Annotated in this window: 101 protein-coding genes, 1 tRNA gene and 1 riboswitch (2 of these 103 only partly in view); of the genes, 48 read left to right on the top strand and 54 right to left on the bottom strand. The window is 59.0% G+C overall.

Annotation, left to right across the window (positions count from 1 at the left end):
- Positions 1-831 carry the 3' portion of an STT3 domain-containing protein gene (locus tag ACZ495_RS07545; protein WP_464262000.1) on the top strand. The gene continues 1617 nt to the left of window position 1, outside the view, so only the last 831 of its 2448 coding nucleotides appear in the window; the start codon falls outside the window, past its left edge; it ends in the stop codon at positions 829-831.
- A gap of 27 nt (positions 832-858) precedes the next feature.
- Here ACZ495_RS07545 and ACZ495_RS07540 read toward each other — a convergent pair whose 3' ends face one another.
- Positions 859-1332, bottom strand: a complete 474-nt coding sequence (locus ACZ495_RS07540) for a 23S rRNA (pseudouridine(1915)-N(3))-methyltransferase RlmH (RefSeq protein ID WP_012624380.1) — start codon at positions 1330-1332, stop codon at positions 859-861.
- On the opposite strand from ACZ495_RS07540, the gene ACZ495_RS07535 reads away from it, so the two are divergent.
- On the top strand, positions 1331-2002 hold the full coding sequence (locus ACZ495_RS07535; RefSeq protein ID WP_464261999.1) for an L-threonylcarbamoyladenylate synthase: 672 nt from the start codon (positions 1331-1333) through the stop codon (positions 2000-2002). The genes ACZ495_RS07540 and ACZ495_RS07535 overlap by 2 nt on opposite strands.
- Before the next feature lie 26 nt (positions 2003-2028).
- On the opposite strand, the gene ACZ495_RS07530 is transcribed toward ACZ495_RS07535, so the two are convergent.
- A complete protein-coding gene (locus ACZ495_RS07530; protein WP_157735190.1) occupies positions 2029-2568 on the bottom strand; it encodes a MarR family winged helix-turn-helix transcriptional regulator in 540 nt (179 codons plus the stop codon).
- Positions 2569-2706: 138 nt separating this feature from the next.
- Here ACZ495_RS07530 and ACZ495_RS07525 point away from each other — a divergent pair, with 138 nt between their 5' ends.
- The 7 genes from ACZ495_RS07525 (at position 2707) to ACZ495_RS07495 (ending at position 11477) form a co-directional block, all read left to right on the top strand.
- Positions 2707-3345 carry an NUDIX domain-containing protein gene (locus ACZ495_RS07525; protein ID WP_012624383.1) on the top strand — a complete coding sequence of 213 codons (639 nt, stop codon included), beginning with the start codon at positions 2707-2709 and terminating at the stop codon, positions 3343-3345.
- Positions 3345-5210 carry a UbiD family decarboxylase gene (locus ACZ495_RS07520; RefSeq protein WP_464261998.1) on the top strand — a complete coding sequence of 622 codons (1866 nt, stop codon included), beginning with the start codon at positions 3345-3347 and terminating at the stop codon, positions 5208-5210. Before ACZ495_RS07525 ends, ACZ495_RS07520 begins: the two co-directional genes overlap by 1 nt.
- A 17-nt stretch (positions 5211-5227) precedes the next feature.
- Positions 5228-6910, top strand: coding sequence for an NAD+ synthase (locus ACZ495_RS07515; RefSeq protein ID WP_072311872.1), 1683 nt, complete (start codon positions 5228-5230; stop codon positions 6908-6910).
- 336 nt (positions 6911-7246) lie between these two features.
- Positions 7247-8230 carry a class II fructose-bisphosphatase gene (gene glpX / locus ACZ495_RS07510; protein WP_012624386.1) on the top strand — a complete coding sequence of 328 codons (984 nt, stop codon included), beginning with the start codon at positions 7247-7249 and terminating at the stop codon, positions 8228-8230.
- 27 nt (positions 8231-8257) lie between these two features.
- A complete protein-coding gene (locus tag ACZ495_RS07505; protein ID WP_464261997.1) occupies positions 8258-8821 on the top strand; it encodes a serine/threonine protein phosphatase in 564 nt (187 codons plus the stop codon).
- A 204-nt stretch (positions 8822-9025) separates the two neighbouring features.
- Positions 9026-9574: a V4R domain-containing protein gene (locus tag ACZ495_RS07500; RefSeq protein WP_296985474.1), complete on the top strand. Its 549-nt coding sequence runs from the start codon at positions 9026-9028 to the stop codon at positions 9572-9574.
- Between the two features lie 880 nt (positions 9575-10454).
- Complete coding sequence (locus ACZ495_RS07495) at positions 10455-11477, top strand: GGDEF domain-containing protein (protein WP_072311874.1); 1023 nt, start codon at positions 10455-10457, stop codon at positions 11475-11477.
- A gap of 410 nt (positions 11478-11887) precedes the next feature.
- Here ACZ495_RS07495 and ACZ495_RS07490 read toward each other — a convergent pair whose 3' ends face one another.
- From ACZ495_RS07490 to ACZ495_RS07475, 4 genes are all read right to left on the bottom strand, one after another.
- Positions 11888-12451: a tetratricopeptide repeat protein gene (locus ACZ495_RS07490; protein ID WP_072311875.1), complete on the bottom strand. Its 564-nt coding sequence runs from the start codon at positions 12449-12451 to the stop codon at positions 11888-11890.
- A 624-nt stretch (positions 12452-13075) separates the two neighbouring features.
- Positions 13076-13768 (bottom strand): (d)CMP kinase, encoded by a 693-nt coding sequence (gene cmk, locus ACZ495_RS07485; protein WP_464261996.1) that lies wholly within the window; start codon positions 13766-13768, stop codon positions 13076-13078.
- Positions 13765-14925, bottom strand: a complete 1161-nt coding sequence (gene hisC / locus ACZ495_RS07480; protein ID WP_464261995.1) for a histidinol-phosphate transaminase — start codon at positions 14923-14925, stop codon at positions 13765-13767. Before hisC ends, cmk begins: the two co-directional genes overlap by 4 nt.
- A 525-nt stretch (positions 14926-15450) precedes the next feature.
- On the bottom strand, positions 15451-15891 hold the full coding sequence (locus ACZ495_RS07475) for a universal stress protein (RefSeq protein ID WP_012624395.1): 441 nt from the start codon (positions 15889-15891) through the stop codon (positions 15451-15453).
- Between the two features lie 295 nt (positions 15892-16186).
- Here ACZ495_RS07475 and ACZ495_RS07470 point away from each other — a divergent pair, with 295 nt between their 5' ends.
- Positions 16187-16723 (top strand): hypothetical protein, encoded by a 537-nt coding sequence (locus tag ACZ495_RS07470; protein ID WP_012624396.1) that lies wholly within the window; start codon positions 16187-16189, stop codon positions 16721-16723.
- Positions 16724-17180: 457 nt separating this feature from the next.
- Here the strand turns inward: ACZ495_RS07470 and ACZ495_RS07465 are convergent, their stop codons facing one another.
- From ACZ495_RS07465 to ACZ495_RS07455, 3 genes are all read right to left on the bottom strand, one after another.
- Entirely contained in the window at positions 17181-17711 is a 531-nt protein-coding gene (locus ACZ495_RS07465) for a hypothetical protein (protein ID WP_012624398.1), read from the bottom strand.
- A gap of 242 nt (positions 17712-17953) precedes the next feature.
- A complete protein-coding gene (locus ACZ495_RS07460) occupies positions 17954-18151 on the bottom strand; it encodes a hypothetical protein (RefSeq protein WP_012624399.1) in 198 nt (65 codons plus the stop codon).
- A 59-nt stretch (positions 18152-18210) separates the two neighbouring features.
- Positions 18211-18435: an SHOCT domain-containing protein gene (locus tag ACZ495_RS07455; protein ID WP_012624400.1), complete on the bottom strand. Its 225-nt coding sequence runs from the start codon at positions 18433-18435 to the stop codon at positions 18211-18213.
- A 303-nt stretch (positions 18436-18738) separates the two neighbouring features.
- Here ACZ495_RS07455 and ACZ495_RS07450 point away from each other — a divergent pair, with 303 nt between their 5' ends.
- Genes ACZ495_RS07450 through ACZ495_RS07440 form a run of 3 tightly spaced genes read left to right on the top strand, consistent with a single transcriptional unit; the run spans position 18739 to position 22571 of the window.
- Positions 18739-20754, top strand: a complete 2016-nt coding sequence (locus tag ACZ495_RS07450; RefSeq protein ID WP_464261994.1) for an ATP-binding protein — start codon at positions 18739-18741, stop codon at positions 20752-20754.
- 48 nt (positions 20755-20802) lie between these two features.
- Positions 20803-22164 (top strand): sigma-54-dependent transcriptional regulator, encoded by a 1362-nt coding sequence (locus ACZ495_RS07445; RefSeq protein WP_464261993.1) that lies wholly within the window; start codon positions 20803-20805, stop codon positions 22162-22164.
- Between the two features lie 41 nt (positions 22165-22205).
- On the top strand, positions 22206-22571 hold the full coding sequence (locus tag ACZ495_RS07440) for a diacylglycerol kinase (protein ID WP_072311878.1): 366 nt from the start codon (positions 22206-22208) through the stop codon (positions 22569-22571).
- Here ACZ495_RS07440 and ACZ495_RS07435 read toward each other — a convergent pair.
- From ACZ495_RS07435 to ACZ495_RS07400, 8 genes are all read right to left on the bottom strand, one after another.
- A complete protein-coding gene (locus tag ACZ495_RS07435; protein WP_394026125.1) occupies positions 22549-23643 on the bottom strand; it encodes a sulfatase-like hydrolase/transferase in 1095 nt (364 codons plus the stop codon). The genes ACZ495_RS07440 and ACZ495_RS07435 overlap by 23 nt on opposite strands.
- Before the next feature lie 459 nt (positions 23644-24102).
- A complete protein-coding gene (locus ACZ495_RS07430) occupies positions 24103-24867 on the bottom strand; it encodes an NADH-quinone oxidoreductase subunit B family protein (protein ID WP_012624406.1) in 765 nt (254 codons plus the stop codon).
- 9 nt (positions 24868-24876) lie between these two features.
- Complete coding sequence (locus ACZ495_RS07425) at positions 24877-26574, bottom strand: hydrogenase large subunit (protein ID WP_464261992.1); 1698 nt, start codon at positions 26572-26574, stop codon at positions 24877-24879.
- A 157-nt stretch (positions 26575-26731) separates the two neighbouring features.
- Positions 26732-28225 carry a proton-conducting transporter transmembrane domain-containing protein gene (locus ACZ495_RS07420; protein ID WP_464261991.1) on the bottom strand — a complete coding sequence of 498 codons (1494 nt, stop codon included), beginning with the start codon at positions 28223-28225 and terminating at the stop codon, positions 26732-26734.
- A gap of 5 nt (positions 28226-28230) precedes the next feature.
- Positions 28231-28854, bottom strand: a complete 624-nt coding sequence (locus tag ACZ495_RS07415) for a hydrogenase-4 component E (protein WP_012624409.1) — start codon at positions 28852-28854, stop codon at positions 28231-28233.
- 4 nt (positions 28855-28858) lie between these two features.
- On the bottom strand, positions 28859-29800 hold the full coding sequence (locus ACZ495_RS07410; RefSeq protein ID WP_012624410.1) for a respiratory chain complex I subunit 1 family protein: 942 nt from the start codon (positions 29798-29800) through the stop codon (positions 28859-28861).
- Entirely contained in the window at positions 29797-31845 is a 2049-nt protein-coding gene (locus ACZ495_RS07405; protein WP_464261990.1) for a proton-conducting transporter transmembrane domain-containing protein, read from the bottom strand. Before ACZ495_RS07405 ends, ACZ495_RS07410 begins: the two co-directional genes overlap by 4 nt.
- Before the next feature lie 26 nt (positions 31846-31871).
- Positions 31872-32828 carry a UDP-glucuronic acid decarboxylase family protein gene (locus ACZ495_RS07400; RefSeq protein WP_072311134.1) on the bottom strand — a complete coding sequence of 319 codons (957 nt, stop codon included), beginning with the start codon at positions 32826-32828 and terminating at the stop codon, positions 31872-31874.
- A gap of 147 nt (positions 32829-32975) precedes the next feature.
- Between ACZ495_RS07400 and ACZ495_RS07395 the strand changes: the two genes are divergently transcribed.
- The 10 genes from ACZ495_RS07395 (at position 32976) to gcvPB (ending at position 43897) form a co-directional block, all read left to right on the top strand.
- The gene (locus ACZ495_RS07395) at positions 32976-33797 is read left to right on the top strand and encodes a TatD family hydrolase (protein ID WP_012624413.1); all 822 of its coding nucleotides are present in this window, start codon (positions 32976-32978) and stop codon (positions 33795-33797) included.
- 538 nt (positions 33798-34335) lie between these two features.
- Entirely contained in the window at positions 34336-35172 is an 837-nt protein-coding gene (locus ACZ495_RS07390) for a phosphate ABC transporter substrate-binding protein (protein ID WP_407844679.1), read from the top strand.
- 58 nt (positions 35173-35230) lie between these two features.
- Positions 35231-36118 carry a PstC family ABC transporter permease gene (locus ACZ495_RS07385; RefSeq protein WP_232088738.1) on the top strand — a complete coding sequence of 296 codons (888 nt, stop codon included), beginning with the start codon at positions 35231-35233 and terminating at the stop codon, positions 36116-36118.
- Entirely contained in the window at positions 36115-37002 is an 888-nt protein-coding gene (locus ACZ495_RS07380; RefSeq protein ID WP_464261989.1) for a PstA family ABC transporter permease, read from the top strand. The genes ACZ495_RS07385 and ACZ495_RS07380 overlap by 4 nt, the downstream gene beginning before the upstream one ends.
- The gene (locus tag ACZ495_RS07375; RefSeq protein WP_407844677.1) at positions 36999-37802 is read left to right on the top strand and encodes a phosphate ABC transporter ATP-binding protein; all 804 of its coding nucleotides are present in this window, start codon (positions 36999-37001) and stop codon (positions 37800-37802) included. Before ACZ495_RS07380 ends, ACZ495_RS07375 begins: the two co-directional genes overlap by 4 nt.
- 181 nt (positions 37803-37983) lie before the next feature.
- Complete coding sequence (locus ACZ495_RS07370; RefSeq protein WP_012624418.1) at positions 37984-38967, top strand: lipoate--protein ligase; 984 nt, start codon at positions 37984-37986, stop codon at positions 38965-38967.
- A gap of 242 nt (positions 38968-39209) precedes the next feature.
- Positions 39210-40292, top strand: coding sequence for a glycine cleavage system aminomethyltransferase GcvT (gene gcvT, locus ACZ495_RS07365; RefSeq protein WP_012624419.1), 1083 nt, complete (start codon positions 39210-39212; stop codon positions 40290-40292).
- Positions 40293-40412: 120 nt separating this feature from the next.
- Positions 40413-40799: a glycine cleavage system protein GcvH gene (gcvH, locus tag ACZ495_RS07360; RefSeq protein ID WP_012624420.1), complete on the top strand. Its 387-nt coding sequence runs from the start codon at positions 40413-40415 to the stop codon at positions 40797-40799.
- A 321-nt stretch (positions 40800-41120) separates the two neighbouring features.
- Positions 41121-42452 (top strand): aminomethyl-transferring glycine dehydrogenase subunit GcvPA, encoded by a 1332-nt coding sequence (gene gcvPA, locus ACZ495_RS07355; protein WP_464261988.1) that lies wholly within the window; start codon positions 41121-41123, stop codon positions 42450-42452.
- Positions 42449-43897: an aminomethyl-transferring glycine dehydrogenase subunit GcvPB gene (gene gcvPB, locus ACZ495_RS07350; protein ID WP_012624422.1), complete on the top strand. Its 1449-nt coding sequence runs from the start codon at positions 42449-42451 to the stop codon at positions 43895-43897. The genes gcvPA and gcvPB overlap by 4 nt, the downstream gene beginning before the upstream one ends.
- Positions 43898-44288: 391 nt before the next feature.
- Here the strand turns inward: gcvPB and ACZ495_RS07345 are convergent.
- The 3 genes from ACZ495_RS07345 to ACZ495_RS07335 all read right to left on the bottom strand — a co-directional run bounded on the left by ACZ495_RS07345 (position 44289) and on the right by ACZ495_RS07335 (position 47932).
- Positions 44289-44364 (bottom strand) — tRNA-Asn (locus tag ACZ495_RS07345).
- A 62-nt stretch (positions 44365-44426) separates the two neighbouring features.
- Positions 44427-45158, bottom strand: coding sequence for an epoxyqueuosine reductase QueH (locus ACZ495_RS07340; protein ID WP_464261987.1), 732 nt, complete (start codon positions 45156-45158; stop codon positions 44427-44429).
- Positions 45131-47932 carry an Rne/Rng family ribonuclease gene (locus ACZ495_RS07335; protein ID WP_464261986.1) on the bottom strand — a complete coding sequence of 934 codons (2802 nt, stop codon included), beginning with the start codon at positions 47930-47932 and terminating at the stop codon, positions 45131-45133. Before ACZ495_RS07335 ends, ACZ495_RS07340 begins: the two co-directional genes overlap by 28 nt.
- 28 nt (positions 47933-47960) lie before the next feature.
- On the opposite strand from ACZ495_RS07335, the gene ACZ495_RS07330 reads away from it, so the two are divergent.
- Entirely contained in the window at positions 47961-48428 is a 468-nt protein-coding gene (locus tag ACZ495_RS07330; protein ID WP_150083008.1) for a hypothetical protein, read from the top strand.
- A gap of 275 nt (positions 48429-48703) precedes the next feature.
- Here the strand turns inward: ACZ495_RS07330 and ACZ495_RS07325 are convergent, their stop codons facing one another.
- Positions 48704-49393: a metallophosphoesterase gene (locus ACZ495_RS07325; RefSeq protein WP_012624425.1), complete on the bottom strand. Its 690-nt coding sequence runs from the start codon at positions 49391-49393 to the stop codon at positions 48704-48706.
- Positions 49394-49465: 72 nt separating this feature from the next.
- Here ACZ495_RS07325 and ACZ495_RS07320 point away from each other — a divergent pair, with 72 nt between their 5' ends.
- The 6 genes from ACZ495_RS07320 to cobI all read left to right on the top strand — a co-directional run bounded on the left by ACZ495_RS07320 (position 49466) and on the right by cobI (position 55312).
- Entirely contained in the window at positions 49466-50260 is a 795-nt protein-coding gene (locus ACZ495_RS07320; protein WP_296983534.1) for a 5-formyltetrahydrofolate cyclo-ligase, read from the top strand.
- Complete coding sequence (locus tag ACZ495_RS07315) at positions 50251-51009, top strand: purine nucleoside phosphorylase YfiH/LACC1 family protein (protein WP_296983533.1); 759 nt, start codon at positions 50251-50253, stop codon at positions 51007-51009. Before ACZ495_RS07320 ends, ACZ495_RS07315 begins: the two co-directional genes overlap by 10 nt.
- Before the next feature lie 245 nt (positions 51010-51254).
- Positions 51255-51433: riboswitch (cobalamin riboswitch) on the top strand.
- Positions 51434-51600: 167 nt separating this feature from the next.
- Entirely contained in the window at positions 51601-52695 is a 1095-nt protein-coding gene (locus ACZ495_RS07310) for a FecCD family ABC transporter permease (RefSeq protein WP_049757397.1), read from the top strand.
- Between the two features lie 83 nt (positions 52696-52778).
- Positions 52779-53648 (top strand): ABC transporter ATP-binding protein, encoded by an 870-nt coding sequence (locus tag ACZ495_RS07305; protein ID WP_464262895.1) that lies wholly within the window; start codon positions 52779-52781, stop codon positions 53646-53648.
- Entirely contained in the window at positions 53596-54558 is a 963-nt protein-coding gene (locus ACZ495_RS07300; RefSeq protein ID WP_464261985.1) for an ABC transporter substrate-binding protein, read from the top strand. Before ACZ495_RS07305 ends, ACZ495_RS07300 begins: the two co-directional genes overlap by 53 nt.
- A 43-nt stretch (positions 54559-54601) precedes the next feature.
- Entirely contained in the window at positions 54602-55312 is a 711-nt protein-coding gene (cobI, locus tag ACZ495_RS07295; RefSeq protein WP_464261984.1) for a precorrin-2 C(20)-methyltransferase, read from the top strand.
- A 124-nt stretch (positions 55313-55436) separates the two neighbouring features.
- On the opposite strand, the gene hypE is transcribed toward cobI, so the two are convergent.
- The 9 genes from hypE to nadC all read right to left on the bottom strand — a co-directional run bounded on the left by hypE (position 55437) and on the right by nadC (position 66448).
- On the bottom strand, positions 55437-56441 hold the full coding sequence (gene hypE / locus ACZ495_RS07290) for a hydrogenase expression/formation protein HypE (RefSeq protein WP_072311143.1): 1005 nt from the start codon (positions 56439-56441) through the stop codon (positions 55437-55439).
- Positions 56441-57532, bottom strand: coding sequence for a hydrogenase formation protein HypD (hypD, locus tag ACZ495_RS07285; RefSeq protein WP_012624434.1), 1092 nt, complete (start codon positions 57530-57532; stop codon positions 56441-56443). The genes hypE and hypD overlap by 1 nt, the downstream gene beginning before the upstream one ends.
- Before the next feature lie 316 nt (positions 57533-57848).
- Positions 57849-58904, bottom strand: coding sequence for an N-acetyl-gamma-glutamyl-phosphate reductase (gene argC, locus ACZ495_RS07280; RefSeq protein WP_012624435.1), 1056 nt, complete (start codon positions 58902-58904; stop codon positions 57849-57851).
- Positions 58905-59037: 133 nt separating this feature from the next.
- Positions 59038-59376 carry a DUF1844 domain-containing protein gene (locus ACZ495_RS07275; protein WP_012624436.1) on the bottom strand — a complete coding sequence of 113 codons (339 nt, stop codon included), beginning with the start codon at positions 59374-59376 and terminating at the stop codon, positions 59038-59040.
- Between the two features lie 245 nt (positions 59377-59621).
- Entirely contained in the window at positions 59622-60806 is a 1185-nt protein-coding gene (locus tag ACZ495_RS07270; protein WP_012624437.1) for a pyridoxal-phosphate-dependent aminotransferase family protein, read from the bottom strand.
- A 419-nt stretch (positions 60807-61225) separates the two neighbouring features.
- Positions 61226-62761: a hypothetical protein gene (locus ACZ495_RS07265; protein WP_464261983.1), complete on the bottom strand. Its 1536-nt coding sequence runs from the start codon at positions 62759-62761 to the stop codon at positions 61226-61228.
- 91 nt (positions 62762-62852) lie between these two features.
- The gene (gene nadB, locus ACZ495_RS07260; RefSeq protein WP_012624439.1) at positions 62853-64478 is read right to left on the bottom strand and encodes an L-aspartate oxidase; all 1626 of its coding nucleotides are present in this window, start codon (positions 64476-64478) and stop codon (positions 62853-62855) included.
- A 10-nt stretch (positions 64479-64488) separates the two neighbouring features.
- Complete coding sequence (gene nadA / locus ACZ495_RS07255; RefSeq protein WP_012624440.1) at positions 64489-65535, bottom strand: quinolinate synthase NadA; 1047 nt, start codon at positions 65533-65535, stop codon at positions 64489-64491.
- Between the two features lie 40 nt (positions 65536-65575).
- Positions 65576-66448 (bottom strand): carboxylating nicotinate-nucleotide diphosphorylase, encoded by an 873-nt coding sequence (nadC, locus tag ACZ495_RS07250; protein WP_464261982.1) that lies wholly within the window; start codon positions 66446-66448, stop codon positions 65576-65578.
- Positions 66449-66702: 254 nt separating this feature from the next.
- Here nadC and mgtE point away from each other — a divergent pair, with 254 nt between their 5' ends.
- From mgtE to ACZ495_RS07205, 9 genes are all read left to right on the top strand, one after another.
- Positions 66703-68331 carry a magnesium transporter gene (mgtE, locus tag ACZ495_RS07245; protein ID WP_012624442.1) on the top strand — a complete coding sequence of 543 codons (1629 nt, stop codon included), beginning with the start codon at positions 66703-66705 and terminating at the stop codon, positions 68329-68331.
- A gap of 86 nt (positions 68332-68417) precedes the next feature.
- A complete protein-coding gene (locus ACZ495_RS07240) occupies positions 68418-69089 on the top strand; it encodes a response regulator (RefSeq protein WP_012624443.1) in 672 nt (223 codons plus the stop codon).
- A gap of 461 nt (positions 69090-69550) precedes the next feature.
- Complete coding sequence (locus ACZ495_RS07235; RefSeq protein WP_232088737.1) at positions 69551-70642, top strand: sulfite exporter TauE/SafE family protein; 1092 nt, start codon at positions 69551-69553, stop codon at positions 70640-70642.
- Between the two features lie 36 nt (positions 70643-70678).
- Entirely contained in the window at positions 70679-71110 is a 432-nt protein-coding gene (locus ACZ495_RS07230) for a hypothetical protein (RefSeq protein WP_012624445.1), read from the top strand.
- Between the two features lie 182 nt (positions 71111-71292).
- A complete protein-coding gene (locus ACZ495_RS07225) occupies positions 71293-73056 on the top strand; it encodes a sensor histidine kinase (RefSeq protein ID WP_296983522.1) in 1764 nt (587 codons plus the stop codon).
- 2 nt (positions 73057-73058) lie between these two features.
- Positions 73059-73457, top strand: coding sequence for a response regulator transcription factor (locus ACZ495_RS07220; protein WP_012624447.1), 399 nt, complete (start codon positions 73059-73061; stop codon positions 73455-73457).
- Positions 73454-74131, top strand: coding sequence for a HAMP domain-containing histidine kinase (locus ACZ495_RS07215; protein ID WP_012624448.1), 678 nt, complete (start codon positions 73454-73456; stop codon positions 74129-74131). Before ACZ495_RS07220 ends, ACZ495_RS07215 begins: the two co-directional genes overlap by 4 nt.
- Before the next feature lie 39 nt (positions 74132-74170).
- The gene (locus tag ACZ495_RS07210; RefSeq protein WP_012624449.1) at positions 74171-74644 is read left to right on the top strand and encodes a response regulator; all 474 of its coding nucleotides are present in this window, start codon (positions 74171-74173) and stop codon (positions 74642-74644) included.
- Positions 74645-74683: 39 nt separating this feature from the next.
- Positions 74684-76024 (top strand): sensor histidine kinase, encoded by a 1341-nt coding sequence (locus ACZ495_RS07205; protein WP_464261981.1) that lies wholly within the window; start codon positions 74684-74686, stop codon positions 76022-76024.
- A 294-nt stretch (positions 76025-76318) separates the two neighbouring features.
- On the opposite strand, the gene ACZ495_RS07200 is transcribed toward ACZ495_RS07205, so the two are convergent.
- The 3 genes from ACZ495_RS07200 to ACZ495_RS07190 form a co-directional block, all read right to left on the bottom strand.
- Positions 76319-76864 carry a lysozyme inhibitor LprI family protein gene (locus ACZ495_RS07200; protein ID WP_464261980.1) on the bottom strand — a complete coding sequence of 182 codons (546 nt, stop codon included), beginning with the start codon at positions 76862-76864 and terminating at the stop codon, positions 76319-76321.
- A 358-nt stretch (positions 76865-77222) separates the two neighbouring features.
- Entirely contained in the window at positions 77223-77912 is a 690-nt protein-coding gene (locus ACZ495_RS07195; RefSeq protein ID WP_464261979.1) for a LexA family transcriptional regulator, read from the bottom strand.
- Positions 77913-78173: 261 nt separating this feature from the next.
- Positions 78174-79190 (bottom strand): FUSC family protein, encoded by a 1017-nt coding sequence (locus ACZ495_RS07190; protein WP_012624453.1) that lies wholly within the window; start codon positions 79188-79190, stop codon positions 78174-78176.
- A 938-nt stretch (positions 79191-80128) separates the two neighbouring features.
- Between ACZ495_RS07190 and ACZ495_RS07185 the strand changes: the two genes are divergently transcribed.
- Entirely contained in the window at positions 80129-81757 is a 1629-nt protein-coding gene (locus ACZ495_RS07185) for a methyl-accepting chemotaxis protein (RefSeq protein WP_464261978.1), read from the top strand.
- A 182-nt stretch (positions 81758-81939) separates the two neighbouring features.
- On the opposite strand, the gene ACZ495_RS07180 is transcribed toward ACZ495_RS07185, so the two are convergent.
- The 9 genes from ACZ495_RS07180 to fdhD form a co-directional block, all read right to left on the bottom strand.
- Positions 81940-82803: a glycine betaine ABC transporter substrate-binding protein gene (locus ACZ495_RS07180; RefSeq protein ID WP_012624455.1), complete on the bottom strand. Its 864-nt coding sequence runs from the start codon at positions 82801-82803 to the stop codon at positions 81940-81942.
- Positions 82804-83125: 322 nt separating this feature from the next.
- On the bottom strand, positions 83126-83968 hold the full coding sequence (locus ACZ495_RS07175) for an ABC transporter permease (protein ID WP_012624456.1): 843 nt from the start codon (positions 83966-83968) through the stop codon (positions 83126-83128).
- Positions 83958-85166 carry a quaternary amine ABC transporter ATP-binding protein gene (locus ACZ495_RS07170; RefSeq protein WP_012624457.1) on the bottom strand — a complete coding sequence of 403 codons (1209 nt, stop codon included), beginning with the start codon at positions 85164-85166 and terminating at the stop codon, positions 83958-83960. Before ACZ495_RS07170 ends, ACZ495_RS07175 begins: the two co-directional genes overlap by 11 nt.
- A gap of 1078 nt (positions 85167-86244) precedes the next feature.
- Positions 86245-87207: a hypothetical protein gene (locus ACZ495_RS07165; RefSeq protein WP_464261977.1), complete on the bottom strand. Its 963-nt coding sequence runs from the start codon at positions 87205-87207 to the stop codon at positions 86245-86247.
- On the bottom strand, positions 87207-88079 hold the full coding sequence (locus ACZ495_RS07160) for a 4Fe-4S dicluster domain-containing protein (protein WP_464261976.1): 873 nt from the start codon (positions 88077-88079) through the stop codon (positions 87207-87209). Before ACZ495_RS07160 ends, ACZ495_RS07165 begins: the two co-directional genes overlap by 1 nt.
- Complete coding sequence (locus ACZ495_RS07155) at positions 88069-90702, bottom strand: molybdopterin-dependent oxidoreductase (protein ID WP_296983500.1); 2634 nt, start codon at positions 90700-90702, stop codon at positions 88069-88071. Before ACZ495_RS07155 ends, ACZ495_RS07160 begins: the two co-directional genes overlap by 11 nt.
- A gap of 12 nt (positions 90703-90714) precedes the next feature.
- The gene (locus tag ACZ495_RS07150; RefSeq protein WP_041723929.1) at positions 90715-91221 is read right to left on the bottom strand and encodes a dehydrogenase; all 507 of its coding nucleotides are present in this window, start codon (positions 91219-91221) and stop codon (positions 90715-90717) included.
- A gap of 285 nt (positions 91222-91506) precedes the next feature.
- Positions 91507-92763, bottom strand: a complete 1257-nt coding sequence (locus ACZ495_RS07145; RefSeq protein WP_464261975.1) for a molybdopterin molybdotransferase MoeA — start codon at positions 92761-92763, stop codon at positions 91507-91509.
- 1 nt (position 92764) lies between these two features.
- Positions 92765-93562, bottom strand: coding sequence for a formate dehydrogenase accessory sulfurtransferase FdhD (gene fdhD / locus ACZ495_RS07140; protein WP_394026083.1), 798 nt, complete (start codon positions 93560-93562; stop codon positions 92765-92767).
- Positions 93563-93862: 300 nt separating this feature from the next.
- Here fdhD and ACZ495_RS07135 point away from each other — a divergent pair, with 300 nt between their 5' ends.
- The 4 genes from ACZ495_RS07135 to ACZ495_RS07120 all read left to right on the top strand — a co-directional run bounded on the left by ACZ495_RS07135 (position 93863) and on the right by ACZ495_RS07120 (position 98715).
- The gene (locus ACZ495_RS07135; protein WP_296983489.1) at positions 93863-94324 is read left to right on the top strand and encodes a hypothetical protein; all 462 of its coding nucleotides are present in this window, start codon (positions 93863-93865) and stop codon (positions 94322-94324) included.
- A 14-nt stretch (positions 94325-94338) separates the two neighbouring features.
- Positions 94339-95385: a GNAT family N-acetyltransferase gene (locus ACZ495_RS07130; RefSeq protein WP_012624464.1), complete on the top strand. Its 1047-nt coding sequence runs from the start codon at positions 94339-94341 to the stop codon at positions 95383-95385.
- A gap of 331 nt (positions 95386-95716) precedes the next feature.
- Entirely contained in the window at positions 95717-96394 is a 678-nt protein-coding gene (locus tag ACZ495_RS07125) for an outer membrane protein (RefSeq protein ID WP_012624465.1), read from the top strand.
- Between the two features lie 872 nt (positions 96395-97266).
- Entirely contained in the window at positions 97267-98715 is a 1449-nt protein-coding gene (locus tag ACZ495_RS07120; protein ID WP_012624466.1) for a DnaA ATPase domain-containing protein, read from the top strand.
- Between the two features lie 264 nt (positions 98716-98979).
- Here ACZ495_RS07120 and ACZ495_RS07115 read toward each other — a convergent pair whose 3' ends face one another.
- The 8 genes from ACZ495_RS07115 to ACZ495_RS07080 form a co-directional block, all read right to left on the bottom strand.
- Complete coding sequence (locus ACZ495_RS07115; protein WP_012624467.1) at positions 98980-99513, bottom strand: hydrogenase maturation protease; 534 nt, start codon at positions 99511-99513, stop codon at positions 98980-98982.
- 241 nt (positions 99514-99754) lie between these two features.
- Positions 99755-100459 carry a Ni/Fe-hydrogenase, b-type cytochrome subunit gene (gene cybH, locus ACZ495_RS07110; protein ID WP_012624468.1) on the bottom strand — a complete coding sequence of 235 codons (705 nt, stop codon included), beginning with the start codon at positions 100457-100459 and terminating at the stop codon, positions 99755-99757.
- 53 nt (positions 100460-100512) lie between these two features.
- Positions 100513-102327: a nickel-dependent hydrogenase large subunit gene (locus tag ACZ495_RS07105; protein ID WP_012624469.1), complete on the bottom strand. Its 1815-nt coding sequence runs from the start codon at positions 102325-102327 to the stop codon at positions 100513-100515.
- 11 nt (positions 102328-102338) lie between these two features.
- The gene (locus ACZ495_RS07100) at positions 102339-103442 is read right to left on the bottom strand and encodes a hydrogenase small subunit (protein ID WP_012624470.1); all 1104 of its coding nucleotides are present in this window, start codon (positions 103440-103442) and stop codon (positions 102339-102341) included.
- 225 nt (positions 103443-103667) lie between these two features.
- Positions 103668-103862, bottom strand: a complete 195-nt coding sequence (locus tag ACZ495_RS07095) for a hypothetical protein (RefSeq protein WP_464261974.1) — start codon at positions 103860-103862, stop codon at positions 103668-103670.
- Between the two features lie 130 nt (positions 103863-103992).
- Positions 103993-105594: a (Fe-S)-binding protein gene (locus tag ACZ495_RS07090; protein ID WP_012624472.1), complete on the bottom strand. Its 1602-nt coding sequence runs from the start codon at positions 105592-105594 to the stop codon at positions 103993-103995.
- A gap of 11 nt (positions 105595-105605) precedes the next feature.
- Positions 105606-106544, bottom strand: a complete 939-nt coding sequence (locus tag ACZ495_RS07085) for a respiratory nitrate reductase subunit gamma (RefSeq protein WP_012624473.1) — start codon at positions 106542-106544, stop codon at positions 105606-105608.
- A gap of 946 nt (positions 106545-107490) precedes the next feature.
- Positions 107491-107907, bottom strand: a complete 417-nt coding sequence (locus ACZ495_RS07080) for an RrF2 family transcriptional regulator (RefSeq protein WP_012624474.1) — start codon at positions 107905-107907, stop codon at positions 107491-107493.
- A 346-nt stretch (positions 107908-108253) separates the two neighbouring features.
- On the opposite strand from ACZ495_RS07080, the gene ACZ495_RS07075 reads away from it, so the two are divergent.
- Together ACZ495_RS07075 and ACZ495_RS07070 are read left to right on the top strand one after the other, a co-directional pair.
- Positions 108254-108799, top strand: coding sequence for an RrF2 family transcriptional regulator (locus ACZ495_RS07075; RefSeq protein ID WP_012624475.1), 546 nt, complete (start codon positions 108254-108256; stop codon positions 108797-108799).
- Positions 108774-109076, top strand: a complete 303-nt coding sequence (locus ACZ495_RS07070) for a response regulator (RefSeq protein WP_256233643.1) — start codon at positions 108774-108776, stop codon at positions 109074-109076. Before ACZ495_RS07075 ends, ACZ495_RS07070 begins: the two co-directional genes overlap by 26 nt.
- 201 nt (positions 109077-109277) lie before the next feature.
- Here ACZ495_RS07070 and hmcF read toward each other — a convergent pair whose 3' ends face one another.
- The 4 genes from hmcF to ACZ495_RS07050 all read right to left on the bottom strand — a co-directional run bounded on the left by hmcF (position 109278) and on the right by ACZ495_RS07050 (position 112254).
- The gene (gene hmcF / locus ACZ495_RS07065) at positions 109278-110666 is read right to left on the bottom strand and encodes a sulfate respiration complex iron-sulfur protein HmcF (protein WP_012624477.1); all 1389 of its coding nucleotides are present in this window, start codon (positions 110664-110666) and stop codon (positions 109278-109280) included.
- Between the two features lie 44 nt (positions 110667-110710).
- Positions 110711-111391 carry a sulfate respiration complex protein HmcE gene (gene hmcE, locus ACZ495_RS07060; protein ID WP_012624478.1) on the bottom strand — a complete coding sequence of 227 codons (681 nt, stop codon included), beginning with the start codon at positions 111389-111391 and terminating at the stop codon, positions 110711-110713.
- 50 nt (positions 111392-111441) lie between these two features.
- Complete coding sequence (locus tag ACZ495_RS07055) at positions 111442-111846, bottom strand: cytochrome c3 family protein (protein ID WP_012624479.1); 405 nt, start codon at positions 111844-111846, stop codon at positions 111442-111444.
- A 123-nt stretch (positions 111847-111969) separates the two neighbouring features.
- Positions 111970-112254: a hypothetical protein gene (locus ACZ495_RS07050; protein ID WP_012624480.1), complete on the bottom strand. Its 285-nt coding sequence runs from the start codon at positions 112252-112254 to the stop codon at positions 111970-111972.
- 330 nt (positions 112255-112584) lie between these two features.
- Between ACZ495_RS07050 and ACZ495_RS07045 the strand changes: the two genes are divergently transcribed.
- Positions 112585-112962, top strand: coding sequence for a hypothetical protein (locus ACZ495_RS07045; RefSeq protein ID WP_394026073.1), 378 nt, complete (start codon positions 112585-112587; stop codon positions 112960-112962).
- Between the two features lie 287 nt (positions 112963-113249).
- A protein-coding gene (locus tag ACZ495_RS07040) for a YchJ family protein (protein ID WP_012624481.1) crosses the window boundary here: on the top strand, positions 113250-113757 show its 5' portion. 5 nt of this gene lie beyond the right edge of the window; the window shows 508 of its 513 coding nt (coding positions 1-508); its start codon is at positions 113250-113252; the stop codon falls past the right edge of the window.

Genomic DNA, 113757 nt, shown 5'->3' with positions numbered 1-113757 from the left:
TCGCAAGGGCCGATGATCAACCGGCGCCATGCAGAAGCCCTTACCCGCGCACGCACGATGACGCCCGAGGACTCCATGCTCTGGCTGTGGTGGGACTGGGGCTACGCCGCGCACTATTTCGCGCACCGTGCCACCATAGCTGATGGCGCACAGCACGCCGGGCCATCGCTTTATCTGCCCGCTGCCGTGTTCGCCACCGACAACGCCCGTTTTGCGCGCCAGCTTATCCGGTACACGGCGCAGCGCGGCAATGAGCCTGGCAATGTTTTTGAAGGGCTGGACGGAACGTCGGCCCAGGTGCTTATGGACCGGTTGCGGTCTGATGAAACGCCACTTATTGAGGCCAGAGGACGGCTTTTTGTGGTGGTGAGTTTTGAGATGCTGCGCCTGGGCTTCTGGATAAGCAATTTCGGCAACTGGAATTTTATTACCCATTCGGGCGAGGGCGGAGCACTTTCCATTGTGCCGCAGGAGCTTGCCTACCGGCTTGACTCAGGCGAAGTGCGCCTTGAGGGCAGCACCAGCGCCATTTATGCGTCGTCCATCAATGTATTTGAAGAAACGGGTGTTACCCGGCGCAATTATGTGCAGGAATGGTTTGACGCCCACCCCGATGCGTCGCCGCAGGAGCAGCAGGATTTTCTGTCCCGACGGCGCAACGTCAATTTTCTTTTCAACAGGATAACGGACGAAAAGCTGGCCATGGACGAGGGGCTGTACAATTCCCTTATGGTGCAGCTGCTGGTGGGCGACCCGCAAAGCCCGCGTTTTTCACCATACTTCAAGCTGGTGTACGATAATGTTTTCGCCAGGATTTACGAGGTATTGTAAAAAAGCAGCTTGCGGTATCCGGAAACGTCAATGGTGGTAGGGCACTTTGCGCAGGATGCATTCGGCGCGGTATATCTGCTCAAGCAGGACCACGCGGGCCAGTTCGTGGGGCAGGGTCATGTCCGAGAGGCTCAGGACCTTGAAGGCCCGCTGCCGCACGCTGTCGTCCAGGCCCCAGGCTCCGCCCACGACAAAGCAGGCCCTTCCGCGTGCCTCCTGATCCAGGCGGCGCAGCAGGGCGGCCAGTTGGGGCGACGAGAGCTTCTGGCCGTGTTCGTCCAGCACAAGGGCCACGTCCTGCGGCGCAAGAGCTTCAACGATGCGGCGTCCTTCAAGGGCGTTACGCTGGTCAGGAGGCAGGGCGGCATCGCCGTCGCGCACTTCAGTATATTCCAGATGCCGCCAGCGTTTGATGCGCGTAAGGTAGTGGGCTGCGGCGTCCTTCCAGAAAGGTGTTTTCAACTTGCCCACACTGATGCACCGTAAAGGTTTGCCTGCCATGTCTCTCCAAATAGTCTGCCGCGATCTGCAAGAGGCCGTTGCCTGCCTGCGCGGCGGTCATGCACTGATTTTTCCGACCGAAACATTTTATGGTCTCGGCTGCCTGGCTTCCGATGCCGCTGCCGTGAGCCGAATCTATCAGTTCAAGCGGCGTCCCGTCCATAAGCCCTTGCCCCTGCTGGCCGCCAGTGAGGAGCAGGTGCGCTCGGTAGCGCAGCTTGAGGCCATGCCGGAACCCTTGCGGGCCTTCTGGCCCGGGCCTCTTACCGTGCTGCTGCCCGCAAGGCAAGGTCTGCCTTCGCAACTGGTGAATGAGGCGGGGCAGGTGGCGGTGCGTGTAACCCCCCATCCCGTAGCTGCGGCTCTGGCGCAAGGGGCTGGCGGCCCGCTTACGGCAAGCAGCGCCAATCTTAACGGGCGGTCGCCCGTATGCGCTGTGGCGGACCTGGATCCGCAACTGCTGGCCGCGCTGCAGGATCTGGGGCAGTGCCCCTGTGTGGTCGCTGAAGGCCCACAGCCGCAAGGCGGTGTGCCTTCGTCCCTTGTGGAGCTTTTGCCGGAACAGGGCGAACGCCGTGCGGGCGCCTCATGCCGGCGGCTGCGCATTATCCGGTCCGGGGCGGTAAGCCGGGCTGCGCTGGAGGCGGCGGGCTTTACGGTGGAGCCGTAAGCAATGGGCCTGAGGGCAGGGGGCGGTCAGTTTTTGCTGAAGGCCGTGAGGCGGGCCAGAATATCGTCCAGAAAATGCGCAAAATTTTCCACAGTGGCGGCGTCGTGTCCGGCGGTGGCCTCTGCCACAACGCCGTCAAGGCGGCTGTGATAATACATGTGGTTTTCGTGCGCTGTCTTGCCTTTGTCTGTAAGGTAGACGTTGAGCCTGGTCATCTTGAGCGGGTCTTTTTCCTTGCGCACAAGTCCCTTGCGTTCAAGTTTGCGTAACATTTCAGACACGCTGCCCTTGGTGATGCCCAGTTTTTGCGCCAGTCCGCCCACATGTATTCCTTCGGTATTGTGGATGGTCATGATCATCTGGATTTCGCTCAGATGGATAGTGACATCAGTGCCGAAGGTACGGCATTGCCGCTCGAGCGCATAAAAGCGGTTCACCAGAGAAAGCAGGGTAAAGCAGATATGATTGTTATGCAGCCGCTGGATGGCCGGATCAGTCAGGTCGTTAAGGACGGCCTGGTGAATACGCAGCTCCACGTCTGTTTTTCTGGGGATTTTGTCGTGCATGCGCATTATGTATGGCAGCCATACATTGCTGTCAAGACAAGGCCCGCGCCATTGTCCGCTCTTGCGGCCCGGCGCGTGCTGGCTTAGTATGCCTGTGCCTGCGGCCTGCGCCGTGCGGCATGCAAGCCTGAGGTCAGCATGAAGAAAGACGTTGTCTGCCCGCATTGCGGCAAGCCGTATTCCTGTTTTCGCAATCCTGCGCCCACTGCCGACGTGGTCATTTACGAACCGGGCAGAGGGGTGGCTATTATCCGCCGCCGTCATGCCCCGGTGGGTTTTGCCCTGCCGGGAGGCTTTATTGACGAGGGTGAACAGGCCGAAGCCGCCGCTGTTCGCGAAATGCGCGAAGAAACCGGGCTGGATGTGGAATTGACAGGCCTGCTTGGCGTCTATTCGCGGCCCAAACGCGATCCGCGCCAGCATACGCTTACGGTGGTGTACACGGGCAGGGCGCGTAATCCCGAAGCCATCACGGCAGGGGATGACGCGGCCCATGCGGCTTTTTATCCGCTGGACGGCCTGCCCGAGCCGCTGGTTTTTGACCATGCGGAAATACTGGAACATTTCAGGCAGGTGCTGTCCGGGAAGCGGACCGTGGCGGCAGTGCAGCCTCTGGCCTGTCACCATCTGCCGTCTCTGGATGCCCAGAGCGGCTCTGACGCTGCCGGCTCCGGCGCTGCCTGCGGCTGCCGCGCGGCTGACGACCCTGCGGGGGCTGCCATAGCCGTTGCGCCCGGAGAGGCCGCATCCGGTAAAAGTGGAAAGGAGTTTTGTTGATGTCTTACCGCAACATGCAGGAATGCCTTGCCGATCTGGAAGCTCACGGCCACCTGAAGCGCATTGACGCAGAGGTGGATCCCTGTCTCGAGCTGGCGGCTATCCAGCGCCGTGCCTTCCGCGCCAATGCTCCGGCCCTGCTGTTCACGCGGGTAAAAGGCACATCCTTTCCCATGCTGTGCAATCTTTTCGGCACCCGCGAGCGCCTGCACTATATTTTCAGGGACAGCCTGCCCGCAGTGCATGCCGTGCTGGCGGCCAAGGCCGACCCGGCGGCCGCGCTTAAAACCCCCTGGCGCTCACTGGCTGCCGTTCCGGGATTGTGGCGTATGCTGCCGCGCACGCGCCACGCCGGAACAGGAGAGGGCGTGCCTGTGCTCGCACGGCGATGCGCCCCGGCCGATCTGCCCCGGCTCACCTGCTGGCCGATGGACGGCGGAGCTTTTATTACCCTGCCCCTGGTTTACACCGAAGACCCGGAAAAGCCGGGAACAGATGCCTCGAATCTGGGCATGTACCGGGTGCAGCAGAGCGGCAATGCCTATGCCCCGGACGAAATGGGCCTGCACTACCAGATCCACAGAGGCATCGGTGTGCATCATGCCCACGCCCTGGCCGCTGGCCGCCCGCTGCCTGTTCATGTGTATGTGGGCGGCCCGCCAAGTCTTACCGTGGCTGCGGTCATGCCGCTGCCCGAGGGGCTGAGCGAACTGCGCTTCGCCGGTCTGCTGGGCGGCCGCCGCATGGACCTTGCCCGGGTGGACGGCTTGCCCCTGCCGGTGCTGGCCGAAGCTGATTTTTGCATCAGCGGGCATGTTTTGCCCGGCCTGAAGCCCGAAGGCCCTTTTGGCGATCATGTGGGTTACTATAGCCTTACGCATGATTTTCCCGTGTTCAGGGTGGATGCCGTATACCACCGCGAAGGGGCAGTCTGGCCGTTTACGGCGGTGGGGCGCCCGCCTCAGGAAGATACTGTTTTCGGGGACTTTATTCATGAACTGACCGGCCCGCTTGTTCCCCAGGTTTTTCAGGGCGTACGCGAGGTGCATGCCGTGGACGCGGCCGGGGTTCACCCCCTGCTGCTGGCACTGGGCAGCGAACGCTATACGCCGTATGAGGCCGGGCGCAGGCCGCGCGAACTGCTCACAGCCGCCCTGCACCTGCTCGGAACCACACAGACGGCCCTTGCCAAATATGTTCTTGTGGCTGCGCACGAAGATGCTCCGGGTCTGAGCGCCCGCCATGCGCCGGAATTTTTGCGGCACATGCTGGAACGCGCGGATTTTTCCCGTGATCTGCACTTCATCACACACAGCACCAATGACACCCTGGATTATACGGGCCTTGGACTTAATGAGGGTTCCAAGCTCATATGGGCTTCGGCCGGTGAAAAACGGCGGACTCTGGGGTTGGAGCTTACCGGTCCGGCGGCGGATATGCCCTCGCTGCCCGAAGGTTTCGGGGATGTGCGGCTGGTCGGCCCCGGCATGCTTGTTGTGCGCGGTCCGGCGCATGCCCTTGGACGCAACCAGCAGGATCCCGGTGTCGAGGCGCTGGCGCAGGCCTTGGCCCGCTGGCCCGGCCGTGAGGCATTTCCGCTGGTTCTTGTTGTTGATGATGCGGATTTTTGCGCGGAAAATATGGACAATTTCCTTTGGGTGGCTTTTACCCGGTCTGACCCGGCCACGGATGTGTACGGCGCCCGCGCGCAGACGCGGGCCAAGCACTGGTCGTGTGAAGCCCCGCTGGTTATGGACGCCCGCCTGAAACCCTTCCACGCTCCCCCCCTGGAAGAGGACCCGGCCATCACCCGCAGGGTGGATGCGCTGGCTGCTCCGGGCGGGCCTTTGCACGGATATATCTAACTCGGGGGAGGCTGCGGATGAAGATAGCCCTTTTACAGTGCAACAGCGTTACCGGTGATGTCGCCGGAAACATGCAGCGCATTCTTGAAGCAAGCCGTCAGGCTGCGGCTGCCGGGGCCGAACTGTGCGTTACGCCGGAACTGGCCCTGTGCGGTGTGGCCCCCGGCCATTATCTCTGCGCTGAAGACTTCGCGGCAGGATGCCGCACGGCCCTGGACCTTCTCGCCCTGGAACTCAGGGATGGTCCGGCCCTGCTGGTGGGCGCGCCCGTACCCAGTGTTTACGCTTCGGGGCTGCTTTCCAATGCTGCCGTTCTTGTTGACAAGGGAAGCTGGCAGGTGGCCTCACGCAAGGTCTATCAGGGCGGCGCGCAGGGGATGGGGCCAGACACGGACGACAGCCGTTATTTTGACAGGGGCATCTCCTGCGGTATACTCACCATCGGTGGCTGGCGCATGGGGGTGGTGCTGTGCGAAGACGCACGCAGCGAAGAAGAGGCTTTCTGGAAAATACGTTACGCCAGCGGGCATAATCCGCTTATGGAACTGGTGCAGCGGGGCGTTGACGCTCTCGTTCACATGACTGCCGCGCCGTACAGCGAGGGGGCGCAGGCCGCGGGCGAGCACATGCTTTCACATGTGGCGGCCCGGCATCATGTGCATCTTTTTTCCGTCAATCTTGTGGGAGGCAACGACAGCCGCGTGTACAGCGGCCAGAGCCTCGCCTTTGACCCCACGGGTCAGTTGCTGGCGCGCGGCAAGGCTTTTGCCGAAGACGTCCTGGTGGTGGAAACCGCCGGAAGCGCCCCGGGCGGTGCATCGGGCGGCAAGGCTCCCGAGCCGTTGTCCAGTTGCGTTGAAGAAAATCTCTGGCACGCCCTTACCCTCGGCACGCGCGACTTTGTGCGCAAATGTGGCGCAGAAAAGGTAATCGTGGGCCTTTCGGGCGGTATGGATTCTTCGCTGGTGTGCTGCGTGGCCGTGGAGGCGCTGGGGGCAGAAAACGTCACCGGCGTACTCATGCCATCGCCTTACAGCAGTGAAGGTTCTGTCAGCGATGCCCATAGCCTGGCGCAAAATCTGGGCATACGTACCGTCACCCTGCCCATAGAATCTGTCATGAAGGTTTTTGAACAGGCCCTTGCTCCCGGGCTGGAGCTTTTCACATCCCGCCCGGGCGACACCACGTTTGAAAATCTTCAGGCACGCATTCGCGGTGTGGTTCTGTCATCTCTGGCAAACAGGGCGGGCGCTCTTGTACTCAACACGGGCAATAAAAGTGAAGCCGCCATGGGTTACAGCACCCTGTACGGCGACACTGTGGGCGCGCTTGCCGTCATTGGCGACCTGACAAAAACGCAGACCTATGCCGTGGCCCGGTGGTACAATGAGTACCGTCAGGCAGAGGTGATTCCGCAACAGGTTTTTGACAAGGCTCCTTCCGCAGAACTGCGGCCCGGCCAGAAGGATGAAGACAGCCTGCCGCCTTACGGGCAGCTTGATCCTGTACTCGAAGAGCTGCTGTTGCCCGGTGCTTCTTCTGCTGCGGCCAATATTTCACCCTTGCGGCTTGAGGTGCGGAACAGGCTTTTTGCGGCGGAATTCAAGCGCAGGCAGGAACCGTTGGCGCTTTTTGTAAGCCGCGTGCCTTTTGGTGCGGGCTGGCAGGCCCCGGTGGCGGGGCGCTATCGCCTGCCCTGAAGCTGAGCAGCTTTGAAATACTTTATGTTTCAAAGCTGTCATTCTGCCGGAAAATGCAATTTCGGCAGAATTCACGCCGCGTTACGCCACGCTGTACTCTCGTGCAGAGTGAGCGCATGTAAACTTTTTCAAAGGTAAAATGCTTCAGGCCCCGGGGCTGGGCCAGACGGGTTTTTGACAAGATATTCCGGCATCCGCAGGCAGGGCAATGATCATGCGGACTGCTGGGCGGCAGCGGAGCTTCGGGCGGCAGACCCGGGGGTTTTTTCTTGAAGCCGGCAGCGCGCTGGGGTAAGAGCAGTGTGTTGCATAACGCAGATACGAGTGGAGGAAGACATGGTGGAAGCACCGGAGAAAAATCTGGCCCTGGACATTGTGCGTATTACCGAGGCGGCGGCCCTGGCATCGGCCCGCTGGCTCGGGCGCGGAGACAAGGAGGCCGGAGACGGCGCTGCCGTGGACGCCATGCGCATCAGTTTTGCCACTCTGCACATTGACGGTCTTGTTATTATCGGCGAGGGCGAAAAAGATAATGCCCCCATGCTGTACAACGGCGAAAAGGTCGGCATGGGCGTGGGACCCAGCCTTGATGTGGCCGTTGACCCGGTGGAAGGCACGAGCCTGCTGGCTTACGGGCGTCCCAACGCCATTTCCGTCGTGGGCGTGGCCCCCAAGGGCAGCATGTTCAATCCTGGCCCCAGCTACTACATGCAAAAGCTCGTTGTGGCGCGCGAGGCGCGCAACGTCATTGATCTTGACGCTCCCGTCAAGGTCAACCTGGCCAACGTGGCAAAAGCTATGGGCAAGAGCGTGCAGGATCTTGTGGTTTTTGTGCTGGACAAGCCCCGGCATGAAAAGCTCATTGCCGAAATCCGCGAAGCCGGAGCGCGCATACAGCTGCAGACGGACGGCGACGTGGCCGGAGCGCTCATGGCTGTGGACCCCCGGTCCGAAGTGGACATCATGATGGGTACGGGCGGCACTCCTGAAGGTGTGCTGGCGGCCTGCGCCATCAAGGGCATGGGCGGGCAGATGCTGGCCCGGCTCGACCCCCAGTCCTATGTGGAAAAAGAGGCCATCAACGAGACGGGCATTGACGCACGCGAAGTGCTCACCGTTAACGATCTGGTGCGCAGCGACGACTGTTTTTTTGCCGCCACGGGCATTTCCGGCGGCGATTTTCTGCGCGGCGTCGGCTACAGCGCCAAATACGCCGTAACACATTCCCTTGTTTTGCGCGGCAAGACAGGAACGTTGCGGTATGTCGAGTCTTACCATAATATGGACAGACTCTCGAAATTCAGCGCGGTACGGTATTGAATGAATATTTTGTTGCGGATTTTCAGGATGTTCACAGGCCCTTCGGCCTTGCCATACATAAAAAATCCCGCATATACAGGCAACTTGGCCTCGCGCGCGGGAAGCTTCCTGGCGGCGGGGACTGCCCTTGTGTGCCTGCTGCTTGCCCCGGCCATGCCCGGCGAGGCGCATGCGGCAACTGCCGGGCAGGAGAAAAAGGCGGCGCGGCAGGCGGCCACGGTCTACGACAGACAACCGCCGGTGACAGATAAGGAACTGCTGGGTTTTCTTGATATTTTGCCGCACTTTCGTGCCTGGGCCAAGGCTGGCAATGAAGAGGCCCATCCCGTTCTTCGCAACGGCAAGGCAGATTTCATGTATTCGCCCAAGGCCGCTGCCTGGGTGCAGGAGCAAGGCTGGAACCCTGTGCGCTTTTTCTGCGTTATGGGACGGATGGCCGCCGCTCTTGCCATTGTTGAAGAGGGGAATGACATGACCGGGGTACGCTCCAGTGACATGCCTGAAGTTACAGAAGGCGAACTGGCGTTGGTCAGGCGGCATCTCGGCACCATGCTCAAGGTCAGCGGTGATGTGCCGCCGATAATTCGCTGATCCGGCTCATTGGCACGGCGCTGCTCCTGCTGCTTTGCAAGGGCGGGCCTGCTTTTTTTGGCAGCGGGCGGTTTGCGGGCTTTGGGCCTGCGGCTGCCCGCTGCTGGCATAATGCCGGGGGGCCGAAGACTTTTTTGTTTGCAGGGGTAAGGTCAATGCTGCTATCATGTACTCTGGCACTGACTCTGTAAAAGGCGGTTTTTCATGGCGACCCGGCGTTACGCTTTCAGTTGGGATTTTGTCGGCAATGTCCGTGAGGGCCGGCCCAATCTCGGTAACAGCGCCCGTATTGAAGTATACCGGCTGTTCCAGTATACCATGCGCGATGTTGTCGAGCTTCGGTATGGCACCGAGGCGTCAGAAGAAATCATGCGTGAATGCGGCGAACTGGCAGGCCGCAAATTCTGTGAGAGATTCATTGGCCCCTGCGAAAATTTTGATGATTTTGTGGCTACGGTACAACAGGTACTGCTGGACTTCGGCATCGGCATCCTGCGTGTAGAAACGGCAAATTATGAAACCTCCCACTTTACGCTGACTGTGGCAGAAGACTTGGATTGCTCCGGCTTACCTGATATGGAGCATACGGTCTGCCACTACGACGAGGGATTTCTTGCGGGAGTGCTGTTTTCGCATGCCGGAGTGGAATTTAACGTGCGCGAGATTGATTGCTGGTGCACCGGCGACCGCACCTGCCGGTTTGAAGCCCGGCCCAGGCAAAAACCGCAGCACACTGAAAAGACACCAGACTGAGCCGGCCCTGCTTTACCTGCCGGCAGGCAGTGCAGCTGAAGCCGCTCCTGATGTTCTGCACAAGTTTTTTTGCCCTGCGGCCGCAAAGTGTTTGTTGTGCCACTATCACGACTGTTTATAAAACAACTGGAACCGTACTTTCTTTACAGCCACTACATACGCCGCCGCTGCGCTGCCCCGCATTGTCCGTTTTTGGAAAGGATGCCGGGCGAGTTCCGTGTCGCGGAAAAAAATTATCAGACAATGCCGTTGTATGACAGAGCAGTGTTTTTTTACATTGCTCTGGCGGCTGTGTGGGCTGACGTCCGCCGCAGAGGCGGGCTTCATCTCTATCTGTTGCCGAAGGGCCTGCGGATGAAGGCATTGTTATATACTTGCACTCCAGAAGTTTTTGAGTTTCGTCATGCCTGTGTAAGGAGCAGGCATCTCTGCTGTTTTTGCCCGTAACGCCCTTTGCCGTGCAGCCGAAGCATGTTCGCCACGCGAGTACACATTGTTTCTGTGTTTCCATGTCACAGTCGCAGAGGTGTGTCCGGCACACCGGGTATTGCCCACGCAGCTTCGGGCGCGGATTTTTGCAGAAATTCGCGTGGAGCAGATAACTATTTTCAATGTTACCCATCTGCTAACCGCCATGACGAGCGTCTGACAGATGTGAGGCCATGTCCTCAAAGGTAATAATTCAAAATGATTGTGGCCCCCATACGTTGCGCGGCGTGGTTGCTGTGCCTTCGTGCCGAAGAGGTCCGGCAGCGCGCCGGAATGTTCGGGAGCCGCACGCCCGCCACTGGTTTGGCACTGCGCCTGTCCGCTGTGTCCGTGTTTCCGGTCCTGAGGGATATTCCCTCCGGCGGGTTCAAGATAACCGGTAGTAAATACTATGGATGATCCTGCGAATACCGGGGCCGCGCTCTCAGAGGACGTGGCCCTTGCGACCGAAGTTATAGGCCATGTGCATTCCATCCTGACCGGTGTTTCCGTCAGTGAAGGCCCCCTGCCTGACAGGCTGCGGCAACTGGAAGGGATGGAGAACCTGCACAATCTGATATGGGGTATACGCTCCCTCGCCCACAATCTGGGCAAGGGCGACCTGCATTACATGTCCAAGCAGCGGGGCTTTGTTATTGGTTCTCTCAAGGCCCTTCAGTCCGATCTGCGCCATCTTACGTGGCAGGCCCAGTGCATCGCCAAAGGCGAATACCAGCACAGGATCAACTTTTTGGGCGACTTTTCTACCGCATTCAACAAAATGGTGGAAGAACTGGACAAAAACGTTTCAGAACTGACCCGTCTTTCTCATAAATACAAGCAGCTTTCTTTTATAGACCCTCTTACCGGGCTGCTTAACCGTCGTGCATTCATGGTCAAGGCCGAAAAAACGCTGGAACTCCTTCGTGAGGAAGGGTTACCCGCCAGTGTTCTTCTTGCAGATATTGACCACTTCAAAGCCGTCAATGATACCTACGGGCATGCCTGCGGCGATGAGGTGCTCGTGCGCTTCAGCCGTTGCATCAGCTCTTTTTTGCGTGAACAGGATTTGTGCTGCCGCTACGGCGGTGAAGAGTTTGTCATACTTCTGGCGGGTGAAGAACTGGCAGAAGCATGCGAGCTGGGCGAAAAAATACGTTCGGCTGTGGAGCAGACCGTTATGGATGAAGCCGCCATGCTTCACTGCATCCAGGCCCGCTCCAGAGAGGGGCAGGCGTCCATCCCGCATCCCGTGCCCCTGCGGATAACTGTGAGCCTTGGCGTCAGCAGGCTGTGCCGGGACAATGTATCCTGCTCTCTCTTGCAACAGCTTGAAGCCGGCATCGCCGAGGCCGACAGATGCCTGTACCGGGCCAAGTACAATGGACGCAACTCTGTGGTGTGCCAGGATGCGCCCTCTTTTCTTCAGGAATAGCCTGCATGTTGCCCGCCGTGTTACGGCGCGCTGCACCCTCGTGCAGCGTTAGGGGTATTTAAATTTTCTTAACGCTAGCAATTAACGCTTCAAATGCTTGCTTGACGGTCGGCAAAGTCGTCCTGCAGTCATTTGCGACAAGGATTTTGAGACAAATCCTTGTAGAGCATTTCAAGTGTGAAATGCTCTACAATGCCTGCCGTGAAACTGCTAAAAATCCCTGAAGAAATCTTCAGGGATTTTTAGCTTTGTCTGCGTTGCCATATACGCCAACGGCATGATGCGCAGAGGGCAAGTAGTGCCGTGTTCCCCTGCGAAAAGATTTTCCGGCCCCCGGCACCTGCCAGGGGCCGGAAAATCATGTGGGGAGGGGAGTATGTTCTGGCAGCGGCCTGGCCCGGGGGCCATGGCTAGGCAGCCATGGTGTCGAAAAGTTCTTTAGCGCTGTTGTTCGCCGGGTTGGCGCCGAGCACAGCTTCAAGGTGGATGCGGGCCTCTTCTCCACGGCCGAGATAGATAAGGCAACCGGCCAGGGTTACGCGCACGGCCTCGGCTTCCACACCGGTATTCAGGGTGTCTTCCAGGTAGGGCAGCACGCTCTCGACGCAACCCAGCTGATAGGCTTCGCGCACAAGGCAGTTCAGCGCCACGATATTTTCAGCGTTCTTGTTGAGGGCGCGGGCAAAATTGTCAAAAGCTTCCTGATGCTGACCCTGTTCCATATGGATCAGGCCGATGCCGCACAGGGCTTTGTCGGTTTCTTCTACCGAGGCGGCTTTCTGGTAAAGCACCAGGGCCTTGTCCAGTTCAGCCCGCTGCACGGCCACAGTAGCCAGGCCCAGATAGGGGGCATCGCTCTGCGTGCTGCTGTTGGCAGCCTTGCGGTAGTATTCCTCGGCCTTGTCAAAGTCACCCATGAACAGGTAGCACTCGCCCAATTCTTTATTGATTTCGTAATCCAGCTGATTGCTCATATTTTCCTCCCCAACTGAGGCTGGTTTGTGCAAGGCGCTGTATGCGCCATTGGCTTGCCCAGTGTTATGCACTGCTCATGCCAAAATATAATTATGCAATAAAATCATGATGATATTTTTCAATGGGTAGGGTTTTTAAGTCGCATAGGCAAAGGCGTCCTGCCCCGAGCGCCAAAAGTCCGGCAACATCTGATGAAGAAGGGCAGGTTTTGCCGCTGCCTGGAATGGTTTACTAAATAAAACGAAAACCGCCTTTCGCTTTTGAGCAAAAGGCGGTTTCAGAATGTGGGATGAAGGTGTTTCAGGGTTGTCAGGCATTTCAACTCTGAGAATATATTTCTCAAAATTGAAGACAAGCTTGTTACGACGTGTAACAGCGTAAATAAATTATGCCTGCAACATTCACGGGCGACTGCTCACGCAGTTGCCAGAGCAGTTTAAGCATTATATTGCTTTAGCGGCGAGGGATATGCCTGCGTTGCGGCTCCACACAACACCATTCTGTCAACGGGCGGATTTTGACCGCTTGGCGGGTTGGCGATGGACAGCAAAAAACCGTTGCCGGTGCATTCTCTTGCAAGGCCCCGGGTATGCGCCAAAGGGGCCTTTTGAAGGAGAATGACTCTAGCCGCGCAGGCTCTGCGGTCCGCCATGCACACTGATATGATGCAGCATAACGCCGAGCACTCCCGAAATATCCAGATGGGAGGTGTCTACAATGAGGGCATCGGGAGCGGGGCGCAACGGAGCCACGGCGCGATTGCGGTCCAGAGCATCGCGCTGGCGTATCTGTTCCGTAAGGCTTGTCAGTTCGGCAGCTTCGCCTCTTTCTTCAAGATCGCGCAGGCGGCGCATGGCCCGTACTTCCGGGGCGGCATCAAGGAAAAACTTGAAGCGCGCATCGGGAAAAACCACGGTCCCCATATCCCGGCCTTCTGCTACAAGGGCAGAACTTTCGCCAATGGCGCGCTGCGTCTGGCGTAAGATATCGCGCACCACAGGCACTGTGGCTATGCGTGCGGCCAGCATCCCCACTTCTTCAGTGCGCACTTCGCCGCGCACAGCCACGCCGTTGCAGAACAGGGTAGACTGCTGCCCCATGCCTCCCAGGCTGAAGGTCCAGTGGGCGCAGCGGGTGCGCAATTCTTCTTCCGGCAGCTTTTCTGCTCCCGGTCCCAGCTTGAGAGCCATGCAGCGAAACATGGCCCCGGTATCCAGATAGGCAAGCCCCAGGCTTTCAGCCATGCGGCGGGCCAGGGTGGTTTTGCCTACTCCGGCAGGGCCGTCCAGCGTCACCACAGGCAGGCGCGCACTCATTTCAGCTCCTTGTTTTCAAGGCCGTTGGCGGCTCTGTGCTTTTCCAGCAAAATTGCGTCCATAGCGGCCAGAAAGGCCCTGTTTTCATCCTTGTTGCCCACGCTGACCCGCAAATGTTCCGGCAGGTTATAGCTTTTGAGCGGGCGTATGATAATGCCGCGCCGCAGCAGGGTCTCGAAACAGTCCTGAGCGCCAAGGGTGTTTTCCGGCAGTCTGAAGAGTACAAAGTTGGCCGCGCTGGGCCAGACCATGCAACCCAGTGCGGTCAGCCCTACAGTAAGGACATTGCGGCCCCGGCGTACGGTGTGCATGGTCGCGTCAAGAAAGGCCGTATCGGCAAGCGCCGCCAAAGCGGCTTCTTCTGCCAGAATGTTGACGGAAAAAGGCAGTCGCGCCCGCCACCAGAAGTCGGCCAGCCCCGGGGGCAGAATGCCGTAGCCCACGCGCAGTCCCGCCAGACCGAAGCTTTTGGAGAATGTGCGGAGAAATGCCGTGTTTTCCGGTAGGATACCACTGGCCAGCAGGGATGATTCCTGCTCATTTTCGGCAAAATCCATATAGGCTTCGTCCACAACCAGCAGGCAGCGGGGCGCGGTTTCCGCCAGACGGCGGGCCAGTTGCGCCACGGCTTCACGCGGGGGACAATAGCCGGAGGGATTATCGGGTGTGGTCACAAACACAAGGCGGGTGTTGTCGTCCACATGCGAAAGAAGGGCGTCAAAGTCAAAGGAAAAGTCGTCATTGAGAGGCTGCCGCCGCACCTCGACGCCGCCGATGCGTCCCTGAATGGGATAAATGCTGAAACAGGGGTCAAAGCATACGAGGTTGTGTATACCCGGTTCGGCCATGATGCGGATAAGCAGGTCTATGATCTCATCCGAACCGTTGCCAACGACCACGCGGGCAGGCTCAAGGCAGTGCCTGCGGGCCAGCGCCTCCACCAGACGGGGATTGCCGCCCTGGGGGTAGCGAAAGCCCATGTCGGCATGGCGTTGCACGGCCTGTATGGCCAGGGGCGGCATGCCCAGCGGGTTTTCGTTGCTGGCCATTTTGATGACCTGGGCAAGGCCGTATTTTTGCTGGATTTCAGCAATGGACAGGCCGGGAACATAGGCCTTGAGGGCAAGAATTTCCTGCCGCACGCTGATCTGAAACATGCTTTCTCCATTACCGGCATGGTGTACCCGGCAACAAGCGTTTAGTCTGACAGATTATTCGGGATGGAACAATGTCATCTCGAAGTTCCAGACAATGTCATCTTGAAACGGTTCCGGCGTCTGCGCAGGCAGACACCCGCCATGAAGGCGTAACGCGGCTTCATGCGTTGCCCGAAAGGCTGGCGCGGGTGAAGGCAGCAGCGCTATTATGTGTGCGCCCTAAAACTTTGGGAATATTTATCGCAAAATTCAAAAAATCCGTTGGCGAGGCCGGGCGATGGTGCCACTGTAGCCGCGCATGCCGCCTGTGAGGCTTGCCGTGGGGCGGGATGGCTTTCGGTAAAAATCCGCCTTTTCATCCGGCGGATCTCAGTGGGCCAAAAGCCGAAGCGGCCCGTATTTCTGTTTCGGGCCGCGCCCCTTTATGGAGACGCGGCCCGGGTGTGACATTCTGCGGCAACGATGCGCAGCACTGCCTTTTACTCACATCTTCTGCGTAAAGTCGGGGCAAAAGGCGTCGGCTGCCTAGCTGGGGCGCACTGTCAGCACGGGCATGTCGGCGTTTTTTACCACCTTTTCGGCTACCGAGCCGAAAAGAATGCGGTCAATGCCCTTGCGGCCGTGGGTTCCCATAACGATGACGTCTACTTTTTCCTCATTGGCGTGCGCCAGAATTTCTTCAGCCGCGTAGCCGATAAGAACCTTGCCCGTGGATTCGACCCCTGCGAAATTTTCGGCTACGAAAGATTCCATGGATTTTTCGGCGCCGGATACTATTTCGCCCACAAAGTTTTCGATGGTGTTGGGGGGCACATGAAAGCCCACATACTGACTCAGCGAAGGCGCAGTGTAAACAACCACAACGCTTGCGTTAAAGCCCTTCGCAAGCAGAACTGCATATTCGGCCACATCCTTGCTGTGTTCGGAGAGGTCTACCGCGCAAAGAATCTTTTTGATTTCCTTCATGGCAAGCTCCTGTTCCCCGTGGGATGCTAGGGTTAGTAAAGATACAGTCTCCGCAACCATGTTTTGCCGCCGTGCGGCGGTTTAAGGACTGCTGAGGGTAATCTTTGTGAAATTTTAGGTTTTTTTACAGCAATAGACAAGACATTTCGCAGGGCATATGTTTGGCGTGCGGAAAAATTTTCCTCTCCCGGTGCAAGGGGGATGCCGTAAAAACAGGCAATTAAGGCTGAAAGAGCCTTGGCAGCATTTTTGCATTAAATGCGGCAAAATGCGGAACGCCAACCCTGGAGGCGACATGAAGATCAATAATGAACAACTGGCAGCCCTGCTGCGCCAGCAGGAGCAGTCTGCCGGCACGGCTCATAAGCCCGCCGGGCAGGGTGCCGGTTTTGAGGCAGCCCTTGCCGAGCAGCTTGGGCTGGGCGGCGCAGGGGCCTTCCCTTCCGCCGGAGCCGTTTCCGGCGGGCAGGGCATGCAGGCGGCCCAGGCATCGCAGGCTTCCATGATAAGCCAGATGCTGCTGGGCGTTACCGGCGAAAACAACGACGTGGACCCGCATGAGGATGTATTGCGCGAGGCTTTTACCCAGGCTTCGGGTACTCTTGACATGTGGGACTCGTACGTCAACACCTTGGGCGATGCCGGCAGGGGAGGTTCCTTGCGCGAGGCATATGCCCTGTTGCAGGGAATTGACGGACAGGTAAGCGCCCTGAAAGAAAATACCGCGGGCCTGCGCGGGCAAAACCCCGGCCTGGATACCCTGGTGAACAATCTGGAGGTGCTTGCCGCCACAGAAAAGTTCAAATTCAACCGTGGTGATTATAACGTTTAGAAACGTCTGGAGTAGGTTGTCCTTGAAATACAGGATATTTCAAGGATGTTGCCCTGTCTGAAAGAAATCGTGTTTCCAGGCAGGCAGCCTGCCACGTTGCGGCGCGCCGTACCGCATGCGGCGCTACAGGACTGTTCTGGCTTTCTGCCTTGCAAATGAAAAGGCCGTGAATTTCAGGGATTCACGGCCTTTTCGTGCCTTGGAGTGTGGGTATGTTCTGCGTGTTCTGTTTCGGCCGGGGCGTCTTTTGCGGGTCGTTCAGCCCCGGCCGCATGGGGGAAGTCTGCTTCGGGAACATCAGCCTGGGAGGAGATGTCTTTCAGGAGAAGGGTTCATGGTCTCCACCGGAGGACGCGCAGGCAACTTGCGCTGTTCCGGCGGCGGGCGGCTGCTTGTAACAGCCGCCCGCGACTGGAGGGTTGGGTGTTGCAAGGTGGCTCTGATAAAAGGGGCTGCTTTAGTTCTGCTTGGTGTCAGGGGTAGCGGCATTCTGATCCATGGTGCCGTACATGCCGTGGCCCATCCCGTGACCCTGGCCGTGCATGCCGCGTCCCATGCCGCGTCCGCTCATGCCGGGGCAATCGCCCATCATGCCGCGTCCCATGCCGTGGGCGCCCATGTAGGGCAGGCCCTTGTCCTGCATCTGCTTGCGCATGGCGGCATCAAGCTGGTACAGCTTGCCGTCCACATCCTTCACTTCTTTCTGCAGGGCCTGAATCCTGGGGTCATCGGCCTTTACTCCCTGATAGAGCAGGGCATTGATCTCGGCCTGCTTGCCGTACTTCTGCTGCAGCAGGGGCTGCATCTTGGGGCCGAATTCCTTATGGATGCTGTCCATAGCGTTCATCTGTTCGGTGGTCATGCTCATGTGCGGACCCATGTGGGGACCGGAGGGGTTGCCGTGCTGGGCGCTGGCGATGCCGGCTGTGCCAAGCAGGGCCACAAGAGCGAGAGCCGCGGTGGTGGAAGCTATTTTGGATGTCTTCATGGTGGTATCCTTTATGATTTCGGTCTGAGCCGAGGGTTTTTATTTGCTTTGGGGCTGTGTTGAGCGCCTGTAAAGTCCGGGTAAATTCCGGGGGCCGTATGTGCCTTTTCTGTCGTGCAGGCCCGGCCCCCGATGGCCGCCGCAGCCGGACAGTGACGCCGCTGTTGCAGAATTTTTCTGCCAAGAACATATGTTTTTAGGGTGTCTCATGTGTTGTCCTTGGTTGGCGTCAGTTCCTGGGCTTACCGGCCCATGTGACCTCCGCCATGGGGACCGTGGGGACCGTACCCGCCGTGACCGTTGCCGTTGCCGCACCAGGGAGAGGCAATGCTGGAGCTTGCACCGGTCTGAGCCTGAGAGGGCAGGACGGTGAGGGCCATGACGAAAACAAAGGCCAGGGATGCTACCAGAATGGAAGGTTTGAAGGTTGTGGTTTTCATGATTTTCTCCTTGTCTTGTATATATTCGTGATCTTGATCCGTTTTTCTGAAAGAAGCGGTCAGATCACGTTTTTAAGCTTCTCGTATTCTTCCTGCGTTATTTCGCCGGATGCCAGGCGGTGTTTCAGTATGTTCAGCGAATCACGCCGGTCAAAGTTGCACCGTTTTCTGGTCAGCAGGCGGCTTATAAGGCAGACCGCCAGCACGAGCACTATGACTGTAAGAAACATTCCCAACCAGCCGCCGCCCCAGCCGAAAAAACTCTGAAAATAACAAGTATGCATTTTGTGTCCTCCCGGTGAGGCCGGGCGCGCCTGCACCCAGGCGGGGTGGCGCTGTCACCGGTTTGCGCTTCGCGCTGTCTTGGCTCTTATAAGGCAAAGGTCGTGCCAATATGACAAGTTTTATATAACATCAGTAATTATTATATGTTAACACAACGATATCTGTATTTGTCCTGACAGCCTTTTTTCATTGCTGTCCAATTTTTACTCACATCTGGCGGCGACTGTCCAATTTTTACCCCCGGACTTGACCGGGTGGGTAAAAAATACATAATACAGTCATCCTGCAACCAAGGAAGACCCATGAAAAGCAGAGTCTCAAGACTGTTTTCCGCCAGGGGCCTGCGCGCCCTGCATCTAGGCCTTTCACCCTGGATGGTGGTCGGCATGGCCATCATTCTCGGCCTTGCCATCACCGCGCTTGCGGTGCGCAGCAATCAGCGCGGCAAGACATATATGATACAGAATCTCATAGACAGGGCCGAAGCCCTCATCTGGGCCTTGGAAGCCGGCGCGCGCACAGGGCTGTGCACGCCTCTGGGCACGTTGGGTACAACTGACGGCCTTCAATCCTTGCTGACGGAAACCGCCAAGCAGCCCGGCATTGTTTTTATGGCTGTAGCCAGTGATGAAGGTAAAATGCTTGCCTACAGCGTGCCTGTGCGCAACAGGGACAGAAGCCGGCCAGAGCGCGAAAACGCATCTCCGCGAGAAATGACGGGCGTGCAGCCCGGTGAGCGGGCACTGGCCCTCATCATGCCCACCGGGGTGCAGGTAACAGAAAAGCCCACCTGGCGCATACGGCAGTGGAACGGAAAAAAAGTTTTTGAGGTTTACCGGGCTTTTGTGCCACTGGCTGATGTTCGGCCCATGCCCATGCCCATGCGCGGGCATGGGCAACATATGGGCCGCGGGCGCAGTATGGGCGGCGCAGGCATGCCGCATGGCCCCATGACCCTGAAAGATATGAGCCCGCCCGGTTCCATGCGGCCCATGCCGGAAGGCAGACACGGGGGCATGTCTTCCTCCGGACCAGGCGTCATGCCTGGCGGCGCCGAAGGGCAATGGCAGCAGGAGCAGGTCCGGCAGCCCATGGGCGTGGTGGTGATCGGGCTTGACCTCAAGCCTTTTGAAGCCGCGCTGGCAGCAGATTTACGCCACAATCTCACCTCGGCGGCCCTTCTTGCGGCCCTGGGGCTTGCCGGTTTTGTTTCCCTGTTCTGGGCGCACAACTACCGCCGTTCACGACGTATGTTGCGCGATTCCCGGGCCATGGCTTCGGAGGTCGTTGCCAATCTGCCTCTGGGGCTTCTCACCAGCGACCCTTACGGCAGGGTCGCCATGGTCAACGACACGGCCCTGAGCATGTTTGAACTGGACAGAAGTACAGCTGTGTACGCGCCCCTGACCGGCCTGCCCGGTCTGGACTGGAGCGCCCTTGTGGCGGAGCTGGCCAGCGGGCGAAAGGTGCTTGAGCGTGAGTGCGCGCTCACCACAGGCCGGGCGGGAGCCGTCATCAGCCTAAGTGCGGCATCCATGCACAATCAGGATGGCGTGTTTCTCGGCAACGTGTTCATCCTCAGGGACATAACCGAGGTCAAACGCCTGCAGGCCGACGCACAGCGCAACGACCGCCTGTCCGCCTTGGGGCATCTGGCGGCGGGTGTGGCGCACGAGGTGCGCAATCCCCTGAGCACCATCAAGGGGGTGGCCCTGTATATAGCCAAACGCATGTTGCCCGGCGGCCGGGAAGAAGAGGCCGCGCAACGCATGATTGACGAAGTGGACAGGCTCGACCGCGTGGTGTCTGAATTGCTGGAATTTGCCCGGCCCGGAGCCATCAATACGGCTGAAGCCGACCTTGCAGAAGTGATCGGCCGTGCGTTGAGGCTGGCAGAGGCTGATATGCGCTCACGGCATATTCATGTGGTTCTTGATGTGCCGCCGGGCCTGCCGCCAGTGCGCGTCAACACCGAGCGGCTTACCCAGGCCCTGCTGAATCTTTTTCTCAACGCTGCGCAGGCTATGGGGGAGGGCGGCGAACTGCGCGTGGACGCGCGACTCTGTTCCGGCGGGCAGACCTTCTGCATCACGGTGGCCGATAACGGACCAGGCATTGCCAGAGACATTCAGGCGGCCATTTTTACGCCCTATTTTACGACCAAGCCTTCAGGCACGGGCCTTGGCCTTGCCATTGTACACCAGATTGTGGAAGGCCACGGCGGCAATGTCAGCGTGACCTCTGCGCCTGGCCGGGGTACGGAATTTACCCTTGAACTGCCGGTGCGGGGCAGGGATGCTGCTCCGGCGGGCGGATAAATGTTCAGACAAAAACAACGGAATACTCAAGCTGCCGAGGAAGATGAAATGACTGCAAAAACGGCCGTAAAGCTGCTGGTGGTAGATGACGACCGCAATCACCGCGAAATGCTGCGCGCCCTGCTGGAAGAGTGGGGCTATGCCCCCGTCACCGTGGACAATGGCGAAGAAGCCGTGGCCCTGTGCCAGGAAAGCCCCTTTGACCTTATCCTCATGGACGTGCGCATGGGCGGCATGAGCGGCATTGAGGCCACCCGCGCCATCAAGGGGTATAATCCGGCCATTCCCGTGCTGATCATGACGGCCTACTCCGATGTGGCCAACGCTGTGGAGGCCCTCAAGGCCGGGGCTTACGACTATCTCACCAAGCCGCTGGCCTTTGACGCCCTCAAACTGGCTCTGGAACGCGCCCTTGACCATGCGAGCCTGCGGGACGAAGTGCGCGCCTTGCGGCATGAACTGGCGGCCAACGTGGATTCGCGCGATGTCATCGGTCAAAGCCCGGCCATGCGCCAGATGCTGGGTCTGGTTTCGGCCATTGCGCCCTCAGAAGCCACTGTGCTTATCACGGGTGAATCCGGCACGGGCAAGGAGGTTATCGCCAGGTTGATCCACGCCAACAGCGGCAGGAGCAAGGGGCCTTATGTGGCCGTCAACTGTGCCGCGCTGACAGAAACCCTGCTGGAATCCGAATTGTTCGGCCATGAAAAAGGCGCGTTCACCGGCGCGGAAAAACGTCGTGAAGGACGTTTTCTGGCGGCCAACAAAGGCACGATTTTTCTGGACGAAATCGGCGAAATCCCGCTGTCCATGCAGGTCAAGCTGTTGCGGGTGATCCAGGAGCGCGAACTGCAGCGTGTGGGGGGCGACCAGAACCTCAAGGTGGACGTGCGCATTCTGGCAGCTACCAATAAGGATCTGGCGCAGGAGGTGGACGAGGGGCGTTTTCGCCAAGACCTGTATTACCGCCTCAATGTGGTGGCCCTGCAATTGCCGCCCCTGCGCGACCGGCAGGAGGACATCCCCCTGCTGGCCATGCACTTTATGAAGCTTTTTGCCGAGCGCAACGGCAAAACGGTCAAGGGTTTTACCCCTGCCGCCATGGACAGGTTGCTCAAGCACAACTGGCCCGGCAATGTGCGTGAACTGGAAAATGCCGTGGAGCGGGCTGTGGTGCTGCTGGTGGGAGAATATATCAGCGAACGTGAACTGCCGCCCACCATTCTGGACGTGGAAGAGGAAAATACGCGTCCGGCGCGGCTGGATTTTGCCAACATGACGCTGGAAGAAATCGAGCGCCTGGCCGTGCAGGATACGCTTGAGCAGGTGGGCGGCAACAAGAGCGAGGCCGCGCGGCGTCTTGGCATCAACCGCAAGACGCTTTTATCGAAACTCGGGGATGGGAAGTAGCGGAGCGCTGCCGTGGGCCGCGCCCCTCATAAAGGACTGCCATGCTGAAAAAAATATGCGATGTACTTTACAGGCGCTGTGTCGGGGCAACGCGTTATTCAGTGGCGGGATTCCGCGCGGCCCTTACCAAGGAAGAGGCTTTTCGTCTGGAACTGGCGGGCTTGGCCGTGCTTGTTCTTGTCCTGCTTGTAGTGCCGTGGCCCCTCTGGAAAAAATTTTTGCTGACAGGCTCATATCTCTTGATCCTTATTGTGGAATTGCTGAACTCCGCCATTGAGGATGTGTGTGATCTTGTCAGCAGCGAATATTCAGAGTTGATAAAAAATGCCAAAGATAAAGGATCAATGGCAGTTTTAACGGCGTTGCTCTGCAATGTGTTGCTGCTTATTGCCCTGATTTTGCTATAGCCGGTATTTTTTGAGCAAAAAGCTGCCCGAAATTTCTTTGCAGATAGTGATACATTTTACTTCTGTTCAATGGCGGGGAAGATTCATGCACACAAGGATGTGATTGCCCTGTGACGAAAAACAGAAAGGGAATGTAGCCGGAGGCTTCGCTGGTATACGATCTGTGGTCGCCCCATATGGCCACAGTGGTTCCTTCGGGCAGTTGCCGTATATAGGCGGCAAGGGCGGTGTCGGTGTGTCGGCACAGCGAGTAATAGACGTTGCGTGGTTCATCCGGAAATTGCAGGGCATTGCAGACCATTTCCGGCTGGTCCATGACGTGCATGTCCAGCGTGATGATAAAATGTAAAAAAGGTCCCTTGACGGGAATTTTTTTTGCCGCAAAGCCAAGCAGGTCCGTGTCAGCCGCAATGCCATCCGTCCATATGGCAACAGCAGGCACGCCTTCGGCCTGCATTTTTTCCAGCCCGCAAACATACTGCACCCCCTGACGCCGGTAGGCAACCTCCTGATTCATGTAGTTGCCCGGCATGCCATGGAAGGAATAGCTCGGGGAAATCTTTTGAGTCAGAAAACGCAAAAATGAGCCAGAATAATCTGTTTCATACTCATAGTGCAGGATGCTGTGTGAAGCGATACGCCCGGTAAATACTTCATAGTCGGAATTGGCAGACGCCATTTTTTTTGTGCCGTCCAGGCGCAATAGCACTGCATGGTCCAGCAGGTTGTGCAGAAAAGGCATAATGTATTCTGCTCGTGCCTTTTCTGTAAGCATTTCGTAGTCCAGAGCCTCTACTTGAATAAGAACGATTTTATCTGTGCAGGGAAGCAGCGGCAGGTTCTCAACGCCGTGTGGAGATTCCATCGGTTGCGTTTGCTTCTGCATGCGCCAGGGGTAGCCGGAACCCAGTTCCAGCGCATATGTGGCCAGATAGCCGCGTGCATGCAATGAACGTCGTTCCGGCGGGGTAGAACTGATTTTTCCGTTCACGGTGTCCTGGGGCCAGAATTCCCTGAGTGGCTGTACTGCGAAGCTGCTGCCCATGGCTACGGCAAAACTTGCAAAGGCCACTATTCCGACCTGTTTACGATAGGGCAATATTGTAATTTTGGATAAAAAAAATATCTGCACAAAAGCACAGATAACGAAAAACAGCGATTTTATAACAGGAATATGAAAAAGCACAGAAAGGCCAAGATGGCTTGCGTAGCGTGTGCCATGTATTATTGTGGAAATATTTGGTGGCACTTTAAGCGTTTCAGATACTGCGACACACACAATGCCAAAGATACATTGCATGACAATAAATAGTATACATATCTTACGGTTGAAAAATATAAAGAGACACAATGAGGCTGCTATGTTGATGCCCACGATGGGAAATGTGGGGCGGATGCTCCACCATTGACAGATAGAGCTCGACAGGGATGTCGCCAGAACCAGAAGAAACAAGTATAACCATGCGCGCGTTGCATCTGTCATATACCGTTCCGGTTTGCTCAAAAGTTGCTCGCCTATGGCGAAAAAATTTTATTCCCGCAACATTAGCAAACCGTCCAGAATAGTCCAGGGGTTGGGTGGGCAGCCCGGAACAAAAAGGTCCACGGGCAAAATATCTGCAATGCCGTTATTACACTGTGGGGCATCGCGGAAAAGCCCGCCCGATATGGCGCAGGCCCCCACAGCCACCACGAGGCGTGGTTCCGGCGTGGCGTTATATGTATCAATAGCTGCCAGCCGCATGTTTTCAGAAACAGGACCGGTAAGCACGATGCCGTCGGCGTGTCGTGGCGAAGCGACAAAATCAATACCGAAGCGCGGCAGGTCAAACACAAGGGTTCCGAGCACGTTACAATCGGCTTCACAGGCGTTACAGCCCGCAGCGCTCACCTGACGCAGCTTGAGGGAACGCCTGAATATGGCAAATTTACCCGGCACAGGGGGCGTTGCGGGCTGCGTCACAGGTTTTCCGGGTACTATCAGCAGATCTTCGCGCCTGAAGGCCGCCATGCGGTGTTCACCCGTAAACGTGATGGCCTGCTTGGGGCAGGCAGCGCGGCAGGCTCCGCAGAAGGTGCAGCGGCCCATATCCAGTGTTGGCGTACTGCCGGGTACGCCCTCTGTGGGCAACAGGGCGGCAGTGGGGCAGGCCGCATAACAGGCGCGGCAGTCACCGCAATCCACAGGGATCAGGCTTGGACGGCCCATGTACCGGGGCGAGAGTGTGGGCTGTTGGTGTGGATAGTCCAGCGTGCGGTATTTCTGATGAATGCGTTCCTTGATGATGCGCAACATGTCAAAACCTCACAGGTCATGCCCGCAATAAGAGAGGTTGAAGCTCTTGTTGCAGAGGGGAAAGTCTGAAATCTGGTTGCCACGCAGGGCCATGGCCAGCCCTGCCCAGTTATGGAAAGAAGGGTCGACAACCTTGTAGACCAGCAGGCGCCCCCGGGAGTCAGTAAGCCCCACATGGCATACTTCGCCGCGCCAGCCTTCTACCAGTGCCACCGCCAGGGTGTCCGGCGGCAGAGCATCAAAAGAGGCGGCCTCAGCCGCTGTGCCGGAAGTATTGGTTGCTGCGGCAGTGGCGGGTGCGGAAACCGTACTTTCCGCCGTTGCTGCATTTTTTGTGTGGGGCAACGCCCCCAGCCGGGCAAGGTCAAACTCCAGCAGGCGCAGACTGTCGTCCAGTTCGCGGCTGCGCACAAGGGTGCGGGCCATGACGTCGCCCGTTATTTCCAGCCGGGGCGCGCATCCTTCGCAAGGCAGATCGCTGAGGGGCATGTGAAAACGCGCATCCACGTCCAGCCCGCAGGCACGTGCGGCAACACCCACAAGACCCAGTTCACGGGCTGTGGCAGGTTCCACCATGCCGGTATCCGCAAGGCGGTTACGCACGGTCACGGCATCAAGCATCACGTCCACCGAACCGCGCGCATCGTGCCAGGCCGCACGAACGCGGGCGAGCATATCAGCACATTCCGATGGGGCAAGGTCGTAGGCCACGCCCCCCGGGCGCAGCAGCCCCCTGCCGAAACGGTTCCCGCACAGGCTGGCGGTTATATTGAGAAAATCGCCGCGGATGCGGCCATTCCATGAGGCAGTGGGCAAAAAGCCCGTATCGCCCGCAATGGCTCCAAGGTCGCCCGTGTGGTTGGCGAGGCGTTCCAGCTCAAGGCCAATGCGGCGCAACAGCTGGGCGCGTTCATCAGGCTGTTGCCCGGTCATGCGCTCAAGCAGCACACAGTGGGCCGTGGCATGGGCAACGGTGCTGTCGCCAGCGGCGCATTCCAGCAGGTGCAGGCGACGGCCGGCAGGCCCTTGAGTGATCATGGCCTCAAGGCCCCGATGCTGGTAGCCCAGCGCTATTTCCAGATGCAACACATTCTCGCCGTAGCACTGAAAACGAAAATGCCCGGGTTCGATGATGCCCGCATGTACAGGCCCCACGGCAACTTCGTGTACATCTGCCCCTTCTACCCGGTAAAAGGGATATGGCAGTGTCTGGGGCCGTGCAGAAGCCGTCAAGGCCGGAGAAGGAACTACTTCCGCAGATTCCTGGGCAGGGGCGGCGCTGCTGGTTTGGCTTTCCGCGGCATTGCGCGCTGCGGCTTCGGCGCTGTCGGGGATGCGCCGCACACTTTTGAGCCAGGGATGCCCCACCGGCTCCACGCCCCACTGTTCGTAAATCTCGCGCTCGAAATAGTGCAGTTGCGGCAATTCCGGCGTCATTGATACAAAGGCCGTCACCGGCGGCGTGCATCGGGCCATAAGGCGGCGCGTACCGTCATGGGCCAGTATGCAGCAAAGGCTTACGGCACGGGGCTGTTCCGGTGTGTCATCGTTGTGCGCGTCAAGGGGGGCATCCATGTCAGGAATGCCGAAAAAGGCCAGTACGCGCCATCCACCGGCCAGGGCGTGCCGGAGAATGTCCCGCAGTTCAGATACGGAATGACGCCCCAGTTTTTTCAGGGTTACCGCCTCACGGTAGTCGAACGACATCAAGATCCTCCTGGAGCATTTTATCTTTGCGAATACATGTTCTCAAAGGTTTCAAATGCTCGCTGCGGTGTTTGGCAGTGCAAATACGCTGCACCTACACCTTCGTAGCGGACGCCTGCTCATGCAGCCGCCGGAACAATGTTAAAACAACACTGCTCTAGCCGCCGATAAGGGCCGCGCCCTGCCGCAAAAAATTCCACAGCCAGTCGGGTATCCACAGGCCCAGTGTCAGTACGCCCATGCCGAGCGCCAGGGGCGGAAGCACGCTCAGCAGCGGCTCGCGCGGATTCTGGGGCATGTCTGTGGGGCGGCTGCCTTGCACCATGCGCAGCACCGCTACCGAAAGGCCCACAAATATTACGGCCAGAGCCAGCAGATAGGCGGCGGCCAGAAAAGGGGATCCGGCAGCAAGCATTCCTTTGAATATAATGAATTCGCTGATGAAAATGCCGAAAGGCGGCGAACCGGCCACTGCCAGAAATCCGGCCATCCACAGGGCGCCTGTAACTGGCATGGTCCAGTGCATGCCGCGAATGTCGTAGCTCGAAAATGTGTGATAACGGGCCAGGATATTGCCGGAAAGTAAAAAGAGCATGCACTTGGTCAGCGAATGGCAGACCGCGTGCAGCATGGCTCCCGACACTGCCAGGCCACCAACGCCCACTCCAAGAGCCAGTATGCCCATATGCTCCACGCTGGAATAGGCCAGCATGCGCTTGTAATGCCCCTGGTCCACAATGAAGATGGCCGCCGTAATCAGCGACAGCAAACCGAAAAAGCTGAGCAGGCCGCTGCTGAAGCCGCCAAGCCCGGCGGCCAGCATGATCTGGTGGCCGCGCAGTATGCCGAGCATGGCACAGTTGAGCAGTGCGCCGGACAGCAGGGCCGAGACCAGCGAAGGGGCCTGACTGTGGGCATCGGGCAGCCAGTTGTGCAGGGGGGCCAGACCCATCTTTGTGCCGTACCCCACCAGCAGGAAAATAAACGCCGCCTTGAGCCAGGTTTCTTCTCCGGCGCGGGCGTGGCTGACATACCAGCCCACCTGGTTCATGCCTTCCACCATAGCTTCCATGCCTTCAGGCGTGTAAAAAGCCACAGAAAGCAGAATATTGCCCACCATGGCCAGGGCAATGCCCACGGAGCATATGATCAGGTATTTCCAGGTGGCCTCAAGGGAGCGCTGGTGGCGGTGAAAATAGATCAGCGGCGCGCTGGAAAGCGTGGTGGCTTCAATGCCCACCCATAATGCCCCAAGGTGCGGAGTGGTGGTTACCAGCGTCATTGATGCAAGAAAAAAGCACAGGCAGGCGGCCAGACGGCGCTGCGGCGCATTGGTGAAGCTGCGCCCGTCCTGAAAGGCGGTATGCACACCGAGGCTTTCTTCTTCACGCAGATAATACACAGCGTACACGGAGGCCGCCAGAAAGAGCAGGCTGGCCAGCATGAGAAAAAGCGCGCCCAGCGGGTCCGGTGCCAGCAGGCCGCCCAAGGCTTCCGGTTCGGCCCCGCTGGCCACGTTCCAGGTGGTCCAGGCGGCCAGCCCGGCGTGGGTCAGTCCTGTCAGGGGCAGCAGAATGCGGCACAGGGCACTTGTGCCAAGCAGCATGATACAGCCCGCCGCCAGCGGGAGAAAGAGCAAGGCTTCCAGCATGGCCGTCAATCCCTGAGGCTGCGAAAGCGGCCTACATCAATGGATTCAAAGGTGTTGCTGATGTGGTTGATGGCAATGCCCATAACAAAGACAGCCACAAACACGTCCAGCAGAAGAGCCAGTTCAAACCAGATGGTTCCTGCCGTCATCAGGGGCATGCCCAGCAGGAAAATTCCGTTTTCCGCCACGAGATAGCCGATGACCTGGGCCAGGGCCGTAGTGCGCCCCACCACAAGGATGAGCCCGCAAAAAAGCGTGGTCAGCGCCGTGGGCAGCAGCAGGGGCGGAAAAAGGGCGGGCAGGGTCAGCAGTCTGGCTTCAAGCCACAGCGAAAGTACAAGTCCTCCCATGCCGGCCAGCACCCCTACGGCCACATGCAGGCGGGGGCGCATACGTTGCCGCGCGTGCAGGCGTTCGCGGGTGCGCCACAGCAGCCCCGGCAGCAGAACACCCTTGATCAGCAGCACAGCCCCGGCCAGCAGGGCGTGATCCAGGCTGAGCAGCATGGCCGCCAGCAGTATGCCCTGAAACGCGGTAAGACGTATGAGCCACATAAGCCGTGTTGTGCCCAGCATGAGCAGGTTGTTCAGCATGAGCAGGAACAGGCAGGATTGCAAAAGGGATTCCATGCTTCTACCTCGCCTGGGTCAGGATGAGCGCCAGCGCAGCCATGGCCGATGCGCCGCCGAGCAGGTAAGGCACACGGTCCATGCGCAGACGCGCCATGACAGATTCCACAATGCCCACCACCACGGCCAGCAGCAGCACGATGAGTACGCGCAGCCCAGCCTGCTGCCACAGGGGCAGGGCGGGGGTAACCAGTCCGGCGATAAGCGCCGCGAAAAACCACAGTTTGAGCGCTGCACCGTAGACGATCATGGCCAGGTTGGGACCGGAATGGTCCAGCACCATAACCTCGTGGATCATCGTCAGTTCCAGGTGGGTGTTGGGATCATCCACAGGAATGCGGCAGTTTTCCACCAGCAGCAGAATAAAGAAAATGCACGGCAAAAGCAGAAGTTCGCCCCGGCCCATGGCCCAGGCTCCGGCAATCTGCCCCCCAAACATGGATGAAAGCGAAAAGGCCGCGTGCGGGCCGCGTCCCATATCCAGGGTGACGCTGGTAAGCACCAGCAACGCCAGAAAAAAGAGCGGTTCCGCCAGTGCCGCAAAGGTGGCCTCACGGCTTGCGCCCATGCCCTCGAAGGCCGAGCCGGTATCAAGGGCCGAAAGCATGATGGCAAAGCGGCCCATGCCGAGCAGATAGGCTGCCAGAATAAAATCGCCGCCGAAAGCCAGGGGCGAGGCCGCTCCGCCTAGCGGCAGCAGGGCAATGGCGCAAAGGGCGGTGGCCAGCGCTACCGCCGGACCGCAGGCAAAAACCCAGGTGGTTGTGCGGCTGATGACCTCGCCCTTGCGCATGAGCCGCGCGAGGTCATAATAGGTTTGCAGGAGGGGTTTGCCATGCCTGCCTGCAAACTTGGCCTTGACCCTGTTGATAATGCCGGGCAGCAGCGGAGCCAGAACAAGGGCCAGCGCAAACTGCACGAAATAGACGGCTATGTCTTGTCTCATGCGCTCAGCCCCCATACAAGCAGACCCACAACTGTGGCCAGAATGTAAAGAATATAAAGATGTATTTTGCCGTGTTGCATGATCTTGCAGGCATTGCACAGGCGCTCTATGCCTTCAAAAAGCGGGTCGTAGATGGAGCGGCGCAGGCGGTCAGGAGCGGAAACGCTCATTTCCCCCTTGTCGGGGAACAGACGTGAATCCAGCTGCATGCGCACTTTCAGGCCCATGCCGGGCGCGAATATCTTGCCGAGCGGTTCGGAAAATCCCGCATCAGTGTACTGGATGCGGGCCGTACCGCCCTGATAGCCGCAGCCCCAGGTGGGCATACTGCCCACGCTGCGCCTTTTGAGCAGCCGTTTGCGCAGGACAATGCCTGCCAGGGCAAGGCCCAGGGCAATGGAGCCGACCAGCGACACCATGGCAAGGCTGGCGCGCATCTGTTCTTGTCCTGCCAGGGCACCGGCCTGCATGTCGTTGGGCATGGGCAGGGCGGCCAGTCCCGTCATGGAGGCGAGGTCAAAAAAGAGCGGAGCCGCCAGACCGCCAAGCACACAGACTGCCGCGGGCAGGGCGAGAGGCCAGAGGGTTCGCCAGCCTGCGGGGCGGGCATTGGCCGCAAAGCCCGAACGTGGCTCGCCAAGAAAGGTGATGCCGTAGGCCTTGGCGTACAGGGCGGCGGCAAGGCCACTGATGAGAGCAAGGGTTACCAGCGCCAGCAAAAGCCCCACCTGCCGCTCCACGCCGGGCAGGCTTGGCCCGTCCAGCAGCGAAAGCGCCAGCACAAGCTCACCTGCAAAACCGTTAAGAGGCGGCAGGCAGGCAATGGCCGCTGCTCCAAGGGCAAAGGCCGCGCCAAGCAGGGGCAGGCGTTTTTGCAGGCCGCCCAACTGCTCCATACGCACAGTGCCTGTGGCATGCAGCACTTCTCCGGCGGACAGAAAAAGCAGTCCCTTGAAACCGGCGTGGTTCAGCATGTGCATAAGGCTGCCCGCAAAACCGAGGGTGGCTATCCATGCATTGCCGCAGGCCAGGCCTATGAGACCTGCGCCCACGCCCATGAGCATAAGTCCCATGTTTTCCACGCTGGAGTAGGCCAGCAGGCGTTTGAGGTTGCTCTGGCCCAGCGCTTTCAGAATGCCGGTCAGGCCGGTGGCAAGGCCCAGCAGCAGCAGGGTCCAGCCCCACCATTCGGGAGCCGCGCCGGGCGCGGCCAGCAGGCTGAGGCTGCGAATGATTCCGTACAGGCCCGCGTTGATCATGGCTCCGGAAAGCAGGGCCGAAACATGGCTTGGCGCGGCAGGGTGTGCCTCCGGCAGCCAGACGTGCATGGGGACAAGCCCGGCCTTGGCACCGAAACCGAGCACGGCCAGTGCAAAAAGGGCTGTCAGCACGCCGGAACCGGCGTCGCGCGCCACCCCCTGCATGACCGCGCCGCCCTGAAGGATGTCAAGCGATGTGGTTCCCGTGCTCTGCCAGAGCAGCACAAAAAAGGCCATAAGGGCCACGGCCCCAAGGTGGGCTGCCACTAGGTAGACCCATGAGGCGTCGCGCACCTGACGGTCGCCGTCATTAAATTCAATGAGAAAAAATGGCGCGAGAGACATAAGTTCCCAGGCCAGCATGAAAAGTACGGCATCACGCGCCGCCATAACAAGCGCCAGCCCGAGAATCAGCAGGATGTAAAAAAACCAGTGCGCCGCCAGGTTGTGTTCCTGCGGGCGGGTGTGCCGTAGTGCCATGCCTCCGGAGAGGGCGCACACAAGGCCAAGACCGAAAACCGGCAGCAGGAAAATACGGCTCAGGGGATCAAGCCCCAGAGTACAGGCCCCCACGGGCAGGCCCCAGGGCAGGCGCAGGGAGACAGCCTCGCCCCAGGGGGCGAAGGCCAGCGCGCACAGGCCCGCCAGACAGCCCGCCGCGGCTCCACAGGAGCCAAGCAGGTTGGCGGCCCGGCCGCTGCCCGCCGGAGAGGGCAGCAGCGCGAACAGGGCCATGGCGGCGGCAGCCGCCGCCAGGACAAGCAGGGTTATAATAAAGAGCGTCATGGCATAGGGTGGCTTTCGGGCAGTGGTCAGGCCATGCCCAGTTTTAACATGCTGTCAAAGTAGGCGATGGTCTTTTTCAAACCGTCTTCCAGCTTGACCTGCGGCTCCCAGCCGAGTTTTTCGCGGGCCAGCGTAATGTCGGGCCGCCGCTGTTTGGGGTCGTCACCGGGCAGCGGTTCGTAACTGATCACGGATTTGCTGCCGGTCATGTCCACGACCTTTTCTGCCAGTTCGCGAATGGTGAATTCGCCGGGGTTGCCCATATTCATCGGGCCGATGAAGTCTTCGGGCGAAGCCATGAAGCGGACCATGCACTCGATCAGGTCATCCACATAGCAGAAAGAGCGCGTCTGGCTGCCGTCTCCGTAAATGGTGATGGGCTGGCCCTTGAGCGCCTGAATGATGAAGTTGGACACCACGCGCCCGTCGTTGGGATGCATTTTGGGTCCGTAGGTATTGAAGATGCGCCCCACCTTGATGGGCAGGCCGCCCTGGCGCCAGTAAGAGAAAAACAGGGCTTCGGCGCAGCGCTTGCCTTCATCGTAGCACGAACGGATGCCGTTGGGGTTCACATGCCCCCAGTAGTCCTCGGTCTGCGGGTGTATTTCGGGGTCGCCGTACACTTCACTGGTGGACGCCTGATAGATGCGCGCCTTGAGCCTCTTGGCCAGCCCCAGCATATTGATGGCCCCGTGAACGCAGGTCTTGATGGTCTGCACCGGGTCGTGCTGATAGTGAATGGGCGAGGCCGGGCAGGCGAGGTTGTAGATTTCGTCCACTTCCACATACAGGGGAAAGGTCACATCGTGGCGGATAAGCTCGAATCTTCTGTTATCGAGAAATTCCTCCACATTGGCGCGGGCGCTGGAAAAGAAGTTGTCCACGCAAAGGACTTCATGTCCCTCGTTGAGCAGTCTTTCACACAGGTGCGAACCGAGAAAGCCCGAACCGCCCGTGACCAGTATACGTTTGCGGAGATGCATATTTCCCCCGGAAAAAGTGGTGTTAAATCAAAAAGTAGGACAACAAAACCAGTTCAGCATAGCGCTATTGCCCTGTCTTGGCAATGGCGCTGCTGCCGGGCCTTGCCCTTGCCCGCGCACGTTGTTATGTAACGGCGCGAGGTAAGCATGTCGAAAAAATCCACCAACCGCATTGATCCCGTTTCTGTTCCCCTGCCGCCGGAAGGTGTCGACAGCCACGCCCATCTGGACGGCGAGGAGTTTGACCTGGACCGTGAAGCCGTACTGGAAAGGGCCGCTGCCTGCGGCGTAAGCCATGTGGGCAATGTCTTTCTCAATCCCGGCCATCTCGCCGCCCGGCGGCACTATTTTGCGGATCACCCGCAGGTTTTCTTTCTGCTTGGCGTGCACCCCTGCCATGGGCGGGACTGCACGCCCCAGGTTATCGAAGCCATGCGCCAGGCCTTTGCAGAAGAGCCGCGCCTCAAGGCCGTGGGTGAAATCGGCCTGGATTTTTATTGGGACGATTGCCCCCGCGAAGTACAGTACGAGGTTTTTACCGCGCAGCTCAGGCTGGCCCGTGAGCTGGAGCGTCCTGTGGTGATTCACTGCCGTGAGGCTGAAAAAGAAACGCTCATGGTTCTGGAGTCGCAGGGTTTCGCCGGTTATCCGCTACTGTGGCACTGCTTTGGCAAAGGGCCGGACCTGGCCCGGCGCATCGTGCGCAACGGCTGGCATGTATCTGTACCCGGCCCCGTGACCTACAAGGCCAATGAAGAGCTGCGCGAAGCCGTAGCCTGCATTCCCTCCGACCGGCTCATGCTGGAAACCGACGCTCCGTATCTAGCTCCTGTACCCTGGCGCGGCAAGCGCAACGAGCCTGCCTTTACAGTGTTTACGGCGCGGGCGGTGGCGGAAGCGCGCGGGCAGGATGCGGAAGAACTGTGGCGGCAGTGCGGTGCCAATGCCCGGCGGTTTTTCGGCCTGTAGACAGTGTCGTCACGTATACCTTTCATGATATCTCTGCGTCGAATTTTTCCTTGATATGACAGGCAAAATCATTTCGGGACGACACGGTTTCGGGCGGGGATATGCTGTTGCACCCTTGCCTTTCGTCCAAAACTGAAACGTCCAGCCGGACCAAAGGCGGGGCACCCCGGCGCGGCTTGACCGGCCCCCGCGCATCAGATAAACCCGAGCTATGGGTATTCCTTTCAGATTCCACGCGGCTTTGCCGCGATGCGCCGGCCGTACCGATCTTGCGGTTTTGGCGGTCAATGCGGGCAGTCTGCCGGATATGGCGGGGCTGGTCGCACAGGAACCCCTGTTCTTTTTTTCCGGCATCACCTGACTGCCTGTCGGGTGGGGCTGGATGTCTCCCTTGTCCGTCTAGCGGGCAGTTTTTGTACTGCGCCGCAAGGGCAGCTTTCCATCTTCTACCTGACTCCCGGCGATGTAATCGCGTCTGTTGCTGTTCACTGCGTGGCGCGTCCGCGCTTTCTGTTCACGCTAACCGTAGGAGACTGTCATGAAACGTATAATTCTTGCGGCTGTTCTGCTTATGTGCGGCCTCGGCGCGGCCTTTGCTGCCTCGCCTTCCGCCCCTCTGGATGCATTCAGGGGGCAGAAGGGAGTTGTGGATATTGCGGGAGGTACGGCCCACATTCCTGTTATGAAAGAGGCCGCCAGGCAGATCATGGCCGTTAACCCGGACGTACGCATTACTGTGGCAGGGGGCGGCTCCGGCGTGGGTGTGCAGAAAGTGGGCGAGGGCATTGTGCAGATCGGCAATACCGGCCGCGCCCTCAAACCTGCGGAAGTGGAAAAATACGGTCTTGTGACCTTTCCATTTGCCATTGACGGCGTGGCTGTGGCTGTCAATCCGGCCAACAGGGTCACGGGGCTGACCAAAGCCCAGATAAAGGATGTTTTTTCCGGCAAAATAGCCAACTGGAAGGAAGTGGGCGGTGCTGACGCTCCCATATCTCTCTATGTGCGCGAAGACGGCAGCGGCACGCGCGAAACGTTTGAAGAACGCGCCCTGGACAAGGGCGTCGCAGCGTCCAAAGCCAACGTGGTCAGTTCCAACGGGGCCATGAAAACAGCTGTCAGCCAGGATCCCAACGCCATCGGCTATGTGGGCATCGGCCATCTGGACAACAGCATCAAGGGCATAAGCATTGACGGTGCCACTCCCAGTCAGGAAAACGCCGCTTCAGGCGAGTACAAGGTTACGCGCCTTCTGTACATGAACACCAAGGGCGAACCGCAAGGCCTGACCAAGGCCTTTGTGGAATATATCTTCACTCCCGCCGGGCAGGATATCGTATCCGGTGCCGGCTACATCCCCTATGTCAAGAAATAGGAATCGCTCCGCCCGCCAGGCCGGGGGCGCTGCGGCGCTTCCGGCTGCGGACCGCCATATGCGGGATAATACCGACAGCCCCGGCCGTCTTCTGCTGCTGGCCGTCTGGCTGGCAGTGCTGGCGGTTGTTCTGCTTTTCATGATGGTGCTGGCGGCGGCCCTGCCCACCATAAGCTCCCCGGGACCCGGCGGACCGCTGGACTGGCTGTGGCTGCCCTCGCAGGGGCGGTTCGGCATTCTGCCCATGTGTGTGGGGTCCCTGGCGCTGGCCTTACTGGCTCTGGGGCTGGGCTGGCCTCTGGCCCTGGGGCTGGCCTGCTGGCTGCTCACTGAAGAAAGCGCCACGGCGCGCCCCCTGACGCGCTTTGTGAACGGTCTGATCCGCTTCATGACGACGGTTCCCACAGTTGTTTATGGCTTTGCCGCCGTATTTCTGCTTACGCCCCTGGCGCGCACCGTGCTGGGCGGCACGGGCATGTGCCTGGCCTCCGCGGCTGTCATGCTGGTTCTGCTTGTTCTGCCGACCATGGTGCTCATCCTTATGGCCGGGCTGCGTCCCCGGCTGGACCGCCTCTGCCCCTGGGGGCTGGCCCTGGGTTTCAGCCGGCTTGACCTGTTGCGTCTTTTTGTGCTCCCCGGCTCGGGGCGTACCCTTGCCAGCGCTGCGGTGCTGGGCTTTGGCAGGGCAGTGGGCGATACGCTAATTCCCCTCATGCTGGCGGGCAACGCCACCCAGGTTCCCGGCGGTCTTGCCGAGAGCATGCGCAGCCTCACGGCGCACATGGCCCTTGTGACGGCCAATGAGGTGGGCGGAGCTGCCTATACTTCCCTTTTTGCCGCAGGACTTGTGCTTCTGGCCGTAAACACGGGGGCAAGCCTTGTGTTGCGCCGTCTTGTGCGGTCCTCAAGTGGCCCGGTCCCGGCAGGTAGCGGGGGGGCGGCATGAGATGCAGCCTGTTTTCGCAAGCATGGCTACGCTGGCTGTTGCGCTGCTGTGCCCTTGTTCCCTGTATTGCCGTGTTTTTTCTGCTGGCTTTTCTGCTGTATAAAGGTTTGCCCCAGCTGGGAGTGCCGTTGTTTTTCGACGATGTGCCGCCCCTGGATGCCCTGCTGGGCCGCCGTCCGGTGTGGGACGGCCTGTGGCCGGCCTGTGCCGGGACCCTGTATCTTGTGGGCCTGACCTTGGCTCTTGCGCTTTTTCCCGGGGTGGGCTGCGGCCTGTATCTGGCGGAATTTGCTTCCCCGCGTCAGGCTGCGCACATCCGTCTGGTCATGGATGTGCTGGCGGGTACGCCCTCCATCGTTATGGGGCTGTTCGGCTTTACGCTCATACTTTTTTTACGCTACTCCTTTGCGCCGGGGGCCAATACCTCACTGCTGCTGGCGGCCTGCTGTCTTGCGCTGCTGATTCTGCCCGTACTGGTAACGGCCACATGCGAAGCGCTGGAGGCTGTTCCCGGAAGTTTGCGACTTACCGGAACGGCACTGGGCTTCACCCGGCGGCAGCTTGCCCGGCGGCTTTTGCTGCCCGCCGCAGCGCCCGGCATCTGGGGCGGAATTATCCTGGCCATGGGCAGGGCGGCAGAAGACACGGCGGTGATCATGCTTACGGGCGTTGTTGCCAATGCTGGCCTGCCCGCCGGGCTGGGCGACAAGTTTGAGGCCCTTCCGTTTTCCATTTTCTACACGGCAGCGCAGTATCAGGATACTAACGAACTGCTGCGTGGTTTTGGCGCGGCTCTGGTCTTGCTTTTGCTGTCATCGTTTCTGCTTCTTTGCGCCCGCCGCATGGAGGTGCGCTTCCGCCGCCGCTGGCAGGGGGTATCATGAGTATAGCCGCCCGCATTGATGATCTCTGCGTGAGCTTCGGCCGCCGGGAAATTTTGCACCAAGTGTCTTTTGACATCCAGGCGGGGGGCATCACAGTGCTTGCCGGGCGCTCCGGCTCGGGCAAAACAACCTTGCTCAGGGCTTTGAACCGCCTGAACGAAACCTTCTCCCACTGTCGCACTTCGGGACGGGTCGAGCTTGATCTGGGGCAGGGGCTTGAGCCTGTATATCCCGCCCCAGGGGCGGCCGTGCGCTCTCTGGCTCTGTTGCGCAGCCGCGTGGGCATGGTTTTTCAGACTCCCAACGTGCTGCCCGTCAGCGTGGAGCGCAACCTTGTGTTGCCGCTTGCCGTGGTGGCAGGGCTGCCGGAAGCCGAATGCCGCCACCGGGCCGAAAATGCCCTTAAAAGCGTTGCCCTGTGGAGTGAAGTTAAAGACCGCCTGAGCATGAATGCCGACAGGCTTTCCGGCGGGCAGCAACAGCGGCTTTGCCTTGCCCGCGCCCTTGCGCTGGAACCCGCCATGCTGCTTCTTGATGAACCCACTGCCTCGCTGGATGTTCATGCCACGGCGGAAATAGAAGATCTTCTGCTGCAGCTTGCAGGGCAGTATCCGCTGGTAGTGGTCACGCATCATCCGCAGCAGGCCGTGCGCCTTGGAGATCGCCTGATTGTCATGGCTGACGGCCATGTCCGGCAACAATTCGAACGGGGCAGCATTGATGCCGACACACTGGCCCGGGTGCTGGCCGGAGCAGGTGCAGATTCGCCGGAAGCCGCGCCGGCATGCCTGCCGGGCTGACAGGCGCCTTGCCGTACACCCGGCAGTGCGGACAGGGGCAACCGCAGGCCTGCACCGCATTTCGCGAGCAAGACGCAGCGGCCAGGCGCACGGCCCGGAAATTTTGCCGATAATTTTGAAATTGCCCGCTGTTCCCTTGACCTTGTCACCTGAAGCGCGGCATTGTCCTGATGGAGGCCGCATGGAACACCTTACTTTTTCTACCCTTGATCCCGCCTTTAACCTCGCGCTTGAAGAGGCGCTGTTTGAGACGCTTCCAGCCGGTCATCCAGGGTATTTTCTGCTTTGGCAGAACGGCCCTTCGGTTATTGTGGGGCGCCACCAGTGTACGGTGGACGAAGTCAATGCCGATTTCATCCGGCGTGAAAACCTGCCAGTGGTGCGTCGTATCACCGGCGGCGGGGCTGTGTATCATGATACGGGCAATCTGAATTTTTCCTTTATTGAGCATGCCGGCGGCCGAGAAAAGGTGGATTTCCGGCGCTATCTTGAGCCGGTGTGCGCGGCTCTGGCCGATCTCGGCGTGCGTGCCGGAATTTCCGGTCGCAATGACGTGGAGACCGAGGGACGCAAGATTTCCGGCAGCGGGCAGATGCTGCGCCGGGGCAAGGTGCTGCACCACGGCACGCTGCTTATTGATGTGAACTTTGACCGCCTTGTGGAAGCCCTGAATGTGGACCCGGAAAAGATGCGCTCCAAAGGGGTGGCGTCGGTGCGGTCACGGGTAGGCAATATCTCGGAATACTGGCAGCCGGGCAGCGATATGGACGCGCTTGTGGCTGCGCTGGTCAGGCGGTGCGCATCGCGACCCGGCAGTGTGGGTGAAAGTATCATGGGCGAGGCGCACAGGCTTGCTGACGAAAAATACCGGCAGTGGAACTGGAACTACGGGGCCATGCCCAACTTTACCGAGCGCAAGCGGCAGCGCTTCGACTGGGGCACGGTGGAACTGCGCCTTGATGTGAAGCAGGGGCGTATCGCCTCCTGCGCCATTCTGGGAGATTTTTTCTGCAATGCCGGAGAAGGCATACAGGAACTGGAGCAAAGCCTCGCGGGGGCTTCCCGGGAGCCTGAAGAGCTGGAAGCCATTTTGCGGCAACTGGACATGGGCCGCTACTTCAGCGGCTGCGAGGCCGAAACCATGACGGCATTTTTCACGAGCTGAGGCGTAGTTGAGGGCGCGTCCGCCGCAGCCCTGCGACTGGTCCGGCCCATGCCGCCGAACCCCGTTTTCCCGTGCGGGCAGGCCCGCGCGGCACGGCAGTAATTTTTTTCACGCTCCTTGTGTCCGTTTTTTGCCGATGGTATCTTGCGGGCATATGTGCGTGCTGTTTGGTGTCCTCCGGGCGCCGCAGCCGATTACGGCACGGCGCAACAAGTTCAACCACCCCATATCAAGGAGAAACCATGTCAGACTTGCGTACCCCGCTGACCTCCTGGCATGAAGCCCAGGGAGCGAAAATGGCCCCCTTTGCGGGCTGGCTCATGCCCATTCAGTACGAGGGCATTCTTGCGGAACATCTCCACACCCGGAAACATGCCGGTATTTTTGACATCTGCCATATGGGAGAATTTCGCATTGAAGGCCCCGGCGCTACAGAGGCCCTGTCGCGCGCCGTAAGCCACAATCTTGAAACCCTGGCCCCCGGCAAGTGCCGTTATGGTTTTCTGCTCACGGAAAAAGGCGGCGTTCTTGACGATGGCATCATCTACCGTTTCGGGCCTGATTCCTTCATGGCCGTGGTCAATGCCGCCTGCGCCCCCGGCGATCTGGCAACCCTGCGCGCCCGCCTGCCTGAAAGTATCAGGATTACCGACATCTCGGCCGAAACCGGCAAGGTTGACCTGCAAGGCCCGGATTCACTGGACGTGCTTGAAAAGATCATGGGCGAAAATTTTCATGACCTCGGCTACTTTTCTTTTCGCGAAAGCAAGTGGCAGGGTGTGCCTGTGCTTGTGAGCCGTACCGGTTACACTGGTGAACTTGGGTATGAGCTTTATCTGCCCACGGACAAAACCGAGGCTTTCTGGAAAGCCCTGCTGGCCGATGAGCGCGTTAAACCTGTCGGCCTTGGCGCTCGCGACACGCTGCGCCTTGAGGCCGGTTTGCCGCTTTACGGGCATGACCTTGATGAAGAACATACGCCCGCCGAGGCGGGTATGGCCCGCATGATGACAAGCCAGGCCGACTATGTGGGCAGGGAAGGGGCACAGACCGTGCGCGAAGTGCTTGTACCCCTGCAGATCGAAGGCCGCCGCGCCGCCCGCCACGGCGATGTGCTGGCGCTGCCCGGCGGCGAGGCCGTAGGGCGCATCACCAGCGGTTCGTTTGCGCCCTCTTTGGGCTATGTTATTGCTTTTGCCTGGGTGGCTGCCGCCCATGCGGACAAGGAAGATTTTGTGGTGCGCGCCTCCAGAACGGAACTGCCCGCCAAAAAGGTGGAAATTCCCTTCTACAAAGAAGGCACGGCCCGCAAAAAGCTGGTCTGATCGCGCGGCGTTCTGCGAACCGCTTGTGGAGCAGACCTGCCGCCCGTCAAATACGTGAAGGCTTGTGCGCCGAGAGGGCGCGTATTGTTCCCCCCAACTACATATTTCAGGAGAATGCACATGGCTACCAATCCCTCGGACCTGTTGTACAGCAAGAGCCACGAATGGGTGCGCCTTGAAGGCGACGAAGCCGTGGTCGGCATCACCCACTTTGCCCAGGAGTCCCTTGGCGACATTACCTATGTGGAACTGCCGCTTGTGGGCGATGAAGTCAGCGAAGAAAGCGAATTCGGCTCCATTGAATCCGTCAAGGCCGCCAGCGACCTGGTATCGCCGGTGAGCGGTGATGTGATTGGTATCAATACCGCCCTGGAGCAGGCGCCTGAAAAGTGCAACGCCGACCCCTACGGCGAAGGCTGGCTCATGCGCGTCAAATTTTCCCGTAAGCCCGAAGGCCTGCTGGACGCAGCGGCTTACGAGTCCTTCTGCGCCACCGAAGGTCATTAGGTCACAGTTTTTCCGGCGTCTGGTTTTGCCGCACGGCAGTATTGCCGTGCGGCGGCCAGGTCCGGAGGAATGAACCGGACAGAGCGGGCAGCGGCACGCCCCGGCCGGAAAACAGGGCCTTTTTCGGCCTACAGGCGGCCGGAGGCCTCCCGGCCCTGTTCCAGCTTGTCTGCAAGGCATGCCGCCGCCGGATCTTTCATGAAACGGCGGGCAGAATGCCGCCGATTTGCCGCGCAAGCGAAAGCCACCCGCCGTTCCGTATCTGCGTCATCATGCTTTTTTCAGGCACACGTTCACGCGTAACATGCTCAAGGAGCGGATATGCCATACATCCCCCACACGCCGGAAGAGTTGCAGGAAATGCTCTCTGTGGTTGGCGTGCGCGATCTGGACGGCCTTTTTGCCGATATCCCCCCAGAAATGCGCCCCAAACAGTTCAATCTGCCCAAAGGCCAGTCCGAAGCCGCGGTTTGCGCCTATTTTGAAGGCCTGGCCGCCAAAAACTGCCCGGATCTCGTGTCGTTTCTGGGCGCGGGCTATTATGCTCACGACATCCCCAAAGCTGTGGATGCTCTTGCTGGCCGCAGCGAATTCTATACCTCCTACACGCCTTATCAGCCCGAATGCTCGCAGGGAACCCTTCAGGCCATCTTCGAGTTTCAGACGGCCATAAGCCGCCTCCTGGGCATGGATTGCGCCAACGCCTCCGTGTATGACGGCGGCACGGCCATTTTCGAGGCCGCCATGATGGCAGTGCGCTCCACCCGCCGCCGTGTGCTGGTGGTGGACGAGGCCGTCAATCCCATCTGGCGGGTCATGCTGGCTTCATACATCTCCAGCCTTGATCTTGAACTCAAGACCGTGCAGCAGGAAAAGGGCGTGAGCCGCCTTGACGCGCTCATGGCCGCCATTGACGACACCACCGCTGCCGTGATTGTGCAGAACCCCAACTTCTTCGGGGCCGTGGCGGACTACACCCAGGTATTCGCCAAAGCCCGCGCGCACAAGGCGTTCGGCGTCATTTCCGTGTATCCTGTCATGCAGTCCGTGCTGAAAACCCCCGGTGAAATGGGGGCGGACGTGGCGGTGGCCGAAGGCCAGAGCATAGGCATGCCCCTTTCTTTCGGCGGTCCCTATCTGGGGCTGATGACCTGCCGCAAGGAGCATATCCGCCAGTTCCCCGGCCGTATTGTGGGCCGTACCACAGATGTGGACGGCAAAACAGGCTACGTGCTTACCCTGCAGGCGCGGGAGCAGCACATTCGCCGGGCCAAGGCCACATCCAATATCTGCTCCAACCAGGCCCTGTGCGCCCTGCGGGCGCTCATCCACCTGTCCCTGCTGGGTCCCTGCGGGCTTACACGACTGGCGGAAAACAACATGGCCCTTACCCGTTACGCCGTGGAGCGCCTCACCTCCATCAAGGGTATTGAGCTTCTCAACGATGCGCCTTACGGCAATGAGGTGGCCCTGCGCCTGCCCATGCCCGCCCAGATGCTGGTGGATGCCCTGTTCGCGCACGGCTGCGTGCCCGGCTATCCTCTTGGCCGCTACTATCCCGGTATGGAAGACGTGCTGCTGCTGGCCTGCACCGAACGCAACAGCCGTCAGCAGATCGGCATGCTGGCCGAAACCGTGGGAGGTCTGCTGTGAAAACCATCTTCGCCAAATCCGTTCCCGGGCGCGGCGCGTTCTGCATAGAGTCCGACGCCCCCAAGGCTGCGGACATGCTGCCCGCCGGCCTGCTGCGCAAGGAAGAACCGGGGCTGCCCCAATGCTCCGAGCTGGATGTGGTACGCCACTTTACCGGCCTTTCAAAACTCAACTACAGTGTGGATGCCAATTTTTATCCGCTTGGCTCCTGCACAATGAAGTACAACCCCAAGTTTACTGAATACGTGGCCGCGCTGCCGGGGTTCGCGCGCCTGCACCCCATGCTTGCCCAACTGGGCGGCGCGGCGGGCTGCACCCAGGGCGCGTTACAGTGCATGTATGAAGCAGAAAACATGCTTTGCGAACTGACAGGCATGAAAGCCTTCACCCTGCAGCCCATGGCCGGGGCCAATGGCGAGTTTGTGGGCGTCAAGCTTATTGCCGCCTACCACAAGGCCAAGGGGCGTGACCGCAAGAAAATGCTCATCCCCGATGCTGCCCACGGCACCAACCCTGCCTCTGCCGCGCTGGCCGGATTCGAGACAATCAACCTTGAATCCCGCCACGGCATGGTAGACCCGGAAGCCATTATAGAAGCTATCCGCAAGCACGGAGAGGACGTGGCAGGGCTTATGATGACCTGCCCCAATACTCTGGGCCTTATGGAAGTGCATCTGCCCCGCATTGTGGCCGAGCTGCGCAAGATAGATGCGCTGCTCTACTACGACGGAGCCAATATGAATGCCATCATGGGCAAGATGCGCGTGGGCGATGTGGGCTTTGACGTGGTGCACCTCAATGTGCATAAAACCCTGTCCACCCCGCACGGTGGCGGCGGCCCCGGAGCGGGTCCCGTCGGCGTGAGCGAGTGCCTGCTGCCTTTCCTGCCCGCGCCCCGTGTGCGCAAGCGTGAGGACGGCTCCTACTTCCTCGACTACGATGTGCCGCAGTCCATAGGCTATATGGGGCCGTTTTATGGCAGCTTCGGCGTGATGGTCAAAGCGCTCGCCTACATGTTGCGCCTGGGAGGGGAGGGCCTTACCCGGGCTTCGGAATACGCGGTGCTCAACGCCAACTATCTGAAAAAGAAGCTTGAAAACACGCTGGATATTCCCTATGCCGACAGGCTGTGCGCCCACGAGTTCGTGGCCTCGGCCCCGCAGGAAACCCGTGCTCTGGATATTGCCAAGGCTCTGCTGGACCGCGGCTTCCATGCGCCGACCATCTACTTCCCGCTTATTGTGCATGAATGCATCATGGCCGAGCCGACGGAAACAGAAAGCAAGGAAACCCTGGATTCCTTTGTGCAGGCTCTTGAAGAGATCATGCTCCAGGCCAAGAGCGACCCGCAGGCCCTGCTGGATGCTCCCGTAACCCTGCCCGCGCGCCGTATGGACGAGACCGGGGCCGCTCGCAACATGATCCTTACGGAAGATATGGCCTAACGTCTTCGCGACAGCGGCAGTAATGCCCTAATCAGATATCAATAAACAGCAGCTCCCCCGGCTTTCGGGGGAGCTGCTGTTATTGCGAATGATGGACACAACAGGCCGCCTGCCAGGCAGTCGGACGCGGCGTCGTACCCTTGGGGACGCGGAAGCAGGAGCAGCAGCAAGAAGTGCTGAAAGCAGGCTTGCCGTCCTGTCGTGGGCTGTTCGCGTGTTGTTTGCTGTCCTGGAGACAGGCGGCAGCATTGCTGGTGCTGATCAGCCTACAGGCCGCTTGCATCGGCTGACGTAAAGGGGCAGTGCAAACAGTTTTGGTGCAGATTTGATGCAATTTTCCGGAAAAAGCACGAAAAAAGGGTTTGCGCTTACGCAAACCCTTGTTTTCTTCTGGCTCCCCGAGACGGACTTGAACCGCCAACCTAGTGATTAACAGTCACCCGCTCTGCCGATTGAGCTATCGGGGATCGTTGAGGCAAGGAAGTGTTTACGGAAAATCCGGGCTAAGGTCAAGCAAAAAGTGTAAAAATTACAGATTATTTTTTATGAGCCGTGCCAGCTTTTTTTCATAGCGCTCGGCTTCGCTGTAAATACAGCCGCAGTAGGGCTGGCGGTACAGCTCCAGAGACTTGGAGCGGTCAATGCCTTCCTGCCAGTCCGCGCGAAAATCCCGGTACACAAAATCCGGCCCTGCGTCTGCGGCTTGTGCCAGCCACGCCCCGGCTTCGCGGATAACCTCGTGAGGCTGATAGCGGGAATAGAGCAGGCTGCTGCTCACAAAGGCAAAGCCCAGCCGGGCGGCAGTGGCAAAGGCGGCCTCTATGCGGCTCGTGCAGCAGTAGGCACAACGCTGCGGAGCAGCATCACGTCCGGCCACAGCGCGCAGCCATGCGGTGATGTCCCAGCTGGCGTCGTCATACACAATGGGTATGCCCAGATGCCGTGCGCATTCTGTGGCGGCATCCCTGCGGCGCAGATATTCCGAAAGCGGGTGGATGTTGGGATTCATGTACCAGGCGGTAACTGCAAAACCTTCATCCAGCAGCCGGGTGGCAGGCATGATGGCGCACGGCCCGCAGCAGACGTGCAGTAAAAGGCTGCGCGAGTGGCGGGGCAGCTTTTCAGGCGCGGCAGGGGTAGCACAGCCGGGTGTGGTGGCCGCAAGAGAAGGCGTATGAACATCGGCGGCCTCCGGAAAGTCAGGCTTTCCGAAGGCCGTGCCGTTGGCGTTCGTTACGGACGAACGGATATTTCCAGACATTTGCCGTAGTCCTGCTCCATTTCGCGCAAGCTGTCGCGCTTGTGGTTGAGCAGATACAGAGCCAGTTCGGCAGACGTGCCGTAAACGCATTTTTCCTTGCTCTCGGCGCGCAGCATGCGGCGTAGTTCGCGCAGGGCCTGAAGAGCCTGCCACTCAAGGTTACGGCGCTGCCCTGTGCCGCCGCAGGCCGGGCATGGTTCCATCGTGATAGCCAGAGCCGAAGACCCGGTGCGCTGGCGCACCAGTTCCAGAAGGCCGAAAGCACTCATGCGGCCCACATCGTGGCGCGCGCGGTCGTTTTTCATGGCGGAGCGCAGGGTTTTTTCCACTTCAATGATATGCTTTTTATCGCGCATTTCAATGAAGTCAATGACAACCTGGCCGCCGATATCACGTAGCTTGAGGTGGCGGGCTATGGTTTCGGCAGCTTCCATGTTGGTCTTGTGCGCCATTGCCTCAAAATTGCCCTTGCCCGAAATTTTGCCGGAGTTGATGTCAACGGCCATAAGGGCTTCTGTCTGGTCGAAAACCAGCCTGCCGCCCGAGGGCAGCAGCACCTCGCGGGTGTATATCTGGTCCAGCTGACGGCGCAGGCTGAAGCGTTCCCACATGGATGTCCGCACATCGCTGTGCAGGCGCACCAGGTCGCTTTTGCGGGGGAAAAGCAGGTTGACGGTTTCGCGAATGCTCTGTGCCACGTCTTCGTTATCAACCCATATTTCGCCCACGTCATCCGTCAGATAATCGCGCACGGCGCGTTCCGACAGGCCCGGCTCCTGATAGATAAGAGACGGAGCCGTGACCTCCGTGGCCTTTTTACGGATGTCGCGCCAGACCCTCTTGAGGTATTGCAGGTCATTTTTGAGAGTCGTTTTGGTGGTCCCCGCGCTGACAGTGCGCACAATAACGCCCAACCCCTGGCCGGGATCAATGCCGTTCATCATTTCGCGCAGGCGGCTGCGTTCTTCTTCATCATCCACCTTGCGCGACACGCCGATCTGCTCCTGCCCGGGAGTGAGCACAAGAAAACGCCCGGCCAGCGAAAGCCATGTGGTCAAAAAAGCGCCCTTGCTGCCTGTGGGTTCTTTGACGACCTGTACAAGCACTTCCTGACCGGCCTTGAGTACCTTCTGGATAGGGGGAAACTTTTTGCCCTTGGCCGGTTCATGATGCGTCAGCCAGTACTCGGGGTGGATTTCGTCTATCTGCAAAAAGCCATTTTTTCCGGCGCCATAGCTTACAAACGCGGCCTGAAGATTGGTATCGATGTTGTGGATGACGCCCTTGTAAATATTGCCCTTGATTTTGCGCTGGTGCAGCATGTCCAGGTAATATTCCAGCAACTGGCCGTCTTCGGTCAACGCCACTTCCACCTGTTCGCCGGGCAGAACGCTGATGAACATGCGCCGCCGTGCGTTTGCCGACTCAGACTTGCTTTTGTGCTTGCCGGTCTCAGTGGGAGCGTTTTTTTTGCTGCTTGCCGCCGGGGCTGCGCCCGGGCTTTCCTTGGCGGCAGCTTCATCGGGGGCATTGCCGCTGACGGCGGGAGCCTGTGGGCTTTCTGCGGAAAAGCCTTCGTCCTCGTTCTGCAAAGAATCTTCACTGTGTACGCTGTCGGCGGCAGAGGTCCCGGCAGCCAGAGCGTCGCCATTTTCACCGTTCAGTTCTTTTTTGCGGTTCCGTCCGCGTCCTCCGCGCCGTCCGCGCCTGTTCTTGCGGCGCGGCACTTCACCGGAAGTTTCGGAGGCCTCGGCGCCTGCGCCGTTTTCTTCCTGAGGGACGGTCTCGCTGGTTGTGAGCGTAAGCGCCAGAAGTTCGGTATTTTCAATGGCAAGAGAGTTCCGTCCCGTCAGGGCCAGCCTTTCTGTGGCGGCCAGGGCCAGCACTGCTGTTTCCGTTTTTACAGTGCCGTGAGCGGCTGTCGGATGAGCGGCGGAAGAGGCGGCGGGCTTTGCCTTTTCGGCGTTGGCTGCCGAGCGGGGCTGCCCGGCCGTGTGCTCTGCCGCGTGTTCCGCTACGGCTGCTGCCGGGGCAGGGGGCGTGAGGTCTTTGCCTTCACGGGCGCTGCTGGAGGCCGGGGGGGTCGGCATGGCCGGCGCAGTCGCACCGGCGGAGGGCGGAGAAATTTTTTCAGCGGCGCCTGCAACCGTTGCTGCTGCGGCGGTCGACTTCGGCTGCGCCGGGGCGACCCTGCCTTCGGCAGCACTCTTGTCAGCGCTTTTGTCTGTCGTTTTTTTGCGGGCAGTGGCTGCGCGCGCTTTTGTTGCCGCGCGGGACCTGGCGGCGCTGGCTGCTTTTGCACCGGCTTCGGGTGCGCCTGCGGCAACAGTGCCGTCCTTGGCAGCGGCACTGGGAGCGGCAGTCTGTACCTTGTTTGCGGCCGTGTCCGCAGGGGCCTTGGCAGCATCAGCGCCCGGGAGATTTTCACCAGTTTGGCTTGCACTCTTGGGGGATTGCGCCACGCTGGGGGCTGCATCTTTGGCGTCCGGCGCTTTTGCGGCTACCGCTTTTGGAGCAGCGGTTCCGGCCGTGGCCTTGGTTGCGCTTTTGGCAGTTTTGGCGCCTGCGGCAGCAGAGGCTGTCTTGTCGGCAGGCGCGTCTTCAGAGCCACTTTTTGCGGTTCCGGCGGCAGGCTTGCCCGTGCTCTTTGTGGTCGCCTGTTTGCTTTTTGCGGTTGCGGCCTTGGGGGCCGTGCGCTTGGGATCTGCGGCGGCAGAGCTGGCGGCCCCCGGCGTTTTTTCTTCGGCCTTGGCTTTCTTTACGGTTTTTTCCACGCCCTCGGCTTCACTTCCGGCGGCTGCTTTGCTTTTTACAGCGGGTTTGGCAGTGCTTTTGGCCTTCGTAGCGGTTTTTTCCACCGTTTTGGTTTTTGCTGCGCCTTTTGCCGCGCTTGCATCTTCGGCTGATCCGGCCTTTGCCGCCGTGCTTTTGGAGGCGGCAACGGGCTTGGTGGCCGTGCTTTTACCTGCCCTGGGCTTGCTTGCTTTGGGGGCGGGCGTATCGGCAGATGGGGAAGAACTGGAAGAAGTCTTGGAAGCGGGGGAGGGTCGGGATGAAGTTTTTTCCGCCTGGCCGGCAGTGGCTTCGGAAGCCGTGGCGCTTTTTCCGCGGGCAGAAGCGCGGCTTTTGGGTTTGGATGTCTTCTGGCCTGATTCGCCTGAATTTTGGGTCTCTGTCACTGGGGTTTCTTGGTCTTTGGTCATGAAAGTCCTTTCAATGCGGGGCGGTTTGCCACCGCGAAAAATTTCAGCAGCATGTTGCTATTCGTAACGAATCCACCGCAGCAGCACCGTTTGGCGCGCTTGTGCGGCAGACATGCTGGTCCGCTTTTCAGAGAGTACGTTTTTTTAAAAAATATGCAAGCTCCCCGTAGGGGTAAACTTGGGTGTAACATTTTATAATATATTGAAAAATAATCGTATTTCTATTTTTTATGCAACCGCATGCATTTTTGTTTTTTCGTGTGGGGCGCAATAAAAACGCCCGGTTTTTTGCAAACCGGGCGCGTATTTTTCTGGTTGTCATAGCAGGTTCCTGTCGTCTTGCTAGTCTTCTTCCAGCATCTTGAGCTCTGCCGACAACTGGCCGGAATTATAGCGCAGGAGCACATAGCCCCCTTGGGCCAGGGCGCCGGGATTGACCACGATGGTACGGCCCACGCGATCCACAGCTCTTGCCTCGTGTATATGGCCGCACAGGCAGATATCCGGCTGGGCCTCTTCAAGAAATTCACGCACCGCCGTAGAGCCGACATGAATGCCGCCGGGGATGACGTCGCAGGCGGTGTCCTTGGGCGGATTATGGGACACGAGTACGCTGTGCGGGTAATTGCGCGCCTTTTGCCAGCAGGTTTCAAGCCATGCCTCAAAGGCGGATTCGGGAAATTCGCTGGGCGTGCCGAACGGCGTGAACGTGGAAGCGCCAACACCAAAAATGGCGGTATCGGGCGTGAGTTCGCGGGTTACCGTGTGGAGGTTCCAGCCTTTCTCACTGAGCCACTGGTCCACCTCGGGGCGGTCCATATTTCCTATTTGCGCGAGAATCATTGAATTATGGCTGCGCAGGGCGTCCATGACCATTTCGGCCTGCTTGACGCCACCCGTGATGGTCAGGTCGCCGGTGACGATAATGCCGTCGGCCTGCGCCAGTTCGGGAATTTTGGCAAAGCGTTCGGTTTCATCATGAATGTCGCCCACGGCGATCCAGAGGTAATCCTGAGCGTCAGAGCTTGGCATGGCGGTGCATCCTTTGTTACATTGGCACTGCTGTATTATTGCCATACTTCATCATATAAGGAAAGGCCCGGCATGAGTGAAAAAAACACGGATCACGGCCCTTGCGGACGCTGCACACGGCCGCAGTCTGGCCATCCGGGTCAGGATGCCCGCCTCTCCGGAGCACGCCCCGGGCAGCCCGCCTCACAGTTAGACGCGGAGCAGGGGGAGGCCCCGGCGGCCAGCAAGCAGCGGCTGCGTGAGCGTATGGGCCGTCTGCGGCGCGAGCAGCCTGTAGAGCTTGCCGAAAGGCGCGCCCGGGCCGCACAGGAGCGCCTGCTTGATTCCCCCTGCTGGAAGCAGGCGGATTGCGTGGCTCTTTATGTGGGCATTAAGGACGAACTGGGCACCAGCCGTTTGCTGGAGCACGCCTGGAGCACCGGGCGCCTGGTATGGCTGCCCCGCGTGCGCCGGGGCAGCAGGGGGATTATGGATTTTGTGGCCTGTACCGGCCGGGATCAACTGCGGTCCGGCCCGTTTGGCTTGCTGGAACCTGATGCGGCTCTGCCGGGTGTGGGGCCTGAAGACATTTCTGCCCGGGCGGCTCGCAATGATGCCACTGCAGGCCAGGCAACAGCCGGCAGTGCGGCGATGGGCAGCCCGCCGTTTTTGCCGGATCTGATGGTCATTCCCGGTCTGGCTTTTGATGTTTCCGGCGGGCGCCTTGGGTATGGCGGCGGGTATTATGACCGTTTTCTGCAGGCCGGTCTTGATTGCCCGCGTGTGGGGCTGTGTTTTGACTTTCAGCTTGTTTCTGCCCTTCCTCTGGATCCGTGGGACCAGAGGGTTCACCATGTATGCACTGAAGAGCGTTTGCTGTGTCCATAAGCTATATTCCTTTCATGTTTCCGGGCTTGAATTCCGTCCGCTGTGTATTTCAGACCCGTCCAGGCGGCGCTTGCCTGGGTGAGTACGGCGGGGGCAATATTTCTTTCAGCGTTGGTGATGACGCAGCTCATGTGGCGGCCAATCGCCGTGACTTGCTGGCGTCTTTGAAAACTCAGGGCTTGAGCCAATGGGCCGAACTGTCCCAGGTGCATGGCCATGTGATGGTTTTTGAGCCGCAGCCTGTAGCCTGTGATGCCGCGCCTGCCGAAGAAGGCGACGGCATGGCTACTGCGCGGCCCGGCATGGGCCTGTTTATCAAAACGGCAGACTGCCAGCCCATTCTTCTGGCACACAAAAGCGGCCGGTATGTGGCGGCCATGCATGCGGGCTGGCGCGGCAACCGCTGTGATTTCCCCCTCACCGGCCTTGTGCGTTTTTGCGAGCGCTATGATCTCAAGCCGCAGGATGTTTTTGCCGTGCGCGGGCCGAGTCTTGGCCCAGGCATGGCGGAGTTTGTCAATTTTGACAGGGAGTGGGGCGCGGAATTCCGCCCGTGGTTTGACGAAGGCAGCCACACTATGGACCTCTGGAGCCTGACCCGGCATCAGCTCATGCTGGCTGGCCTGCCCGCGCGTAACATTTTTGGCTTGGATATCTGCACGGCCAGCAATAACGAACAGTTTTTCTCCTATCGCCGCGCGAAAGCCTCGGGGCGTCAGGCCAGCATTATCTGGATTCAGAACGGGTAGGGCGGGGCAGGTCTCGCGCAGCCAGTCTTGAAAGGGCCTCTGGCCTACGCCTGATGTTCCTCTGCACGGCGAGCTGGCAAGGTATTTTTGCCGCCCATTGCTTCGGTTCCCGTCTGTCGCCTGTGCGGCCTGAGGCTGACTGCCCTGTGTCTCCAGCGCCGTGCCGCAGGCGCGGCAGTCTTGGCGCACACACGCAGCCGCCTTGCCTGGGCCGCGTTCGGCATTGACAGCCCGCCTGCCCCCGCCTAAAGTATGCGCGGCAATGGTAGCCGGAACACCGGCTTGAAAAGGGAATCCCGTGCAATGCGGGAGCGGACCCGCCGCCGTAAGGTTCATGAACCTCGCACCATGCAGCGCCACTGGAAACGGGAAGGCCGGGGCGGGGGAACCAAGCCGGAAGACCTGCCTTGCCCTGCGGCCCGCGCATGACGCGCAGAGCCGCTGTTGCGGCCAGGGCCGCCACGGCAACGGGTTTTTGCCGGCAGGATTGAGGAAATACGGGCCTCTTCCGCCAATGCGCCAAACGGCGTACTGCGCGGGAGGGGCCTTTTTTATACACCCGGCGGCCTGCCGGGTGCGCAAAGGGCGGGCATGACCGCGACACCATATATATCCTCACATTCCGGCACTGCTTTTCCAAGGCTGTGGCCCGCATTTGCTGTTCTGACAGTCCTGTGGCTTGTTTCGCTGCCGCTGGCCTGTCTGCCCGGCCCTGTTTCGCTATCTGCGGAGCAGGTTTTTCATGCTCTGGCGGCCCAGTTGGGGCTGGTACAGGAGCCGCAGGACGCCTCCCTCATGCTGGTTGTAGGGCAGATACGGCTTGCCCGCGTGTGCCTTGCGGCTTTGTGCGGCGGCGCTTTGGCTGTGGCGGGCGTGGCCTTGCAGGGTGTGTTGCGCAATCCGCTCGCTGATCCTTTTACCTTGGGCATTTCTGCCGGAGCGGCTTGCGGGGCCAGTGTGGCCATCGCCTTGGGCGGCGTTCTGGCCGCAACCCTGAGCGCCCCTTTGGCTGCCCTGCGGCTGCCACTGCCCGGCCCTGCGGCCCTTGTGCCCCCTGCGGCCCTTGCCGGAGCGTTGCTGGCCCTTGCCGGGGCATTATGGCTCGGCCGGGGCGATGGCGGTTTCAGGCGTGAGAGCGTCATTCTGGCGGGCATTGCTGTGGCAGCTTTTCTGGGGGCGCTGGTGGCCCTGATCAAGGCGCTCAACGAAGAATCCGTCACGAGCATCGTGTTCTGGATTATGGGGTCTTTTCAAGGGCGCGGGTGGGACAGCCTGCCATTGCTGCTGCTGACTCTTGTGCCCGGTCTGCTGGCCGTGGGTATGGGCTGGCGGGCGCTGGACGTACTGGCGCTGGGGGATGAGCAGGCCGCCCAGCTTGGCCTGCATGTGGGCAGGGCGCGCCTGTGGCTGTTGGCCGGTGCAAGCTGCATGACGGCGGGCTGTGTGGCCGTGGCCGGGGTCATAGGTTTTGTGGGCCTGGTTGTGCCGCATGTGCTGCGTCTTGTTTTGGGCTGCGGGCATGGCCCTTTGCTGGCCGGAGCATTTTTCGGCGGCGGCGTGCTGCTGGTCTGGGCCGATGTGCTGGCCCGCTGCGTGCTTGACGGCGGGCAGGAACTGCCTGTGGGGGTGGTAACGGCCCTTGTGGGCGGACCATTTTTTGCCCTTCTGGTGCGGAGGCGCACATGACGCGCCCTCTACCCGTGCAGCCGGACCCGCCTCATGCTCCGGGCCGTGAGGCGTCCCCGGCTGCGCATGCCGGTGGGCCGCCCATACTTGAGGCGCGCGCCCTGTGTGCCGGTTACCGGGAACGCCCGGTCTTGCAGGAAATCTGTTTTACGGCGCGGCGTGGTGAATGTGTGGCCCTGCTGGGTCCCAACGGCAGCGGCAAGACTACGTTGTTGCGCTGTCTTTCCGGTGTGTTGCCGGCTGGGGCAGGAAGTGTTTTTTTGCAGGGCAGACCTCTTGCGGGCCTGAAGCCGCGCCAGCGCGCCCGCCTTGCCGCCGTGGTGCCGCAGGGCGGCCGGTTCCCCCAGGAACTGACAGCACGGCAGATGGTGTTGCTTGGCCGCTATCCACATCTTTCGTGGCTGGGCAGTTACGGGCGCCGCGACCATGAAGCCGTGGATGCCGCACTGGCAGCCTGCGAAGCAGAATTGCTGGCTCCCCGCCGTCTGGCGGAGCTTTCGGGCGGCGAACTGCAACGGGTGCTGCTGGCAAGGGCGCTGGCGCAGGAAAGCCCGCTTCTGCTGCTTGACGAACTTGCCGCCGGGCTGGACATGGCCCGCATGGTGGGGCTTTTCGACTTGCTGGAGCGTCGCCGTGCTGCCGGAGCCTGTGTACTTATGGCTGTACACGACTGCAATCTGGCTGCCGTGTATGCGACACGCCTGCTGGGCCTCAAGGCGGGCAGACTGTTTTTTGACGGCCCGGTGGACGCGGTTTTTACAGAGGAGAAGCTCAGTGCTCTTTACGATATCCCTATTGATGTGCTGCCGCACCCGCGCTGGGGGCTGCCCCAGGCTCTTCTGGCCCGTGCCCGCGGTCCCCGCAGCAGTCTCGCGGACTTTTGCAACGGCGCTGCTTCCTTTGCTGCTGACCCTGACGGTGCATCTGACCCCGGCTCAGGTTTTTGCCGCTGATACTGCTCAGCTCACGGCTTTGCAAGCAGGGCCAGCATCCGTACCGCACCAGAAAAACAGCACAACGCCTGCCGACACCGGCGCCGATACTCCCATAATGGTCAGTGACGATACCGGGCACGTGGTGCGTCTGCAGCAGCCCGCCCGGCGGGTGATAGCCCTGTACGGAGCCTTTAACGAACTTTTACTGGCCCTTGGGGCCGGGGATGTTCTGGCGGCCCGCACCGTGGCTGATGCCGAAGTGCCGGGGCTTGAGCATCTGCCCGCCATCGGAACGCACATGCGCCCCAATGCGGAACTTGTGGTGCGTCAGTCGCCCGATCTGGTCATTCAGCTTGCGGGCCGCAACGAGGCGCTTTTGCAGACGGAAAATCTGCGTGCTCTGGGGCTTGATGTGCTTGTTTTTGAAATGAATTCCTTTGAGCAGATGTTTGCCGTGCTGCAAAAACTCGGCCGTCTCACAGGGCGCGAGAGCGAGGCTTCTGCCCTTGTGAAGGCATGGCGGGAGCGTCTCGCGGCCCTTGAAGCCCGCTATGCGGATATGGAGCCGGTGAGTGTTTTTTACGAGGTACGCTATCCCAACCTGCTGGGAGCGGGGCGCGGCGGCATCGTCAATGACATGATACGCCGTGCGGGCGGGCGCAACGTCATAGCTGACGAAAAAAAACTGGTGCGCTTTAACGAAGAAGCCCTGCTGGCGGCAGATCCGGATGTTTATATCATGCAGCGAGGCCCTATGAATCCTGAGCCACAGCCGTTGGAGCAGCGCCAGCACTACAAAAGCATGCGCGCCGTTCGTGAGGGCAGGGTGCTTGTGGTGGATGAAGAGCGGTTTGCCCGTCCCGGCCCGCGCGCTGTGGACGCTGCCGAAGAACTGGGGCGATTTTTGCATTTCCGGTCAGCCCCCTGAATTTTTCATAAACAATGCTGATGACACGACAAGAGAGCAGACCATGACAGGAGTTTTGTACGGCGTGGGCGTAGGGCCTGGCGCACCGGACCTGCTGACGCTGCGGGCTGTGAACGCCCTTGGCAAGGTGGACGTGATTCTGGCGGCGGCTTCGCCCCGCAACGACTATTCCACCGCGTTGGAGACGGCCAGGCCGCACCTGCGCCCGGATGTGCGCCTGCTGCGCCTGGAATTTCCCATGACGCGCGACCGCACCGTACTGCACGAGGCATGGCGCGTGGCGGCCGAAGCCACGCAGCAAGTTCTGGAGGCCGGAGAAAACGCGGCCTTTCTGACCATTGGCGATCCGCTCGTATACAGCACTTTCGGCTATCTTATGCGCACGCTCAAAAAAAGCGCGCCGCACCTGCCGATAGAGATTATCCCCGGCATCACGTCCATTCAGGCCGCCGCCGCATGTACGGGAACCATCCTGTGTGAAAACAGCGAAACCCTGAGCATCCTGCCGGGCATCAACAGCAGGGAAGAACTTGAGCTGGCGCTGCACGGTGCTGATACGGCGGTTATTCTCAAGGCATACCGCAACCTTCCAGCCATTGTGGAGGCGTTGCGCGCTACCGGACGGCTGGATTCATGCATTCTGGCAAGCCATGTGGAACAGCCTGCCCAGAATCTGCGCTTGGGTATCGAGGCCCAGGAAGGTACGCCCCCCTATATGTCATTGATTCTGAGCAGAAAGCCCAAGGCCGAATAGCACGGAGTAGGAAGGGGAAGGAAAAGGGAAGAGAAGGCTTTGTGGGGGAAGGGGAATTTTTTTCAAAAAAATTCCCCTTCCCCCACACCCCCGCCCCCACAACACTTTTCAATCAAACACTATTCTAACAGATGCGCGGCAACTGCGCGCCTTCCAGCATACCCAGCAGCCGGCGGCCGCCGATGCGTGTTTGCAGGCTTACCTGCGCCTTGCCGTCAGTAACCGTACCCACACGCGCCGCTTCCTTGCCGTAGGGCGAGCGGCGCATGGCCTTAAGGGCTGCTTCGGCTCTGTCTTCAGGCACAATGCAGATGCACTTGCCCTCATTGGCAAGGTACAGGGGGTCCAGCCCCAGGAAAGAACAGCCGTTCTTTACCGCTTCATGTACGGGAATGGCGCTTTCTTCCAGCACAATGCCTACCTGTGACTGCTCGGCAATTTCATTGAGTGTTGTAGCCAGTCCCCCGCGGGTGGGGTCACGCAGCACATGCACCGGCCCGGCGCTTTCAAGAATATCGACGACCATATGGTTGAGCGGGGCAGAGTCCGAGGCCACGTCCGTCAGAAAGGAGAGTCCTTCGCGGCTGCCCATAACCGTCAGGCCGTGGTCGCCCATGGCTCCGCTTACCAGCACGGCATCGCCGGGGCGGGCATTATGCCCGGAGGGCACGGGATCAGCAAAAACTTCGCCGATACCGGTGGTATTGATGAATATTTTATCACACGCTCCGTGCGGAACCACCTTGGTGTCTCCGGTAACGATGAGCACCCCGGCTTCGCGGGCGGCGGCGGCCATATCGGCAGTGACGCGTTCCAGCGTTTCAAGGGACAGGCCCTCTTCAAGTATGAAGGCGCAACTCAGGTAGCGGGGGCGCGCGCCGAGCATGGCTACGTCATTGACCGTGCCGTGCACGGCCAGGCTGCCGATGCTGCCGCCGGGAAAGATCAGGGGAGTCACTGTGTAGGAATCTGTGCTCATGGCCAGAGGACCGCGCACATCCGTCAGCAGGGCCGCGTCATCCATGCGCTCCAGCAGGGGATTGGAAAAATGGCGAAAAAAGCACTGGGCCACCAGGCGCTGTGAGGCCCTGCCACCGCTGCCAGCATCCAGAAGAAGACAGTCTTCCATTATCGCTCCGAATATTTGAAGTAGGCGGCACAACTGCCCTCAGTGGACACCATGCATGGTCCCACCGGCGTGGCGGGCGTGCATTTTTTACCGAAGAGCGGACAGGCCGGGGGCGTAATGCGGCCCTTGAGCACATCTCCGCAGCGGCATCCGGCCAGCGGCGGCACGTCCGGCAGCGTGAGGCCAAGGCGCTTCATGGCGTCCATATCCTCGTATTCGGCCCGCAGCACCAGCCCGCTGTGCGGTATGCTGCCAATGCCGCGCCACAGGGCGTCTGCCGGAGTGAAAAACTGTTCCAGCAGGGCGCGGGCGCGCGGATTGCCCGTGTCGTCCACAGCGCGGGGATAGGCATTGACCACGGCCGGGGTCTTGTCGCGCAGCTGCTCGGCCATCATGCACAGGGCCAGCAGAATGTCGGCTGGCTGAAAGCCGCCCACCACGCCGGGTACGCCATAGTCCTTTGCCAGAAAATCATATGGTTGCAGGCCGAGGATGGTGGACACATGCCCGGGCAGCAAAAAGGCTTCCACAGCGCACTGGCTGTCATCCAGCAGGGCGCGCAAGGCGGGGGGAACCAGCTTGTGCAGGGAAAGCACGCAGAAATTGTCAAGTCTGCGCTGGCGGGCTGTCAGCAGGGTGGCGGCCACGGTGGGGGCGGTGGTCTCAAAGCCTATGCCCAGAAAAACCACGGTGTCGCCGGGGTTTTCAGCCGCCAGGCTCAGGGCGTCCAGCGGCGAGTACACAATTTCCACCCGCGCACCCTGGGCCTGGGCGTGCTTGAGGCTGCGTCCGTCGGGGCCGGGTACGCGCAGCAGGTCGCCAAAGGTGGCAACAATAACCCTGTCACGCCCCGCCAGGTCAAGAAAAGCGGCCACTTCGGCGTCATGTGTGACGCAGACGGGACAGCCCGGCCCGGAAAGGTGGGCCACAGCAGAAGGCAGCAGGGAACGCAGGCCGCTTTGGAAGATGGCTACCGTATGTGTGCCGCATACTTCCATAAATCGCATGGGACGTCCGTCCAGCGCGCGATTGAGACGGTCCAGCAGGCTATGGCAGAGCTGCGGGTCCTGAAAGGCGTTTTCCAGTTGCATGATGCTCCTCTTATGGTGCTTCCAAAAAATTATGGCCGGAACTGATTACGGGGCAATGTGCCGCTGCGCTGACAGACGTTTGTATAATACCTCCGCACAGGCGCGGGCAGGTTTTGTCTGCCGCCTGTGGTCATTTCAGGCGTTGCAGCGTGCTGCCGCGGGCAGTGGCAACATCAGGGGCAATCCCGGCACGCCCCGCTGCCGTGCGTAATACTGCTTACGGCCAGGAAGCGGCAGTTGCGGCCGGGGCAGGTGCCCGGGGACAACTGCAGAAAACCGCACAGCCGGAAGACAAAACGCGGCAACGCCCATGCCCCTACGGCAGGGGAGCCAGCATATCCAGCCCAGCCCCCACCGGCAGGCCGCACATGAGGTTGGCGTTGGCAAGCGCCTGGCCGGAAGCGCCGCGGCACAGGTTGTCGATGGCGGCCAGAATGGTCAGTCTGCCTGTGCGCGGGTCTACCACAAGCCCCAGGTCACAGAACATGCTGCCGCGCACAAAGCGCGTTTCGGGCAACGCCCCCTTGGGCAGTACGCGCACCCAGGGGCTGTGCGCCCAGGTGGCCTTGAAGGCTTCGCGTACTTCGTCCAGAGTGGTTTTGGGGTTTTTCAGCCTGGTATAGATGGTGGACAGGATGCCCCGGTTAAGCGGCAGGATGTGCGTGTTGAAGGAAAGGCGGACGTCCTGCCCGGCCAGCAGGGACACTTCCTGCTCAATTTCCGGCGTATGCCTGTGCGTGGGCAGGCCGTATGCGCGAAAATTATCTGAAATTTCGCAGTAGAGGGTTCCCACGGCGGCCTTGCGGCCCGCGCCTGTGGCTCCGGATTTGGCATCCACTACAATATCGTCGGCATGAACGAGATTGTTCTTGATGGCCGCATACAGGCCCAGAATGACCGATGTGGGATAGCAGCCGGGATTGGCGATCAGGCTTGCCCGTGCCGCTTCGGCTGCGTATAGCTCCGGCAGGCCGTATACGGCCTTGGGCAGGATGTCCGTGTGGGTGTGCTCGTGCCTGTACCAGGCACTGTAGACTGCGGGATCGCGCAGGCGGAAGTCTGCGGAAAGGTCCACGACCTTTGTTCCGGCCTCAAGCAGCGGCGCGGCCATATCCATGGCTGTTCCGGCAGGAACGGCCAGAAAGACCACATCGCACTCCCTGGCGGCCTGTTTGGCGTCAAAGACGCTTATGACCACATCCGCGCCGGGCATGTGTTCCAGAAAGGGGTAGTATTCGCCAAGGCGCTTGCCCGCCTCGGCCCGTGAACAGGCCATGACAAGCCGCATGGAGGGATGGCTTGCCAGAAGCCGCGCCAGTTCCATACCTGCGTATCCCGTAACTCCCACCAGCCCCGCTTTGAACATCTTCATGCCGTCAATCCTCTAACGCGCCGCAAAGGCAGCGAAAAAAGCCCATAAACCCCGCCTCGTGAAGCGGGCATGCCATAGTGGTCACGGGTCTCTGTCTGCGGCGCGCCGTGCCGCGTCGACAGGGCGGCGCTGCCTATGCGGGAGTCTGCCCCTTGTTGGACAGGCACTCGCAATCAGGGCCGCATTTGATGACAAATTTCATGCGCAGCTCGTAAAGGATGCTTTCGAGCAGCTTACGTTCCTGTTCGTCGAGGCAGCGCTCCGTTTTCATGTGCAGCATTTCAAGCACGTCGATGCTGTGCTTGGCCAGAGGCAGGTTTGTCTCGGTGCTGCCGGTTTCAGGGTTGGGTACTTCGCCCAGATGTACCAGGGCGGAAGATGCCAGGGAGAGAATAAATGTGGAAAACGTCACTTCGGGCATGGGCCCGCCGGAGGCATGGCCTGACGAGCAGCCGCAGGATTGTTGGTTCATGTTGACCTCGTGGCGCAAAGCGCTCTGAAGTTTTCAGCTTTGGGAACATGTATTCCCAAAGCGTTGAAGATGCCCGCTTCGGCGTTCGGTTGTGCAGACAGGCTGCGCCGAAGTCTTTGCAGCGGGCGGGTACTCTTGCAGCCGCCTCAGGGTGAAGCGGCTCAGGAGCAATGCAGTGGCGCTGTCAGGCGCCGTAATGAGCGTTCTGAAAACCTTGAGAACAGACATCTCAAGGTGAAGCTGCTCTAGCTATAGACCTGAGGCAACGGAGCGCCGGGCCTGCCTTCAAGGGCTGCACGATAGGCGGCCATGCCCTGCTCCAGATAGTCGCGCGAGCCGCTGTAGCCGCCCACGGCCCGCAGGCTGTCGTTGAGGGCGTAAAGGCCGGCGGCCACATCCGCCCAGTCCACCCATCCCATATGGCCGATGCGCGCCATGCGCCCCTTGTAGTGGTCCTGCCCCCCGGCCATACATACGCCGTGTTTTTCCTGAGCCAGACGCAATACCTTTGTGCCATCAACTCCGTCAGGCAGCAGTACGCTGGTGATGCCCCACGCAAAATCTTTTTTGGCAAACAGCTCCAGCCCCATGGCCGAAAGGCCTGCGCGGGTGAGCATGGTCAAGGCCCATTGCTTGGCATACACGGGTTCCAGCCCGTTTTCCAGCAGCATGTCCAGGCTTTCCTTGAGTCCGAGGATAAGTCCCACAGGAGAAGTAAAGCAGGTTTGCCCCTTGAGCACATTCTCGCGCTCTTTGACCAGATTGAAGTAAAAACAGCCCGGCGTCTGCTTTTCGGCACAGGCCCAGGCCCGCCCGGACAGCGCCAGCAGCGCCAGGCCAGGGGGCAGCATGAGGCCTTTTTGCGAGCCGGTGAGCAGGCAGTCCACTCCCCATGCATCCATGGGGCAGGGTGAAAGGCCCACTGCCGAGATGCCGTCCACTACCAGCAGGGCCTGGCTTTCGCGGGTGATGCGGGCCACGGCCTCCACAGGGTGAAGTACACCGGTGGATGTTTCGGAAAGCTGGATAAGCACTCCGGCAATGGACGGGTCCGCCTTGAGGGCCGCTTCCACGGCTTCAGGCCTGACGGCCTGGCCCCACGGCACAGGGATGGTTTCTACTTCCAGGCCGCGCGACAGGGCAATTTCACTCCAGCGCTGGCTGAATTTGCCACCGTCGATCACCAGCACTTTTTGCCCCGGCGCGAAAAGATTGTACACGGCTGCCGTCATGGCCCCCGTGCCGGAACAGGAGAGAGGCAGCACCGTGCCGGAAGTGCCGAAAAGTGTTTGCAGGCTTTGCTGAACCTGCCCCATGATCTCTTTGAATTCGCTTTTGCGATGGTGGATCATGTCCCGGGCCAGAACAAGGCGCACGCGCTCGGGCAGGGGCGTGGGGCCGGGGGTGAGCAGGCGAAACTTGTTAAGCATGTGGCTGTTCCTTATGTTTTGCGTTCCGTAAATGCTTTTGTGCCATGCCAGGGCCGCACACGTTTTTTCGCCGTTTCGCGCCGCCGTGCCCGGCGTTGCGTGCCATATCCGCAGCAGGCCGCAGGTGCGGCTTCAGGGCATTTTACATTTGCACGGCCCGCAAGGGTATGGAGACAAGCCCTTGCGGAGCAACAGACGCAGACGGATTTTACCTGCCGTAAGCGACCGTTTCAGGTGCTGGCTGCTCTGGCTGCCGGCACGGTACCGGCGTAAGGGGGCGGCGGTAACAGTCTGCGCCCGCAGGGCTTTTGCGTCAAGCCCGGTTGCCGGGTGGGGACTGTGCCGCCCGTGTATTGCCCTGCGTGTTCGGCATGCCAATGGCAGGGGCAGAAGCGCGGCTTCTGCCCCTGCGGATTCTTCTATTGCCCGGAGCTTACAGCTTGTATGGCTTCAAATGTCAGGCGCAGAGCTTCCATCTGCTCCCTCAGGGCGTGTTCACCCGGTTTGGCAGTAACGGTAAGCAGCATGCCGGGATTGTCCAGCAGGGCAATAAGATCAAGCACAAGGGCCGTGCGCCCGGGCGTGGTCTGTATTTCAAGGCTGCCCGGCCGGGCTGCAAACGTTTGCAGGCTGCGGCGTATGACGTCATTCTGTTGTCCGGCCCTGACGCCCGGCAGCGCGGCGAGGGCTTCAAGCGCGCCCACGGCCTGAGGCACGTTGGTGGAGATGTTGAGTCCGAGCCAGGCAGTAAGGCCTTCGTCTTTATACTTCAGGCTGAAATCGCTGAAGCTCTGTGTAAGCAGGTCTTCCAACGCGTTTGTGCCGGGTTTTTCGTTGAGTTTTACCTCGCAGTCAAGAACTCCCAGCCCGGCAGCGCTGACCAAGGCTGTTTTATGGCTTGCGGCTCCGCTGGAGCGTGATTCAAAGGCCATATCCATATTCAGCGGGGGCAGCGTCAGGTCCAGCAGGGCCCGGAGCAGGCTTGAGGGGGCCGTAAGCCCTTTGACACTGCTTCTGGTATGGACGGGCGCGTTGGAAAGCCACTCGAAAACCGCTTCCTTGACCTGTACCGAGCTTGTTTCCACAGCAAAGGTCATGTCGGCGGCATAGGCCTTGCGCAGCAGGGGAGGCTCCGCGCCGAGCACGGTTTCCATAAGCGGCATGAGTTGGTTCAGGGCTTCGTCCGGATCGGCCTGCCCGCTGGCATCCACAATCCGGCGCAGCAGGTCTTCATCGGGCAGGGTGAGTCCTTCCTGCCGGATATGGCCGATGCTTATGCCGGGTGTGCCGTCCACGCGCACTTCCAGGCCGTCCAGGGCGATGCTGTCAATGGTACGTCCCTGCCAGCCGCGCATGCTTGTTTCTTTCAGGCTCAGCCGTGTGGAACCGCTGGGACCGGGAATGTCCACGGTGATAAAATGGGCGTGGGTATTGTCTGCCCCCATGCTGTAAGTAGCGGCCACCATGTCGACAGGCTCGTGCCTTTCCAGCGTCTGCCGCACCAGAAACGGCATGGCCCGGATGACGTCTATTTCTTCGCGCTGCACAGCCACCCTGTTGTCGGGAGCCGTCATGGCAAGGTTGCGCAGCACCACGTTTTCGGCCACGTCCACCATATCTTTGCCGTCAAGAACCATGTTGCGCAGCGGTGTGAAAACCAGAAGCATGCGTACGGGAAGACGGAAGGAAATTTCGGCAACCTGCCATGTTTCCGGTCCCTGGGGACGCTCGCCCTGCAGGCTCAGCCCCCGGATGGACATCTCGCGTGACAGGGGCGAAAAATTCACCTGTTCCGCCGTGGCCGTATAGGCCTTGCCCTGGGGGCTCATGGTCATGTTGCCGAGAGCATTGAGGGTCTGCTCCTGAATAACAGAACGCAGTCCAAAGCCCAGCGCGGCCAGACCGCCCGCGACCAGAACGGCCAGGACGATCAGAATGGTGAGCAGCTTTTTCATAAGCAGGTATTTCCTTTATGTGTTTGGCATGGCGCACGTGCCGGGTGGCCTCGTTTTTTCGCCAGCGGGCTTGCCTGTGCGGACCGCCGCGTCAATCCACCCTGTGGTGACAACCCAGGCTGGCGCGGTTGCGCATGGCCGCCTGAATGATGACGTAGGCTGTCTGTGAGCCGTGAAAAAGGTCCACAAGGCGTCGTGAAATGCGGGTATATTTATAAAAGTCGTGGATATGCCGCACAAGGTCGCGCATGTCTTCAAACGCCCTGCGCAGCCGGGCCTCTGTGCGCGAAATGCCCACATAGTTCCACATGGTATTGCGTATGTTGGTCCAGTCCTGAGCCACCAGGGCCGGGTCATCGCGCCGTTCGTCCCCTTCGTGCAGCCAGTCGGGAATGGCGGCGGCCAGGCCCTTGGGCAGGCCGCTTTCGGCCTTGAGGCGGCGGTTCAGGTCTTTGCCGCAGCTGACACCCCACACCAGGGCCTCGAGCAGGGATGTACTCGCCAGGCGGTTGGCCCCGTGCAGCCCGGTGCAGGCGCACTCGCCAATGGCGTAAAGACCGCGCATGGATGTACGCCCTCGCTCGTCGGTAAGCACACCGCCGCAGAAATAGTGGGCGGCGGGAACAACGGGGATGGGCTCGCGGCGGATGTCGATGCCGGCTTCAAGGCACTTCTGGAATACCGTGGGAAAACGTGTGGGCAGGTCCTGTTCCACACCGCTCACGTCCAGAAAAAGGCAGGGCGCACCGTTATGCAGCATTTCGTCCATCATGGCCTGGGCCACCACATCACGCGGGGCCAGGTCGCCGCGCGGGTCATAACCCTGCATGAAGGCTTGTCCCTTGTGGTTGAGCAGGCGCGCGCCTTCGCCGCGCATGGCCTCGGTGATGAGCGAGCGGCGGTTGCTGCGTTCTTCATAAAGGGCTGTGGGGTGAAACTGCATGAATTCCAGATTTGCCAGATCCACACCGGCGCGAAACGCCATGGAAACGCCTGTACCCACGCAACCCGGGGCATTGGTGGAATGCAGGAATACCTGCCCCACGCCGCCCGTGGCAAGCACCGTCCAGTCCGCCAGGATGGTTTCCGGTTCGCCGCTTTCCTCGTTCAGGACGTACGCGCCCATGCAGCGATTGTTGATCTCGTAACGGTATTGCGAGGTTCTGGCGTGGTGGCGGCTTGTCAGAAGGTCAATGGCGGCGCGGTGGTGCAGGCGCGTGATGCGCGGGTGGACCATGATCTGGGCTGTAAGGCCTTCCATGATGGCCCGGCCCGAGTAATCGCGGCAATGCAGGATGCGCGGTGTGGAATGCCCGCCCTCGCGGGTCAGGTTAAAGCTGCCGTCTTCATTGCGGTCAAAGGGAACCCTGGCGCGCTCGATGAGCATGTCGTCAACGCAGGAAGGCCCCTGACGGCAGAGAAAGCGTACGGCTTTGCGATAGTTGTAATTGTGTCCTGCTACAAGGATATCTTTTTCCAGGGCAGCGGCGTCATCGCTGTTCTGGCCTCCGGCGGTTCCCGGCCCGCCGTTTCTGGCGGGGTCGGCACGATAGATGATGCCCCCCTGGGCCAGTTCGGAGTTGCCGTCGAGCAACTGGCTCCCGGCGTTGATAAGAAGCACTTCATGACCGGCATCGGCCAGCGTAAGGGCGGCGGTGCATCCGGCAATGCCCGAACCAATAATTAATACGGGCACATGACGGCGACTGACATTCACGGCACAAACCTCATTGGCCGCATACTTCAAGCATGCGGGTTAGCGAGAGGCGGGCGGGGGGGCAGAGTTCCTCCTCGATCGCCAGAGGGGTGGCTTTTTGAGCGGTAATTGCCTCGAGAATGGTCCAGAGCTTTTTTTCCGTCACTTTGGCCATGTTGCCGCAAATGGCGTGTCCCAGGGGGATTATGCGGCATTGGCCCGCATGGCGGGCAGCAAGGCGGTGGACAAGATTGTTCTCGGTTCCCACGATGAGCGTGGAGCCAGGGGCTTCAGCGGCCACGCGAGCCGCGTCTTTGATCAGGTAGGATGTGGAACCGGCGCCGTCGCAGACTGCGATGACATCCTCGCGGCATTCGGGGTGAGCAATGACGCGGCAGCCCGGGTGCGCGGCGCGCATTTCACGTACATCGTCAGGGTCAAACCGGGCGTGGATGGCGCAGCAGCCCGGCCAGAGCAGCAGCTTTCTGTCCAGGGCCTGGGCTTCCGGCTCCACCAGTCCCCTGGAGCCTATGCGCAGCACGTGCCTTTCGTGTGGGGCGATACCCAGGGCCGTTGCCGTATTGTTGCCCAGGTGCATGTCGGGCAAAAACAGCACGCCGTCCCCCTGCTTCATGGCCCATTGCAGCATGATGCCCGCATTGGCTGATGTACACACGGCGCCGCCGTATTCACCCACCACGGCCTTGAGGGCCAGATCAGTATTGACGTAAGCTAGGGGAATGACCTTGCGGCCAAGGGCGTAAAGCTGCTCCAGCACCTTGCGGGCCAGTGGGGCGGGGGTCATCCGCGACATGAGGCAGTCCGCGTCCATGCTCGGCAGGTAGACTGCCTGGCCCGGCTTGGCCAGCAGCGCCGCGGATTCGCCCATAAAGTAGACGCCACAAAAAACGATATGGTCCGCGTTCACCTGGGGCACACGGCGGGCCAGTTCCAGCGAGTCGCCCGTGATGTCGCAGTGCTGCACCACGGCATCGTTCTGGTAGTGGTGGCCCATAATGCAGAGCCTGTCGCCAAGCTGGCGCTTGATAGCCTGAATACCGGCACTGATGTCTTGCATTGTCTTGTCCCTGTGCTGAAAGTGGCAGCCCCGCGCGGCATCAGGCCGGCAGCAGGGTCATGCTGAAGTCCGCCGCCACGGCGGAATGGGTTAGCCGTCCCACGGAGATGAAGTCCGGCCTGCGGGGGGCCGTAAGGGCCAGTTCGCGCAGATTTTCCAGCCGCACGCCGCCGCTGACTTCGGTTTCAATATCCGGGGGAACCAGAGCCAGAGCCTCGCTCAAAAGCGCTCCGCCCATATTGTCCATCATAATGCGATCGGCGCACGCGGCAATGGCCTCGCGCACATGCGCGATGGTGCGGCACTCCACCTCAATGGGGGGGCAGGGGCTGTAGCGGCTGCGCAGGGCAGCAACGGCCGAGGCAATGGAGCCGGCCGCATCGATGTGATTATCCTTGAGCATGAGCATTTCAGCAAGGTTTTTGCGGTGGTTGGACGCGCCGCCTGCCTGCACGGCGTATTTTTCCGGCCAGCGCAGGCCGGGGGTGGTCTTGCGCGTATCGAGCAGGCGAACGCCGGTTCCCTCAAGTTCCCGCACATAACGGGCCGTGAGGTTGGCTATGCCCGAAAGATGGGTTATGAAGTTCAGGATAACGCGTTCGGCCTTGAGCATGGGCACAGCCGGAGCGGTAATGCGGGCCACCTCCGTCATGGCCGGTACGCGGGCCGTCTCGGGTACAAGGGCCTGCCATCTGAAGGGCGCGCCCAGGCTGCGGAATACCGGGCCGATCACGGGCAGCCCCACCACCAGGGTATCCTCTTTGGCTCGTATGGCCGCATTCAGGTACGCATCAGGAGAGAAAAGGCCCATGGCAGTCAGTTCCGGACCGTCTTCTTCAAGGGCGAGATCTATGGATTTTTGTAGAAGCCGCCGTCCTTCGGGAGAAAAAAAAGCGGCCCAGGGCGTATACATTGCGCTTGTTCCCATTCCTTTCGCATGCTAAGTGAAGGGGTGCCGCCCCGGTCAGAATGCCACGCGCGGCACGTTGACCCCACACGGCGTCCTGCGCCGTTGGGCGGGTGATTGAAGTAGATAGAATGCCCAGTGCGTCGCGTCAAGCTGCGTGAACCTCGAGAGCATTTTCACATATGCGCCTTGCCGCATGGCAGGCGCTTTTCACGGCATTGCCGCTCCTTCGGGAAGTATTTTTGAGCGAAAGGCGCGCTATGGCAGATTATCGTAATAAAGAACAAGAAATGCGGCCTGTTGAGGCCACAGAGCGGGAAGACGACCGCACCGCCGTTCCGTTGACGCAAGCGCCGGAACACGGCGTAAAGGCCGATTCTCCTTCACAGGACGCGGGCTTTGCGTCGTCTGATGCCGGTGCGGTACACGCATCCGGTGATTGCCCGACCGCTTCTGGCGGGGCAGCTTCTGAAGATTATGCAGATGCAGGCGCTCCGGAAGATGTGCTTTCTCCTTCTGCTTCGGCCGGCGACGGCCGTGACGGCGGCGCTTTGCCCGGAGCGGCGGGCGTGAGTACGGAAGCGGCAGCCATTGATGAAGAATATGAGCCGGAATTTCTGGATCAGGAGTTCATTCACCCGGCCGACATGGCCGACCATCTGGAAAACCTGAGCCTTGAAAAGCAGGTGAGCACGCTTGCCCGCATGTCCAAAGAGGACGCGGCCGAAGCACTGGCAGAGCTGGACGGCAATGTGGCCGTGGACCTGCTGGAAAATCTGGATACGGACGTGGCCGCCCAGATTATTGCCGAGATGTCCCCGGACGACGCCGCCGACGTGCTGGACGAGCTGGAAGAGGACCACCGCGACGCCCTGCTGGAAAAACTGACCCGCGAAGACTCCGAAGAGTTGCGCAGCCTGCTCAATTTCGATCCGGACTCCGCGGGCGGGGCCATGAACACGGAACTCATCCTGCTGGAGTGCAACCAGACAGTGGATGAGGCCATCGCCCATATCCGCACCGAAATGGCCGAGAAGGAAAGCCCCTATTACGGCTATGTGGTAGACTCGCATGACGTGCTCGTCGGCGTGCTCTCCCTGCGCGACCTCATGCTGGCCCGTCCCGGAACCATCGTGGGGGATGCCGTGGTCGGGCAGAGCGTCATCAGCGTCACCTATGATACAGACAGGCGTGAGGTGGCCAGCCTGCTCTCACACTACAATTTCATGGCCATGCCTGTTGTGGACAATGAGGGTCACATCATGGGTGTCATTACCTATGACGACATCATGGACATCATGCACGAAGAGGCCAGCGCCGACATGCTGGGCATGGTGGGTGCCGACCCGGAAGAAAGCGTGGACACGCCCTGGAAAGAGAGCGTGCGCAAACGCCTGCCCTGGCTTTTTGTCAACATGTTCAACTCGGCGCTTTCGGCTTCGGTGGTGTACATGTTTGAGGGCAGCATTGCCGAAATGGCCGTACTTGCGGTGCTCATGCCTATGGTAGCCAACCAGGCGGGCAATACTGGGCAGCAGGCTCTTGCCGTTATGATCCGTCAGCTGGCTACAGACCGCTTTGACCAGAAAAAAGCCTGGATGGCGGTGGTGCGCGAAGGCAAGATCGGCCTTGTTACCGGCATCGTCATGGCTGTCACAGCCTTTTTCGGCGTGTGGTGGTTTACGGGAGTTGCGGCCATAGGTGCTGTCATGGGCGGGGCGCTTATGTGTGACATGCTGCTCGGGGCCATTTCCGGCGGCTCCATACCGCTTATTTTTCGCGCGCTGGGGCGTGACCCCGCGCATGCTTCCAGCATATTTCTTACCACCATTACGGATGGCGCGGGCTTTTTCATCTTTCTCGGGCTGGCTTCGCTTTTTCTGCTGTAGCCGCGCAGCCTGTCCGCACTGTTGAGGAGCGGCCGCCCCAGGGTCGCCCGGTCACCGCTTTGAACAAAGGATGAGTGGACAGGCGTATGGAAATCTGCCGCATCCTGCTTGTTGACGACCACAAGCTGCTTATGGAAGGCGTGCGCAGCCTGCTGGCCCCCTATGCGCACTTGCGGGTAGTGGGCATGGCCCTTGCCGGTGGCGAGGCAGTGGCCCTGGCCGCCTCGCTGACGCCGCACCTGATGGTGCTGGACCTCGGCATGCCCGGCATGAATGGGGTGGAAACCGCGCGCGCCGTGCTTGAAGTACGCCCGGCCACACGCATTCTTGTCTATACCGGGCATGAGGATCAGCGCTGGCTGCCCGAGCTTATCGATCTTGGCATCATGGGGCATGTACGCAAATCCGAGCCGCCGGGCGTGTTGTTGCGTGCCATCGAAAACGTGCGCCGGGGCGAGATATTTTTAAGTTTTTCTGATCCTGGCGGGCGGCTGGCGGCCCTTTTGCGCGAACGCCGTCAGGCGGTGGACGAGTCCGGCGGCGATGGCTGCGGCGACCTGTCCGCTCTGTCGCCCCGGGAAAAAGAGATTTTTCGCCTGCTGGCAGACGGGCACAGCGTCAAGGCCATCGCGGGCGACCTGCATATCAGCCCCAAAACCGTAGAAACCCACAAATATAATCTGCTCACCAAGTTACAGGCCGGGTCTGTGGGCGATCTGGTTAAAATTGCCATCCGTCACGGTCTGGTCAAAGTCTGATCACACTCTGATCAAAGCCTGAATTTCCGTTTCACGCATTCGCGTTGATATTCCATCTTTCACAGCGCGCGGTACAGCCGCGTTTTTTTGTGCCTTTTTTGCGGTTACGTTGTAAAATATGCCGCGTTTTCATGCCTGTACCCAATCTTTAATGAAAAGCGCCCTTCGTGGCGCAGCGTCGTGCCCGACCTTTCTGGAGCGCGTATGCCGCGCTTTGTTCCGTTTCGTCTGCTTTGGTTTTGGCACTGCGGCCCATGCCCATGCCGGAACAGCCCTTCATTTCCGTCTGGGGAAAACCCTTAGGTATTTTTTCACAAATCAGGATTCTCCCGATGGCGTGTGCCGGACATGAATTTTAGTCTTGCCCTGACCGAAAAAACAAATGCGCCGGTCTGAGGCGCAAGGGGGAGACGATGGCCTGTGTTTTTCGTGAAGATTCCGCAAGGGTTGCAAGAAGCCATATGGCAAAGCTCCTGTTGTTGCCTGTCATGCTTATGCTGTGTTTCGCCGCGCCGTTGACGGCGCTGGCCCAGGATGCCGCTGGTGGTGCAGAACAGGGCCAGGCTGCGGTTGTTGATGCGCAGTCTGCGCCGTCGGCCTTGCAGGAGCCTGGACAGACGGTACAGCAGGCGCCCGGCCAGGCCGGTGATCCGCTGCTCACCCAGACCCAGCGGCAGGCAGACGCCCAGGCGGATGCCGCTCTGGTGGACAATCATCCCTGGTGGTTCTGGCCCATCGCTCTGCTGGTTTTTTGTTTTATTCTCGGCATTATTGCCGTTATGGCCGGTGTGGGCGGCGGCGTGCTTTTTGTGCCGCTGGTCAGCGGTTTTTTTCCTTTCCATCTGGACTTTGTGCGCGGCGCGGGCCTGCTGGTGGCTCTGGCGGGCGCGCTGGCAGCCGGGCCGGGCTTGCTGCGCCGTAATTTCGCCAACCTGCGGCTGGCTCTGCCCGTAGCGCTTATTGCTTCGGCCTGTGCCATTGTGGGAGCCATGCTGGGCCTGGCCCTGCCCACGCACGTCATCCAGACCTGCCTTGGCGCGACCATTCTGGCCATTGCCGTACTTTTGCTGCTTTCTAAAAATTCTGTGCGTCCTGTAGTGACAAAGCAGGATGCCGTGGGCCTGGCCCTCGGTATGAACGGCGTATTTCTTGAGCCAAGCACCGGCGAGGTGGTGGAGTGGAAAACCCACCGCACTGTTGCCGGACTGCTGCTCTTTATTGTCATCGGCATCATGGCGGGCATGTTCGGCCTTGGGGCCGGGTGGGCCAACGTGCCGGTGCTCAACCTGCTTATGGGCGCTCCCCTCAAGGTGAGCGTGGGTACGTCCAAGTTTCTTCTTTCCATCACAGATACTTCCGCCGCCTGGGTTTATCTCAATCAGGGCTGCGTCATCCCCCTCATGGCCATTCCGTCCATTGTAGGACTTATGCTCGGCTCTGTGGTGGGTGTGCGCCTGCTGGCCGTCGCCAAGCCCAAATTCATCCGTTATATGGTGATTTTTGTGCTCCTTTTTTCCGGCGCCAAAGCCCTCATGAAGGGACTTGGCTGGTAAATTTCCTGACCGGACTGGACTTTTTGGGAGGATAGTATGAATACTGTGGATGTTAAGAACGATATCAAGGCTTCTCCGGCGCAGGTGCGCTATGCCGATACACTGTTTTACGGCTCGCTCATCGGCTTCGTAACGATGCTTGTGACCTATGCGCTCTATGTCTTCGGCGTGCTGGAGCCGCAGATTCCCCTGGATGAACTGCCGCGCCTGTGGGTGCACAGCGCCGCGGACTATCGTGCCGCAGGGAGTATTCCCCAGGGGTGGGGTTGGCTTGCACTGGTAGGCAAGGGCGATATATGCAATTTTTTGGGCATAGCCTTTCTCGCGGCCCTGACTATCTTCTGTTTTGTGCAGCTTGCCTGGACCCTGGCCCGGCACAGACAGTGGCTCATGATGTGTATTGCCATTGCTGAAGTGCTGGTGCTGAGCCTCGCGGCTTCCGGCGTGCTGGTAGCCGGGGCGCACTAGGATGTGTGCCCGCTTTTTCAGCCATGCGGTAAAAAGCGCCCGGTTCGAGGCAGTTGGGCCGCTTGACGGAGCCACAGGCAGGCCCTCATGACGGCGCATGCCGGCGCCTGATCAGGATATGAAGGGCTGCACCGTGAAAAAGCACGTTTGAAGCTTGCGCCAGCGCGCAGCCCGGAGGAAGCATGTTCGCCGCCATAAAAAACGCCTTTGCCCACCTGCTGGAAGTGCCCGAGGCCGTGTCTCCGGCCCGGTACCGCTCTCTGCGTCGGCTTATGACCATACTTATGGTGGCCGTATCGGTCACGCCTCTGCTTCTGTTGTCCGGCATAAGCCACATGCAGTACACACGGACCCTCGAGCGTGAAATGGAAAGCCCCGTTTACGCGCTGGCCCGCAAGTCGCAGGCGGCGCTGGAGCTTTATCTCGGTGAAAGGGAATCCACGGTGAGCTTTATCGCCCATGCCTATTCCTACAAGGACCTGGCGGACGAGCGCACCCTGAACCGCGTGTTTTTGTCGCTGCGCAGTGAGTTTCAGGGCTTTGTGGACATGGGGCTGGTCAACTCCGAGGGCCTGCAGATTTCCTATGTGGGACCGTACAAGCTCAGGGGCGCGGACTATGCGGGCAAGCCCTGGCTGCGTGAAACGGAAATCAAAAGCCGGTATATGAGCAACGTGTTTCTCGGTTATCGCGGCTATCCGCATATGGTCATAGCCGTTCACAGGATGGAGGAAAGCGGGCTTTCATGGACCCTGCGCGTGGCCGTGGACACGCTGCGGCTGCAGCAGGTGCTGTCCTCCGTAGGCCCGGAGCAGGAAACCGATGTTTTTCTTGTGGACAGGGAAGGAGTGCTGCAAACAGATTCCCGCCTGTACGGCAAGGCGCTGGATTCCTGTCCGTTGCCGCTGCCGCCGGCCACGGCGGAAACGCTCGTTCGCAACGTCACCGAGCCATCGGGACGCAAGCTTATGGTGGCCTCCTGCGCACTGGCCGGTACGGATTTCATTCTGCTGGCAGTCAAGCCCGAGGCCGAGGCCTTTCGCCCCTGGACAGCCCTGCGCACCGAATTGCTGCTTGTGCTGTGCGGCGGTATTGCGCTTATTGTTCTGGTATCGCACCTGCTTATGAAGCAGCTTGTCAACAGGCTGCAGGCCAGCGATGAGCGCCGGGTAGCCATTTTCGCCCAGATGGAGCACAATCAGAAGCTCTCGTCCATCGGGCGGCTGGCGGCGGGTGTGGCCCACGAGGTCAACAATCCCCTTGCCGTCATTTACGAAAAGGCGGGCCTTGCCCGCGACCTGCTGAGCATGGGCAAGGTTTGCGGCGAAAGCAGGGACAGGGAGAGGCTGAACGGTCTGCTCGAAGGCATAGAAAGCACAGTGGAGCGGGCACGCAGTATTACCCACCGCCTGCTGGGTTTCGCCCGCCGGATGGAAGCCAACCGCCAGAGCCTGCACATTGAGGAGGTCATCACCGAGACCCTGTCTTTCCTTGAGCGAGAAGCCAAGAACCGGGGCGTAACGCTCGAGATGGATCTGGCCGAAGACCTGCCCGAGATTGTTTCGGACAGGGGCCAGTTGCAGCAGGTATTTCTGAATATCGTGGGCAATGCCCTGGATGCCGTGACCGGCAGCGGGCAGGCAGGCGCATCTGCCGACGGGCAGGGGCGCTTTGTAAAAGTACGCTGTGTTCCATCGGGACAGTGCGCGCTTGAAGTGACCGTGCGTGATAACGGCAAAGGCATGCCTCGAGAGGTGCTGCGGCACATTTTCGAGCCGTTTTATTCCACCAAGAAAGATAAGGGTACAGGGCTTGGCATGTTCATCACCTACGGCATCGTGCGTCGGCTCGGCGGCGATATCCGTGTGGACAGTGAAGAAGGGCGCGGCAGTACCGTGCGCGTGACCCTGCCTCTGGCTCCGCCTGACGGCTCTGTGGAGGTTTAGTAATGGCTTTGCGCATACTGCTGGCTGATGACGAAAAGGATTTTGTGGAAACTCTGGCCGAAAGGCTTGAACTGCGCGGGCACAGCGTGCGCGTGGTTTACGACGGCCTGGCGGCCCTGCGCGCCGCTGTAGAAGATATGCCCGATGTGGTGGTGCTTGATCTTCTCATGCCCGGTCTGCCCGGTGATGAAGTGCTGCACCGCCTCAAGAACGTGCAGCCCGATCTGCCCGTGCTGCTGCTTACCGGGCACGCGGCCGTGGACGACACGGGGCTTTCGCCCGTAAGCCAGGCCTATGCCTGCCTGACAAAGCCGTTAAGCTTCAACACTTTTCTTGAAACGCTGGAGTCCGCATGCCGTGAAGGGCGCGAGGCAGCCTCCCGCGGGGGAGACATGTCATGAATGTCAGTCAGTGTACGGCCCGCCTGCTGGCCTCGGCAGTGCACGATATGCGCAATGTTCTGGCCGTAATCCGTGAATCTGCCGGGCTTGCGCAGGATCTGGCCGCCCTTGCGTCTTCCTCCGCCGGCGGCAGCGGCTCTGCGGCAGGACCGCAGCGGCTGGAAGCTGCCCTGGCAGAGGTGCAGCGTTCTGTGGGGCAGGGCGCGGCGCTGTCTGAAGCTATGGATTATCTGGCCCAGTCGGGCGGCGCTGACAGCGGCGAACACGCAGGCCCATGCGATCTCGTCAGGGTGTGCCGCAGTTTTTGCCTGCTGGCCGCGCGGCAGGCTCGCGCGGCCCAGATAGGTCTGGCAAGCGGCGAGAGCGCCGAACCGGTATGGGCGGCCGTGCCGCCTATGGATGTGTTGCGCGCCTTGCTTGAAATTTTCGATCTCTGCGCTTCGGTGGGCGGCCAGATACGTCTGCGCTTTACTGCCGGGCGGCGTCAGAAAGAAGAAGGTATTGTGGTGGAAGTGCTGGAAGGTGGCAACCGGGAACTGGCCCTGGCAGCCATGACGGGCAGTCCTCTGCTCAGCGGCATGCGCCCCGGTTGGCGGGCGGCGCTTATGCCTTGGCGCGAAGCGGAACCGCGTTTTTTCCTTTCACTTTCCGCCTGCGATTCAGATGCGGTATAACCGGCTCCGGGTATAGTCCGGACCTCCAAGGAGTTTTTCATGACCAAGGAAGACATCAAGATTCTGCTGGTGGACGATGAAAGGCAGTTTGTGGACACGCTGGCCGAACGTCTGGCCATGCGTGGTTTTGCCGCCCGCGTGGCTTATGACGGCCCCGAGGCGCTCAAAGCCGTGGATCAGCCCACGGATGTCATCGTGCTTGACCTGCGCATGCCGGGCATGGACGGCTTTGAGGTGCTGCGCAATGTAAAGAAGAGCAACCCTCAGGTGCAGGTCATCATCCTGACCGGCCACGGGGGGGATGCCGAGGAACAGACCGCCTACCGCATGGGCGCGTATAATTTTCTCCGCAAGCCTATGGATATTGATGAGCTGCTTGGCAGCATCCGCATGGCCTATCGCGACAAGCTGGAAAACGCCATGGTGGCGGTGTCGCTGGCTGAAGGCGGCGACTTTGAATCCGCGCGCGATGTGATGAAAGAAAAGGATATCCTGCAGGAACACGAAAAATAAACAGCGCCCAGCGGGTTGTACTGCAGAAAGGGGAACGCCATGCGCGTGCTTGTTGTGGATGACGAATCAGCCTTTGCCGGGCCTTTGGCCCAGCGCCTGAGCCTGCGCGGCATGGATGCGCGCACCGCCCGCGATGCGCGTGAGGCTTTGTCCATCCTGCAGGCATGGCCCGCGGAACTGGTGTTTCTTGATGTGGGCCTGCCCGGTATGGACGGCGTTGCCCTGCTCAAGCTTTTGCGCGAGCAATATGCACAGACGGATGTGGTCATGCTTTCGGGTTCCGCAGATATGGGCAAAGCTGTGCAGGCCATGCGGCGGGGAGCGCTGAACTGGCTCTCCAAGCCCGCGGATATTGAGCAGGTGCTTGAAGAATGCCGCAAGGCGCGGGAGCGGGCCGCAGCCCGGCAAGAGGCGGCCCGCCTTGCCGAAGCCGCGCGCTGGCGCAGTCTGGGGCGGGTTGCCGAAGGGGTGGCCCATGAGGTGAATAATCCCCTTAACATCATGATGCAGGCCGCCGGGCTTATCCGCGATTGCCTGGATGAACCGGAGGCTCAGGCCCTGGCTGATGTGGACGAAATGCGCGAAGCCGTCAATACCATTCGCGTCCAGAGTCTGCGCGTGCGGGAAATAACGCGTAAGCTGCTCATGGTGGGGCATGGGCTGGATGCGCGCACCGGGCCGCTGGATGTGGCTGCGGTTATTGATGAAAGCCTTGATCTTCTTCGCCACAGGATTGAAGCGGCAGGTCTGCGCTGCCAGGTGGATCTTTCCAGCGCGTATGTGTTCCCGGGCCATGAAGCTGCTGCACAGAAAACTGCTGCGCCGGGCGCTCTCGGGGAAGCTGCTGCGGAGGCGGCGGAAGAGGCGGGCAGCGCTGCTCCGCGCCCTTGGGGTTCGGCCCCGGAATTGCGGCAGATATTTCTGCATCTATTTGAAAATGCTCTGGATGCCATGCCTCATGGTGGATTGGTGCAGGTCTCGGCCAGGCTGAGACGTGACGGACAGGGAAGGAGCTGGTACGATCTGCTCGTTGCCGACAGCGGCCCCGGCATTGAACCGGACATCCTGCCCCATATTTTTGAACCATTTTTCAGTTCGCGTGCCCTTCAAGGCGGATTCGGCGGTCATGACCAATACCATGACAGCCATACCAGCGGCAGTGCCATGCGCCCCGGAACTGCCGTACAATCCCACATGGGCCGCTATGCGGGTCTCGGCCTTGCCGTTGCCCGCTCGCTGGCGCACGCGCGTGGCGGCGAACTCTCCGCCGCCAACAGCCAGCAAGGCGGGGCAGTTTTCTGCCTGAGCCTTCCCCTGGCACAAGCGCCCGCGGCCTCCGGTCAGGCTGCGGGTGACCGCTCTCCGGACGGCGGCCTTTGAGGCCGCCCCCGGATGGCGCTGTAAATCCTGTCTGCACACCACAACTGCCGGCCACGCAAAACCGGCGTATCCGGTATCATTCCAGAGCATTTCAACATTGCGAATCTGTATTTCTCAATGTTGAAGACACGCCCGTTACGGCGCTTGACCGGGTAAACACATTGCGCTTTTACGGCGGGCGGCTGTTCGCGCAGTCACCAGAGAAATGTAAAAGCTGACCTGCTCTGCGAGGCCGCACAAATGAAGACGACGAGCATCTTTCAGGCGCTCATCGTGCCAAAAGAAATTTTCCGCTTATTCGGGGCTTTCCCCCAGAGCGTTCATCCATTGCGCCATGCGCGCGGTTTGCTCCAGATACCATAAGGAAGCCATGAGCGGTGACAGTGTGCCGCCGTCGGGGTCGTACATGGCTGCAGAGCCGCTCTTGCGCATGGCGTCCCATGCCGCGAGGGTTTCGCGCAGTGATTTGCTTCTCTCTTCACCGAGCACAGGGGGCAGGGCAATCTGTCGCACGGCGATAATTTTTTCAAGCCGTTCCAGTTCTGCATTGATGCAGTCCTGCATGTCCGTGGTTACACCCGCGGCACTGTCCATGCACGCCTGGTAGTCGGGGCTGAAAAGCCTGTCGACCGGTGCCGTGGTCTCATCATCCAGATCTTTTTCCTGAGATTCCGCGCGGCTTTCCAGCTCATGGGGGCTGCCGGGCTGGCCGCTTGCCGGAATCGACTGTTTTTCTGCGGATTTTTCCGCGCTGAAGGCGCTGAAAGGAAAAGACAGCAGAGTCAGAATGGCCATGATGGGCAGTATGACGCCAAAAAGATTCAAACGACCTTGCAACATCCTGTACTCCTTACTGGAAAAGACCATATTGCGCGCAGTGTACTCGCAGCTCCAGGGCGGCGCAATAGGTTGAGGCGCGCCTGCGGCGGCATCTTTGCCATCTGGAGCATTTTATCTTTGCGCAGGTGGATTCGCAATACTTACCCAATGCGCACTGCGCCATCCAGGCGCCAGAACGCACTGTGAAACTGGCGATTCCAAGGCGGACGCCTGCCCGTGAGCCGCCAGAGCGGGGTACAGAAAAACTGCCCTGACACGTTTATCGCCTGGGACCGTGGCTTGCGGCGGCAACGGCCGGTATCTGTTTTGCGGCAGGCTTTGTGCGTACATCCCGCGGGCATTTCAGATGTGAAAACCCCTAACGGTATTCGCGGCCTGACCAGAGCACTCGGCCGATAACCCTGAACTGGTCGGCAAGGTCGCCGCGCAGGTCCAGGCTTACCGGGGGGTAGGCGGGATTGACGCTATGCAGGATAATTTTGCCGGGAACCTTGTCAATGCGCTTTATATAGATGGCGTCTTCAAAGCCCACGGCATAAAGGCGACCCGGGCTGATTTCAGTTTGTCCCTTGTCCAGCAGCACAAGGTCATTGTCAAAAATTTCCGGAACCATGCTGTCGCCGGAGACGCGCATGAGCACCATGCGCCGGGGATTGCCCTTGCGGCGTAAAAAGTCGCCCCTGAAGGCGTAGCTGTCTTCATTACGCTCGCTGACTTCCAGGCTGCCCGTACCCGCAGAAAGACGGGCTTCAGCCAGGGGAACATGTATAAGATCCGCTTCGCAATCGCCATGCATGGACGGCAATTCGCCTTCGGCAGCTTCGGGAAGCCGCATTGGCCCACTGCCGAAAAACAGCCAGTGGGCATTCACTCCGGTTGCAGCGGCGCTGGCCTGTACCCAGGCGGGCGGCACTTCACCGCGTTTGCGTGCGCCGCTGATGGACTGCGGGGTAATACCCAGGGCGCGGGCCAGTTCTGCATCATTGGAAGCATTCATGGCCTGCATAAGGCGGTGCAGGGTTTTCGTAAAGTCTGTTTCTTCTGGCATGGCGTACCTCGCTGGCCGGCATTGCTTCCCTGATGGGTGTGCATGCGGCGGCCCCGGTTCGCTCCGTTCATATGGGAGGCGGTTTTTGTTTGAAATACCGTCAGGCAGCCAAAGCGGCAGGGCTGGCGGCGGCAATGCATATGGATAGCGTATCAGCCTTGAGTGTTGAGTGCAATAATTTTATAAATTTTTAGTTTATATATTGTTTTTCAACAATATTAAATGGATATTAAATAATGCCGAGAAGTGGATGCGCTATATTTATACGGTGTTTTCAAGTTTTTTATTTCTGTTAAGCCGGGAAGCTATAAGTCTTAATATGAGGTTGGAAATAAGCACTCCTCCACAGGCCAGGATGGTATCAAGCAGCCGCCACCGCAGCAGTGAAATATCACCCCCCATGCGCAATGTGGCCATATCGATCAGCAGCAGCACGATAAGAGTAATGATAAAACTGAAGAGCATATAGTGCCCGCGTTGTGCGTAAGGGATGAAAAGGGCGGCGCAGAACACGCAGGCAGCAAGTGGAAGGGGGGATGATATGTAGAATACAAGGGGGGCGGCAGCAATGACACCGACCACTGTTCCCAGGGCGCGGTCGCGTATGCGGCGTAGTTCGGTGGCGCCGTCACTGTGCATGACAAAGAGAACAGTCAGCCCCACCCAGGCTGGATGGCTGAAGTGCAGGCCGCCTGCGGCCAGGGTACACAAAAGTACCGTAGCGGGAACGGCCATGCCGAACAGCGGATTGTTGACAGCCCCGTGCTTGAACGCCTTGAATTCTTCAAAAGGGCTTGCGCCGCTGCCCTGTCCGCTGCCGAACCGTATGCCCAGCACGCTCAGGGTTGCCCCCAGGGCAAGACCGGTCATGTAGATGGCGGCTGCACTGATGGAACTGGTCATGCCGAAATGGGTCAGCAGGGCTGCTGTTCCCATATTTTTAAAAACAAGGCTGAGGTAGGCCTGATCAGGCCGGGGCAGGGCGGCCAGCCAACTGAACATGACCAGCGGTATAAGGGCAAGATTGTTGTTGCCCTGGGTAAACACACCCACCGCGCCGGCCATGCAAACGAGCAGCCCCCCGGCGCCGATGCAGAGCGTGCGCGGCAACGGTTTGTAGCGGGGAGCGATAAAGAGGGCGAACAAGGCCCCCAGAGCACCCAGCACAAGCACTTCCGGCTCGTTGCAGATCAGGCTGACACTGGTGGGAATAGCCATGGCCAGCATGTAAAGTATGCCCCGGACCACGAGGTCGCGGCGAGGAGTGGGAGTGGGCATGCAGGCTCCGTGTTTATGGGCGGGCAGTGGTTTTTATTGTTAAAAGGAATGACTGTAAATTAGGTACAGTGCTCTTTGCATCAGGTCAACCGTCTTTTTTCTTTATATAAACCGGAAACAGCAGGTCTACCCGCCCATCTGATCAGGAAAAACGCGCTGCACTGCATATCCAGCCATGCCGGGCAATAGCGGTTTTTTAGTAGTTTGTTTCAATTAATATTTCGTTTTTACAGGTAAACATAGCACGAATTGTTTGGACGAACAGCAACGGTATGGTGGTGGCTCTAAAGTGCTCACCTATTTCATAATATAAAAATATATTTAAAATTCTTTTTTCTATGTACCATCTTAAGAAACGGAGCAGCCGGACGATCTCAGTAAAGAGAGAGCAGTTGTAGAAAATGGCGAAAGCATACGGCAAAAAGGGACGCTGCCAGCCTGCCTGAAAGGAGCACAGGCAGAGGAGGAACTGTCTATGACCATCAAGGTGCGGGTGATACTTGGTTTCTTGCTGACGATAGCCATCATGGCCGGTGGAACCATACCCTATGTGACAAGTAAGATGCGCAACACTGCCGAAGAGTCATATCTGACGGCCTCCGGAGAGCAATTACAGCTCATGGGCAGCTATGTAGAAGGTTTTATTAACGAAGCAGAACGTAATCTTGCCTTTCTGGCTGCGGATGAACTGCTCATAGACGGGGAAAACACGTTTCCCAACTATAAAAACACGTCCACCGAAAATGCCTATAAACGTTCGGCCCTGGCCCCGGAAGCGGCCCGCGCCGGTCAGCCCCTTTTCAGGCTGGCCAAGGCAAATCCGTCCTATGTTGAAGTGTATGTGGGCTATCCTGATGGCAGCTATGGTTCATCCATGGCCGACGGTCCCGTTCCTGCGGGTTTTGATACCTCCAGGCGCGCCTGGTTATGTGAGCCGCATGAATTCTGGCAAGGCCGTTGGGCTGTCAGACAGTTATCTTTCCATTTCCGGCGAACTGGTGGCTCCCGTCACGCACAGCCTGCGCGATCGCAATGGTGTTTTTCGCGGGGTGCTGGGCGTTGATGTTTCCCTTAACGGACTTTCGGAAAAATTCGAGGCCATGAATTTCGGCAGGACAGGCTATTTCCTGCTTGTGGAAAACACGGGTCGCATCATCTGTGACCCCAAGGACAAGGAACTTACCGGTAAAATCATCGGCAAGGACATCCAGAGCCCCGGACTGGAGCATCTGTTCAAAACCCAGTCAGGCATTGTGCTTACCCGCATAAAGGACATACCGGTGCGGGCCAACGTGCTCACAACCAGCCTTGGCTGGAAGATCGCCGTTATTCAGGACGAAAGTGAAATTTTTGCAGAGACCAACGAGGCCATACGCTCTGTTTCTATTATTTACGCTGTCATCGCCCTCGTCATGCTGGCGGTGGCCTGGTATATTGTACGCTCCATCAACCGCCCGCTGCGGCTTATCGTGGAAGCCGCGGACAAGATCGCTCAGGGGAACCTTGAGGCACATCTTGACGCGCGCGATTTTTACGGCGAACTGGCGGAGCTGCGCAATTCGCTTCTCAACATGGTCCACAACCTGCAAAACATGATTGAAACCGCCAATCAGAAGAGCGCCGAGGCCGAGGAACAGACCCAGCGCGCCCAGGCAGCCACGGAGCAGGCCGAATTTGCCCGCCAGCAGGCAGAAAGCGCCCGGCGTGACGGCATGCTGGCGGCGGCCGGGCAGCTGGAGGAAGTGGTCACTATCATTTCTTCGGCATCCAACCAGCTTACGGCTCGCATCGGCCAGTCAAACCATATGGCTGCCGAGTCGGCGGCCCGCCTGAGCGAGGCGGCCACAGCCATGAACGAGATGAACTCCACCGTGCGTGAGGTGGCGGGCAACGCTTCTCTGGCGTCGGGCATGTCTGATGAAACCAGGGGTAATGCGGAAAACGGCGCGCAGATCGTGCGCCAGGCCCTGCAAAGCATTGATCAGGTACATAAGGTTTCTCTGGTACTCAAGGAAGACATGAACCAGCTGAACGAGCACGCCCAGGCCATTAACCGCATTATGGGCGTCATATCCGACATTGCGGACCAGACCAACCTGCTGGCGCTCAATGCGGCCATCGAGGCCGCCCGGGCCGGAGACGCCGGACGCGGCTTTGCCGTGGTGGCCGATGAGGTGCGCAAGCTGGCGGAAAAAACTATGGCTTCCACCCAGGATGTGGGCAACGCCATCAATGCCATTCAGGAAAGTACCGCCAAAAGTGTGAGCGGCATGGACAAGGCAGTGGAAGAAATTGAAACCGCCACAGGATTTGCCAGCCAGTCCGGCGATGCCCTGCGCCAGATCGTCAGCAATGTGGAAACCACGGCAGACCAGGTGAGGGCCATTGCCACGGCCAGTGAAGAGCAGTCCGCCGCCAGTGAGGAAATCAATCAGTCCATTGTGCAGGTCAATGATATGGCCGGGCAGACGGCCCAGGCCATGAATGAGGCATCCAGCGCGGTAGAAGAACTGGCGCAGCAGGCCAACCGCCTGGGCGACCTTATTGCCAGCATGAAGCAGGCCTGAGCACCCGCGGCAACTGATATTGATCTGTTGCGGGCTTAAAGGTGCGGCTGCAGCTTGACTGTCTCACCGCCCGACAAGACACTCCGGCTGCCCTGACCGTACAAGTCCCCCGGCATCAATCCGATGCCGGGGGACTTTTTGCAAAACGACTGCTGGTTGCGGCAATCTGTAATCTGCGTCAGTTACTTTGCCAGCCAGGCTTCCACCAGTTCAGGGTGCTCCTTCATGAAACGGCGGGCGTTTTTCATGGGGTCCGCGCCTTTTTCCTGATTCCAGGCCATGAGCTGCTGTAACTGCTCAGGGTTGGCGTAGGCGAATTTTGACAGAAAGGCATGGGCGGCGGGGTGGTCGTCCTTGAGGCCCTTGCGCGCCACATTATAGATGCCTTCTTCGCTGCCGAGGCTGCCCTTGGGGTCTTCAAGGTAATGCATGTCCCAGCGGCCGAACATCCAGTGAGGCGACCACGCCGTGACGACGATCCATTCCTTGTTGCGTATGGCGTCGGACAGGCTTGAGGTCATGATGGTATCGCTGCCTTCCATCAGTTCCATATTGTCAATACCGTAGTCTTTCATCAGTTTTTCCGTCAGCTGCATGACGCCCGCGCCGGGGTCGATACCCACGATACGGCTTTTGAACTTGCCGGCATTGGCTTTGAGTTCTTCAACGGATTTCAGCGTCACATAGTCCGGTACGGCGAGGCCAAGGCGTGCGCCCCCCGTAAGCTTGCCGAGCACTTCCACATTGTTTTTGACCTTGTTGTGCATGTCCTTGTGGGTGTCGGGCAGCCATGCGGTCACCATGGCATCGGCATCGCCGGTGGCAAGGCTTGTCCAGAGGATGGGCTGGGTCACGGGCAGCAATTCCACTTTATAGCCCAGCTTGTCTTCAAGCACGGCCTTGGCCAGATGGCTCGAAGCATTGGCGCAGTCCCATTCAACGTAGACAAGCTGAAGATTTTTATCTTCTTTTTTATCTTTGGCCATGACTCCTGCAGAGAGCAGCAGGGCAAAGGCCACGGCGAGAGTCAGTATGCGAAGTTTCATTGGTTCTCCTTTTACAAGGTTTTCCTTTTGCCGGTCGCAGCAACGGCGGCTGTGCGGCTGGCGCGGTTACGGGCATGGCTGCCCGCTCTGCGGCCGCGCACGGCCGTCATGCCGTAACACCAGCGTGAGCTAAATACTGTTAGCAGGCCGTTGAAAAACAGCCTTGCCCGTCCTGTGTGCGGCAGGGCCTCCACCGCGACATGGCGCAACTGCAGCCGTTGTCTGCAAGGTTTGCAAACAAACCGCGGCTGCACGGTATGGGGGCAATCCAAATTGAGCGCCCTGAAATTTTGAGAATGCGTATTCTCAAAATCAGTCCGGCCTAATGGGCCTTGCCGGAACTTTTTTGCGCCAGCGCACGGAAGAGGCGGTCAAGGGTAATGGCGACAATAACGATGCCAAGCCCGGCTTCAAAGCCCATGCCGATGTTGAGGCGCTGAATGGCCTTCCATACCTCGCCGCCCAGGCCGCGCGCGCCGATCATGGCCGCGATGACGGCCATTGAAAGGGCCAGCATGATTGTCTGGTTTACGCCTGCGACAATGGTGGGCATGGCCAGGGGCAGTTCCAGCTTATACAGACGCTGCATGCGGGTTGCGCCAAAGGCCTCGGTGCACTCCACAAGATCGCGGGGAACCTGCTGTATGCCCAGGCAGGTAAAGCGTATGGCCGGAGGCACTGAAAAGATGACCGTGGCTACCACCGCGCTGACCTTGCCGATGCCGAAAAAGGGAATGGCCGGAATAAGATACACAAAGGCTGGCATGGTCTGCATGACGTCCAGCACGGGCATGACAATTTTGCGTGCCACAGGGCTCATGGCCGCAAGAATGCCGCAGGGTACGCCTACCAGCACGGAAAGCAGGGTGGCAGAAAGCACCAGGGCCAGAGTGCTGATGGTGGGCGTCCACAGCCCCAGGTTCCACAGAAGGGCAAAGCCCAGAGCCACGAATACGGGCAGTCCCGGGCGGCGCGTTACCCACCAGGCCAGAGCCGCCAAAAGCAGAATAAAGAGCCACGGGGGCGGCAGCAGCAGAAATTCTTCAAAACGGTCCAGCAGGGCAAGCATGATTGCGGACCCGGCGCGGGTAACGCCGGAAAACTGCTCCACCAGAAACTCCACGCCGCTGTCAATATAACCGGCCAAGGGGAGTCTAGGCAGCATGCGCGCCTCTCCTGTCGTTATGTTCCACCAGAGCGCCCAGTAACAGTCCACGCACGATAACACCCTGTAAACGCTGGCGGTTATCTACCACAGCCAACGGGTAGGGCAGTTCGGCCATGAGCGGCACAAGTTCGGTAACGGGGGTGTCAGGTGTGACGGTCACGATGTCTGTGCGGGTTATTTCAGTAAGGTCCGAACGGCCCTCGCTGATCATGGCTTCGGCGTCATCGGCGTTAAGGATGCCCACAAAACGGCGGTGTCGGTCCAGCACAAAAAGCGAAGCAATGGAGTGTACGCGCATTTTGCGCAAGGCAGCGCGCGGGCCATCCAGACCAAGCACCGCGGTATCTTCGGAGCGCTTCATGACGCTGGCTGCGGTCAGTACCTGCGAGGCGTCGGCCGAGGCGACAAAACGGGCCACATAGTCGTTGGCCGGGGCCTGAAGGATTTCTTCGGGGGTACCTGTCTGCACAACGGCTCCGTCCTGCAGCAGGACAATGCGGTCGCCGAGCTTGAAGGCCTCGTTAAGGTCATGAGTGATGAAAACAATGGTCTTTTGAATGTCTTCCTGAAGCGACAGCAACTCGTCCTGCATTTCCTGCCGGATAAGGGGGTCAAGGGCGCTGAAGGCTTCGTCCATAAGCAGCACCTCCGGCTCAAGAGCCAGGGCACGGGCCAGGCCCACACGCTGCTTCATGCCCCCGGAAAGCTCGCCGGGGTAGGAGTTCTTCCACTGTGCAAGGCCGACGCGCTCAAGCATTTCTTCGCTTTTTTTCAGGCGCTGGGTTTCAGATACGCCCATGACCTCAAGGCCGAAGGCTGTATTCTGCAATACCGTGCGATGAGGAAAAAGCGCAAAATTCTGAAACACCATGCCGAAGCAGCGTTGGCGCACATGGCGCAGCCCTTTGGCATTCATTGTGGTTATATCCGCATCGTCCACAAGGATGCGCCCGGTGCTGGGCATGATCAGTCCGTTGAGGCAGCGCAGCAAGGTTGATTTGCCGCTGCCGGAAAGACCCATAATGACGAGCAGTTCGCTGTCTGTAATATCAAGGGATATGTCGCGCAGGGCCACTGTGGTGCGGGTTTTTCGCAGAATGTCCGCGCGTGAGGCGCCTTCGGCTGCCAGTTCAAGCGCCTGGTCCGGCTGTGGCCCGAAGACTTTAGAAATGTTTTGAATGGAGATTTTTGCCATATACCCTCCTTCTGCCGTGGCATGGAAATGTCGCGGGTGTAGCCCGTAACCGGGCGAGTATATGGAAGGACGAACAATGATTGATCGTCAAAACGAACTTGCTGGAGTCATCAGCGTTGACGGCACCAGCAGATGAACGCCTCCTCGGTACAAACCGAACTTCCATAAAGTGTTATAAAAAGTATTGTGAGAACGAAACAGCATCTTGTGCAGAAAAAAATTGTTACTCTATTGTGCTTTGGCTCCTTTGTCTTCGGCCGTCGGGCTGTTTAAAGTCGGGAATACAGGCCGGGACGGAAAATTTGCGTCGTTCACATTCCTGTTGCGCCATGCTGCAATGTGTATATGTAAATGCAGTATAACTCTTTTACACATGTTACATAATGAAAAAAGTTGTTTTTTCAGATATGCATTGAAGATTCTTTTAAGATGCGACCTTGGATGGCGCTGAATCTACAGAAGCTGTAGCACGGTGTTGAGGTTATTCTGAAGAGAATAACAGGGTGCCACGCTGTTTGATGTGATGTTCAGAGGATAATAGAGTAAAAAAACATGTGATGCAAGTATGAATTTTATTTCTGTATTTATTTTCATATTTCGGGGCCTTGGGCCGCCCTTTCAGGCTGGCGATGACCTTTGTGCGGTCTTGTATGCTGTGCGGGCGGCATGGCGGCGGGCTTGCCCGCAAGCGAGGGCACAAGGAGAAAAGGCCCGGTCGCTTGCTGGAGCAATGTATTTTTTTAAGCGCTCTAGCGACTGCGTGGCAGGCCCGGTGTGAAGGTGCAGCGCAATGTATTCGCGCGGTCAAGCGCTGTAGCGGGTGTGTCATCAGCGTTGAGCATACATATTTTCAAAATTGAAATGCTCCAGGGAAGAGCGCAGACGGGGGCGTATAAGATGACGCTCATGAAAAGCCCCTCCGCCTGGGCGGAGGGGCTTGTTGTCAGGAATATACCGGGCAATCTGCAGTTGAGTATGCCTTACCGGCGGGAGTATACATTTTCACAGTAGTCGGGCACCGCCAGTTGCCTGCGTGGACGCCGTGAAGGCCGCGGAGTGCCCGCAACGTGAAAACGCGCTATACGCCGCGCATGGGCAGCACAAAACTGTGGCGGCCCATAAGGGCAGAGGCCGCGATGCATAGCGTGGCCACAGCCACAAGGGCAGGTTGCGTTACTCCGGCCGTAACGGCAAGAAGGCAGGCAAATGCCACCACATCCAGGGCTGTGGCAGTGCCGAGATTACGGCGTTGCAGGGGGCTTGAGCCGTCTTTCAGGGCGGGCCGCAGGTGCAGCTCAAGCAGGAGCATGTCAATAGCAAGCATGGCGAGCATGGCAGGAAAGAGTCTTTGCAGGCCATTGGTCAGGTGCAGGGCCATGCCCATGGCCGTGAACAGGGCGCAGCCAAGCAGTATGCCGCCGTTGGTCAGATAGGCGGAAAACCAGCGGGCCTTGCGCCATACAGGGCGGGATGTGGCCGAAAAAAGCACACCCTTGTAGCAAAGGCCGGCAGCAGCGCAGATGCCGCCCAGGCCCAGAAAGAGCACGAGCACGCGCACCCCCGGCTCCGAACCGATAAAAGACATGACGCTGGCGGAACTGGCCGGTGACAGTATCTTGAAGCCGGTGAGCAGTCCCATAAGGCCCCATAATGCGGGTATGAGCATGGTTGCCGCCGAAAGGGTCAAGGCCCATACGCCCACCCACATGGGCGAGGTGGGGCGACAGGTGCGCAGCATGTGGTGAAAGCGCGTGGGGTCGCCCAGGTCGGCAACAAGCAGGGCAAGGTCGGCCACAAGAAGCAGCCATGCCAGCACAAAGGCGGGCTGCGCCAGAATGCCGAAGGTCACCGGCCGCAGCAGCAGGGCGCAGGTTGTGACAATGTAAAGCCCCAGGGCGGCATTGTTCAGCCACACATCAATGACCGTCATGTTGCCCCAGGGGGGCAGGTGGGGGATGATATCGCCGGAATAATCCTGGCTGTAGGACCGGGAGGTGTTTGGCGGCAGAGCGCCTCGTGTGTTTTGCGCGGTATTTTGCATTACAGGACACCTCCGAAAATGACTGACGCGCCCAGTATGGCAATGCCGAGAACCACTCCGGCGGCAGCGCGGATATAGTCGCCCTTGAGACGGCGGGCGGGATGCAGGGGAGTTTCGGGCAGGCCATAGGTGGAGGGCCTGTCCAGCAGCAGGAAAATATTGTGCAGTGACGAATAGTTTTCTGTGGGTTCAAGGCCGTAAAGGCGGGCATTGCTCACACCCTGTGCCCGCAGGTGGGCCAGGCGGTTGCGGGCGGCATTGCGCATGTCTTCAAGCCTGCCGAAGCGTATGGAAGCGGCGGGGCAGGTTTTGGCGCAAGCCGGCTGCAGGCCGTCACGCACCCGGTCAAGGCAGAAGGTGCACTTGTGCGAGTGGCCGCTTTTCTCATTTCTGGCAATAACGCCAAAGGGGCAGGCCGCAACGCATGAGGCACAGCCGTTGCAGATGTCTGCCTGCGGATACACGCCGCCCACTTCAGTGCGGACAAGCGCCCCCGTGGGGCAGGCCCGCATGCAGGGGGCATCGTCGCAGTGCTTGCAACTGTCGCTGGCGAGAAGCCAGTGCAGGCCCTGACGGTTATTGGCCGGAATATCGGTATCAATGACCTCGGCGAACTTTACATGCCGCCATGTGCGGGCGGAAAGTTCCAGGGTGTTGTCGTAGCTGCGGCCAGAAAGTCGTGGTTCAAGGCCTGGCAGCATGTTCCAGTGCTTGCAGCCCACCTGGCAGGCCTTGCAGCCGATACATACCGAGGTATCGGTAAAAAAGCCCACCGGCTCCTGCATCGCCGGTCCCGTGCCGCGTCTGAAAGGGTAAAGCAGGCGCTGTGCAAAGCCGCGGGGTTTTTTGGGAAGGCGCGTCTCAGTTATCATAGTCGAGCCTCCCTTCGGGCTTGCATATCCAGGGGACCTTGCTCATGGGAGCGTCGGGCAGAGGCGCGTAGGCATCCTTGAAGTCGCCCTTGTGTTCGCTGCGGGCCGTGAGCCTGCCGGGCCTGATGCGGCAGGCAATGGACTTGACGCTGGCAATGTCAGAATTGGGGCCGAGAGACAGCGCCGTGAGCACGTTGACGGAGTCTCCCGTCACCTCGCCCTTGTAGCCGAAATGCATGGGTACGCCCACCACGTGCACCTTGTTGCCGCAGACCATGAGCGGCTGTATGCGCGGGGTGACCAGCACCCGGCCTTCAATGGAGCCACGTTTGCTTTCGGCAATGACCCAGTCCAGATTGCGCAGGGCAAGGCTTGCGGCCAGTTCTGGGTCCATTTCAAAAAACAGGCTGGGCTGAAGCTCGTTGATCCAGCTTGAGCGCCGCGTCATAACGCCTGCCACAAACTGTTCCGTTACCCGGTAGCTTGTGAGAATGACGGGATAGCGGGGATCGCCCTGTGCGGCGATGGCATTGCGCGAGTCTTCGATGATTGTGGTCGAGGGGGATATCTGCTGTGCAGCCATGGTGTTGCGCACAGGGGTTTCCAGGGCCTCGTAGTGTACGGGCATGGGACCGTCGGAAAGGCCGAATGGCGCGAACAGCCAGCCCAGGCCGTCGAAATGCACAGTGAAGGGCGCATCGCCCGGTATGGCGTCCATGCCCCTGCTTTCGGGCGTTGGGCGGTAGTCCGGAGCCTTGTCGAGCACATAGTTGGGCACGTCCGCGCCTTTCCAGCGCCCGGCATTGGCATCCCAGTGGATGATGGCCTTGCGCTCGGACCAGGGCTTGCCCGCGGGGTCGGCGGAAGCGCGGTTATAGAGGATGCGCGAATTGCCCGGCCAGGCCCAGGCCCAGTCGGGGTAGAAGTTTTCGTCATCACCGATGGTGCCGCGCCGTTTGGCAAGATTCTGTCCCGGCGCGGGGTAGACACCACAGTAGAGGCGGCAACCGCAGGCGGTGGAGCCGTCGGCGGCAAGCTGGCCCGTAGCCTTGAGGTGCTCGCCCGTAACGGTATTGAATCCGTTCATTTCGCGCAGTACCAGTTCGGGGTCCGGCTCGTCTTCGCCGGGTTTGCAATAGTCCCAGGTAAGCTGTTGCAGGGCCTTGTCCTTCTCCTGGGTGGAATCGGCGTAAAGGGCCTTGAGACGCTTGCCGAGCTGGTAGACATACCAGAGGTCGGACCTGCTGTCGCCCGGAGCGTCCAGAACAGGTTCGTGCCACTGCACCAGCCGTTCGGTATTGGAAACCGAGCCGCCTTTTTCCATAGCCAGCGCGGCAGGCAGCAAAAAAACCTCTGTTCCCACAGTTTCCGGGCCGGGGCCGTCGGGGTCGGCGTACCATACGGCGGCGCTTTCTGTTTCAAAAGCGTCCACCACCACAAGCCAGTCCAGCTTGCGCATGGCTTCGCGGTGAAAGCCGGAGTTGGGTGAACTCACTGCCGGATTTTGCCCGAAAACAAACATGCCTCGCACGGTACCCTGCAGGGCTTCTTTGAAAAACGTCTGTTCGGATTCGTCCTTCTGCATTTTGGGCAGGTTCTGATAGCAATACTCGTTGTCTGCGGTGGCGGCATCGCCGTACCAGGCCTTGAGCAGGCTGACCATGTAGGAAGGCATGGCCGCCCATGCGCCCTTGAGGCCTTCTTGCCGCCACAGGCCGCTTTCTTCCCTGCCTCTGCGGCCACTCAGGCCGTGTCCGTATTCCAGCAGGTTTTTCAGGGTGGCGTGTTCGGCAATGGCCTTGGGCTGCGGAATGTAGTTGGGCAGATTGTTGAACAGGGTGGGAATGTCGGTGGCGCCCTGTACGTTGGCATGCCCGCGCAGGGCGACAATACCGCTGCCCGGGCGCCCCACGTTGCCGAGCAGCAACTGGATGATGCCCGCAGCCCGGATGATCTGCACGCCGCTGGTGTGCTGTGTCCAGCCTAGGGCATAGGCCATGACTGAAGTACGCTCCGGCCCGGAATTGCCCATAAGCAGATCGGCTACCAGTTCCACGTCTTCGGGGCTGCAACCGCAGGTTTCAGCCGCTCTTTCTGGCGTATAGCCTGCGTACTGTTTTTCAAGTACGCGCAGAACGCAGCGCGGATGCTGGAAGGTCGGGTCTTTTTTGGGCATTCCCTGTTCGTCCATCTCATAATCCCAGGCGTCCGGATCCTGGTCGTAGGAGCGTGTTGCCGGATTGAAGCCCACGAAAAGGCCGGTGTTTTCATCAAAGGAAAACTTTTCGCTCACCAGGGTGGAGGCATTGGTATAATGGCTGACAAAGTCGGCAAACCAGCCGTTTTTTTTCAGGATAAGATGGATAAGCGCGCCAAGAAAGGCCAGGTCAGAATCGGGCCTGATGCTTATGTGATGGTCGGCCACGGCCGAGGTGCGGGTAAAGCGCGGGTCTACGTGGATGAGGGTTGCGCCGCGTTCTTTTGCTTCCATGACCCATTGAAAACCAACAGGATGGGATTCCGCCATGTTGGAACCCATGACAAGGATGCAGTCGCTGTTGCGCATGTCGCGCGGAAAGTTGGTGCAAGCGCCGAAACCGAATGACGCGCCCAGACCGGGCACGGATGCGGAGTGTCAGAGCCTGGCCTGGTTTTCGACATCCAGCATGCCGAGACCGCCGGTGAAGAGCTTTTTCATCAGGTAGTTTTCTTCATTGTCGCTGGCGGAGCCGCCGAGAGAGGCGATGCTGTGGCAGGTGTTCACGGGCATGCCGGCCGCGTTCTTTTCCTGAAATCCGGCATCACGGGCGACCTTCATGAGCCGGGCTATGCGGTCCATGGCCCAGTCCATCGGGCGGTCTTCCCATTGGGTGGCATAAGGGGCGCGGTAGCGCACCGTGGCGACACGGTGAGGGCTGCGCAGCATTTGCAGGGTGTTTGACCCCTTGGGACAAAGGCGACCCCGGTTTACGGGGCTTTCGTCATCGCCTTCCACGCCGACAATTTCGCCCTGGTATGTATATATGTTCAGTCCGCATCCGATGGCGCAATAAAGGCATACGCCGTGGTGCTTTTCCGCGTCGCGGTATCTGCTGTGGCACACGGCAGTGCGCGGGCTGAGAGGTTCCTTGTGGTGGAGCATGTTCTTTCTCGCGGTTTTCGGCTGTTGGGAGAGCAGCGGGGCAAGCCCGTATTCACGCTTTTTTATGTAACAGGGCTATATGTTAGTCTGTATAGCAGGATCGTGCAATAGCAGTTTTTATCAATAAGGTCTGGTGACGTCAGAAATCCGGGAATCGTCGGGCAGGTCCCCGAAATACGCAGGCAGGGACGCCAGCCGCACTGGCGATTGCCTGCGAGACATGCGTGCGTCAGGGGAAGCGCCCCGGGGCTGCCCCGCGGGCGGATATTTTTGTGGCGGCACTGGTTACGGCAGAATGACAGCCACCTCGTCTCCACGCCGCAGGGGCGGGCATCCGGCGGGTATGTCCACAAAGCAGTTGCAGTCGTCACGCAGGGCTGGCTGCCCCACGCCCTCGCCGCGTGGGCGCAGAAAAACATCAGTACCCTCAAGCCGGGCCATGACAAGGCGGCGCGAGTCTTTGCGGCATGTGCCGAAGTCGTTGCTCATGATGCCGCGCTGTCGGGTCAGGCCATAGCGGGCGCGGCCGGAGAGCTTTTTGATAAGCGGCCCGGCCAGCAGCTCAAAGGCTGCTGCGGCAGCTACGGGGGTTCCCGAAAGGCCAAGCAGGATGGTCTTGCCCACAACGGCGCCCAGGGTCATGGTTCCCGGCTTCATGCTCAGCCCCCGGAAAAGCAGGCGGCCGCCGTGCCGGGCGGTGAGCCTGGCCGCCAGGCGGGGGACAAGGTCACGCGGTCCCCACGAAACGCCGCCAGTGGTAATGACAAGGGCGCTGTGGGGCAGCAGGTCTTCCATATGTTGCAGCAAAAGCGCGTCGTCATCGGGGCAGACCCGCATGTCGGCAATACGCGCGCCGAGCCGTTGCAGGCGTACGCCCAGCAAGGTGGCGCTGGTATTGTATATGCCTCCCTTGGGCAGCGGCAGGCCCGGCGGACACAGCTCATCGCCCGTGGCGAGCATGCTTGCTGCGGGGCTGCCATATACAGGTACATGGGTATGCCCCTGACCGGCCAGCAGGCCGAGGGTGCCGCTGTGCAGCATGTCGCCCCTGCCTACAAGCAGTCGTCCCGGGGCGACATCACGTCCCTGGGCGTGACAGTTGCGCCCGGGCGCAAGGCTGTGGCACACGCTGATGCTGTGGTCGTGCCTGGTGGTATCTTCCTGCCAGATCACACAGTCGGCTCCGGGGGGCAGCATGGCTCCGGTGGTTATGCGTGCGGCCTGGCCGGGTTGCACCGGCACACCCGGTCCGCTACCCGCATAGAGAAACTGGGTCACCTGCAGGGCGGCCGGAGCTTTCGGGCTTGCTGCGACAAGGTCGGCGCTGCGCGCGGCGTAGCCGTCCACCTGTGCGCGGTCAAACGGAGGCTGCGGCAACACGGCATACATGTCTGTTGCGCATATCCGCCTGTCGGCCTCCAGCAGGGGAAGCGAAAGAGTCTGCTCCACCGGGGCGGCGCAGGCCAGCAGGGCAGCCAGCGCTTTTTCCAGAGGCAGCATGCCCTGCGCTGAAGCCGCCGGCGAATGCGGGCAGTGCGACATGTCAGACAATCCTGTGCGGACAGGTATATATATTGATATTGCCCTGACGCACAAAACCCAGAATGGAGATGTCGACGGCCCTTGCCAGTTCCACTGCCGCCAGCGAGGGCGCGCCGGGGGCCACCAGCAGGCGCACACCACAGGCTGCGGCCTTTTCCAGCATGTCCAGCGCCAGTCTGCCGCTGAAAATCATGAGTTTGCCCTGCGGCCCGATGCCACGCAGCAGCATGGCCCCGATAAGTTTGTCCAGGGCGTTATGGCGGGCGATGTCTTCATAAAAAAGCAGAACTCCGGAGGGGTCGGCCAGTGCGCAACTGTGGGCTGCCCCGGTAAGCCGGTAGAGATTGCAGTGCTCCTCAAATTCCGCCTGCAATTCGTGAACCCTGTCGGCAGTAAGGCATATGGCGTCTTCAGGCGCGGGGACAGAGGGAGGAGGGGGATCAAGGGTCACGGCCATGCTGCCCGCAGGGGGCTGATCGGGCGCAGTCGCCATACGGAGCTTGACCGCCGTGCCTTTGGCGTCTGTGGCGGCCTGCGTGCGGGACGGCGCGGGGGGCAAAATGCTCAGGGAACGTATCTGCCGGGCGTCTTGCAGCAGCCCCAGGGTAAACAGCCTGCCCACGGCCAGTTCCTCAAGCTTGTCGGGCATGCAGTGCAGACAGGCTACGGTTTTTCCGTTGCATGTAAGATTATAGGCTTCTTCGCGCAGGAGCAGGTCGTCCACTTCATATCTGCCCAGACGGTTGATGCGGGTAAGGGTAATGGGAAAACAGACCGGGGGATGATCGGGCTTGGACATGGCGGGCGGATTTCTCCTTGCGGTAGGATGCTGCGCCTGCGGCGGGTGGCGGCAGACGGCTTATCTTCAGTTTCGGCCAAAACGGGCTGAAAAACAAGAGGCCTTGCGGTACGGAGTTTTCACTGTCGGACGCGGCGCGCCAGCTCCATGCAATGTCTTGTAAAAGAGGGCTTTTCATTATCAGCATGCTCACCTAGTATGGAGCAGGCACCCGGACCGGGCCGAACTGATTCCCTAGACAGGGCGCCCGGCGCGTTGCCCATCAGAAAAATACGAATCTGCCGCAAAGGAGCTTTTGTCATGAAAAAACTTTTGCTCTGCATTCTTTTTGTGCTTCTGGCGCTTCCCGCCCTGGCGGATGACGGCAGCCCCATGTGGAAGGACTTCAAGGCCAGGTGGATGAGCGTATTCCCTGCCGGTTCGGTGACAGTCCAGGACCAGGGGCAGATAAAGATATGTACCCTGGAGGAAGGCGTGACCGCCACGTTTTTTCTGGATAACGACGGGGTGGTGGAGCGCGCTGTGGTGAGCAACATGCTTCCGTCTTCGAGTCGCTACTTTGAGGGCGTTGCCCAGACCATCAAGGTTCTGGCAGGGCAGGACCCGCAAACTGCTGCCGTGAGCGCGGCCTTTGCCACCACCGCACCTGCCGTGCTGTGGCGGACTGCCGGCGGTTTTTGCTTTGAGCGTACGCAGGATCCGGGCGCAGGCTGGTTTTTTTATGCCAGCCGGGGCGAACAGTGTCCCACAGAAGTGAAGTAGGGCGAGAGGCAGCCTTGCAGACACCCTATGCGCGTCAGATGAAAAAGCTTGCGTTTCACGAACTTGAAAATCATGAGGGCTGGCAGCGGGCCGCCCTGTATTCAGGGCAGGCAGATCCTTTTTGCTGTCTGCCGGCCTGGCAGCTTTCCTTTCATGAAGTTTTTGCTCCCGAACGGCAGCTTATGGTGTGGTATGAACCGGGACGTGTTGTGGACAGCGTGCTGGTGCTGGCGGAGCAGGTTTTTTCCGCAGAATCGGTACTGCTGACTCCCATAGACACGCTGTGGTTTTTCAGTTCGCCTCTGCTGGGACCCCACGCCGTGGATATGCTGGCCCGCGCCATGAGCGATCTGGCTGCGATGTACCATCCATATTTTCCGCGTATTGTCATCAGCGGTCTGCAGCCGGGCGGCGCAATGCCCCGCCGTCTCCTGCAGGTCTTTGGCCGTAGCTTTGATTTCTTCATGCACTCGGAAACAGTGCAGTGCGCGGCCTCTCTGGATGGCGGCCTGGATGGCTTTTTGTCACGGCGCTCCGCCAATCACAGAGCCAAGCTTGCCAAGGGCAGCAGGCGTGCCCGAGAACGGGGCATCGTCTACGAGCGACATGTTCCGGCTGCGGAGGACGAGGCGGTGGCCGTGCTTGCCCGCATGTTGGCCGTGGAAGAAGAAAGCTGGAAGGGCCAGGGACAATGCGGCATGACCGAAGAGCCTGCCCGCAGTTTTTATGCAGCCATGTTGCGGCGTCTGGCCCCGGCGCGCGCCGCGCGCGTCATGTTTGCCCGGCATGAGGACAGGGATGTGGGTTTTATTTTTGGCGGCATGGCAGGCGGCATATACCGTGGACAACAGTTCAGTTATGACCGCAACTGGAAAGATGCCGGTATAGGTAATCTGCTGCAGCTTGAACAGGTCGCCTGGCTGTGCGAAGAACATGCCACACGCTACGACATGGGGCCGGTTACGGGTCCCCGCATGGGGTACAAGGCGCACTGGACGGAAAAACGCCTGCCCATACAGACCTGGCTTATGGTAAAAAAACAGTCCGGCTTTCCGCAGTAAATGTTGTTGCGTCCTGTCCCACGGGACAGTGTACTCTTTGTTGCCGGATATCTGGGTAACGCCGCCCGCCTGCTGCGGATTTTGGGCCTGTTTCTCGCAACAGGCCTTTTTATTTGCTATTTGTATTTCTTTCCTGACGGTTTTCAATGTTCTGCCTATAAAATTTTCTGTGAAACGGGTGCGCCTGGCGGCCTTGCGTCAGGGCGCAAAGCCTTGATATGCGCGTATACTTGAGAGGATTTATAGAAAATTTATTGACATTTTCTAGCTAATAAACCAGATTTGAGGCTGCCCTCGCAAAAAAATGAGGGAAAGTACTAGGAGGACTGTCATGAAACGTTTTATAGTCGCTATGGCGCTTGCCCTTTCGCTTGCCCTTCCCGGGCTGGCCGCTGCCGAAGGCACCGGCATGTACCTGGCCCCCAAATTCCTTATGAGCATCCAGAGCACCGGACAGATGGAACGTTCCAGTGGTCTGGCCGGTAGCGGGGTCGACAACTACAACCAGTTCACCCTTGGCGGCGCTATGGCCCTGGGCTATGACTTCTGGCCCCAGCAGATGCTGCCCCTGCGCGCTGAAATCGAATTCGCCCTGCGCGGCAACAGCGAAAAAAGCTGGAGCGACGGCGGCTCGAACCTGCGTGATGTCAAGGGCGTCTGGAACAACTCCACCCTGTTCGCCAACCTGTTCTGGGACTTCCGCAACGATAGCGCCCTTACCCCTTATGTGGGCGGTGGTATCGGCCTGGCTTTCAACTACACCGGCTACACCTTCAAGGACAACAACGGCAACAAGTTTGAAGCTGACGACCGCTTCACCAACTTTGCCTGGAACCTGGGCGCCGGTGTGTCTTACGACATCAACGAAAGCTTCACCCTTGACGCTTCGTACCGCTTCGTGGGCCTCGGCTATAACGAAGTCAGCTCCACCGTGAACGGCATCAAGTACGAAGTGGGCAACCGTCCCTACAACAATGAATTTATGATCGGCCTGCGTTACGGCTTCTAGAGCACGTTATCTTGAGAACATGATTCTCGAGATTTTTGCAACGTTCGCTACGGCGTTTAACAGCACAACCAGTTCGTTTGCGCCTTTGTGGTGAATGTTTCCTGCGCAGATGCAGAGTTCTGGTCGATTGTTGCTCTGGCTGAAGGCACTACTTGCTGCGACGCAAGCCGCCCCTGTACGGCGATGAAAGCCACGGATGCAACAGCGCTGTTTGAGGCGCAAAGATCAAGAGCCTCCCGGGATTGTCCCGGGAGGCTCTTTGCTGTTGGCAAGGCGCGCCTGTAAGGCTGTTTGCCGGGGCGTTGATGAAGAAGCTGGTCTGTGGGGCGTTTATGCTTTTGGCGGGCCTTGTAAACAGTTTTCTACAGGATCGGATTATTCCCCGTATGAAGCACATGGGCAGGGGCGGCGGCTGCGGCGGCGCACGCAGGTGTAATGATCGTCCGGCTGCGAATCTGCGTGGCGTGATTCCTGTGGTTGCTTAGCCGTGTTTGCCTTGCACAGCCGGATTTGCGCATGAGAGAAAAAAGGGAAAAAATCTTTTTTCCCCCTTGACAATCAATGCGGCCTTATAGTTCGGAACTTTTGGCGTGCATGGATAAAAAATGGAGAATACATGAGAAAAACAGAGTAAATCTGTTTTAGATTTGTGGATAAAATGTTGCTGTTTTGTGCATATACCAAAGGCTATTATTATGCACCTTACGGGCTAAGGCTTTTCAGGGCGGCCACACAGGCTGTCAAATAGAAAAAAATAAAACATTTCTGACAATTAACAGGAATGGCAATTGGGGAAAGCAAAAGCCGCCTCCGCCCCAAACAGCCTTTATTCATCAATTGCCCGCCGCCCGGATTTTGGGCTACAAGGCGTCATGCGAGATAAATGGGCTGAAATTTCTGAAAATCTCAAAAAAATGCTTAAATCCGGACTTTTCAAGGTCTGGATTGCTCCTCTGCACGCCAGTGTTCATGAAGGCGGGCTGCACCTTGTGGCGCCCAATGCCTACGTGGCCGGCAGGCTGGAAAGCATGATGCTTGCCTCACTGCGTGAGGCTGCCGCGCCTGTTCTTGGCCTTGAGCCGGAGCAGGTCGATGTACGTATCGAGGCAGCAGAGCAAAGTGCAGACGCAGAGATTGTTGAAGAAAAACAAAGTAGTATGCAAAAAAAACCTGCCGATAGAGCTGATGTTTCAGCTTCCGCGCCTTCTGCCGTTGCGTCTTTTATGGCGCCGGCCCGGGCGCCGCGTCAGGCATCGCTGCCGCTTCCGTCTGTGGCCGTGTACCGTGATACGCAGAATTGGCGATATTCCTTTGCCGATTTTGTGGTAGGACCCACCAACAATATGGCTGTTGCCGCCGCGCAGGATGTGAGTCGCAGTTGTGGCTGTGTGCGCACCCTTTTTGTCAATTCCAGCTCGGGGCTGGGCAAAACACATCTGGCCCAGGCCGTGGGGCGCGCCATCAGCGAAGAAGGCACCAATGCCCGCGTGGGCTATCTTACGGCCGAAGAATTTGCCTCGCGTTTCGTCACGGCCTTGCGGGCGCAGGACATTGAAGGCTTTAAGGCCCGCTTTCGCGAACTTGATGTGCTCCTGATGGAAGACGTGCACTTTTTCCAGGGTAAGGAAAAAATGCAGGATATGGCCCTGGCTGTTGTTAAAAGCCTTCAGGCCAAAGGCGGGCGCGCCATTTTTACCTCTTCGTTTTCACCGCGCGAACTGCAGAAAGTGGACAGCCAGCTTGTGTCGCATTTCTGTTCCGGCATTCTGACCGACATGGGCCGACCCACCAAGGATATGCGCTGTGACATTCTTGGGCGCAAGGCCAGAACATTTCAGGTGCTTTTGCCCGAATCGGTCTGTGACCTGCTCGCCAGCCGCCTGACGGGCGACGTGCGTCAGATGGAGTCCTGCCTTAACAGCCTTATCTTCAAGGCCCGCCTGCTGAACTGCGGCCTGAATGTCGATCTGGCCATGGAAGTTCTGAGCCAGTACGCTGACGTGGCCTGCGGTCCTGATTTTTCCACGATCCTGCGCCTTGTTTGTGAAAGTTACGGTCTTAACGAGCGCCAGCTGTCTTCGCGCTCACGCCGCAAGGAATGCGTGGTCGGGCGCAACACGGCATTTTATCTGGCTCGCAAGCATACGGAAATGACCCTGGAAGAAATCGGCGAAAAATTCAACCGCCGTCATTCTACCGTCATTAAGGGCATTACTTCGCTTGAGCGTGAACTTTCCAGAGAATCCACTGAGGGCCGTCGTATCGCCCGCGCCGTATCACTTATTGAGCGTAATGCAGGGCTGGCTGAACGCCCCATGTAGAGTTTTATTGCCCATACGGCAAATGAGCGGCCCGGTTTTTAAAAACCGGGCCGCTTTTGCATGATTGCGTTTGGGTGCTGCTGTGAGATTTTGGTTCTTGAATCTGGTGCAGATTATCTTTGAGACCGCTTATGCCCGGAAGGTATGGCTTCTGCTGCCTCCACCTCGGGGCAGGAAAATTTTTGCAACTGAGTGAAACCTGATACCGGTTTTTGGTGTGTGTGGGGAACCTTTTGCAAAAGGCCCCCCACAGGTTTGAACCGCTCACAGTTCCCCCAGCAGCAGGGCATCCAGCGCAGATGCGGATAAATGACGGGGTTCATCGCGCCGCGCGGGGTTCACGCCCCATTGGCGCAAAACGTCCAGCGCCATGGCCTCTCCTTTGTCCATGCAGCAGGCCACCGCCGGGGAAAGCGCCGCGCCCAGGGTCATGGCCGCGGGCTGCACGCCGATAAGCGCACAGTGCCCCGGCATGTTGCCGCGCAGGGTCGCCAGACCAAGGACCTCGGAAAAACTGTTCTGGTGCGGTCCGATTTTTTGTGCGGTAAGATAGGCGGGCATCTGTTCACGCAGCACCATCTCCCCCGGTTCAAGGCCAAAGTCCACTGCATCCAGTACCAGCAGCCTGTCCGCGCGTTCCACATAGGTCAGCAGCGTCTGGCCTTGTGTGCCGCCGTCCACCACTTCTACATTGCCGGGAAAATCCCAGCGGGAATAGAGATTTTGCGCCAGCCTGACGCCGTAGCCTTCGTCGCCGTAAAGAATATTGCCGAGGCCGATGATAATTACCGCTTCCATGAGATATCCTGTTTTTGTAGGCAGGCCGGGCCTGCAAGCAGAAGGCGGCCCCACTGCAGTGAAGCCGCCCTGTTGTTGCGTCTGATGCGGTCCTGGGGCAGATTAACGTTGAAATGTTTTACATTTCAACGTTGTCATTCTGCCGAAAAGTGGGATTTTTGGCAGAATCCACGTCGCGTTGCGCCGCGCTGCATTCTTATGCAGAGTTGGAGCATTTACATTTTTTCAAGGTTAAAATGCTCTAGGTTTTACGCCGCTCTCTGTAACCGCTGAACATGGTGGAAACCAGAGTGGTCTTGCCCATGATTTCTTCACGAATAACCATGTATATATGTACGGTTACAAAGGTGACCAGAAGAAGCATGCCCAGTCTGTGCAGGCTGCGCAGTTCCTGGCCGTTGCCGCCTATCCAGTAGGCGAAGTCCAGCACAAAGCGGAACGGCTTGAAGAAAGCCAGGCTGCTGCTCTCGGCATACATGCCGAGGCCGGTAAGCATGATCACGAGCATGAAAACCATGCCCACAGCCATGCCTGCCTGGGCCAGAGGGTTGTGCCCCACATGGGCGCGTGGCTCTTTATCGAGAAAGAGATACCAGCGGATGTCGTGCCACAGGTCGTTCCACCAGGCTTTGCTCCAGACGGGCAGAATGATCAGCTCACGCGAGTAGCGGTTGCCGATAATGCCGTAAAGGTAGCGCAATACTGTGGAGATGATAAGAATAAAGCCCGCGATGAAATGTGCCATGCGGGTGTAGCCCATATAAAAGGTGTCATAGGCTGACGTACCGGCTACGGACAGCCAGGGTTTGCCTATGATGTAACCGGTAATGATGAGCACGCTTACACAGGCTACCATGACCCAGTGCCAGATGCGTATGGGCAACTGGTACACATAGATGCTTTTGCCCATGGGTACTTCGGGCGTGCTTTGTCTTGTATCGCTCATATCGTTCTCCTACGCTTGGGGCGCTTACGCGCCGGGCGTCAGCGGGGCCGGAGCTACATGCCTCGGTCCATGCGCACAGTGAGCAGGTCCTTGCCGTCGGGGCCAATAATGTGGGTCGAGCAGGCAAGGCAGGGGTCAAAGCTGTGCAGGGTGCGCAGGATTTCCAGGGGCTGTTCGGGTATGGCCATGCGGGTATTCATCAGCGAGGCCTCGTAAGCGCTCAGTTGGCCGTCGGGGCTGCGCGGTGCGCCGTTCCAGGTGGTGGGGACCACGCACTGGTAGCTTTCGATTTTTCTGTCCCTGATTTTAACCCAGTGACCGAGAGCGCCGCGCGGCGCTTCGGTAAAGCCCACGCCCCGCAACTCGCCGGTGGGCCAGGATTCGGGCTTCCACTTGGTGGTGTTGGCTGTGGCGCGGACTCCGTTCTTGAGGTTGGTGATAAGGCGATCGTAAAAATAGCGCATTTTTTCAGCAGCCCATGCCAGTTCCAGAGAGCGGGCGGCTATGCGCCCCAGTGTGGATTGCAGCACCGTAACAGGCACGCCGCCTGCGCGCCCCAGGAAGTCGTCCACAAGGCCCTTGATGTCGTCATTTTTACGGGCGTAGCCGATGAGCATGCGGGCCAGGGGGCCGACTTCCATCTGGTGCCCGCGCCACAGGGGGGTCTTGAGCCAGGAGTAACGGTCCCGTTCGTCCACCTGCTTGAGGTCTGTGGGGGTACCCTTGATATTGGGGCCGGGATTGTAGTGCGGTTCGGTGATGCCCTCCCAGGGGTGCAGGCCGGTTTTTCCGGCGGGGTAGGGCTTGTACCAGGAATGGTTGACGGTTTCCTGGATTTCTTCGGGATTGGTCAGACTCACGGGCAGCACTTCGTTGAAGTTGCCGTTGATGATGGCCCCGGGAGGCATGAGCAGGCTGTTTTCGGTATAGTCGTTGGCAATGTCGGGAATGCCGCCATAGGCCAGCACCGAGAGTTTGGACAGGCCGCCGCCGATGTTGAGCCAGTCGCCGTAAAAGCCGGCCAGAGCGAGCGTGTCCGGAATAACCACCTGCTGGGCAAAGGTACGGCAGCGCTCGATAACCTGAAGCACGAAGTCCAGGCGTTCCTGATTGATGACATCGGCCGCGCCCACGCCGTCAATGTTGAGCGAGCAGGGCACGCCCCCCACCAGCCAGTTGGGATGGGGGTTTTTGCCGCCGAAGATGGTGTGGATGTGCACCACGTCTTTCTGGAAATCCAGAGCCTCGATATAGTGGGCGACCACCATAAGGTTGGCTTCGGGCGAGAGCTTGTAGGCGGGGTGTCCCCAGTAGCCGTTGGTGAATATGCCAAGCTGGTTGGAATTGATGAGCTTGAGCAGCTTGTCTTTGACCGACTTGAAGTAGCCCGGCGAAGAGTTGGGCCAGGGCGACAGTTTTTGTGCCAGTTCGGACGTTGCCTTGGGGTCGGCCTTGGAGGCCGAAACCACGTCCACCCAGTCCAGCCCCGTGAGGTGGTACAGGTGCACGAGGTGGTCGTGGTACATAAGGCAGAGCTGCATGAGGTTACGGATGATGTTGGCATTGTCGGGAATATCAATGCCCAGGGCGTTTTCCACGGCATGCACCGAGGCCAGGGCATGCGTACCGGTGCATACACCGCAGATGCGCTCGGTAAAGGCCCAGGCATCGCGGGGGTCGCGTCCTTTGAGGATGATTTCTATGCCGCGAAAAATGGTGCCGCAGGATACGGCGTTGGTGATCACGTTGTCGTCGTTGATATTCACTTCGCAGCGCAGATGACCTTCAATGCGGGTCACGGGGTCCACAACGAGGCGGCGGCCCGCGTCAACAACAGTATATCCTTGTGTCTTGTATTCATAGGACATGGGTGCGTTCCTTAGCTCTTGCTGGTGTCTTCGTTAGCTTCCGGGGCTTTCTTCTTGTCGCAGGCATGACGGACCATGCTGGCCGCGCCGTGAATAGCCACACCGGCGGCCACGCCCGCCACTGCGGCCACCCCCACGCTTTCAGCCGTGGAGTTGGTTCCCATATGCGGGATGGTGGTGATGCGGTCGTAAAAGGACTGCTGATCCCAGAAGTTCTGTTCCGAGCAGCCAATGCAGCCATGCCCGGACTGGATGGGAAAGGAAACGCCGTTGTTCCAGCGGGTGGAGGGGCAGGCATTGTAGGTGGTGGGGCCTTTGCAGCCCATCTTGTACAGGCACAGGCCGGAGCGCGCGCCTTCGTCGTCCCACGATTCTACAAACTGGCCCGCGTCAAAGTGGGCACGGCGGTAGCACTGGTCGTGTACGCGCACGCCGTAGAACATTTCGGGCCGCCCTTGTGCATCAAGGCTCGGCAGGCGGTCATAGGTGATGATGTAGGTCAGGATGGAACTCATGACCTCGGGAATGGCCGGACAGCCGGGAACCTTGATCTGCGGTTTGTTGGGGAAAAGCTTGTGCAGGGGGGTGGCCGCAGTGGGATTGGGCGAAGCCGCCTGCACGCAGCCCCAGGAGGCACAGGTGCCCCAGGCGACCACGGCCTTGGCATGCTCCACGCCGCGCTTGAGCTTTTCATAAAAGGGTTTGCCGCCGTCAATGCAGTACATGCCCTGTTCATTCAGGGGCACGTTGCCTTCCACAGCCAGGATGTACTGGCCCTTGTACCTTTCAATGGCCTGCTCGTAGCAGGCATTGGCCTGTTCGCCGGCAGCTGCCATGATGGTGTCCTGATAGTCCAGGGCAATCATTGAAAGAATAATGTCGGCCGCCAGGGGGTGGGCCGTGCGCAGGAAGGATTCGGTACAGCAGGAGCAGGAAAGACCATTGATCCAGAGTACCGGAAGACGGGGTTTGGTGGAAAGGGCCTGGGCAATAGCCAGGTCCGCGCCGGGGCCAAGCCCCATTGCAACGGCTGTGAGCGCGCAGAACTTCATGAAGTCCCGGCGGCTGACGCCTTTGCTGCGCAGAACCTCGGCGGTTGTTTCAAGACGTGCCATAGTTACCTCAACGCTTGCTAGGTTGGAAGTGAGCTGTGAGGAGGGGGTGCAAAAGCTGCACCGGGCAGAGAAGGGGCTATACTCAAGCCCGCTTTATCATAAAATCTACTAATAAGGTTATAGGGCAGTACTTGCAAAAGCAAGTGAAAAAATTGAATGAATTCTGCAAGGAGCAGGGCGGTTCGGCCGGCGGTACAAAAAACGCGGCAGAATATACCGCATTTTCTATTTGCCCTGTTTGCGCAGCTTCATCGCAGCCAACGTGTGCACATTAAGAAAAGAGAGGTTCTTTTGAATAAAAGAACCTCTCTTCATAACAGGCTTTTCAGATGTCTGGAGCAGACCGGCTTTGAGGGTACATATCCTCAAGGCTTGCCAGGCGTTCCCTTCAACATTTTTTATCAGGTCAACAAAATGCATTTACGCTTCAGCGGCAGACGCCTGTCCGCACAGCCGCCAAGGCAAAATAAAGGGTAAACTGCCCCAGTGCGACGGCCGTCCCTCAACCGCAGCGGACGCGGCGAGGCCGCGTCCGCGAGGATCCATAAGGCTATTCTTCTTCGCCTGCGCCTTCAAATTCAATGAAGCCGGGATTCACATTGGTCATGGCGTTAACGATAAGTTCCACCAGGCCGCCGTAGGCGAAGTTGTTCTTGGTGTACAGGTCGTTGTGCTCAAGAATTTCGCGGATCTGGCCCTTGCAGTTGGAGCAGGGGGCGCAGATGTATTTGCGGGTTTCGGGGCCAAGGCAATCCTTGAAGGCTTCGCTGATCTGCCACATCTTTTTGCGGCCGGAGATGTTGCCGCGCCATTGTTCGATGTTGTTGCGGGTCATGATGGCAAAGCCGGAACCGCCGCCGCAGCAGTAGTTGTCTACGCCGTGGCAGGGCATTTCGCGGAACTGGGGCGCAATTTTACGCAGGATTTCACGCTGAGGCTCCACAATGCCCATAAGGCGCACCACGTTGCAGGGGTCGTGCAGGGTCACGGGGAAGTCGTTGCGCGAGGGGTCCAGCTTGAGGCGGCCGCTCATGACGATGTCGCGCAGGGTAACATAACAGCTTTCCCGCGGGACCTGATATTCAAAGGGGATTACACGGTCGGCGATGACGGTGAGCGCCTTGTGGGCATGGCCGCATTCGCCGATGACGATTTTTTTGACGCCCAGCTCCTTGGCGGCCATCATGTGCTGCAGGGCGATGCGGGCGGTCTGGGCATCGTCGTAAAACACGCCGTAGTTCACGCCGTCATAGGCAAGGGCCTTGCTGGAAAGCGTCCACGACAGGCCGGCTTCCTGGAAGATGAGCGAGAAGGACGCGATGTTTTCAGGCCAGGCCATGATTTCGCCGGCATTGTGCAGCAGCATGATATCCGCGCCCTGCACGTCAAAGGGCGTATGAATGCCCACGCCGGTGATTTCCGCGTAGTCCTCGTCAATGAACTCCACGTTTTCTTTTACCACTTCGGGCGTCATGCCCGTGGAAGAGCCGGCCTTCATGTGGTTCATGGTTCCGCGCTCGTGCAGTTCGCGGGGATATATGCCCAATTCCTGGCTGAAGACCTTGCGGATTTCGCGGGCCATCAGGCCATTGTCCACACCGATGGGGCAGGTCTGGGCGCAGCGGCGGCAAAGGTTGCAGCGGTAGGCCAGTTCGCCCAGGCGGGCCACGGTTTTCCAGTTCAGGTTCATGTCGCCGTAGCGCCATTTTGCCAGAGGCTCTTTTTTTACATACTGCTTGTAGATGCGGCGGAAGATTTCAGAACGGAAGTTGGGGCGGTACATTTCGTTTTCGCCCGACATCTCGTAGAGATGGCAGGCATCAGAACAGGAGTTGCACTGCACGCAGTTGTCCATGCTGGTTTCAAGCATGGGCAGGAAGGTCCAGTTATTTTCCTTGCTGAACAGTTTGCGCACGCCGTCGAGGAACTTGTTGACCAGTTCTTCCTCTTCTTCACGGTTTTTGGGCTTGGGAATGTTCAGCACGCAAACTTCGTCAAGAATACAGGCTGTGTTTTCTTTCTGCTCTTCAGTAAAGGGCTTCCAGGGCATGGTATGCATATCCACAGCCAGTTCGGGGATTTCTTTCAGGTCAATGCTGACCATCTGCCCGTCGACGGTGGAAACGTCAGTCAAGCGAAGGTTGTCTTTCATGTCTGAACTCCCTAGTCTTCTTTCTTTTCTGTGGGGTTGGTGGTGGCAACATCCACCCAGGTCCTGGGGGTTCCATCACCGGAGATATGCTTGGCCGACCAGGTCACGTTGAACTTGAGGGCCTCAAGGATCTTCTGCTTGTTCTTTTCGCTGTAGTTGGTGGGCTCATCGCCCCAGCGGATGTCGTGGTACATGAAGTACTTCATGATCAGGTGCCCCATGTTTGTCATGGGAATCCAGATGAGCAGGAAGAAGCCCAGCAGCAGGTGCAGGCTGAAAAGCGTGCTGGTTTGCGGGGCAAAATTGAAGGTGAGCAGGTTGTAGATGAAGGTGCGGGCCAGTTCGAAATACGAAGGGGCAACAGCCCAGGCAGCCAGGCCCAGCACGCCGAAGGCCACAAAGACGCCCAGGTTGAAGTAATGTTCGGGCGTACTGTAGCGGCGCAGTCCTTCGTCGTTGCGGCGGCGCTCAATCAGGCCGATGCCGCCGATGACAATGCACAGCGCGCCGACCAGCACCACGGCGTTGATGACGTTGCCCACAAAAATCATGACGCCGCCCTGCGGGTTCAGGCCAAATATCTGGGCGATGACTGCGCAAAGCACGATGATGGTTCCGCCCATGAGCATGTACATGCCCACGTGGAAGGGGTAGGTGCGGACCCACAGCTTCAGGTTGTGTTCAAAGGTGGCATGCAGAAAGAGCACTTCAGTCAGAATGCCCTTGATGTCGCCCCAGTGCGAAATGTGGCGCGGCTTGGTCCACCAGTCTTTTTCTTCCATAAAACTGCCGCCGTAGGCCGCTTTTTGCGCGCCCTCATGGGGAACAGGATAGAGTTCCCAGCGCACATGCAGCGGGCTGGCCGCCATATAGGACCGGATTTTCAAGTACGCCATGCAAAAGAAGCCGGCTACCGCCAAATAGCCCAAGATGTAAAACAAAATGGTCATGCGTTTTCTCCCGTAGGGTCAATATGCCGCTGAAACATGGGTTCGGCGGGCCCGGCCCGGCCGGTGCGCCGCTAACAGCCCGGCATGCGTCTGCTTGCCTGCAACCTCTCCTGAAAAATTACCGGGCCAATGACTGTGGCAGACCGTCCCTGTCAGGAATTGGTCACGTTAAACCATAAAGTCAAGATGGCCGGTGGCACTCCTGATACCTAAAATATAAAAAAATGCAAAGATGTCGGATAGATTCATTACGATAAAATTAATCAAGATTAATTTAATTTTATTTAAGAAAATCAGATAGATTTAAAGCCCAAAAATATTTTTTTGGCAAGAAAAAAATATTTTTTCACTAAACCGGAAACACCAGTAAAAGTGCTACGGCATGAATTTGGGGGGGGATCTGCTTAAACATATCTGTTTAGTATGAGTTTGTGCAGCGTAACAGCGCCGGATACTACAGAGAAAAGACAGTGAAAGAGGAGGCAGGAGGTTCAGGCTATACGGGAACGGCGGAGAAAAACAGTATGTGCGAAAAGGGCATGCCTGGCAGTGCGGCGCGTGCATCCTGTTATGTTGCCTGAGAGTTGTTCGCGGCGATTTCCGGCAGTTTTCCGGAAAAATACCAAGCAGAGGCACTTGTCGCACGATTGCAGACACAGTTCGACAACTGGAGCGGGCAGTAAGTTCAGTCAGGAAACAGGAAATATCCTTGCGCAGATCAAGTCCACACTGCTGTGTTGCTTGTGCATGTAGAGTTGGGAGGGCGCTTTGGGAAAGGCAGGGAGGGAACGGCGGCCCGGTGACCTGGCCTAGTGGCACGCCGGGGAGGCGGGGCGGAAATTTTCAGAAAGAACTAAATCCAGATAAGGCGGACGCCGCACCGTTGAGTCCTGCCCCTGAAAGAACAGATTGCGTGGGGTCGTCCGCCGCTGCTGGATATACTGTTTTAAAGCAAAATATGATCGTCGTGCATGAGGTCGCGCAGGGTGATGGATTCAAAAACTCCGTCCAGCGTCGATTGCAGGCTTTCCCATGCCTTGCGCACTTCACAGGCATCAAAGCGTGAACAGTGGCCGGGTTTTTCCAGGCAGCCACTCAATTCGATGCCTCCTTCCATCAGGTTTACAATACAGCCAAAGGTCAGTTCTTCGGGTTTGCGTAGCAGTACGTGGCCGCCTTTGGCCCCACGCACACTGCCCGTAATCCCCGCCAGTCGCAACTGACGGAGGATTTGTTCAATGAATTGGGAACTGATACCGGTCTGGCTTGCCAGCATGCTTGAGGAAACTGGTTTCTCAAGTCCGTTCTTTGCCAGATAGAGCAATATACGGGCAGCGTATCGTGTTTTGGCTGAAAGCTTCATTGCGAACCCCCCACGGCGCAGTAATAAAATGGGGATATAAAATCGGCCAATGGCCGTATCACACTGTGTTGGAAGTTTGAGCTTCCAAAGCATAATTTGAACAAAGCACAGTATAACACCACAACAGGACTTTTTGCATCTCTTTTTTTATCTCGCTTCAAGCCTTGCGAAAGACTTCACACAATCAGAAGGGCAGCATTTTATGCCGGGCGCATGTTTGAGCACAACGCCGCAAAGCCGCTTGACGCGCAAAGTGGCTTGAGCTAAGAATCATGAGTAAAGCAGTCTAAATTAGACGTATCAAGTATGGTAAATTTTATCGCCTCCAGCAAAATAAGGAATAAATATGCGTATTTCCACCATGGCTTGTCATGCGCTGCACCTGCTATTGTGCCTTTCTGAACAAGATCGGGCTATTCCTGCTTCTGCTTCCGAATTGGCGGCCTGTACGGGCATTTCTGAAAAGTTTGTGCAAAAAATCATGCGCTTGCTGCAGGCTGAGGGAATTATCAAAAGCGTACGGGGCATCGCCGGGGGCCATATGCTTGCCCGCAACCCCGAAGCCATAACTCTGGCGGACATCATCTGCGCAGTGGAAGGGGGCATTACCCTGCCCGGCGTCAACAGCGAAGCTCCGGCGGGCAAAGCCGCTCTGGATGTTTGGGATAAAGCCGCCACGGCTTTGCGCAACTCCCTTGATGCGGTTACCCTTTGCTCCGTCCGCCAGAACGCGGGGCTTTCGCAACGGCATGGCACGCGCCGTAAGGCTGAATATCCTGTTCACAGAAGATCAGAATCCGAACTCGGAGGCCCCAATGCAAAAGCATATTCTCTTGGTAGACAGCGATGCCGAAAATCTAAGCAGGATGTCGCAAGCTCTACGTCAATCTGACTATCAGGTGAGCGTAGCCGGTAATTGTGATGAAAGTCTGAACATGGTCCGCAGCCTCAAGCCTGACTGCATCATTTTTGATGTGGAACTGGAGGGCACGTCGGGAACCATCATGTACAGCCGTTTGCGCAGGAACCCGCAGACCCGGCATATCCCGGCCATTGTCTGCACCAGTGTGGGGCCAAGACCGGTGTGCTTTGGAACGGGAATACCCGTTTTGAACAAGTCCTGTACTTGTGAGGCGCTGCTGGGGGCCGTTTCTGCCGCCACTGCCTGAGGTTGCGGCGCTGTAAAAAGACCCTGCCTGCAGAACTGGTTTTCTTCTGTTGCCGGTGGTCAGCGATCCGGCTGCGAAGGGTTTTTATTGTTGGCCGGGCAAGCGGGATGTCTTGCCCGGCCAACGGGCGTTCATGATGCGCCCTTGGGCAGAACCGCGATTCGCAAAAGGACAAATAAACCGCGGTTCTGTCACTTTAGTCTACTCAGGCGCAATATGGCGGATGTGCGGCGGTATGATCAGCATGTCCACCAGCATCGGCTTGAGGAAAGACCACTTGATGTTGTGCTCTTCATATACTTCCATCATATCGCGGATGGCGTCCCAGCAGTTGTGGCAGGGCGTGATGACCATTTCGGCGCCGGTGGCCTTGATCTGCTCCAGCTTGTTGGTGAGCGCCACGTTACGCTCCTGCCGGTAAATGCCGATGCCGTTGAGGCCGCCGCCCCCGCCGCAACAGAAATTGTGGTCGCTTTTGGGACTCATTTCGCGAAAATCTTCAGCAATATAGCTCATGATTTCGCGGGTGGCCATACCAAGGCCGTGGTTGCGCACGTAGTTGCATGAATCCTGAAGTGTGCAGGGAACCTTGATTTTTTTGGCCGGATCTATCTTGATCTTGCCTGTGCGCAGCATTTCTGCCACCCATTCCACATAGTGCATGAAGCGCACCGGCGGGTCACCGCTCTCGCGTCCGGCCCAGTATGGGCCTTCAATAACTGTGGCGCGGTGGGCATGCCCGCATTCGGTACCTACAACCACTTTGGGCTTGATGCGCTCAACAGCTGCGTAAATACGCTTGACGTTCTGCGCACAGCCTTCCCAGTCGCCGGCGAACATTGTCAGTGAGGTATTTTCCCATCCTTCGCGCGGCACGGTCCAGTTGGTGTCGGTCACGTGGAAGAGGATGGCCGCCAGGGCAATGTCTTCAGGATAGTGCTTAACCTCGCGGGCGTTGAGAACATACATGACGTCGGCATGTTCCTTTTCAACGGGTATTTCGAGGTCGGGCCATTCTTCCTGCTGCTCTTCCACCATCCATTCACAGGTTTCGAGCCAGTCTTCTTCGCTCACGTCCATCTGTGCGCCGTACACGCGGTGCATGCCGGAGCCGATCTTCATTTCCCACGGAATGAAGCCGTGCTTGAAAAGAATGCCGCGCAGATAGCTGAACATGACGCCGGTATCGATGCCGTGCGGGCAGTAAACGGCGCAGCGGTTGCAGCAGGTGCATTTGCCCCAGGCGGCGTCCATGCATTTGATCATGAAAGCGGCGTCGACCTTGCCCTTGCGGCGCAGGAGCTCGCCCAGGGTCGCCTGTATCTTGTACGAGGGAATCTGTGTGGGGTCATTATTGTTTGTTCTGTAAAAGAAGCAGCTGTCGGCGCACATGGCGCAGTGGGCACAGATGTCGAGCCACGTGCGGGTGCGCGATTTGCAGGTCTGCTCCAGGTCGCGGGCCAGTGCTGCCTGGTCGACCTTCATTTCCTTCATTTGGCTGTAGTACTGCGCCCCGCCCTTGTCCTTCAGCAACTCGAGGATGCCTTCCTTGGTGGTGATGGGAGTGGGGGTGCAAAGCAGTTCGGACATGGTTCGCTCCTTATCAGGCGAAAATAATAATACTGTTGCCCGTTTTACCAGGGGAAAGCGCCGCCGCGGGTAGCTCCGCCTCTTTTAATGGCGAAGTCCATGCCGATCTGGGCACGCGACAGGAAAAAGAGCACGATGTGCGAAAGCTTGGTAAAGGGGGCCAGAATAAGGAAAAGCTCGCCGCTCAGCACATGCAGAACAATCCAGCTCTGGTAGGCCGAGGTATCCAGGCGGGCCATAAGCCCGGTGGCGAAGGGCAAAAAGGTCAAAAGCAGAATGAACCAGTCCGCGCGGCTGTTCAGCTGCCGTAGTGCGGGCGAGGTCATGCGCCGCGCGGCCAGCAACAGGATGGCCACAAGGCTGAGCACTGAAAGAATGTCCGCCAGGGTGCCGGGCAGCGAGGGCAGGCTTATGCCCACATAGCGCTCAAGCAGCACGGTGTGACCCAGCAGAAAAAGCGGCACCAGCACAGCGCCGAAGTGCAGCAGGAAAAAAAGGGTAGTGGCCACGGGCTGCGTGCGCCAGCCATCAGTGCCGCCGGGGATGAGCCATTTAAAGATGGACGCCAGGGCACCCGGAATGGAGCGGTCTGTGTGGTAGCGGTAGGCGATGCGTTCAAGGCGCCAGTCCAGGCCGCGCACGTAAAGAAACACGCGGGCCAGCATGCCTACTGTAAAAATGACAAGTGAAATGACAAACAGGGGTCCGGTAATAAAGTCAAGCATCTGATTCTGCCTCCTAACGTTCTTTCTTCCTTAATGCAGTGAGCCACCGGCTACTTTTTGGCGGCGTACTCAGATGCGATGCGCTCGCTGTGGCAGACCCGGCAGTCTACAAGGCGGGGGCCTTTGGCAAGCTTGACATGACACTCGGTACAGGTGGCATGCAGGTAGTCCACCTGCTTGCCGGGAGCGACGTTTCTTACATTCAAGAACGTCTCTGACAGCCCGTCGTCCGTCATCTGGTGGCAGGCGGTGCAGTCTTGCCCCTTGTCTTCCAGATAGGCGATATGCTGGTCATGGGTGAAGAAAACCGGCGGCATCTTCTTGGCGCTGAAGGCCGGGTAGGTGAAGGGAATACGTTCCTCACCGAAGGCCACGCCTGAAGACAGTGCCATGCCGAGAGCCAAAAACAAGAGGCTGGTGAGAATGGTTCTGAATCCGATGTGTTTTTCCCGCATGGTGGATCCTTGCTTCCTGACATAATCCTGGTGATGTTACCCCGGTAAACAACCAGCGCCGGGCACAATATATAAGGAAATCCCGAGCACGCGCTTCGGGATTTCCCCTGGTTCCGCGTTTAGCTAGGCTTTGGCCCTGTTGAGAGCTTCAGCCGCGTTGCGCATAAAAACAGCACACTTATAGGGTTCGTTTTTCATACACCGCATGGCATAGGCCGCGCTGAGATAAAGAAACAGGCGAGATTCGTAGTCCAGCCTGTTGGTTTGCAGCCAGTGGTCATGGGGTGCTTCTGCCTGCGCCAGATCTCTGGCACGGGCAAGGTCTTCCGCATACGCATCACCGGCAAGCTTGGAATACAGTTCGCAAATTTCTTCAGCCAGGTATTCACGTTCTGATAATGCCGACATGACAACCCCCTTGCGTCACGCGCGGTTACGCCCCACTGTACAGGAGGCATTGGTAAAGGGCAATTAAATTATGTAATTTCTGACTCAATTAATCCATACAAAAAGATTATTATATTAAAAATACTGCGTCAACATGGTTTCGATTTTTTGTGACAAAAAATATATAACTATCGTTGCTTGTTAAGTATAAATGTTGACTAATAAGATATAGTATTTCTGTCACAAGCTGCTCTTATAAGAATGCACCTGTTTTGATTTAACAGTTGAAAAATATAGCTTTCAGATACATTTTGCTGTTTGAATGCCCAGGCATATTCATAGTGTGATAATATGTTTTACATCAACGTGTATTTAATATGTATTTTTTACAGTATGGCTTGCATAGTTTTTTGCTGTGTTTTTTCGGCAAGCAAGCAGGCTGAGTCTGAATCCTTTTTTAAAACTGGTATTACAGTCAGTTTTTTTGCAGGTGCGCAGCGTGATGTTTATGGGCGTTATGTTAAAATAATATTTTATTTCAATATGTTGTTCTTTAGGTGCTTTAAATCACAATCGACGGCGTTTTCTGGGACAGGCTTGAAAGAGCGGGGTGGACCAGAGCGATGGGCGAGCCGGTATGCCTGCGTGATGGGCCTGCTGATGCCACGCACTGATGGCGAATTGATGGGGCAGGGGGAGCGGCTCAGGGCCGACGGAGAAAACGGTTGAGTGTCTGATGTGTTTGCCGCGGTTACCGGTATCGATGTTTGCCGCAGCCTGCCACGTGGGCGCATTCTGCGCCTGCGGCCCGTGCCTACGACAACCGCTGATCCGGGCCGGGATGCTGTTTTTGCGGCAGCCATGCGTTCCGTCTGCCCCAATCGTCATCAATCTTCTGTGGTTTTATGAAGCCAAAGGCGCAGCAGGCCCTTGTACGCTCTTGCCGCCCGGACTGGCATGCGTTAATATTTATGGGTTATACGCCCCCTGAGGGCTTTAAAAACAAGGTGGATTTCATGCAACAGCAATGCCCTTGCGGCAGCGGCCATTCTCTTGATCAGTGCTGCGGTCCTTATATGGATGGCACGGCATGGCCCGGCGATGCCGAAACTCTTATGCGTTCGCGCTATTCGGCCTACGTGCTTGGCCGTTACCAGTGGCTTGTCGACAGCACTCACCCGGATTACCGGGAGGGTATTTCTGTGGAAAAGCTTACGGAACAGGCCAGGGACGTACAGTGGCTGCGTCTGGATGTGGGGCGGACTGAAAGCGACGTGCCGGCCGGACAAAACGGTGAACTGTTTGATGTGGTGGAGTTTCATGCCTACTATGAAATGGAGGGCATCCCCCGCCAGCTGGGCGAGCGCAGCTTTTTTGCCCGCCACGATGAAAAGATCTTTTATGTGGATGGTGTTGCCCTGAGGCCCGAGGCGTACCGCAGGCAAAATCCCAAGGTGGGGCGCAACGATCCCTGTCCTTGCGGCAGCGGCAAAAAGTACAAAAAATGCTGTGGAGCCGAAACCG

This window comes from Desulfovibrio sp. GTC20076 (genome assembly GCF_055385905.1).
Note: the sequence above shows the minus strand (reverse complement) of the source record. Positions and strands in the feature narration are given on the sequence as shown.

What these genes read in the sequence shown, in the direction of transcription:
- ACZ495_RS07265 (WP_464261983.1), bottom strand. Translation starts at nt 62,761, where the DNA reads ATGAAAAAGCTGCTCACCATTCTGATCGTCCTGGCCGTTCTGGTCGCG.
- ACZ495_RS07080 (WP_012624474.1), bottom strand. Translation starts at nt 107,907, where the DNA reads ATGAAGCTTTCAGCCAAAACACGATACGCTGCCCGTATATTGCTCTAT.
- glpX (WP_012624386.1), top strand. Translation starts at nt 7,247, where the DNA reads ATGGTGGAAGCACCGGAGAAAAATCTGGCCCTGGACATTGTGCGTATT.
- ACZ495_RS07465 (WP_012624398.1), bottom strand. Translation starts at nt 17,711, where the DNA reads ATGAAGACATCCAAAATAGCTTCCACCACCGCGGCTCTCGCTCTTGTG.
- ACZ495_RS07405 (WP_464261990.1), bottom strand. Translation starts at nt 31,845, where the DNA reads ATGACGCTCTTTATTATAACCCTGCTTGTCCTGGCGGCGGCTGCCGCC.
- ACZ495_RS07170 (WP_012624457.1), bottom strand. Translation starts at nt 85,166, where the DNA reads ATGGCAAAAATCTCCATTCAAAACATTTCTAAAGTCTTCGGGCCACAG.
- ACZ495_RS07235 (WP_232088737.1), top strand. Translation starts at nt 69,551, where the DNA reads ATGGCAAAGCTCCTGTTGTTGCCTGTCATGCTTATGCTGTGTTTCGCC.
- ACZ495_RS07215 (WP_012624448.1), top strand. Translation starts at nt 73,454, where the DNA reads ATGAATGTCAGTCAGTGTACGGCCCGCCTGCTGGCCTCGGCAGTGCAC.
- ACZ495_RS07425 (WP_464261992.1), bottom strand. Translation starts at nt 26,574, where the DNA reads ATGTCGTTCGACTACCGTGAGGCGGTAACCCTGAAAAAACTGGGGCGT.
- ACZ495_RS07165 (WP_464261977.1), bottom strand. Translation starts at nt 87,207, where the DNA reads ATGCAAAATACCGCGCAAAACACACGAGGCGCTCTGCCGCCAAACACC.
- ACZ495_RS07240 (WP_012624443.1), top strand. Translation starts at nt 68,418, where the DNA reads ATGGAAATCTGCCGCATCCTGCTTGTTGACGACCACAAGCTGCTTATG.
- ACZ495_RS07075 (WP_012624475.1), top strand. Translation starts at nt 108,254, where the DNA reads ATGCGTATTTCCACCATGGCTTGTCATGCGCTGCACCTGCTATTGTGC.
- ACZ495_RS07105 (WP_012624469.1), bottom strand. Translation starts at nt 102,327, where the DNA reads ATGTCCTATGAATACAAGACACAAGGATATACTGTTGTTGACGCGGGC.
- gcvH (WP_012624420.1), top strand. Translation starts at nt 40,413, where the DNA reads ATGGCTACCAATCCCTCGGACCTGTTGTACAGCAAGAGCCACGAATGG.
- ACZ495_RS07415 (WP_012624409.1), bottom strand. Translation starts at nt 28,854, where the DNA reads ATGGAATCCCTTTTGCAATCCTGCCTGTTCCTGCTCATGCTGAACAAC.
- ACZ495_RS07400 (WP_072311134.1), bottom strand. Translation starts at nt 32,828, where the DNA reads ATGCATCTCCGCAAACGTATACTGGTCACGGGCGGTTCGGGCTTTCTC.
- ACZ495_RS07525 (WP_012624383.1), top strand. Translation starts at nt 2,707, where the DNA reads ATGAAGAAAGACGTTGTCTGCCCGCATTGCGGCAAGCCGTATTCCTGT.
- hypD (WP_012624434.1), bottom strand. Translation starts at nt 57,532, where the DNA reads ATGCAACTGGAAAACGCCTTTCAGGACCCGCAGCTCTGCCATAGCCTG.
- cmk (WP_464261996.1), bottom strand. Translation starts at nt 13,768, where the DNA reads ATGAGTGCGCGCCTGCCTGTGGTGACGCTGGACGGCCCTGCCGGAGTA.
- cobI (WP_464261984.1), top strand. Translation starts at nt 54,602, where the DNA reads ATGACAGGAGTTTTGTACGGCGTGGGCGTAGGGCCTGGCGCACCGGAC.
- ACZ495_RS07450 (WP_464261994.1), top strand. Translation starts at nt 18,739, where the DNA reads ATGAAAAGCAGAGTCTCAAGACTGTTTTCCGCCAGGGGCCTGCGCGCC.
- hmcE (WP_012624478.1), bottom strand. Translation starts at nt 111,391, where the DNA reads ATGCTTGACTTTATTACCGGACCCCTGTTTGTCATTTCACTTGTCATT.
- ACZ495_RS07210 (WP_012624449.1), top strand. Translation starts at nt 74,171, where the DNA reads ATGACCAAGGAAGACATCAAGATTCTGCTGGTGGACGATGAAAGGCAG.
- ACZ495_RS07325 (WP_012624425.1), bottom strand. Translation starts at nt 49,393, where the DNA reads ATGCCAAGCTCTGACGCTCAGGATTACCTCTGGATCGCCGTGGGCGAC.
- ACZ495_RS07320 (WP_296983534.1), top strand. Translation starts at nt 49,466, where the DNA reads ATGAGTGAAAAAAACACGGATCACGGCCCTTGCGGACGCTGCACACGG.
- ACZ495_RS07175 (WP_012624456.1), bottom strand. Translation starts at nt 83,968, where the DNA reads ATGCTGCCTAGACTCCCCTTGGCCGGTTATATTGACAGCGGCGTGGAG.
- ACZ495_RS07390 (WP_407844679.1), top strand. Translation starts at nt 34,336, where the DNA reads ATGAAACGTATAATTCTTGCGGCTGTTCTGCTTATGTGCGGCCTCGGC.
- argC (WP_012624435.1), bottom strand. Translation starts at nt 58,904, where the DNA reads ATGAAGATGTTCAAAGCGGGGCTGGTGGGAGTTACGGGATACGCAGGT.
- ACZ495_RS07380 (WP_464261989.1), top strand. Translation starts at nt 36,115, where the DNA reads ATGAGATGCAGCCTGTTTTCGCAAGCATGGCTACGCTGGCTGTTGCGC.
- ACZ495_RS07310 (WP_049757397.1), top strand. Translation starts at nt 51,601, where the DNA reads ATGACCGCGACACCATATATATCCTCACATTCCGGCACTGCTTTTCCA.
- ACZ495_RS07145 (WP_464261975.1), bottom strand. Translation starts at nt 92,763, where the DNA reads ATGTCGCACTGCCCGCATTCGCCGGCGGCTTCAGCGCAGGGCATGCTG.
- ACZ495_RS07440 (WP_072311878.1), top strand. Translation starts at nt 22,206, where the DNA reads ATGCTGAAAAAAATATGCGATGTACTTTACAGGCGCTGTGTCGGGGCA.
- ACZ495_RS07495 (WP_072311874.1), top strand. Translation starts at nt 10,455, where the DNA reads ATGGATGATCCTGCGAATACCGGGGCCGCGCTCTCAGAGGACGTGGCC.
- ACZ495_RS07135 (WP_296983489.1), top strand. Translation starts at nt 93,863, where the DNA reads ATGAAAAAACTTTTGCTCTGCATTCTTTTTGTGCTTCTGGCGCTTCCC.
- ACZ495_RS07190 (WP_012624453.1), bottom strand. Translation starts at nt 79,190, where the DNA reads ATGCCCACTCCCACTCCTCGCCGCGACCTCGTGGTCCGGGGCATACTT.
- ACZ495_RS07125 (WP_012624465.1), top strand. Translation starts at nt 95,717, where the DNA reads ATGAAACGTTTTATAGTCGCTATGGCGCTTGCCCTTTCGCTTGCCCTT.
- ACZ495_RS07445 (WP_464261993.1), top strand. Translation starts at nt 20,803, where the DNA reads ATGACTGCAAAAACGGCCGTAAAGCTGCTGGTGGTAGATGACGACCGC.
- gcvT (WP_012624419.1), top strand. Translation starts at nt 39,210, where the DNA reads ATGTCAGACTTGCGTACCCCGCTGACCTCCTGGCATGAAGCCCAGGGA.
- ACZ495_RS07160 (WP_464261976.1), bottom strand. Translation starts at nt 88,079, where the DNA reads ATGATAACTGAGACGCGCCTTCCCAAAAAACCCCGCGGCTTTGCACAG.
- ACZ495_RS07520 (WP_464261998.1), top strand. Translation starts at nt 3,345, where the DNA reads ATGTCTTACCGCAACATGCAGGAATGCCTTGCCGATCTGGAAGCTCAC.
- ACZ495_RS07470 (WP_012624396.1), top strand. Translation starts at nt 16,187, where the DNA reads ATGAAGATCAATAATGAACAACTGGCAGCCCTGCTGCGCCAGCAGGAG.
- ACZ495_RS07370 (WP_012624418.1), top strand. Translation starts at nt 37,984, where the DNA reads ATGGAACACCTTACTTTTTCTACCCTTGATCCCGCCTTTAACCTCGCG.
- ACZ495_RS07540 (WP_012624380.1), bottom strand. Translation starts at nt 1,332, where the DNA reads ATGGCAGGCAAACCTTTACGGTGCATCAGTGTGGGCAAGTTGAAAACA.
- cybH (WP_012624468.1), bottom strand. Translation starts at nt 100,459, where the DNA reads ATGAGCGATACAAGACAAAGCACGCCCGAAGTACCCATGGGCAAAAGC.
- ACZ495_RS07115 (WP_012624467.1), bottom strand. Translation starts at nt 99,513, where the DNA reads ATGGAAGCGGTAATTATCATCGGCCTCGGCAATATTCTTTACGGCGAC.
- hypE (WP_072311143.1), bottom strand. Translation starts at nt 56,441, where the DNA reads ATGGAAGACTGTCTTCTTCTGGATGCTGGCAGCGGTGGCAGGGCCTCA.
- ACZ495_RS07085 (WP_012624473.1), bottom strand. Translation starts at nt 106,544, where the DNA reads ATGACCATTTTGTTTTACATCTTGGGCTATTTGGCGGTAGCCGGCTTC.
- ACZ495_RS07490 (WP_072311875.1), bottom strand. Translation starts at nt 12,451, where the DNA reads ATGAGCAATCAGCTGGATTACGAAATCAATAAAGAATTGGGCGAGTGC.
- mgtE (WP_012624442.1), top strand. Translation starts at nt 66,703, where the DNA reads ATGGCAGATTATCGTAATAAAGAACAAGAAATGCGGCCTGTTGAGGCC.
- ACZ495_RS07340 (WP_464261987.1), bottom strand. Translation starts at nt 45,158, where the DNA reads ATGTCTGGAAATATCCGTTCGTCCGTAACGAACGCCAACGGCACGGCC.
- ACZ495_RS07505 (WP_464261997.1), top strand. Translation starts at nt 8,258, where the DNA reads ATGTTCACAGGCCCTTCGGCCTTGCCATACATAAAAAATCCCGCATAT.
- ACZ495_RS07225 (WP_296983522.1), top strand. Translation starts at nt 71,293, where the DNA reads ATGTTCGCCGCCATAAAAAACGCCTTTGCCCACCTGCTGGAAGTGCCC.
- ACZ495_RS07515 (WP_072311872.1), top strand. Translation starts at nt 5,228, where the DNA reads ATGAAGATAGCCCTTTTACAGTGCAACAGCGTTACCGGTGATGTCGCC.
- ACZ495_RS07120 (WP_012624466.1), top strand. Translation starts at nt 97,267, where the DNA reads ATGCGAGATAAATGGGCTGAAATTTCTGAAAATCTCAAAAAAATGCTT.
- nadC (WP_464261982.1), bottom strand. Translation starts at nt 66,448, where the DNA reads ATGTATACGCCCTGGGCCGCTTTTTTTTCTCCCGAAGGACGGCGGCTT.
- fdhD (WP_394026083.1), bottom strand. Translation starts at nt 93,562, where the DNA reads ATGTCCAAGCCCGATCATCCCCCGGTCTGTTTTCCCATTACCCTTACC.
- ACZ495_RS07395 (WP_012624413.1), top strand. Translation starts at nt 32,976, where the DNA reads ATGTCGAAAAAATCCACCAACCGCATTGATCCCGTTTCTGTTCCCCTG.
- ACZ495_RS07275 (WP_012624436.1), bottom strand. Translation starts at nt 59,376, where the DNA reads ATGAACCAACAATCCTGCGGCTGCTCGTCAGGCCATGCCTCCGGCGGG.
- ACZ495_RS07185 (WP_464261978.1), top strand. Translation starts at nt 80,129, where the DNA reads ATGAATTCTGGCAAGGCCGTTGGGCTGTCAGACAGTTATCTTTCCATT.
- ACZ495_RS07410 (WP_012624410.1), bottom strand. Translation starts at nt 29,800, where the DNA reads ATGAGACAAGACATAGCCGTCTATTTCGTGCAGTTTGCGCTGGCCCTT.
- ACZ495_RS07200 (WP_464261980.1), bottom strand. Translation starts at nt 76,864, where the DNA reads ATGTTGCAAGGTCGTTTGAATCTTTTTGGCGTCATACTGCCCATCATG.
- ACZ495_RS07055 (WP_012624479.1), bottom strand. Translation starts at nt 111,846, where the DNA reads ATGCGGGAAAAACACATCGGATTCAGAACCATTCTCACCAGCCTCTTG.
- ACZ495_RS07500 (WP_296985474.1), top strand. Translation starts at nt 9,026, where the DNA reads ATGGCGACCCGGCGTTACGCTTTCAGTTGGGATTTTGTCGGCAATGTC.
- ACZ495_RS07205 (WP_464261981.1), top strand. Translation starts at nt 74,684, where the DNA reads ATGCGCGTGCTTGTTGTGGATGACGAATCAGCCTTTGCCGGGCCTTTG.
- ACZ495_RS07070 (WP_256233643.1), top strand. Translation starts at nt 108,774, where the DNA reads ATGTCGCAAGCTCTACGTCAATCTGACTATCAGGTGAGCGTAGCCGGT.
- ACZ495_RS07460 (WP_012624399.1), bottom strand. Translation starts at nt 18,151, where the DNA reads ATGAAAACCACAACCTTCAAACCTTCCATTCTGGTAGCATCCCTGGCC.
- ACZ495_RS07090 (WP_012624472.1), bottom strand. Translation starts at nt 105,594, where the DNA reads ATGAAAGACAACCTTCGCTTGACTGACGTTTCCACCGTCGACGGGCAG.
- ACZ495_RS07375 (WP_407844677.1), top strand. Translation starts at nt 36,999, where the DNA reads ATGAGTATAGCCGCCCGCATTGATGATCTCTGCGTGAGCTTCGGCCGC.
- ACZ495_RS07430 (WP_012624406.1), bottom strand. Translation starts at nt 24,867, where the DNA reads ATGTTGCGCATCATCAAGGAACGCATTCATCAGAAATACCGCACGCTG.
- ACZ495_RS07050 (WP_012624480.1), bottom strand. Translation starts at nt 112,254, where the DNA reads ATGTCGGCATTATCAGAACGTGAATACCTGGCTGAAGAAATTTGCGAA.
- hmcF (WP_012624477.1), bottom strand. Translation starts at nt 110,666, where the DNA reads ATGTCCGAACTGCTTTGCACCCCCACTCCCATCACCACCAAGGAAGGC.
- ACZ495_RS07230 (WP_012624445.1), top strand. Translation starts at nt 70,679, where the DNA reads ATGAATACTGTGGATGTTAAGAACGATATCAAGGCTTCTCCGGCGCAG.
- ACZ495_RS07535 (WP_464261999.1), top strand. Translation starts at nt 1,331, where the DNA reads ATGTCTCTCCAAATAGTCTGCCGCGATCTGCAAGAGGCCGTTGCCTGC.
- ACZ495_RS07180 (WP_012624455.1), bottom strand. Translation starts at nt 82,803, where the DNA reads ATGAAACTTCGCATACTGACTCTCGCCGTGGCCTTTGCCCTGCTGCTC.
- ACZ495_RS07045 (WP_394026073.1), top strand. Translation starts at nt 112,585, where the DNA reads ATGTTTTACATCAACGTGTATTTAATATGTATTTTTTACAGTATGGCT.
- ACZ495_RS07385 (WP_232088738.1), top strand. Translation starts at nt 35,231, where the DNA reads ATGCGGGATAATACCGACAGCCCCGGCCGTCTTCTGCTGCTGGCCGTC.
- ACZ495_RS07270 (WP_012624437.1), bottom strand. Translation starts at nt 60,806, where the DNA reads ATGCTTAACAAGTTTCGCCTGCTCACCCCCGGCCCCACGCCCCTGCCC.
- ACZ495_RS07455 (WP_012624400.1), bottom strand. Translation starts at nt 18,435, where the DNA reads ATGCATACTTGTTATTTTCAGAGTTTTTTCGGCTGGGGCGGCGGCTGG.
- ACZ495_RS07095 (WP_464261974.1), bottom strand. Translation starts at nt 103,862, where the DNA reads ATGCATTTTGTTGACCTGATAAAAAATGTTGAAGGGAACGCCTGGCAA.
- ACZ495_RS07150 (WP_041723929.1), bottom strand. Translation starts at nt 91,221, where the DNA reads ATGCTCCACCACAAGGAACCTCTCAGCCCGCGCACTGCCGTGTGCCAC.
- ACZ495_RS07420 (WP_464261991.1), bottom strand. Translation starts at nt 28,225, where the DNA reads ATGCTGGAAGCCTTGCTCTTTCTCCCGCTGGCGGCGGGCTGTATCATG.
- ACZ495_RS07220 (WP_012624447.1), top strand. Translation starts at nt 73,059, where the DNA reads ATGGCTTTGCGCATACTGCTGGCTGATGACGAAAAGGATTTTGTGGAA.
- nadA (WP_012624440.1), bottom strand. Translation starts at nt 65,535, where the DNA reads ATGCAAGACATCAGTGCCGGTATTCAGGCTATCAAGCGCCAGCTTGGC.
- ACZ495_RS07475 (WP_012624395.1), bottom strand. Translation starts at nt 15,891, where the DNA reads ATGAAGGAAATCAAAAAGATTCTTTGCGCGGTAGACCTCTCCGAACAC.
- ACZ495_RS07100 (WP_012624470.1), bottom strand. Translation starts at nt 103,442, where the DNA reads ATGGCACGTCTTGAAACAACCGCCGAGGTTCTGCGCAGCAAAGGCGTC.
- ACZ495_RS07530 (WP_157735190.1), bottom strand. Translation starts at nt 2,568, where the DNA reads ATGCACGACAAAATCCCCAGAAAAACAGACGTGGAGCTGCGTATTCAC.
- gcvPA (WP_464261988.1), top strand. Translation starts at nt 41,121, where the DNA reads ATGCCATACATCCCCCACACGCCGGAAGAGTTGCAGGAAATGCTCTCT.
- hisC (WP_464261995.1), bottom strand. Translation starts at nt 14,925, where the DNA reads ATGTTTCAGATCAGCGTGCGGCAGGAAATTCTTGCCCTCAAGGCCTAT.
- ACZ495_RS07195 (WP_464261979.1), bottom strand. Translation starts at nt 77,912, where the DNA reads ATGCCAGAAGAAACAGACTTTACGAAAACCCTGCACCGCCTTATGCAG.